Source organism: Rhizobium etli 8C-3, assembly GCF_001908375.1.
GTDB classification, from domain to species: Bacteria; Pseudomonadota; Alphaproteobacteria; order Rhizobiales; family Rhizobiaceae; genus Rhizobium; species Rhizobium etli_B.
Genome location: NZ_CP017244.1, coordinates 1 through 113976, shown reverse-complemented (window position 1 = coordinate 113976; position 113976 = coordinate 1). Strand labels below are relative to the sequence as shown.

General features: G+C 59.3%; 101 protein-coding genes, 14 pseudogenes and 1 riboswitch (1 of these 116 only partly in view). Of the genes and pseudogenes, 51 read left to right on the top strand and 64 right to left on the bottom strand.

The features are described from left to right. Both AM571_RS25385 and AM571_RS25380 read right to left on the bottom strand, forming a co-directional pair. On the bottom strand, positions 1 to 343 hold the 5' portion of the coding sequence (locus AM571_RS25385) for an SDR family oxidoreductase (protein ID WP_074063827.1). The gene continues 446 nt to the left of window position 1, outside the view; only the first 343 of its 789 coding nucleotides appear in the window; it begins with the start codon at positions 341 to 343; its stop codon lies off the left edge, out of view. Beyond that, positions 340 to 669, bottom strand: a complete 330-nt coding sequence (locus tag AM571_RS25380) for a nuclear transport factor 2 family protein (RefSeq protein WP_074063826.1) — start codon at positions 667 to 669, stop codon at positions 340 to 342. Before AM571_RS25380 ends, AM571_RS25385 begins: the two co-directional genes overlap by 4 nt. A 94-nt stretch (positions 670 to 763) precedes the next feature. Between AM571_RS25380 and AM571_RS25375 the strand changes: the two genes are divergently transcribed. Continuing rightward, complete coding sequence (locus AM571_RS25375; RefSeq protein WP_074063825.1) at positions 764 to 1681, top strand: LysR family transcriptional regulator; 918 nt, start codon at positions 764 to 766, stop codon at positions 1679 to 1681. A gap of 243 nt (positions 1682 to 1924) precedes the next feature. Here the strand turns inward: AM571_RS25375 and AM571_RS38275 are convergent. Both AM571_RS38275 and AM571_RS36620 read right to left on the bottom strand, forming a co-directional pair. After that, positions 1925 to 2392: pseudogene (locus AM571_RS38275) on the bottom strand (IS110 family transposase); the annotation flags it as partial. A 354-nt stretch (positions 2393 to 2746) separates the two neighbouring features. Beyond that, positions 2747 to 2902 (bottom strand): hypothetical protein, encoded by a 156-nt coding sequence (locus tag AM571_RS36620; protein WP_155774537.1) that lies wholly within the window; start codon positions 2900 to 2902, stop codon positions 2747 to 2749. A gap of 413 nt (positions 2903 to 3315) precedes the next feature. Here AM571_RS36620 and AM571_RS25365 point away from each other — a divergent pair, with 413 nt between their 5' ends. Continuing rightward, positions 3316 to 4419, top strand: a complete 1104-nt coding sequence (locus tag AM571_RS25365) for a TauD/TfdA family dioxygenase (protein ID WP_074063824.1) — start codon at positions 3316 to 3318, stop codon at positions 4417 to 4419. Between the two features lie 506 nt (positions 4420 to 4925). Beyond that, positions 4926 to 5033: pseudogene (locus AM571_RS37740) on the top strand (arginase); the annotation flags it as partial. Here the strand turns inward: AM571_RS37740 and AM571_RS25355 are convergent. Beyond that, positions 5026 to 5289 (bottom strand): annotated as a pseudogene (locus AM571_RS25355) (arginase family protein); the annotation flags it as partial. The pseudogenes AM571_RS37740 and AM571_RS25355 overlap by 8 nt on opposite strands. 177 nt (positions 5290 to 5466) lie before the next feature. Here AM571_RS25355 and AM571_RS38520 point away from each other — a divergent pair. Then, a complete protein-coding gene (locus AM571_RS38520) occupies positions 5467 to 6111 on the top strand; it encodes an aminotransferase class I/II-fold pyridoxal phosphate-dependent enzyme (protein ID WP_074063823.1) in 645 nt (214 codons plus the stop codon). Between the two features lie 289 nt (positions 6112 to 6400). Here the strand turns inward: AM571_RS38520 and AM571_RS25345 are convergent, their stop codons facing one another. The 7 genes and pseudogenes from AM571_RS25345 to AM571_RS25320 all read right to left on the bottom strand — a co-directional run bounded on the left by AM571_RS25345 (position 6401) and on the right by AM571_RS25320 (position 12257). After that, on the bottom strand, positions 6401 to 6778 hold the full coding sequence (locus AM571_RS25345; RefSeq protein WP_074063822.1) for a DUF4112 domain-containing protein: 378 nt from the start codon (positions 6776 to 6778) through the stop codon (positions 6401 to 6403). Between the two features lie 141 nt (positions 6779 to 6919). After that, positions 6920 to 7339: a transposase family protein gene (locus tag AM571_RS25340; RefSeq protein ID WP_237358673.1), complete on the bottom strand. Its 420-nt coding sequence runs from the start codon at positions 7337 to 7339 to the stop codon at positions 6920 to 6922. Positions 7340 to 7492: 153 nt separating this feature from the next. Further along, a pseudogene (locus AM571_RS38515) lies at positions 7493 to 7608 on the bottom strand (L-idonate 5-dehydrogenase); the annotation flags it as partial. Between the two features lie 29 nt (positions 7609 to 7637). Next, a complete protein-coding gene (locus tag AM571_RS25335) occupies positions 7638 to 8768 on the bottom strand; it encodes an NAD(P)/FAD-dependent oxidoreductase (protein ID WP_074063821.1) in 1131 nt (376 codons plus the stop codon). A gap of 22 nt (positions 8769 to 8790) precedes the next feature. After that, complete coding sequence (locus AM571_RS25330) at positions 8791 to 9819, bottom strand: Gfo/Idh/MocA family protein (RefSeq protein ID WP_074063820.1); 1029 nt, start codon at positions 9817 to 9819, stop codon at positions 8791 to 8793. Between the two features lie 20 nt (positions 9820 to 9839). Next, on the bottom strand, positions 9840 to 11360 hold the full coding sequence (locus tag AM571_RS38130; protein WP_074063819.1) for an amino acid ABC transporter permease/ATP-binding protein: 1521 nt from the start codon (positions 11358 to 11360) through the stop codon (positions 9840 to 9842). Between the two features lie 60 nt (positions 11361 to 11420). Next, positions 11421 to 12257, bottom strand: a complete 837-nt coding sequence (locus tag AM571_RS25320; protein ID WP_074063818.1) for an ABC transporter substrate-binding protein — start codon at positions 12255 to 12257, stop codon at positions 11421 to 11423. 193 nt (positions 12258 to 12450) lie between these two features. Between AM571_RS25320 and AM571_RS25315 the strand changes: the two genes are divergently transcribed. Together AM571_RS25315 and AM571_RS25310 are read left to right on the top strand one after the other, a co-directional pair. Further along, positions 12451 to 13521 (top strand): LacI family DNA-binding transcriptional regulator, encoded by a 1071-nt coding sequence (locus tag AM571_RS25315; protein ID WP_074063817.1) that lies wholly within the window; start codon positions 12451 to 12453, stop codon positions 13519 to 13521. A gap of 57 nt (positions 13522 to 13578) precedes the next feature. After that, positions 13579 to 13815: pseudogene (locus tag AM571_RS25310) on the top strand (SOS response-associated peptidase); the annotation flags it as partial. 228 nt (positions 13816 to 14043) lie between these two features. On the opposite strand, the pseudogene AM571_RS36610 reads toward AM571_RS25310, so the two are convergent. Next, positions 14044 to 14274, bottom strand: a pseudogene (locus AM571_RS36610) (Lrp/AsnC ligand binding domain-containing protein); the annotation flags it as partial. 292 nt (positions 14275 to 14566) lie between these two features. Continuing rightward, on the bottom strand, positions 14567 to 15487 hold the full coding sequence (locus AM571_RS25295; protein ID WP_074063815.1) for a LysR family transcriptional regulator: 921 nt from the start codon (positions 15485 to 15487) through the stop codon (positions 14567 to 14569). 112 nt (positions 15488 to 15599) lie between these two features. Here AM571_RS25295 and AM571_RS25290 point away from each other — a divergent pair, with 112 nt between their 5' ends. Genes AM571_RS25290 through speB form a run of 5 tightly spaced genes read left to right on the top strand, consistent with a single transcriptional unit; the run spans position 15600 to position 19518 of the window. Beyond that, positions 15600 to 16445 carry a transporter substrate-binding domain-containing protein gene (locus AM571_RS25290; protein WP_074063814.1) on the top strand — a complete coding sequence of 282 codons (846 nt, stop codon included), beginning with the start codon at positions 15600 to 15602 and terminating at the stop codon, positions 16443 to 16445. Positions 16446 to 16466: 21 nt separating this feature from the next. Further along, positions 16467 to 17120: an amino acid ABC transporter permease gene (locus AM571_RS25285; RefSeq protein WP_074063813.1), complete on the top strand. Its 654-nt coding sequence runs from the start codon at positions 16467 to 16469 to the stop codon at positions 17118 to 17120. Then, on the top strand, positions 17117 to 17764 hold the full coding sequence (locus AM571_RS25280) for an amino acid ABC transporter permease (protein WP_074063812.1): 648 nt from the start codon (positions 17117 to 17119) through the stop codon (positions 17762 to 17764). The genes AM571_RS25285 and AM571_RS25280 overlap by 4 nt, the downstream gene beginning before the upstream one ends. Before the next feature lies 1 nt (position 17765). Continuing rightward, the gene (locus AM571_RS25275; RefSeq protein WP_074063811.1) at positions 17766 to 18545 is read left to right on the top strand and encodes an amino acid ABC transporter ATP-binding protein; all 780 of its coding nucleotides are present in this window, start codon (positions 17766 to 17768) and stop codon (positions 18543 to 18545) included. A gap of 19 nt (positions 18546 to 18564) precedes the next feature. Then, positions 18565 to 19518, top strand: a complete 954-nt coding sequence (gene speB / locus AM571_RS25270) for an agmatinase (protein WP_074063810.1) — start codon at positions 18565 to 18567, stop codon at positions 19516 to 19518. A gap of 346 nt (positions 19519 to 19864) precedes the next feature. Here speB and AM571_RS25265 read toward each other — a convergent pair whose 3' ends face one another. Beyond that, on the bottom strand, positions 19865 to 20968 hold the full coding sequence (locus tag AM571_RS25265; RefSeq protein ID WP_074063809.1) for an alpha-hydroxy acid oxidase: 1104 nt from the start codon (positions 20966 to 20968) through the stop codon (positions 19865 to 19867). Between the two features lie 132 nt (positions 20969 to 21100). Continuing rightward, positions 21101 to 22084, bottom strand: coding sequence for a carbon-nitrogen hydrolase family protein (locus AM571_RS25260; protein ID WP_196776377.1), 984 nt, complete (start codon positions 22082 to 22084; stop codon positions 21101 to 21103). A 763-nt stretch (positions 22085 to 22847) separates the two neighbouring features. Here AM571_RS25260 and AM571_RS25255 point away from each other — a divergent pair. Continuing rightward, on the top strand, positions 22848 to 23060 hold the full coding sequence (locus tag AM571_RS25255; protein WP_074063808.1) for a hypothetical protein: 213 nt from the start codon (positions 22848 to 22850) through the stop codon (positions 23058 to 23060). A gap of 91 nt (positions 23061 to 23151) precedes the next feature. On the opposite strand, the gene AM571_RS25250 is transcribed toward AM571_RS25255, so the two are convergent. After that, entirely contained in the window at positions 23152 to 23469 is a 318-nt protein-coding gene (locus AM571_RS25250) for a hypothetical protein (RefSeq protein ID WP_074063807.1), read from the bottom strand. A gap of 218 nt (positions 23470 to 23687) precedes the next feature. Here AM571_RS25250 and AM571_RS25245 point away from each other — a divergent pair, with 218 nt between their 5' ends. Further along, a complete protein-coding gene (locus AM571_RS25245; protein ID WP_074063806.1) occupies positions 23688 to 24203 on the top strand; it encodes a hypothetical protein in 516 nt (171 codons plus the stop codon). A gap of 200 nt (positions 24204 to 24403) precedes the next feature. Here AM571_RS25245 and ligD read toward each other — a convergent pair. Both ligD and AM571_RS25235 read right to left on the bottom strand, forming a co-directional pair. Beyond that, positions 24404 to 25336, bottom strand: a pseudogene (ligD, locus tag AM571_RS25240) (non-homologous end-joining DNA ligase). 542 nt (positions 25337 to 25878) lie between these two features. Beyond that, a complete protein-coding gene (locus tag AM571_RS25235) occupies positions 25879 to 26145 on the bottom strand; it encodes a DUF2277 domain-containing protein (protein ID WP_074063805.1) in 267 nt (88 codons plus the stop codon). Positions 26146 to 26326: 181 nt separating this feature from the next. On the opposite strand from AM571_RS25235, the gene AM571_RS25230 reads away from it, so the two are divergent. After that, positions 26327 to 26794, top strand: a complete 468-nt coding sequence (locus tag AM571_RS25230) for a ProQ/FINO family protein (protein ID WP_074065565.1) — start codon at positions 26327 to 26329, stop codon at positions 26792 to 26794. Positions 26795 to 26947: 153 nt separating this feature from the next. Here AM571_RS25230 and AM571_RS25225 read toward each other — a convergent pair whose 3' ends face one another. Next, complete coding sequence (locus AM571_RS25225; protein ID WP_022713126.1) at positions 26948 to 27154, bottom strand: cold-shock protein; 207 nt, start codon at positions 27152 to 27154, stop codon at positions 26948 to 26950. A gap of 658 nt (positions 27155 to 27812) precedes the next feature. Here AM571_RS25225 and AM571_RS25220 point away from each other — a divergent pair. Continuing rightward, positions 27813 to 28454, top strand: a complete 642-nt coding sequence (locus AM571_RS25220) for a DUF47 domain-containing protein (protein ID WP_074065564.1) — start codon at positions 27813 to 27815, stop codon at positions 28452 to 28454. Next, positions 28454 to 29458 (top strand): inorganic phosphate transporter, encoded by a 1005-nt coding sequence (locus tag AM571_RS25215; RefSeq protein WP_074063804.1) that lies wholly within the window; start codon positions 28454 to 28456, stop codon positions 29456 to 29458. Before AM571_RS25220 ends, AM571_RS25215 begins: the two co-directional genes overlap by 1 nt. A 132-nt stretch (positions 29459 to 29590) precedes the next feature. Here the strand turns inward: AM571_RS25215 and AM571_RS25210 are convergent, their stop codons facing one another. Beyond that, positions 29591 to 30268, bottom strand: coding sequence for a response regulator transcription factor (locus AM571_RS25210; protein ID WP_074063803.1), 678 nt, complete (start codon positions 30266 to 30268; stop codon positions 29591 to 29593). Then, on the bottom strand, positions 30243 to 31853 hold the full coding sequence (locus tag AM571_RS25205; RefSeq protein ID WP_074063802.1) for a sensor histidine kinase: 1611 nt from the start codon (positions 31851 to 31853) through the stop codon (positions 30243 to 30245). Before AM571_RS25205 ends, AM571_RS25210 begins: the two co-directional genes overlap by 26 nt. A gap of 321 nt (positions 31854 to 32174) precedes the next feature. On the opposite strand from AM571_RS25205, the gene AM571_RS25200 reads away from it, so the two are divergent. Together AM571_RS25200 and AM571_RS25195 are read left to right on the top strand one after the other, a co-directional pair. Beyond that, positions 32175 to 33515: an SLC13 family permease gene (locus AM571_RS25200; RefSeq protein ID WP_074063801.1), complete on the top strand. Its 1341-nt coding sequence runs from the start codon at positions 32175 to 32177 to the stop codon at positions 33513 to 33515. Between the two features lie 18 nt (positions 33516 to 33533). Beyond that, positions 33534 to 34709 carry a glycerate kinase gene (locus tag AM571_RS25195; RefSeq protein ID WP_074063800.1) on the top strand — a complete coding sequence of 392 codons (1176 nt, stop codon included), beginning with the start codon at positions 33534 to 33536 and terminating at the stop codon, positions 34707 to 34709. A gap of 185 nt (positions 34710 to 34894) precedes the next feature. On the opposite strand, the gene AM571_RS25190 is transcribed toward AM571_RS25195, so the two are convergent. After that, positions 34895 to 35080, bottom strand: coding sequence for a hypothetical protein (locus AM571_RS25190; protein ID WP_074063799.1), 186 nt, complete (start codon positions 35078 to 35080; stop codon positions 34895 to 34897). Between the two features lie 481 nt (positions 35081 to 35561). Next, positions 35562 to 36398 carry a universal stress protein gene (locus AM571_RS25180; protein WP_074063797.1) on the bottom strand — a complete coding sequence of 279 codons (837 nt, stop codon included), beginning with the start codon at positions 36396 to 36398 and terminating at the stop codon, positions 35562 to 35564. Between the two features lie 297 nt (positions 36399 to 36695). On the opposite strand from AM571_RS25180, the gene AM571_RS25175 reads away from it, so the two are divergent. The 7 genes from AM571_RS25175 to AM571_RS25140 all read left to right on the top strand — a co-directional run bounded on the left by AM571_RS25175 (position 36696) and on the right by AM571_RS25140 (position 46027). After that, a complete protein-coding gene (locus AM571_RS25175) occupies positions 36696 to 37496 on the top strand; it encodes a universal stress protein (protein ID WP_081377205.1) in 801 nt (266 codons plus the stop codon). Positions 37497 to 37966: 470 nt separating this feature from the next. Then, a complete protein-coding gene (locus AM571_RS25170; protein WP_074063796.1) occupies positions 37967 to 38950 on the top strand; it encodes a zinc-dependent alcohol dehydrogenase family protein in 984 nt (327 codons plus the stop codon). A 170-nt stretch (positions 38951 to 39120) separates the two neighbouring features. Continuing rightward, complete coding sequence (locus AM571_RS25160) at positions 39121 to 41787, top strand: cation-translocating P-type ATPase (RefSeq protein WP_155774536.1); 2667 nt, start codon at positions 39121 to 39123, stop codon at positions 41785 to 41787. Positions 41788 to 41944: 157 nt separating this feature from the next. Beyond that, positions 41945 to 43489, top strand: coding sequence for an AAA family ATPase (locus tag AM571_RS25155; RefSeq protein WP_074063794.1), 1545 nt, complete (start codon positions 41945 to 41947; stop codon positions 43487 to 43489). A 55-nt stretch (positions 43490 to 43544) separates the two neighbouring features. Further along, positions 43545 to 43988: an acetate--CoA ligase family protein gene (locus AM571_RS25150; protein ID WP_237358671.1), complete on the top strand. Its 444-nt coding sequence runs from the start codon at positions 43545 to 43547 to the stop codon at positions 43986 to 43988. Between the two features lie 501 nt (positions 43989 to 44489). Beyond that, positions 44490 to 44861, top strand: coding sequence for a hypothetical protein (locus tag AM571_RS25145; protein WP_074063792.1), 372 nt, complete (start codon positions 44490 to 44492; stop codon positions 44859 to 44861). A 344-nt stretch (positions 44862 to 45205) separates the two neighbouring features. Then, positions 45206 to 46027, top strand: coding sequence for a universal stress protein (locus tag AM571_RS25140; protein WP_074063791.1), 822 nt, complete (start codon positions 45206 to 45208; stop codon positions 46025 to 46027). Positions 46028 to 46115: 88 nt separating this feature from the next. Here the strand turns inward: AM571_RS25140 and AM571_RS25135 are convergent, their stop codons facing one another. The 10 genes from AM571_RS25135 to AM571_RS25090 form a co-directional block, all read right to left on the bottom strand. After that, positions 46116 to 46421, bottom strand: coding sequence for a hypothetical protein (locus tag AM571_RS25135; RefSeq protein ID WP_074063790.1), 306 nt, complete (start codon positions 46419 to 46421; stop codon positions 46116 to 46118). A gap of 57 nt (positions 46422 to 46478) precedes the next feature. After that, positions 46479 to 46793 (bottom strand): hypothetical protein, encoded by a 315-nt coding sequence (locus tag AM571_RS25130; protein ID WP_074065562.1) that lies wholly within the window; start codon positions 46791 to 46793, stop codon positions 46479 to 46481. Positions 46794 to 47150: 357 nt separating this feature from the next. Continuing rightward, positions 47151 to 48401: an adenylate/guanylate cyclase domain-containing protein gene (locus AM571_RS25125; protein ID WP_074063789.1), complete on the bottom strand. Its 1251-nt coding sequence runs from the start codon at positions 48399 to 48401 to the stop codon at positions 47151 to 47153. Continuing rightward, the gene (locus AM571_RS25120) at positions 48398 to 48787 is read right to left on the bottom strand and encodes a response regulator (RefSeq protein ID WP_074063788.1); all 390 of its coding nucleotides are present in this window, start codon (positions 48785 to 48787) and stop codon (positions 48398 to 48400) included. Before AM571_RS25120 ends, AM571_RS25125 begins: the two co-directional genes overlap by 4 nt. Further along, positions 48784 to 50265, bottom strand: coding sequence for a sensor histidine kinase (locus AM571_RS25115; protein ID WP_074063787.1), 1482 nt, complete (start codon positions 50263 to 50265; stop codon positions 48784 to 48786). The genes AM571_RS25120 and AM571_RS25115 overlap by 4 nt, the downstream gene beginning before the upstream one ends. 6 nt (positions 50266 to 50271) lie before the next feature. Continuing rightward, on the bottom strand, positions 50272 to 51306 hold the full coding sequence (locus tag AM571_RS25110) for a mechanosensitive ion channel family protein (protein WP_074063786.1): 1035 nt from the start codon (positions 51304 to 51306) through the stop codon (positions 50272 to 50274). 77 nt (positions 51307 to 51383) lie between these two features. After that, positions 51384 to 51803 (bottom strand): cupin domain-containing protein, encoded by a 420-nt coding sequence (locus AM571_RS25105; RefSeq protein WP_074063785.1) that lies wholly within the window; start codon positions 51801 to 51803, stop codon positions 51384 to 51386. Positions 51804 to 51864: 61 nt separating this feature from the next. Then, positions 51865 to 52617: an SDR family oxidoreductase gene (locus AM571_RS25100; RefSeq protein WP_074065561.1), complete on the bottom strand. Its 753-nt coding sequence runs from the start codon at positions 52615 to 52617 to the stop codon at positions 51865 to 51867. A 128-nt stretch (positions 52618 to 52745) separates the two neighbouring features. Continuing rightward, positions 52746 to 53714, bottom strand: a complete 969-nt coding sequence (locus tag AM571_RS25095; protein WP_074063784.1) for an MBL fold metallo-hydrolase — start codon at positions 53712 to 53714, stop codon at positions 52746 to 52748. 240 nt (positions 53715 to 53954) lie between these two features. After that, a complete protein-coding gene (locus AM571_RS25090; protein WP_074063783.1) occupies positions 53955 to 54410 on the bottom strand; it encodes a carboxymuconolactone decarboxylase family protein in 456 nt (151 codons plus the stop codon). Between the two features lie 286 nt (positions 54411 to 54696). On the opposite strand from AM571_RS25090, the pseudogene AM571_RS25085 reads away from it, so the two are divergent. The 7 genes and pseudogenes from AM571_RS25085 (at position 54697) to AM571_RS25055 (ending at position 62868) form a co-directional block, all read left to right on the top strand. Then, positions 54697 to 55473, top strand: a pseudogene (locus AM571_RS25085) (alpha/beta fold hydrolase). 454 nt (positions 55474 to 55927) lie between these two features. After that, a pseudogene (locus tag AM571_RS25080) lies at positions 55928 to 56745 on the top strand (alpha/beta fold hydrolase). 10 nt (positions 56746 to 56755) lie between these two features. Continuing rightward, positions 56756 to 57723, top strand: a pseudogene (locus tag AM571_RS38510) (SDR family NAD(P)-dependent oxidoreductase). Positions 57724 to 57946: 223 nt separating this feature from the next. Beyond that, a complete protein-coding gene (locus tag AM571_RS25070) occupies positions 57947 to 61153 on the top strand; it encodes a PAS domain-containing protein (protein ID WP_074063782.1) in 3207 nt (1068 codons plus the stop codon). Further along, positions 61150 to 61791, top strand: a complete 642-nt coding sequence (locus AM571_RS25065) for a response regulator transcription factor (RefSeq protein WP_074063781.1) — start codon at positions 61150 to 61152, stop codon at positions 61789 to 61791. Before AM571_RS25070 ends, AM571_RS25065 begins: the two co-directional genes overlap by 4 nt. Before the next feature lie 2 nt (positions 61792 to 61793). Next, on the top strand, positions 61794 to 62171 hold the full coding sequence (locus tag AM571_RS25060; RefSeq protein WP_074063780.1) for a response regulator: 378 nt from the start codon (positions 61794 to 61796) through the stop codon (positions 62169 to 62171). 1 nt (position 62172) lies between these two features. Further along, on the top strand, positions 62173 to 62868 hold the full coding sequence (locus AM571_RS25055; protein ID WP_074063779.1) for a response regulator transcription factor: 696 nt from the start codon (positions 62173 to 62175) through the stop codon (positions 62866 to 62868). Positions 62869 to 62918: 50 nt separating this feature from the next. Here the strand turns inward: AM571_RS25055 and AM571_RS25050 are convergent, their stop codons facing one another. Continuing rightward, the gene (locus AM571_RS25050; protein ID WP_074063778.1) at positions 62919 to 63851 is read right to left on the bottom strand and encodes a LysR family transcriptional regulator; all 933 of its coding nucleotides are present in this window, start codon (positions 63849 to 63851) and stop codon (positions 62919 to 62921) included. A 58-nt stretch (positions 63852 to 63909) separates the two neighbouring features. Between AM571_RS25050 and AM571_RS25045 the strand changes: the two genes are divergently transcribed. Then, positions 63910 to 64659: an SDR family NAD(P)-dependent oxidoreductase gene (locus tag AM571_RS25045; RefSeq protein ID WP_074063777.1), complete on the top strand. Its 750-nt coding sequence runs from the start codon at positions 63910 to 63912 to the stop codon at positions 64657 to 64659. A gap of 272 nt (positions 64660 to 64931) precedes the next feature. On the opposite strand, the gene AM571_RS25040 is transcribed toward AM571_RS25045, so the two are convergent. Next, complete coding sequence (locus AM571_RS25040) at positions 64932 to 66794, bottom strand: heavy metal translocating P-type ATPase (RefSeq protein ID WP_074063776.1); 1863 nt, start codon at positions 66792 to 66794, stop codon at positions 64932 to 64934. Between the two features lie 286 nt (positions 66795 to 67080). Between AM571_RS25040 and AM571_RS25035 the strand changes: the two genes are divergently transcribed. Beyond that, positions 67081 to 67914: a universal stress protein gene (locus AM571_RS25035; protein ID WP_074063775.1), complete on the top strand. Its 834-nt coding sequence runs from the start codon at positions 67081 to 67083 to the stop codon at positions 67912 to 67914. 313 nt (positions 67915 to 68227) lie between these two features. Here the strand turns inward: AM571_RS25035 and AM571_RS25030 are convergent, their stop codons facing one another. Next, positions 68228 to 68539 (bottom strand): c-type cytochrome, encoded by a 312-nt coding sequence (locus AM571_RS25030; protein WP_074063774.1) that lies wholly within the window; start codon positions 68537 to 68539, stop codon positions 68228 to 68230. A 235-nt stretch (positions 68540 to 68774) separates the two neighbouring features. Between AM571_RS25030 and blh the strand changes: the two genes are divergently transcribed. From blh to AM571_RS25010, 4 genes are read left to right on the top strand one after another with little or no spacing between them, the layout of a single operon-like run. Continuing rightward, entirely contained in the window at positions 68775 to 70070 is a 1296-nt protein-coding gene (gene blh / locus AM571_RS25025; protein ID WP_074063773.1) for a bifunctional sulfur transferase/dioxygenase Blh, read from the top strand. Between the two features lie 5 nt (positions 70071 to 70075). Beyond that, a complete protein-coding gene (gene bigR, locus AM571_RS25020; protein ID WP_237358635.1) occupies positions 70076 to 70399 on the top strand; it encodes a sulfite-sensing transcriptional repressor BigR in 324 nt (107 codons plus the stop codon). Beyond that, the gene (locus AM571_RS25015; RefSeq protein WP_074063771.1) at positions 70399 to 70809 is read left to right on the top strand and encodes a YeeE/YedE family protein; all 411 of its coding nucleotides are present in this window, start codon (positions 70399 to 70401) and stop codon (positions 70807 to 70809) included. The genes bigR and AM571_RS25015 overlap by 1 nt, the downstream gene beginning before the upstream one ends. Continuing rightward, entirely contained in the window at positions 70806 to 71237 is a 432-nt protein-coding gene (locus tag AM571_RS25010; RefSeq protein ID WP_074063770.1) for a DUF6691 family protein, read from the top strand. Before AM571_RS25015 ends, AM571_RS25010 begins: the two co-directional genes overlap by 4 nt. Positions 71238 to 71282: 45 nt before the next feature. Here AM571_RS25010 and AM571_RS37720 read toward each other — a convergent pair whose 3' ends face one another. From AM571_RS37720 to argH, 10 genes and pseudogenes are all read right to left on the bottom strand, one after another. Next, on the bottom strand, positions 71283 to 71510 hold the full coding sequence (locus AM571_RS37720) for an ArdC-like ssDNA-binding domain-containing protein (RefSeq protein ID WP_074063769.1): 228 nt from the start codon (positions 71508 to 71510) through the stop codon (positions 71283 to 71285). A 571-nt stretch (positions 71511 to 72081) separates the two neighbouring features. Beyond that, entirely contained in the window at positions 72082 to 72477 is a 396-nt protein-coding gene (locus AM571_RS24990; protein WP_074063767.1) for a hypothetical protein, read from the bottom strand. Next, positions 72470 to 72715, bottom strand: coding sequence for a type II toxin-antitoxin system prevent-host-death family antitoxin (locus AM571_RS24985; RefSeq protein WP_074063766.1), 246 nt, complete (start codon positions 72713 to 72715; stop codon positions 72470 to 72472). The genes AM571_RS24990 and AM571_RS24985 overlap by 8 nt, the downstream gene beginning before the upstream one ends. A gap of 84 nt (positions 72716 to 72799) precedes the next feature. Next, positions 72800 to 73276: pseudogene (locus tag AM571_RS24980) on the bottom strand (zincin-like metallopeptidase domain-containing protein); the annotation flags it as partial. 75 nt (positions 73277 to 73351) lie between these two features. After that, positions 73352 to 74245 (bottom strand): polysaccharide deacetylase family protein, encoded by an 894-nt coding sequence (locus AM571_RS24975; protein WP_074063765.1) that lies wholly within the window; start codon positions 74243 to 74245, stop codon positions 73352 to 73354. A gap of 11 nt (positions 74246 to 74256) precedes the next feature. Then, positions 74257 to 75648: an MmgE/PrpD family protein gene (locus AM571_RS24970; RefSeq protein WP_074063764.1), complete on the bottom strand. Its 1392-nt coding sequence runs from the start codon at positions 75646 to 75648 to the stop codon at positions 74257 to 74259. Positions 75649 to 75751: 103 nt separating this feature from the next. Next, on the bottom strand, positions 75752 to 76579 hold the full coding sequence (locus AM571_RS24965) for an ABC transporter substrate-binding protein (protein ID WP_074063763.1): 828 nt from the start codon (positions 76577 to 76579) through the stop codon (positions 75752 to 75754). 81 nt (positions 76580 to 76660) lie between these two features. Further along, positions 76661 to 77431, bottom strand: coding sequence for an amino acid ABC transporter ATP-binding protein (locus tag AM571_RS24960; protein ID WP_074063762.1), 771 nt, complete (start codon positions 77429 to 77431; stop codon positions 76661 to 76663). 8 nt (positions 77432 to 77439) lie between these two features. Beyond that, the gene (locus AM571_RS24955) at positions 77440 to 78312 is read right to left on the bottom strand and encodes an amino acid ABC transporter permease (RefSeq protein ID WP_074063761.1); all 873 of its coding nucleotides are present in this window, start codon (positions 78310 to 78312) and stop codon (positions 77440 to 77442) included. After that, complete coding sequence (gene argH, locus AM571_RS24950; RefSeq protein ID WP_074063760.1) at positions 78309 to 79769, bottom strand: argininosuccinate lyase; 1461 nt, start codon at positions 79767 to 79769, stop codon at positions 78309 to 78311. The genes AM571_RS24955 and argH overlap by 4 nt, the downstream gene beginning before the upstream one ends. 182 nt (positions 79770 to 79951) lie before the next feature. Between argH and AM571_RS24945 the strand changes: the two genes are divergently transcribed. Next, positions 79952 to 80824: a LysR family transcriptional regulator gene (locus tag AM571_RS24945; protein WP_196776376.1), complete on the top strand. Its 873-nt coding sequence runs from the start codon at positions 79952 to 79954 to the stop codon at positions 80822 to 80824. Positions 80825 to 80842: 18 nt separating this feature from the next. Here AM571_RS24945 and AM571_RS24940 read toward each other — a convergent pair whose 3' ends face one another. Further along, positions 80843 to 81316: a GNAT family N-acetyltransferase gene (locus AM571_RS24940; RefSeq protein WP_074063758.1), complete on the bottom strand. Its 474-nt coding sequence runs from the start codon at positions 81314 to 81316 to the stop codon at positions 80843 to 80845. A 480-nt stretch (positions 81317 to 81796) separates the two neighbouring features. Beyond that, positions 81797 to 85162 carry an adenylate/guanylate cyclase domain-containing protein gene (locus AM571_RS24935; RefSeq protein ID WP_074063757.1) on the bottom strand — a complete coding sequence of 1122 codons (3366 nt, stop codon included), beginning with the start codon at positions 85160 to 85162 and terminating at the stop codon, positions 81797 to 81799. Positions 85163 to 85502: 340 nt separating this feature from the next. On the opposite strand from AM571_RS24935, the gene AM571_RS24930 reads away from it, so the two are divergent. Both AM571_RS24930 and AM571_RS24925 read left to right on the top strand, forming a co-directional pair. Then, entirely contained in the window at positions 85503 to 86207 is a 705-nt protein-coding gene (locus tag AM571_RS24930; RefSeq protein WP_074063756.1) for an LssY C-terminal domain-containing protein, read from the top strand. Between the two features lie 756 nt (positions 86208 to 86963). Continuing rightward, a complete protein-coding gene (locus AM571_RS24925) occupies positions 86964 to 87656 on the top strand; it encodes a Crp/Fnr family transcriptional regulator (protein ID WP_074063755.1) in 693 nt (230 codons plus the stop codon). 309 nt (positions 87657 to 87965) lie between these two features. On the opposite strand, the gene AM571_RS24920 is transcribed toward AM571_RS24925, so the two are convergent. The 8 genes and pseudogenes from AM571_RS24920 to AM571_RS24885 form a co-directional block, all read right to left on the bottom strand. Continuing rightward, a complete protein-coding gene (locus tag AM571_RS24920) occupies positions 87966 to 88868 on the bottom strand; it encodes an SDR family NAD(P)-dependent oxidoreductase (protein ID WP_237358634.1) in 903 nt (300 codons plus the stop codon). A gap of 109 nt (positions 88869 to 88977) precedes the next feature. Next, positions 88978 to 90804, bottom strand: a complete 1827-nt coding sequence (ftsH, locus tag AM571_RS24915) for an ATP-dependent zinc metalloprotease FtsH (protein ID WP_196776375.1) — start codon at positions 90802 to 90804, stop codon at positions 88978 to 88980. 395 nt (positions 90805 to 91199) lie between these two features. Next, positions 91200 to 91367 (bottom strand): annotated as a pseudogene (locus AM571_RS37710) (DNA-directed RNA polymerase subunit omega); the annotation flags it as partial. Positions 91368 to 91376: 9 nt separating this feature from the next. After that, positions 91377 to 92093 (bottom strand): NADH dehydrogenase ubiquinone Fe-S protein 4, encoded by a 717-nt coding sequence (locus AM571_RS24905; RefSeq protein WP_074065558.1) that lies wholly within the window; start codon positions 92091 to 92093, stop codon positions 91377 to 91379. 72 nt (positions 92094 to 92165) lie between these two features. Then, a pseudogene (locus AM571_RS24900) lies at positions 92166 to 92677 on the bottom strand (Hsp20/alpha crystallin family protein). 89 nt (positions 92678 to 92766) lie between these two features. Further along, positions 92767 to 93240, bottom strand: coding sequence for an Hsp20 family protein (locus AM571_RS24895; protein ID WP_074063754.1), 474 nt, complete (start codon positions 93238 to 93240; stop codon positions 92767 to 92769). Between the two features lie 232 nt (positions 93241 to 93472). After that, complete coding sequence (locus AM571_RS24890; protein ID WP_074063753.1) at positions 93473 to 94597, bottom strand: S1C family serine protease; 1125 nt, start codon at positions 94595 to 94597, stop codon at positions 93473 to 93475. Between the two features lie 282 nt (positions 94598 to 94879). Next, entirely contained in the window at positions 94880 to 95311 is a 432-nt protein-coding gene (locus AM571_RS24885; RefSeq protein ID WP_074065557.1) for an Lrp/AsnC family transcriptional regulator, read from the bottom strand. Between the two features lie 137 nt (positions 95312 to 95448). Between AM571_RS24885 and AM571_RS24880 the strand changes: the two genes are divergently transcribed. Next, the gene (locus AM571_RS24880) at positions 95449 to 96552 is read left to right on the top strand and encodes a saccharopine dehydrogenase family protein (protein ID WP_074063752.1); all 1104 of its coding nucleotides are present in this window, start codon (positions 95449 to 95451) and stop codon (positions 96550 to 96552) included. Positions 96553 to 96754: 202 nt separating this feature from the next. Here the strand turns inward: AM571_RS24880 and AM571_RS24875 are convergent. Continuing rightward, positions 96755 to 97213: pseudogene (locus AM571_RS24875) on the bottom strand (NUDIX domain-containing protein); the annotation flags it as partial. A 352-nt stretch (positions 97214 to 97565) separates the two neighbouring features. Here AM571_RS24875 and AM571_RS24870 point away from each other — a divergent pair. After that, a complete protein-coding gene (locus tag AM571_RS24870; RefSeq protein ID WP_237358633.1) occupies positions 97566 to 98018 on the top strand; it encodes a pyridoxamine 5'-phosphate oxidase family protein in 453 nt (150 codons plus the stop codon). A 256-nt stretch (positions 98019 to 98274) separates the two neighbouring features. Here AM571_RS24870 and AM571_RS24865 read toward each other — a convergent pair whose 3' ends face one another. Then, the gene (locus tag AM571_RS24865; RefSeq protein WP_074063750.1) at positions 98275 to 99822 is read right to left on the bottom strand and encodes a PAS domain S-box protein; all 1548 of its coding nucleotides are present in this window, start codon (positions 99820 to 99822) and stop codon (positions 98275 to 98277) included. Between the two features lie 227 nt (positions 99823 to 100049). Here AM571_RS24865 and AM571_RS24860 point away from each other — a divergent pair, with 227 nt between their 5' ends. Next, positions 100050 to 100523, top strand: a complete 474-nt coding sequence (locus tag AM571_RS24860; RefSeq protein ID WP_074063749.1) for an EF-hand domain-containing protein — start codon at positions 100050 to 100052, stop codon at positions 100521 to 100523. Positions 100524 to 100659: 136 nt separating this feature from the next. On the opposite strand, the gene katG is transcribed toward AM571_RS24860, so the two are convergent. Next, positions 100660 to 102861, bottom strand: a complete 2202-nt coding sequence (gene katG / locus AM571_RS24855) for a catalase/peroxidase HPI (protein WP_074063748.1) — start codon at positions 102859 to 102861, stop codon at positions 100660 to 100662. 232 nt (positions 102862 to 103093) lie between these two features. On the opposite strand from katG, the gene AM571_RS24850 reads away from it, so the two are divergent. Continuing rightward, on the top strand, positions 103094 to 104032 hold the full coding sequence (locus AM571_RS24850; RefSeq protein ID WP_074063747.1) for a hydrogen peroxide-inducible genes activator: 939 nt from the start codon (positions 103094 to 103096) through the stop codon (positions 104030 to 104032). A 19-nt stretch (positions 104033 to 104051) separates the two neighbouring features. Here AM571_RS24850 and AM571_RS24845 read toward each other — a convergent pair whose 3' ends face one another. The 3 genes from AM571_RS24845 to AM571_RS24835 all read right to left on the bottom strand — a co-directional run bounded on the left by AM571_RS24845 (position 104052) and on the right by AM571_RS24835 (position 105402). Continuing rightward, positions 104052 to 104282 (bottom strand): hypothetical protein, encoded by a 231-nt coding sequence (locus AM571_RS24845; protein WP_074063746.1) that lies wholly within the window; start codon positions 104280 to 104282, stop codon positions 104052 to 104054. A 290-nt stretch (positions 104283 to 104572) separates the two neighbouring features. Then, entirely contained in the window at positions 104573 to 105154 is a 582-nt protein-coding gene (locus AM571_RS24840; RefSeq protein ID WP_074065556.1) for a cysteine hydrolase family protein, read from the bottom strand. A gap of 17 nt (positions 105155 to 105171) precedes the next feature. Continuing rightward, complete coding sequence (locus AM571_RS24835) at positions 105172 to 105402, bottom strand: DUF6894 family protein (RefSeq protein ID WP_074063745.1); 231 nt, start codon at positions 105400 to 105402, stop codon at positions 105172 to 105174. Between the two features lie 225 nt (positions 105403 to 105627). Between AM571_RS24835 and AM571_RS24830 the strand changes: the two genes are divergently transcribed. Next, positions 105628 to 106125, top strand: coding sequence for a ferritin-like domain-containing protein (locus tag AM571_RS24830; protein ID WP_074063744.1), 498 nt, complete (start codon positions 105628 to 105630; stop codon positions 106123 to 106125). A gap of 233 nt (positions 106126 to 106358) precedes the next feature. On the opposite strand, the gene AM571_RS24825 is transcribed toward AM571_RS24830, so the two are convergent. Beyond that, positions 106359 to 106847, bottom strand: a complete 489-nt coding sequence (locus tag AM571_RS24825; protein ID WP_074065555.1) for a metallophosphoesterase family protein — start codon at positions 106845 to 106847, stop codon at positions 106359 to 106361. Between the two features lie 277 nt (positions 106848 to 107124). Here AM571_RS24825 and AM571_RS24820 point away from each other — a divergent pair, with 277 nt between their 5' ends. From AM571_RS24820 to AM571_RS24800, 5 genes are all read left to right on the top strand, one after another. Further along, positions 107125 to 108294: an ATP-binding protein gene (locus AM571_RS24820; protein ID WP_074063743.1), complete on the top strand. Its 1170-nt coding sequence runs from the start codon at positions 107125 to 107127 to the stop codon at positions 108292 to 108294. A 337-nt stretch (positions 108295 to 108631) separates the two neighbouring features. Then, on the top strand, positions 108632 to 109846 hold the full coding sequence (locus tag AM571_RS24815; RefSeq protein WP_155774535.1) for a metallochaperone AztD: 1215 nt from the start codon (positions 108632 to 108634) through the stop codon (positions 109844 to 109846). Positions 109847 to 109885: 39 nt separating this feature from the next. Beyond that, positions 109886 to 110120, top strand: a riboswitch (cobalamin riboswitch). Positions 110121 to 110373: 253 nt separating this feature from the next. Beyond that, a complete protein-coding gene (locus AM571_RS24810; RefSeq protein WP_074063741.1) occupies positions 110374 to 111414 on the top strand; it encodes an ABC transporter substrate-binding protein in 1041 nt (346 codons plus the stop codon). A gap of 59 nt (positions 111415 to 111473) precedes the next feature. Beyond that, a complete protein-coding gene (locus AM571_RS24805) occupies positions 111474 to 112451 on the top strand; it encodes a FecCD family ABC transporter permease (protein ID WP_081377293.1) in 978 nt (325 codons plus the stop codon). After that, positions 112448 to 113212: an ABC transporter ATP-binding protein gene (locus AM571_RS24800; RefSeq protein WP_074063739.1), complete on the top strand. Its 765-nt coding sequence runs from the start codon at positions 112448 to 112450 to the stop codon at positions 113210 to 113212. Before AM571_RS24805 ends, AM571_RS24800 begins: the two co-directional genes overlap by 4 nt. Positions 113213 to 113976: the final 764 nt, after the last annotated feature.

Sequence of the window (113976 nt, the reverse complement as noted above, 5' to 3'; positions counted from 1 at the left end):
CCAAGAGGTTCAGGTTCAGTTCTGCTAGCCAGTGGTCATCTGTCAGGGCAACGAAACCGCCGCCCGGTGTCGACGATCCGCCAATGACGTGAGCCAGAATATCGATGCCGCCCAAGCGCTCGAGCGCGGCCTTGGCAAGGGTTTCCCCGCCCTCGGCCGTCGTCAGGTCCGCCTGTATGAACTCGACTCCGTCAATGGGTTCCGGTGCTCCCCGAGCGGCGGTGATTACTCGGGCGCCGCCGGCCAGGAAACGGTCCACAGTGGCGCGACCAGCACCCTTGGTGCCGCCGCTGATAAGCACTCGCTTTCCTGCAAACTCGGTCGGATCAGCTTTGATGTTCATGCCGTGATCTCCAATGCTTTGATGGTGTCGTTCTCCAGCGTGAACCGGCAGGTGAAGCGGATCGGGCTGCCTTTGAAGTCGCCGTGGGTAGGACCCTCGACCACGACCTGACCATCCTCGTAACGAACGCTATCCGGCGTAAAGATCGCCTTGGCGGGAATCACTGCCTCTTCGAACAAGGTCCGCAGCTCGGCGTGGCCTTCGTGACGGCCACCGTTATCCAGGACGACAGTATCGTCCGCGAAAGGCTTCAGCATGCCATCCACGTTGAGTTGTGCATTAGCCTCGACATAGGCCGCTATGGGCTTGGGTAGTGCTGGCGTCATGATAGTTCTCCTTCGTTCGCAATGGCATTTAGCACTGGACAATTGTAGGAATAAGGGGGACGAGACGGCATGAAGTGATGAATGGAACGGGACAATGGATCAGGCGACCCTAAAAGAACTTGAAGCTGCCATTGCGATCGCACGGCGCGGGACATTCCGCGCAGCATCCATCGATCTAGGGTTGTCGACCACGGCACTGAGCCACACGATCGGCAGGCTTGAGGCTGCGCTGGGCGTGCGATTGTTCAATCGCACCACGCGAAGCGTCTCCCTCACGGACGCTGGACGGCTTTTTATGCAGCAGGTCGCTCCATCGCTTCAGGATCTACATGCAGCACTGGGGTCGGTGCGCGAGCAACGTGAGACGCCTTCCGGCACGATACGGATCAACGCCGCGCCGTTTGCGGCGCGCTCGATCATCAAACCGCTCGTGCTTGAGTTCCTGCGCCGCTATCCCGACATGAATGTTGATATCGTCACCGAAGGTAAGATGGTGGATATCGTCAGGGAAGGGTTCGATCTGGGCGTTAGAGTGGAAGGCCTCGTTCCTACCGACATGATTGCAGTTTCGCTCGGCAGGCCTCAACGACATGCTGTGGTCGGATCCCCCGAATACATCGAAAAGCACGGGATACCGCTGGCCCCCCCGGATCTCCTTACTCACAGTTGCATTCGCGTTCGTCTGCCAGATGGCTCCCTGTTTCGCTGGCGGTTTGAGAAGGGCGGCGAGCAAGTTCAGATAGATGTTCGGGGGCAGATCACGCTAGACGAGGCCAGCCTAACGCGAACTGCGGTGCTTGATGGCGCCGGCTTGGGCTACCTCTTTGAGCAAGACATTCTTCCAGAGATCGAGGTCGGACAGGTCATACGTGTGTTGGCGGACTGGACGCCGTCTTATCCTGGGCTTTGCCTATACTACCCCGGACGCCGAAATCTATCGGCCGGCGTGAGAGCTTTTCTAGAGCTAGCTCGTGAGCTTTCGCGTACGGGTGATCCGCGCTTAAAATCCTGAACGATCCGCTTGCCTTGAATGGATGTGAACCTTTGACCCGCACACCGTTTGACGTAAACGGGTGATAAAATTTGCCCTTTGCGGCATAAGGGGTATTTATCCTTATGTTCATTTGCAAGAGCTGCTCTCACGACCTCCCCATCCGGGCCAGTGCTGGCTCGTTGTAAGATCTGAGCGAATGCGCAAGGTAGGAGACAGGGCGCTGAGACGACGGTTAGCAAACTCTTATACGCGGGTTGGATACCAAACGGTGCGTCCCGGATAAATGCGCCCACGACGGAGCAGGAACGATTGTAGCTGTTGACGTGCCCGCTTTTGCGCCTCTTGTGCTGCGTCTCGAGCGCGGACCAGATCGCGCATTGCCTCATGCCCGCGGTCAGGCACCCAGACCGATGTCAATTCACCCGCACGATGCAGCCTCGCCAAGCTGGCCGCATCACGCCGGTTGGTCTTCAAGCAATCTCCGGGACGCTTAGGAATTAGTGCCGGCGCCACGACAACACAGTCATGCCCCATCTCGATGAGCTGACGGTAACGTAACCTGTAGGCCCTGCCTCGTAAAAAAAAGTGGAGTTTGGCTCCTCGTTTGGCCAGCTTTTACAATCGATGACACCGCGGCCCGATCCGAGGGTATGTCCCCGAAAAATTCACCTCGCCACCACGCTCACTGTCCGCGACGGCTACAGTAATCTTCAGTTTCGAAACGTCCATACCGACGAAAAGCGCCTGCTATCCTGGTTCATGGTTCATCCTCCATCTCCCTAAGCTTGGGGCTCGGCTTCGGCCATTCCGAAGCAACCCCCGCCTAGCATATGGTGAGGGTGAGCCCGCCTTCACCTGAGGACATACGGTCTATGCAAATCAAACGTACAACTTGTCGAACGTTATGCGTACGGAAGGACGCCGTCCGACAGCTGTTTCGTTCCGAAACGTGCGCCGCCGCTCGCAGCGCTTTCCTGACCGATCTCAACATCCGGCACTTTGACGGAGATCGGCAAGCGACATACCCAGGGGGAGGCCGGCGGTGGTAATGCATGAAGCGTGAGTTGAAATCGATCCTGCCGATCAGCCCTTTTCGACCGCCGACATCGGCATGCCCTGACGTAGCGCTTCAAGCTGCGGCATCAGCCGGGTCTCCCTCGACAACGCCATGTCTTCACCTCCTGCGACCACGGATAGGGCAAGAACAGCCATGCCGACCAGGAATTTCCGTTTTTGCATGCGCCGTGCCGCACCTCTAGCGGGCCAGACAATCCTTTGCTGGAGTTTATTACTGGCTCTTTCTCTTTTTGAAGCAATGCGCCGCAAGCGCGGGGACGCTCGGCATCGCTCGACCTGGCGGTCAAATTATATCTAATGCGGTCGCCCTTGTCGCCCTCGCCTGCCTTGGCCTATTGATCTGCGTCGTGGCTGGCGCCAGCGAACAAAGAGAGCGCTGAAAATCGCCTATGTGCCCTCGACCGAGTCAGGCAACGATAGCGCGATGTCTATTGTCCTTGCGCGCATGGAAGATTAACAATCATTCTATGAAGCTGCTTGTGTCCACCTACGGATATGTCAAGCGCGGGGGCTGGTGGCCGCCGCCGCCGGAATGTCGGGTTCATATGCGATCCTGAAACCGACGGAGAAATTCCGTGAATATCGAAAGTGTAGAAGCGCGAGATCGCGTTATTGCCGTTCATTGGATTGACGGCACCACGTCATTCTATCCAAACCTCTTCCTGCGTGACAACGACCCAAAGGGGTTCCACCGACAGACCGGTGAGCGACAGTTCGATCTGCTGTCCGTGCCGCTCGACCTGACAGCCGAAACGGTCACGCTCGATGGCGACGCCGTTCACATCGATTGGCGAGGAGATCATGACAGAACGACACTGGCCGCTGATTGGCTTTACAGCCATCGCCCGGGTGTACGCGCGGCCGACCCCGCCGATATAGCCGCTGAGATCTGGGAAGCGGACCTACGCATTCCCAACGTGTCTGTCGGCGATCTCTCGGACGACCACGTCTTCTTCGAATGGCTTTGCAACACGAAGAGGCACGGTCTTTCTGTGGTCACCGGGCTCGAAGATAATGAGGAAGCGGGCTTAGCGCTCGGGGAACGCATCGGATTTCTGAGGCGCACGAATTTCGGCCTGACTTTCCGTGTCGAGACCATTCCCGATCCCAACAATCTTGCTTACACCTCGCACGCCCTGCCCCTTCATACCGACCTTCCGAACCAGGAGATGCCGCCGGGGTACCAGTTCCTTCACTGTGTGCGGAACGGCGCAGAAGGCGGAGAATCCGTGTTCGCGGACGCCTACATGATTGCCGAGAAGGTCCGCCGCAAGGACGCCGAGGCGTTCCGGCTGCTGACGTCGATACCAATTCCGTACCGCTTCCACGATCGCCAATATGATATTCGCGTCCATAGACCGATGGTCAGCGTCGATGAGCGAAACCGCGTTTTCGATGTCCGCTACAGCGCCCATCTCATGGATAGCTTCGATATACCCGACACCGTGATGGCCGACTACTATGCCGCCTACAGACGGTTCAGGGCCGAGACTCGCGACCCGACGAACATCATCACGTTCAAAATGAAACCGGGAGAGATGGTCGTCTTCGACAACAGGCGGATCCTGCATGGCCGAACCGCTTTCGATCCGATGACAGGTCACCGGCTGCTCAAGGGCTTTTATGTCGATCGTGGCGAGTTCGACAGCCGGATCAGGATGTTGGCTGGACAGAAATGAACGGTTGCGCCGACCCATTCTCGAAGAAACAGACTATCGAGAACAGCCAGGCGTCCCACTGCAGGACGTCACGACCCGCCCGCGCTCGCTCAATGGGCGAATTGGCACGGGCGGGTGCATAATGTCGTTTTGCATTTAAACGTAAGATTCTGCCGCCAACCAAATCATGTAGTTACGGCAACACATAATTTGAGACTTGGCATTTAATGTGAGATTCGTTCCCAGCCTTTGCCACTTAACTTGAGATTTCGTTATGGCTTTCGCATCGACGGTTTTCCTCCATGGTATTGGATACATGGTTTGCCGGTTCCTTCGGCTTCGGTGCGGGGAACAACGTGAACCAGCCTCAAAGCCAGGGTCACATTGTCGAGCACGCTCATGTGCGGCCAGAGGTGAAAATGCTGGAAGACCATGCCGAGCGGGCGGCGGGTTTCCGCCAGCTCCCTCGCGCCGGCCAGCTCCCGGCCAAGCGGTGTTTCTCTCCAGCCGAGCATCTTGCCGAAGACCCGCACACGGGCATGTCACAGCTCGGCATCCGCAATGTCTCCTCGACAGCCAAGGAGGGTTATGATTATGCCCGCGCCAATGGATCGGACATCCCTTCAGTGCGAGAATGGCTGTCGAACCGGTATGGTCGTAGTCGGGAGCGACCTCAACGAGGTCAATACCAACAATCTCGTCACCCTTGGCCAAGCCGGCAATCAGTTCCAGCACCTCATAGTAAATAAAACCACCATGGCTTGGTGTTTCATCCGGGGCGATCGAAGGATCGAAGCCGTCGATATCGATCGAAAGATAATAGCGTTTTCCGGCTGGAATCCGCTCCGCCACTCCTTCCACGCCAAGCTTGCTGATTTGCAAGCTGCTCAACTTCTGCTCAATGCCATCGGCCGCATATTCGTCGCTAGGAAGGAATAAACAGCGATTTGGCAAAAGCCAGTTGTGACAGCAGCGCGTCAGACCACGCAATGCTGGGATAAAGGCTGCGGGGACAATACGGCGGCAAAGCTGCGCATCTCAACGATGCGACGCTGGATTCTGCTATAGATGCATTTTGAGGTGCCATCTTGGTGTCGATCCACCACAAGATTTTCAAGGATAGCCCGCCTCGTCCGGGCGACCCGGCCCCAAACACTTTTCCTGCTCGATCAGGCCCATATCGAATTCGTCGCTGACGGTTATCCCGACGGCCTGTCGCTGCTCGGTCGTCCGAATTTCAATTGCGTGCTCCTTCGTACTTTCTCAAAAGCCTATGGTTTGGCAGGACTCCGGATAGGCTATGCAATATGTTCAGAGGGTAATCGCACGGGTGGTCGCAAAGGCGAAGCCCCGTTTAACGTGAACGCAGCGGCACAAATGGCAGCGATTGCGGCGCTCTCCGACCAGGAATGGATGAAATCAGCCGTCACCCGTGTTGTCGCTGAACGCGGCAGGCTTGCCTCCCGCTTATCTGCACTGGGGCTCCGCGTTGCGGACTCGCAGACGAACTTCCTCTTCTTCCGGACCGCGATGCCAGGCACTACTCTTGCGGAGAGCCTTCTTAAGGACGGCATCGTCGTCAAGCCTTGGCGAGAGGCTGGATACACCAACTGGTCGCGAGTTTACCGTGGGGACACCGGCGGAAAACGATCGCTTCCAGGCTTCGGTCGCAAACATCATCGGCGGTTCGCACACAGAGATGAGTTCTTATGACCTTGATCGATACTGATGACCACCTTTCATCGGCCGTGGCCGATATAGCCAACGCCATCGGCGGGAATAAGCTGCGGACGGGAACAAGAACTGGACCGCTTTCGAAGACACTTGCGCCTTGAAGGGAATCGAACCGCCGGCGGCGTCGCCCGCTATACCTAAGCCTCCGATCCCTTGGTTATTACGTTGGTTAAGAGTCTTCGAAGCTTATGTTAAGGACTTACGCGAAATCCAGGACAATGCCGCGGTGTTCGATATCGCCACGCTCGGCAATCGCAGCTGACCAGCGTTACCGGTCGAGGTCGGCATGGTCGAGGCCGAAGTGATCCAGAACAAGCTGAAGATTGCGGCGATTGGATTTGAAATAGACGTCGAAGACATCGCCAAGCACCGGCACACTTCCCGCAACCGTGTCAAAACCGACATTGACCAGCATCTTGACGAGCTTGTCGTTCGGCACGCCGAGACGCCGAGCCTCGTTGACGATGATGAGACTGACGGCGGCGGCCGCAAAATCGCCGACGCCGGGGATCAGGCCAAGGACCGAGTCTGCCCCGAGCGACATGCGTGTACCGGGAATTCGGAGCGCCGTATCCATCAGCCGCGCCAGTCCGCGTATCCGGCGAAGGCGCGTGAGCTGTTCGATGGGTATGGTGGACTTCTTCATGCTTTTTGTTTGGTCTCCGCGCCCTGCGATTCAATGTCACGCAGCAGCCTTATGCTTGCCAAGCCGTGTCGCTTTCAATTTAATTTGCCAGACTCTGGGTGCAATAATAGTTAGGTACGCACATAAATTGAGAATTGCCATTTAATTGGGTCTTCCTGAATTTGTGTGGTGATGATTATTGATGAGCGGTAACATGCGTGCTCTCAGGAGCTCCGTGCCTGCTCTGCCATACATCGCACGTTTGATCGTCTTCAGGCGGTTGATCTGGCCTTCCGCCTGGCCGTTGCTCCAGGGCAATTCGATGGCGTTGCGTTCACAGTTCTGATGTGCGCACCGCCAGCGGCTCAACCGAAGCTTCACCGTGACGGTCTTGCCCTGGACCGGCAGATCTTGAAGACCTCGGTTGGACCAACCGTGCCGATTTCGGGTCAGCCGTCCGCAATCAGGGCAAATGCCGAAAGCTGGTCCGGCAGCGGAAACAACCCAACTGTCATCATCAGTGAGCGCGACAACCAGAACTTTTGCCCCTGGACCGGGCGACCATTTCGATTTGGTTTGCATGCCCGCCCATAGCGGCATCATGTCTAACGCTGAGTGACCACACAAATTGAGGAAGACCCGCTTTAAATGCCAAACCAGTCGAAACAGCCGCAGTCTCATATTTAACTGCCAAGCGACACCCTTTGTTTCGAGCTTTTGGGGCACCATGTTCTACGGGATCGAGACATCGCAGCCGAGGCCAAGCTGGAAGAGAACCCCGCAAGGTTTGAGGACTTTCAGCCCGCAACGCGAGGGGAGCTCTCGTTTCCCGAGGCTTCGTACTGCACGTCGGGGAATCATTCCCTGGTTCCCCACGGCGTTACTGCGACAGGAAGCGCTCGGGGCGGAACGTGGCGAGCATGGGATGCTCAGCGCCCGTCGCGACCTCGTAGGCGAGCAACTCACCCACGATTGGGCCGAGCGTTGCCCCGCTGTGGCTGAAGGCGACGTAGTAGCCGGGAATGGCCTTGAGGGCACCGATCACCGGTTCGCCATCGCCGGGGATCGGCTTGCCACCGACTCCGATGGACGCGACTTCAAGCTTCGGATTGTCCTCCATTACCTTGGCTGCCTCGGCCAGCAGGGCATTCACCACAGTCTCGTCGATGTCATACCCGCCATCTGGACGCACCTTCACGCCTTCGTCGGCGGCCCAATCGGCATCCAGCGAGAAGGTGCCGCCCGGCGCCGGACGCACGGCGACGCGTGGCGTGTTGAGAACGGCGCGCAGGGGATGAGCGAGCGGTTTGGTCTGCACCAGCAGCGCAACCGGGGTTCCATCATCGATCGTCTGACCGCTTTCCGCTACCATATTCGGTACGGCGGGACCCGTCGCAAGCACGACGGCATCGGCCCGGAAGCGGCCGCCCGTCGCTGTCTCGGCGCCGAGGGCGCGGCCACCCTCGACTAGCACCCGTGCCGCCCCCTGGTCTGTCACCAGCGTGCCCCCGCGCGCGGAAAACTCCTCCAGAAGCACGCCGATCAGGGTCGGCAGGTCAACCCATCCCTCGCCCGGATTGAAGATCGCCCCCTGCGGCGTGATCGCGCGTGCATCGAGGCCGGGCGTGACGCCGGCGACGTCGTCTGCAGAAAGCCGCTGCGCGTCATAGGCAAGTGATACCTCATGGCGATAGGCGGCGGCGATCTCGTTGCGTTCATCGTCGCCATCCCAGGTCAGGCCGCCGTCGAAGCGAAGCCAGCCGGCATCGGGATACCGCACTGAGAGCGTGCGGTAGCGATCGATGCCGGCCATGCGCAGGCGGTGATAGGGTTCCGAGCGCATGCGCGCCGAGTTCAACCAGGAGAGCGAGCGGCCAGAGGCGCCGTTGGCCGGCGGACCGTCATTGAGGATAGTAACGCGGATGCCGCGGCGGACGAGCTGGACGCCCGTGGAGACGCCGAAGATGCCGGCGCCGATGATGATTGCCGAAGATATGGTGTTGTCTGTCATGGAATTTCTTTCAATCGCTTGGTCATGCAGGTGAATGGAACGGGTCAGGCTCTTCCCAGCGGCCGGTGACTGCGGAGCGGAACAGTGCTTCGATCGCCTTCATGTTGGCGATCGCATCATCCAGTCCCGTTTCGAGCGGTTTGCCGGAGAGAACGGCTTCGGCGAAAGCGTCGGCTTGTTCGCGGTATGGGTCGACCGGCGCGATGGCGATCTCCTCCCGCCCGCCGCCGGCAAGGTCGCGGCCGTCGTCGAGGATCAGTACGGTCGGCTCGTCGGCCGCCGCGTTGAAGGGAATGGGGATCTCCAGACGCCCGCGCGCTCCGAGAACCGTCACCTTCTGCGTGCGGGCAAGCTGCGTCGAGCAGGTGAAGACGAGCTGCCGTCCCTCGGGAAACTCCAGCAGTCCGCTCGCGAGGCGGTCCGTACCGAAGGCCGGGTCGCGTTCCATCAACGCGATCGCCCGCAAGGGTTCGGCATCGAACAGGTAGCGCGCCGTGTTGACGGCGTAGCATCCGACGTCGAACAGTCCGCCGCCGCCGATATCGGCCTGGTTTCGCACGTTCCGCGGATCGTCGAGATAGTAGGAGAAGATCGTCTGGATGACTCGAGCCTCGCCGATCCGCCCTTCGGCGACCAGCGTCCGCGCCTTCTTCCACTGCGGATGGTGGCGTACCATGAAGGCTTCGGCGACCGGTAGGTTTGCCGCCTTCTGCGCGGCCGCCAGTTTCATGGCCTCGCCGGCGCTCAGGGCGATCGGCTTTTCGCACAGCACCGGCTTTCCCTGTTCCAGCGCCTTGATCGTCAGCGGCACATGCAGGTGATTGGGCAGCGGGTTATAAATCGCGTCGATCTCGGCGTCGGCAAGCAGGCTTTCGTAGTTGCCATAGGCCTTGGCAATGCCGAACGCCGCCGCCGTTTCCTCCGCCCTCTTCAGGTCGCGCGAGGCGATCGCCGCAACCCGTCCGGATCGGCTAGACTGAATCGCGGGGATGACCGCCTTGATCGCGATCCCGGCGCAGCCAAGCACGCCCCATCTTATCATTTGTGTCATGTGATCTCCCTTGGTCGGGGTCAGAGAACTTCCGCAAGAAAGCGTTGCAGGCGCGGGCTCTGCGGATTGTCGAAGATCGCATCAGGCGTGCCCGCTTCCATGACGCGTCCCTCGTCCATGAACACGACCTGATCGGCGACGCGCCGGGCGAAGCCCATTTCGTGCGTGACGACCACCATGGTCATGCCGCGACTGCCGAGATCGGCCATGAGGTTCAGCACCCCCTTGACCAGTTCGGGGTCGAGTGCGCTCGTCACCTCGTCGAACAGAATGACCTCCGGCTCCATGGCGAGCGCGCGGGCGATGGCGACACGCTGCTGCTGGCCGCCGGAAAGACCACCCGGCCGGTGATGCTGGCGGCCGGCGAGTCCGACATCGGCGAGCCGCGCCTTGGCGATGCGCTCGGCTTCGGCCGTCGCCAGGCCCTTGATTTTCGTCAGCGACAGCATGACGTTCTCGAGCGCTGTGTGATCCGGGAAAAGATTGAAATGCTGGAAGACCATGCCAACACGGCGGCGCAGCGTTTCCGGCTTCATGGCGAGAATGCTGTCGCCATCGAGAAGAATGTCGCCGCGCCTCGGTTCGACGAGACGGTTGAGACAGCGTAGCAGGGTCGACTTGCCGGATCCGGAGGGGCCGATGATGCAGGTGACGCTGCCCGCCTTTACCGAAAGATCGACGCCCTTGAGCACTTCCAATTCGCCATAGGCCATACCAAGGTTGCGCACGTCGAGACTGCCACCCTTGAACGAGGCTTGATCCGCCGCGAGGGCACCGCGATTGGCACCGTCGAGTTCGCTAACTTCCTCCAGCCCGCTCGTGACGATCGCCGGGCGCTGCTTGCCGAGCCGCAAGCGGTTGTCGATGGCATTGACAACATGGGTGAGCGGCACGGTGACAACGAGGTAGAAGACGCCCGCCAGAAGCAGAGGCGAAAGATTGCCGGTTACCACGGCCTGATCCTGGCCAACGCGGAAGATCTCGCGTTCGGAGGCGAGCAGGCCGAGGAAATAGACGAGGCTCGAATCCTTGACGTTGCCGATGAACTGATTGACCAGCGCCGGCAGCACGCGTCGCACCCCCTGCGGCACGACGATGAGCCGCATGCCCTGACCATAGCTCATGCTGAGCGCGCGGCAGGCTTCCATCTGGCCGCGATCGACGCTTTGGATGCCTGAGCGGAAGATTTCGCCGATGTAGGCGCCGGCGATTAGGCTGAGCGCGAGGATGCCGAGCGGATAGGGCGACGGACCGAAGAGCTCCCGGCCAAGCCGCGCAAAACCTTGACCGATCAGGAGAATGGTGACGATGGCCGGCAAGCCGCGGAAGGCGTCCGTATAGATGCGGGCCGGGATGCGCAGCCAAGGCGAACGGGAAATGCCCATGATGGCGAGCACCATGCCGATGATGACGCCAAGCACCGTCGAGGCTGCCGCAAGGATCAGCGTGTTCTTGAGGCCGACCGTAATCATGGTCGGCAGCACTTCGGCCATGGCGTTCCAGTCGAGGAAGCTGCGGCGCAGGTTTTCAAGCCAGTTCATCAGGCGGTCCCTTAAACAAGAAGCCGGTCCGACGAGCAGCAGCCGGACCGGAAAGCGAAATCAAGGCTTGGGAAGGTATGCGGCCGGCATCGGCGTGCCGGGGAACCACTTTTCATGGAGCGTTTTCCAGGTGCCGTCCTGCATGGCGGCGCCAAGGCCCTTGTTCAATGCCTCGCGCAGCGCGTCGTTGCCCTTGCGCACGACGAATCCGGCCGGCGCATCGAAGCTTGGAATATTGACCGCCACCTTCAGCTCCGGATAACGGCCTGAATAGTCCTTCGCCGCCTCGTAATCGAGAAAATGCGCGTCGATGCTGCCGTTGTTGAGCGCTGCAACGGCGGAGTTGTTGTCCGGGAATTTGACGAGATCGGCGTCGGTGAAGTTCTTCTCGGCATAGATTTCCTGGAGCGTGCCCTGCACGACACCGAGCCGCTTGCCCTTGAGGCCGGCAGCGTCGGTGATGCCGGCATCCGGCGTAAGCACAGTGAGATAGCCTGCCAGATATCCGTCGGAGAAATCGACCGTCTCCTTGCGCTTGTCCGTCGTCCCGATTGCGGCCGCAGCAATGTCGAATCGGCTGTTGGCGACGGACGGCATGAGGGCGGAGAACTCCTGGCCGGTGAAGATCACCTGCTCTTTCTTGAAGCCGATCCGCTCGGCCACATTGAGGAACAGTTCAATGTCGAAGCCCGTGAAGTTTCCGTCGGAGGTGGTGAAGGCATAAGGCTTGGCGTCGCCCATTGTGCCGACGCTGATGACGGTCGGGTCGATCAAGCCATAGGGATTGTCTTCGGCGACGGCGGGTGCCATCGCCCCTGCCGCTATGCCTAGAGCGGCCGCGACGAGAGCGGTGCGCAATATGACGAAGGGGGAACTGACAACTTCGGAAATTTTCATTTTTTTGGTCTCCTCTGGTGGTTTAGTTGCGATGCTTCAAGACGTACAGATCCGATCCCGCGGATGACGGAGATGAGCATTTTCTTGTATTTGAGACCGGTCTCTTTAATGAATGAGACCGGTCTCTTTGATTTTTGTCAATAGTTATCTTCGCATTTGCCAGTCGTCAATATCTCTTGTAAGGCTAGCGTTCATGGACCAGCCGCCGCCCCGATCCTCCTCCGTCACCGTCGCCGACGTCGCGCTTAAAGCAGGCGTCTCGAAGGCGACCGCCGCGCGTGTTCTGGGCGGATATGGCACCGTCAGCGACCGGGTGCGCGAGGCAGTGACCGCTGCCGCCCGCGCCCTCGACTACCGGCCCAACGAACTTGCCCGCAGCATGACGACGGGCCGATCCGGCACAATCGGCGTGGTGGTGGGCGACATCGAGAACCCGTTCTTCAGCCTCGCCGTGCGGGGGATCACCGACGTCGCCCGGCAGGCAGGGTTCACGGTCATCCTCATCAATTCGGGCGAGGACGTTGCCTCCGAGAAAGCCGCGGTCCGCACGCTCCTAGCCAAGCGGGTCGATGGACTGATCGTTTCGCCCTCCAAGGAGAGCGATGTCGAACACCTGCAGGAAGCCGCCCGCTCCGGCCGACCGCTCGCACTGCTCGACCGCGGCAGCGAGGCGCTCGACGTCGACACAGTGATTGCCGATGACAGATACGCCGCCGAAGGTGTCACACGGCGGCTGCTTTCGCTCGGCCACCGCCGCATCGCCTATCTGACTGCGTGCGACACGCCGGACCACCTCTTCCACACACCGGCCGACATCAATACCGGATCGGTGCGCCGGCGCATAGAAGGCTTTCTCGGCGTCTGCCGTCAGGGAGGGTTGAAGGAAATGGAACGCTGGGTGCATGTGGGTGCGGCCACGCCTGATGATACACGCCGCATCGTCACGACGATGTTGCAGGCGGACGAACACCCAACCGCGATCATCGCCTCGGACAGCGTGATCGGCCTTGAAGTGTTCAAGGCCAGCCGCACGATCGGCCTTGCAATTCCAGGCGACCTGTCGCTCGTCTCGTTCCATGATGCAGACTGGACGTCGGTTACTTCTCCGCCTGTGACGGTAGTGCGGCAACCCGTCTATCAGCTAGGCGAAACGGCTGCGAGGCTGCTTGTCGAGCGGCTGAATGGAGAGGACGTCAAGACCCGGCGTGTCGTTCTTCAAACGGAAGTCATCGAGCGCGCTTCCGTCGCTGAAGCGCCGGCATAGATGTGGTCCAGCCCGGCAGCCGCGGCTGAGATTGGAACTTGGAGGAAGCATGGAAATGGCTTTTTAACCACCGATCCCAACGACCTGGTGAAGCCGATCCATGAGAAGGCCATGCCGGTCTTGCTGTTGACGAAGGAAGAGACCGACATATGGATGCATGCGCCATGGGAAGAGGCCAAGGAACTGGCCCGCCCATTACCGAATGACGCGCTGATCATCTCGTCCCGCGAACCGTACGGATCCACGATCGTCTCGAAATCCGGAGAGCTGGTGGAACAGGGCAATCTGCTTTGACGACTGAATTCCGGGCTTGTATCGAAAACGAAAAAGCCTGCCGCGGGAGGAGGTGCGGCAGGCTTTTCCAAAAGATTGAACAACGGCTGGGAGGAGGAGTGCCGTTGTTCCGTCAGGCGCCCTTTCGGGAGGAGGAAATGGGTCGCCTGAAACACGAAGCTCTGCGGGAGGAGGTGCATTGCTTCGATGACTTCAAGATATCCGAGGCCGCCCCGACCGCCAGCGCTGCTACAGGGGCGGCAAGCGTCGTTTGACGGACACTCCCTTGATAACGGCGGTGCTGGTGACGGCGTGTTCCGAGAGCGCTTCAAGGACATCGTCCATCTGCTCGATCGTATGGACTACGAGGCGAGCAAGGAAAGAATCGTCGCCAGTGATCTTGTCGCATTCAACAAATTCCGGGCGCTCCTGAATGAGCCGTTCGACGAGGTGGAGTTTGCCGGGGAGCGGAGCCGATCTGGGGAGACGTGGCCACGGGGCAAGACATGCAAGATCGCGACGAGTATGAGGTCGTGTTCCTTGTGGGATTTCGCCAGACGACCAGCGGCCAAGAACTGCGCCCGGCGGAACGGCGACAGCCGCCGCCGTGTTGCGAGGGTGATCTCCACCAGATGGATAGGCATTGTGGCTGCCTATATAGATCGCCGCATGAAACCTCTCATTGAGGACATGATAATGGCTCGTATCGTTTTCCTTGAGGATGCGCGCGAGACCCTCGTGGATGAGCAGGGTAGAAATCTGAATCAGTCGTTCACCAAAAGGGTCTTCTGTGGAGAACCTCGGAGGCAAATCCGGCGAGTTCACGAATAAAGAAGTCGAGGATGGTGGACGGCTTTTCCCCAAGGCGGGTGGCGATGATGAAAGGTGACTTGATCCGCGTCTCCTCTGCAAGAACCGCTCGGAAAATGCCTTTCTGCACCCAGTCCGCTGCGTAATGGTCCGGCAGGTATCCGAGGTAGCGACCCGACATAACGAACATCGCCTGCGCTTCCATGTTCGAGGCAGACGCCCGCACCCGCGCTTTCGGAAAATGTTGCAACTCCCGCATATTGGCATAGGGCCTGACAACAAAATCGAATCCCTCTACCCGCTCCACCAAAATCTCATCATCCGGCGATGAGAAAAGCGGATGGCCCTTTGCGCAATATAGAGAGTGGTTTTCGTCTCGCAGGCGCGACAGCTTCAGCCCCTGGTAAGGTTCGGTTTCCGGCAGGATGGCGATATCGAGGCCGCCATTTGCGATTTCGGACAAGAGTGCACCCGGAGAATCGATGACCAGTTCCAGTCGGGCCTCCGGCGCCCTATCGCTTATCCGGGCGATGATACGGTGGATGGGAAGGTCGGTGTCTGTGATCGTATTGTCCACAAGCCCAAGCCTCAGCGTTCCAGTGATCCGGTTCTTCAGACTGCCGAGATCGCTTTCGAAGGCATTGAGCGCCAGAAACAGCGACTTCGACTGCTCATGAACGATCGCGCCCCGATCGGTCAGCTCGAAGCCTCCGCGGCCGCGACGACAAAGCTTGAAGCCCAGCCTGTCTTCCAGCGCCTTGATATGAAAGCTCACGGCCGATTGGCTAAGGCCAAGCTTGATCTGTGCACCGAGGAAGCTCTTATGCTCCACCACGGCACGAAACACCGTTAATGAGCGAAGGTCGGACTGAGCCAGCAGCATCGGCAATCCCTTACATCATACTTTCTGATGTGAACTTCATATTTTTCCTATTTTCTGCGCTGTTGTCCATGGTTTCCTGTAACCAGCATCACTGAAAAACGGGGAACGAAATATGAAGCGTCTATCGACAATAAACGCTCTTCTCATTGGCGCAGCGCTCGTGGCCGCGTTGACGACCTTCACTGCGCAGGCCGCAGACGTTCTGGGGAAAATAAAGTCAGACAAGGTATTTACTGTCGCCACCGAAGCGCGCTTTGCTCCGTTCGAGTTCGTCGAAGACGGCAAGATCGTCGGTTACTCGGCCGACATCATGGCAGAAGTCATGAAGGCATTGCCGAATGTCACGTTAAAGCGGCTCGACCTGCCCTGGCAGGGCATTCTGCCGGGTCTCGCGGCAGGCCGCTTCGACTATGTCGTCACGTCCGTCACCGTCACCCCGGAGCGCATTAAGGCCTATCACCTCTCCGCACCGATCGCAGATGCGACCATGGCCATTCTCAAGCGCAAGGACGATACGGCGATCACCAAGCCAGAAGACATCGCTGGCAAGGCGGTCGGTTCGCAGGCAGGCTCGGCCCAGCTTGCAGCACTTGAGACCTTTGCCGGAAAGCTCAAGGACGGCGGCAAGCCGTCCGTGACGGTCTCCACCTATACCGACTTCTCGGAGGCCTATGCGGATCTCGGTGCCGGCCGTATCCAGGCTGTCGTCAACTCGCTTCCGAACCTCCTGGAAGCAGCGCGCCAGCGTCCCGATGCGTTTGAAGTGGTTCTACCGACCTTTGGCCCGAAGACCTATTTCGCATGGGCCGGCCGCAATGATCCGGACAGCGCTACACTCAATGCGCTGATCGATGCGGAACTGGTCAAGCTGAACAAGTCCGGCAAGCTCGCCGAGCTTCAGAAGAAGTGGTTCGGCGCTCCTATGGAACTTCCGGAAGCTCTCCCCGCCGCCGAATAAGACGCGCAGGGACAGGCCGTCATGGAAAAGACAGTCGCACACATTTGGCCGGCACTTCTCGATGGCCTGACCACAACAATGACGATCAGTCTGGCGGCGCTTCTTCTCGGCGCGCCGCTGGCCCTCCTGCTGGCGACAGCCGGACGTGGCGGACGAGGGATCCGGGCGCTGGCCGGGATCTATCTCTCCTTCTGGCGCGGGACGCCGATCCTCGTCCAGCTGTTGATCATCTTCTATATTCTCCCGTTTCTCGGGCTTGAACTGGACCCGATCGTGGCGGCGATTGTGGCCTTGGCGCTGAATACCGCAGCCTTCCAGTCCGAAATCTACCGGGCGGGCCTCCAGGCCATTCCGAAAGGCGAGATCGAGGCAGCGAAAATGCTTGGCCTTTCTACCCGCACGATCTTCCTGCATATCGAGGCGCCTCAGGCTTTCCGAACCATGCTGCCGGCACTCGTTGGCGAAATGCAGGCTCTGGTGAAGAACTCCTCACTCGTCTCGGTGATTGCCGTCACCGATCTCACACGCCGCGCCCAGCAGGTGGCCGCCTCCACCTTTCGCCCTCTGGATGCCTATGCCTCCGCTCTCATTCTCTATGTCGCGGTCGGGATGCTTCTCGCAGGAGTGGGCCTGTTGATCGAACGACGTCTCTCACATCGGAGCGAAGGCCAATGACCGGCTTCATTGACGACGCTCCGCTCTATCTCGCCGGACTTGTAACCACCATCACCGTGTCGGTCAGCGGCATAGCCATCGCCTTCCTTCTCGGAATCGTACTTGCCGCGGCACTACGCAGCCGCGTAAGGCCGACCTCGCTTGTGGTCAGAGCCTATGTGGAATTTGCCAGAGGTGCACCACTCGCACTCGTGCTGTTCCTTCTCTACTACGGCGGCCCGCAATTTGGGCTTCTCCTCAGCCCCTATGTGGCGGGTATCGTTGGCCTCGGTGTCTATGGCGCCGGCCCCTTCGCCGAGATTTTCCGCGCAGGGCTCAACGCCGTCCCGAAGGGAGAGCGCGAGGCAGCCGATATGCTGGGCCTGACACGGGGACAATGCTTGCTTCACGTCGAACTGCCGCAGGCGCTGCGCCTCACCCTGCCGCCCTGTATGGGACAGGCGATCGCGCTCCTAAAGGAATCCGCCGTTCTTTCCGTGATCACGCTTGGCGAACTGACGAAAGTAGCCGGTACGATCAGCTCGATCACCTTCGCCGTCGTCACTCCCTACCTCACCATTGCCCTCCTCTACTGGGCACTCGTTGAAATTCTGTCGAGGCTCGGGCGCGTTCTTGAGCGTCGCTTCGCCGTGAAAGGCTCCTGACATGACGCAACCGGCGGCGATCTCCGTTCGCGGACTTGAAAAACGTTTTGGCGACAAGACCGTGTTGCGCGGCATCGATCTCGATATTCACAGCGGCGATGTGACCTGCATCATCGGGCCTTCCGGTTCCGGCAAGAGCACATTGTTGCGCTCGCTTGCCTTCCTTGACGCCTATGACGCAGGCGAGGTCCGCATCTTCAGCAAGATGCTGGGATGGCGGGATACGCCGCTTGGCCGCGAGCGGGCCGGCATCAGGGAGCTGACCGAAGCCCGCAGCCCGATCGGGATGGTCTTCCAGCATTTCCATCTCTGGCCACATATGAGCGTGCTGGACAATGTCACCCTGGCGCTTCGGCTGGTGCATGGCTCTTCGCGGGCTCGAGCCGGGGAAACCGGTCGCGAAATGCTCGGCAAGGTCGGCCTTGCGGCGTTCGCGGACCGTTGGCCGGAAAACCTTTCCGGCGGACAGAAGCAGCGCGTGGCGATCGCCAGAGCCTTGGCAATCAAACCCAAGGTCATGCTCTTCGACGAACCCACCTCGGCGCTCGACCCGGAACTCGTTGGCGAAGTTCTCTCGGTCATGAAGGCGCTGGCGGCGGAGGGGATGACCATGGTCATCGTTACCCACGAAATGGGATTTGCCGCCCATGCGGCCAATCGGGTTGTCTTCATGGATGGCGGCCAGATCGTCGAAGAGGGCGCCCCACAAGCGCTTTTCAACACCCCGAAAAGCGAACGACTCTCTCAGTTTCTGCAAACCTGGCGCGAACGCGCGCTCTAGTGCCTGAAAAGGAATCACCATGACTGCCCACGGCTATGACAACGGACGACTCAACCTGCCTTTCGTCGGCATTTCGACCTTCGCCAAGAGCCCCTATCTGGAAAATTGGGATCAGATTGCCGCAGATGTGGCGATACTCGGGGCTCCCTTCGATTTCGGTACGCAGTGGCGTTCCGGCGCGCGCTTCGGGCCGCGAGGCATTCGCGAGGCGTCGACACTTTTCGCCTTCGGCCATGCCGGCGCCTATGATCATGAGGACGATGTCACCTACCTGGAAGGCCTACGCATCGTCGATCTCGGCGACGCCGATATCGTCCATACCGACACGATAAAGAGCCATGCCAATATCGAATATGGCGTACGAAAGATCCTGGCCGCCGGCGCGCTTCCGGTCGTGCTCGGCGGCGACCATTCGATCAACATTCCCTGCATCAACGCCTTCAGCGAGCAGGAGCCGATCCATGTCGTGCAGTTTGATGCGCATCTCGATTTCGTCGACGAGCGCCACGGCGTTCGCTTCGGCCATGGCAGCCCGCTGCGCCGCGCCTCGGAAAAACCCTGGGTCACCGGCATAACCCAGCTCGGCATCCGCAATGTCTCCTCCACCGCCAAGGAAGGTTATGAATATGCCCGGGCGCAGGGCTCAGATATCCTCTCGGTCCGCCAGATCCGCAAGCTTGGTGTCGATGCCGTTCTGGAGCGTATTCCGGCTGGGAAACGCTATTACCTGACGATCGATGTCGACGGCTTCGATCCGTCGATCGCGCCGGGCACTGGGACCCCGAGCCATGGCGGCTTCATCTACTATGAGGTCCTGGAACTGATCGCCGGGCTTGCCAAACGTGGCACGATCATCGGCGTCGATCTCGTCGAAGTGGCGCCGGATTACGACCATACAGGCTCGACGGCCATCTTGGCGGCCCAGCTGCTGCTCAACACGATTGGCAGAATCTTCATAAACGCGAAGCAGTAGAGTTCTTAGACAAACCCGACACGAGCGTTGTTCGGGAGGCCTTTATGCGAATTGATATGTTAGTTACAGAGGCGGGTGAAAGGGGTCGAATAGGAAAGCTAATCGCTCTGCACTCATCAACTTTGGAAGCAACAAACGCTATCCATGATGCATCGAAGGGACGCAGAATTGATGGAACGTGCGGTTGGTTACATTGTTTGCAATAAGAAACCTGACGATAGGACGACATCTCGCCACCGAGTGTGACCTTGCCCCCAAGTTTTATCCCGTTTCGAGTTCGCTCCAGCGGCTTTCGGTTTCGGTTTTTGCGGCGGTAGCGGCGGGTTGCAGTGCGAAGGTTCGGACTTCACGACAAATCTATCAGCGGAAATGCGCTCAAGGCGCTTGGTATGCTGACGGGAATTGCTGGGTGCAGATATGACCGATCCAACGCGCCAATGACGGGGACGCCAAGCAGAGCCATGGACCGGAGCATTTCGTCCTCAATCAGCTCAAGCATGCGAATAATTGCCGCCTCGCCTCCCGCTGCCAGGGCGTAGCATTGCATGCGACCAAGGCCTACGAGGTCCGCGCCCATCGCCAGGGCCTTTATGATGTCCGATCCGCGACAGAAGCCTCCATCGACCATCACCTTTGCTCGCCCGGCTACGGCGTCGATGATTTCGGCTAAAACCTCCATTGTACCACGTCCATGATCGAGCTGACGGCCACCGTGGTTCGAAACATAAATCCAGTCAACGCCGTGATCGTCCGCGATGCGTGCATCTTCGGTCGTTGCAATGCCTTTGAGCACGAGTGGAATGTTGTAGGTCTCTTTGATCAGTTTGATGGTTCGCCAGTCAAGACCGGCCTGGTAGGACGGACCATGCTGCTTTCGTAGCCCGCCTGTCCGATAGCGGTTGGCAATGTCTCGATCGCGACGCGCGAGGACTGCACTATCGACAGTCAGGCAGATCGCGGCACAGCCACATGCAAGTGTACGCCTAAGGTATTCATGCACAAAGCCATCGTCGCCTCTGACATAGAGCTGCGCCATTCTTAGAGCGGAAGGAGCTGTTTCCGCGACCGTCTCAAGCGGGGTGCATCCGGAGCTGAGCATGTGGCCTATGTCGAAAGCTTGAGCGGCGGCTGCAACAGTTGCGCCTTCGCCAGGTCCAAATAGGTTCAAGGGGCCGGTCGGCGCGAGAAATACCGGGAGTCGCAGCTTGCGCCCGAAATGTTCGACGGAAAGGTCCACGGTACTAACGTTGCGCAATATGCGCGGTTTGAACGCGATAGAATCAATGGCCAGACGGTTGCGTTTGAGGGTCGTTTCCGTTTCCGCGCCACCTATGAGGCTATCCCATTTCTCTTTCGGCAGGACATGGTGAGCTTTTTCAACGATCTCGTGCAAGCTGTCGAATTCGTCGAGCGCGGAGGCAGTGCCGACAGTTTCATTTCCTGCATTCATTGCGCCTCCTCGCCGGGTCTCGCCCTGCCTCAGATGATACGCCGACTTTCGAAACGTCGCAAAATCAGGATTTCAGCGCCAAAATCTTGGTGTCAAGGGCTGCAAAACTGCAGCCCTTGACGATTACGATCATTAGAACAGGTTGCGACCATCGCTCCTCGGATCACCGTCTATCTGGTGAGGCCTGTAAAGATCGGCGCGAGCTTTTCGCCGCCAAGGCCTTGCGAGAGACTCAGGATCATTTCTGATGTTGGTAATAGCGATCGCAGCGTCCCCGTTTGCGGGGCATCGTACCGCCCATTGACCATCAGGTGCAGCTATTCCGGATGGGGCCATGACGCTCTGTGGCGCATGAGCCGAAAAGCTGACCCAGTAAGAATTGCTTGCTGCATGTCCTAACGCTTCCGCGACAAAGGCCAGTGAAGGTGTTTCGCCTGTGGTAGAGAACAGTACGCAATCCACATCGTGCCGCTCATATTCTGTGAATATTTCCGGATAATGCAGTTCCATACCAAGCGAGCAGCCGAAACGGAGGCCATCCACCTCAAAGGTTACCGGATTTTTCCCCGGCGAGTACATGAACGAGATTTTTGTGTTTGATAGCAGGCGCTCGTCATAGCGTGTCACCAATTCCCCGCGATCAGAGATGACGTACAGGCTGTTATGCGGCCGATGCGGCGATGTGAGTTGGTGGACGGAACCGAATACCGTCCATAGCTTGAGTTTGCCTGCAAGCTTTCTGGTCGCTTCCAACTCCTCGCGTAGAACACTCCATTCGCAACGGGTCCAATCAGAAGGCCCGATTTCCCGAGGGCCGTTTTCGGACATAATGCGCTTATTAGGGGAGCAGGTCGTCCCCTCCGGGAAGTGTATGAGGCGAGCCCCTGCCTTCTGGGCTTCCTCCATGAGGTGGCGCATTTCCGTTCCGCTGGCATGCAGAGCCGAAGCATCGCGGGGATCGTCGAACAGGGAGGTTTGCGCCACAGCCATGCAAAGTGAACGGATCGCGGGGTCGTCCTGCGACCGCCGGATGTGTTGAAGAGCTGCAGTGTAGGACTCTCCGGTCTTGGCTGCGCGAGCCCGTACCCGGCGTTTCAGATTTCCGTTTTGCGTCATTATCAGGCCTTTCACGTCCCGGACGCAGTTCCCCAGCAACCCACCCGAAACGATCGGACCAAGATGGTGACCTGAGACGAAAGTCCCTTTGCCTCTGTTCAAGACCATGCTGGGGAAGGTCTGGGAGGTTAGGCGCAGGCCACGCCACATTCAAGATGGCGGTCAAATGCCGATTCGTCAATGTATCGGAATGGCCGGTGTTGGCGGCGCGAAGCGGAAGCGGCTCCTTGGCAGCTTCCGGCCATTGCGGGCAATCCCTCTTTACGAAAGCCATAATTGGTTGAACTCTCATGCCGAAGAGACTGCCCCCGCCAGAACGTTTCGGTACGCCATCCTCATCAACCAACAAGAGCCAATTTACGGCGAGATGGAATGCGCGAAATATCCATGCCAATTGGTCGATCACAAAGCACCCGACATCAATCTTTCGCTCAGCAGCTATGACGGTGCTTTTGTCCGGCCGATTGTCTCTTGTGGGGAAGGGAATCGTATAGATCTGAGAATATTGACGTGCGACAGACCGGGAAGCTCTTGAAGTTCAACCTGGCCGAAGGCAAAGAGCCAGACAATCACGCGATCCTTCTTGAAAGCCGACCGATGGGTGAAATCATTCTTTCCTTCTGACTTCCAATGGCCGTGTGTTGGCGCAAAACGGCCGCTCAGTTGAGGGCAAATGATATTGATTGGAGTCTTCAATAGTGGTTGACCCGGTCACCTGATGCTGTCAGGCAATCCGTGGGATGTGAAAGGAACTGAGCAGACGATGGATCAAACTCTCTTCATCAGCCTGTGCAAGGCCGGTAAATTTAGGGAAGCGCTCGGCCTCGCAGTCCATGGCCGTGAGCACGAAAAATATGCACCCAGCCGCTTCTCGATGGACAAGAAGACCAGACTGCCAATCTTCTATCGCGGCAACAAGCGCGTCGAGACGGATGCGACAGGTGAGTGGCAATTGGGGAAAAACACGAAACCATAGGAAGCGCGTTGATGTCGGCCTCGATACTATGGCTGAGAGCCTCACCAAAATTCATATCGACTTGAGGAATTCGATGGCGAGATGCGCCACTTCATCGTGCAACATCCGTCGATCGTGCCCGTCTGCCATTTCTGACGGCGGCACGAAGAGTTTCACGTGAGGCGTCTTTGACAAGAGTGGCCTTCTCGGCTGCTATCTTGGCATTCTTTTCAGCCTCTTCGTTCTCGCGAGCAAATCGTAGTCGCGGCTCCTCCTTCTTCCGTGCTTCTTCTCGCTCCATGCGCTTTTCCTGCGCCGTCGAGGCTAGCTTGTAGCCACCAAGGCCAAGCCCGATGAAAACGAGGAGAATGGTTGCCAAGGCGATACCGCCCAAGCCCCTCTTGTCATGAGACTTCACGTTGTCACTCATAGATTTCGCTCCGGCTGGCATGAATCATCGGTCTGTATTGGCGCACGTCGCCAAGTAGTCGGGCAGCCAGCGTTCCGACGATGGTCTCTCGCTGAAGTGCTAATGATCCGGCTCGGTTAAGCGTTGAGTGATAGCCCGAAGATTCTAGTTTACCGGGAAACCGCCTTATGGAATTCTAGGGTTCCAGTTCCCGGTCATCGAACCAAAAGGCGAACCCGATGAAAGTGCATTGCCCTCCGCCACAAAGCGAAAAGACCATTACAGCAATCGAAATCCTCTACGTTCGCAACGTCCTCAAACCGACAGAAGTCGAGAATACTTCTCCGGCGAACAGCATGGTCCTTACACTGGCCGACAAAACATATTGCCTGCAAACCCCGGCCGAGGTGAAAGACCTTGCAGATGCTGAGAGGCCTAAGCCTTTAAGCCTGCTGTCGTCCAAAAACCACTGGCCAATCTTCTTTGATGGAGAAAGAGCAAGTGGACCGCTTCAGATCACCGAAAATGAAGTCAACATCAGCGGCTACAATTCAGCCTTCTTGATCGGCAAAAAGAAAATTCCGGTGATCAACACGGCGCAGGAAGTCTTCGACGTAATCCAGGCAGCTGGCGGTCAAACTCGTCCAGTTCTACCCCCGGCCAAATCCATATCGTGGGCAGGCCGTGTCGATGACGGCGAATGGGACGAGACTATCGAACTTTTCCCATCGGCTGACGCTACCCCTAAAATATGAGGAACTATGTGATACCCACGTGGCTGTCCCCGTTCTGATGTCCGATAATGAATGTCTTATTGGACATCAGACTCGACGCGAGAGAATTGCCCTACGGGTCGTAAATGACTGGGTAAGATCGGCGAAAGATCCGACGCAAACCATCTCTGGTTTGCGACGCTCAGTTAAGGGGTGCCGCTTAATAAATCAGTCTGGTGGGATTATTCGACTTCATAAATGGCAGCATTCTCCTCGGCTTCTCTCAACCCCTTGTATGACGACTGCCGCAGCTTGCCGTCGCGCGTCCAGGCGCGGTACTCGACCTCGGCAACCAGCGTCGGCTTCACCCAGACGATGTATTTTCGCCGGCCGGAATATTCGACAGGCGGTTTCTTCACCTTCAGTTTGTCGAGAGCGTCGCGCAGCTCGTGCGCCGTTCGTTCGTTGAAGCCAGTTCCCACCGAGCCGACATAAACCAGCTTCTTGCCCTGGCGCGCCGCGAGCAGCAGCGCTCCGATCCCCGCGCGCGCAACGAAGGAATGCTCATAGCCGACGATGGCGAAGCCGTCGCTCTGAACGCACTTGATCTTCAGCCAGTCGCCAAGCCGGCCGGAGCGATATTTACTCTCCCGGTCTTTGGCGATGATGCCCTCGAGGCCGTGGTCGCAAGCAGCAAGAAACAACCGGTCGCCGTCGGCCTCGATCTCTTCAGAGAGCCGGATGACATCGTCCCTGCTCTCGATTAATCCTTCCAGGAGATGCCGCCGCGCGGTGAATTCCAACTTCCTCAGATCGCGACCGTCGAAATAGAGAAGGTCGAAGGCCATGAAGATCGCTTCGTTCGATGTCCTCTTGCCGCCGCGGCCGCCGAGCGATTGCTGCAGCAGTCCGAAATCGGAGCGGCCCTTTTCATCGAGAACGACCGCCTAGCCGTCAAGGATCGCGGTTGCGACGCCGAGTTTCTTGGCGGCTTTTGCAATCGCCGGGAACCGATCCGTCCAGTCATGGCCGCCCCTGGTGATGATGCGAACGCCCTTCGGCTCGATGTGCACAGCCAAGCGATAGCCGTCCCATTTGATTTCGAAGGCCCACTCCGGCCCTTTGGGCGGCCTTGGCTTCTGCAGCGCCAGGCACGGCTCTCCGACAGGCCCGATAGCCGGGCATAGGTTTTCCCAATAATCTCGCTTTTCGAGGCGCCTGCGATGATCAGCTGCCGCACGCGTTCACCTTTACGTCACCCCGCGACAGCCAAGGGCTGGCTGCAGAGCTCATAAATTTTCTGGCTGATTTCGGCAGGTTGTCCTGTGCCGTCCACAAAAGTGAGAAGCGGCTTCGTCGCACGACAGCCCGGCAATCGGGTTCAGCACGGAGGATTGTTTCAGGAAGGCCCGACGTTTGACATGGAGTTGTCCTTCCGTGATGCGATGACGCTCTGAGAGCGCCGGGGCATCGTTAAGGCTAGCGATCCTCTATGCCTTGGCGAACGGTGCGGTGACGCGGCCCGTTAAACCAGGCCGTTGGAGCTGGAATTTTGCACCGACTGCATCCTGCAAGCCGCCCGTGGGAGGCACCGAGGGTGCTCCTTACCTTTTAGCCGGAAGTCGACGTGTCATGCGGGCCGGACCGCTCTTGCGAGGGCCTCTTCTTCGCCCGGAAGGCGGACCGCGTTGGCGGCGGCAGCCGACCGTCGGAACGATCACGCAAATCGGCTCAGCGTTCTGGCGCGGGCTTTTGCGGCTTCTTCCTCGCGATTGTGCGGCGGATGTGATGTCTCAAGCGAATCGAGCAGCTCGCGTGCGCAGGCCGCGATCGAGTCGACCGCGCGCTCGAAGGCCGGCTCGTTGCGTTTCGAGGGCTTGGTCGTCCCGCTAAGCTTTCGCACGAATTGCAGCGCAGCGTCACGGATTTCCTCGTCCGTCGCCGGCGGATCGAAATTGAACAGCGTCCTTATGTTTCGGCACATGACTTGCTCCCGGTCATCGTGATCTTTGTCCACCCGCCCGCTCAGCGGCGCAAGAGGCTGTTGCGAAGTGCTCGTCTACGTTTAGATAAAGCGCCGCCAGCGGAAAACTAGAAGATAGACTTGCTGTCAACGTGTGTTCACAATCGATCCCTAGTGAGAAGAAATGCAAGGTAAGGAACTCATGGACAAATCCCGGACCGTCAGCCAGACACCGATTGCAGCGACGGAGTTCGATGTTCAAAAGGCAGCGGCGATCAGCATGCTTTTGGTCCGTCCGATCGGAATTCTCCCCGACAAGCCGGGCGATCAGATCCGTCCGTTCGCGCTCGGCCTGTTCAACGATATCCGCGCGCTGGCAAAGCCTGATGTCAAGGCCACGGCATTGCGCCGAGCCGTTGGCTCCTTTGTCCACTCAAAACGATACTATTTCGCGAGCGCCCAATCTGACTCGATGCGCCATGACATCGATGGCAAGCCCGTGGAGCCACTTTCGACTGAAGACCGACTTGTCGCGCAGCGACGCCTTCTCAGCCTGAAACGAAACAACGACGAGCACAGTGTGCCTCGCGTCGAGCCACCCACCGCTGCTGCCCCGAGCAAAACTGAGCAAATCCGCGCCGCTCTCCTCAAACGGAACAGGCAGACCTGAGGCGAGCCGTCCAAATCAGCTTGATGGGCGATTTCCCAGAAATGACGGTTTTGCGATGAAGAGCCGGTATCCACCGAAACGCGAAAAGGACTGCCGGCTCCTGCGTCAAAGGCCGGGCGAGCCCGGCCTTTTTACTATCGGATCAGATCGGCGTCAGGCCTGCAGGTTGTCCGCCGACATCTTGCCGGACTTGCGATCCTTGACCAGTTCATAGGTAATCTTCTGGCCGTCGTTGAGGCCGCGCAGGCCGGCCCGCTCCACCGCGGAAATGTGAACGAAGACATCGCCGCTGCCGTCATCTGGCTGGATAAAGCCGAACCCCTTTGTTGCATTGAACCACTTCACGGTACCAGTCGCCATAGCGTCTTCCTTTGATCATTTCATCCTGCCGCACCTCGGTGCGGCAAATCGAGCTTGCGGCGACATAAATAGACGCTTCTGAATGCAAGGCAAAGGCAAAATCCGTCTTGCGGCATCGCACTGCCCCTTCAAAGCGTCAAAGTCTTACGGCTTCACCAGGCAAGCGGCCCTCCCCGGTAAAAAGTGATATCGGATTGTCCAGCATCGGCCCGGATGAGAAACGAACCGTCAATCCCTCAGCGCGACTATTTTGACAAACCCAAACCGCGTTCTGATCGGCGACAACAAATGAGGAAGTGACCGCCTGAAGTGCCCCTCGTTGCCGAAACTGATCGCGCTGCTCGCAGCATCGGTCATGGACGGGTATCGCGAACGGACTTCGGATCTTCAGAGGGAAGAATGTCGTGAAGTGGGCAAACTATCCAAAATTAGCTCATTAAGGCGGCGACAAACCCGCTGAGGGGTGGAAGGATCGTCCCTACACGGTATTGTTGTCGATTTCGATGGCACATCGTCGACGCTTGCGCAGGCTTGCGCCAACGCCCTGAAACAAGATGTGTAACCCGTTTGCGACTATCCGCGAAACAAAGGATACCGGTGCTTTTCACCGCGGCATCGCTCCAGTATGACAGATTTGTGACAGTTAAATGGGATGCCGATGATCAGCTGGTTTCGTAGACTCATGCCTCGCGAAGATCGATTCTTCGATCTATTCGCTCAACATTCGCGCACCGTTGTCGCAGCTGCCGAAGCCTTGAACCAGTTGTTGGCTGGCAGTGAGATCGAGCATCATTGCGAGACGATCGTCCGTCTGGAGAACGAAGCAGACGAGATAACGCGCGAGGTGTTGCTTGCCATCAGAAAGAGCTTCATCACTCCCTTCGATCGCGGCGATATCAAGGATCTCATCCAATCGATGGATGACGCGATCGACATGATGCAAAAAACGGTCAAGACCATCCGTCTGTTTCAGCAGAATTCGTTCGATCCGCGCATGCAGGAGATGGGTGCGGCGATCGTCCGGGCGGCGCATCTGATAGCCGAGGCGATCCCTCTACTGGAGAGGATCGGATCCAATGCGCCCAGGCTTACTGCCATCGCCGAGGAGGTCACCCGGGTCGAAGGTCACTCCGACGACCTGCACGACCAGGGTCTCAAGGATCTCTTCAGCCGCTACGGCACCTCGAATACAATGGCCTATATCATCGGCAGCGAGATTTACGGGGAGCTGGAGAAGGTCGTCGATCGCTTCGAGGACGTCGCCAACGAAATCAGCGGTATCGTGATCGAGAACGTCTGATGGAGGTTACACTTGCCTTCCCCCTGCTTGTGGGACTCATTGGTATTGCGCTGTTCTTTGACTTTCTGAACGGCCTGCACGACGCGGCCAATTCGATCGCAACCATCGTTTCGACCCGCGTGCTGCGACCGCACTATGCTGTCTTTTGGGCAGCTTTCTTCAATTTCATAGCTTTCCTTTTTTTCGGGCTGCATGTCGCAGAAACCCTTGGAACCGGCATCATCAATCCGGGCATTGTCACGCCGCAGGTCATCTTTGCGGCGCTGATGGGCGCGATCATCTGGAACATAGTCACGTGGATGTTCGGCATTCCCTCCAGCTCCTCCCACGCCCTTGTGGGCGGGCTGGTTGGCGCGGGACTTGCCAAGGCCGGCTTGAACTCGATCGTCTGGAGCGGTCTGCTCAAGACCGCGGGCGCCATCGTCATGTCTCCTATGATCGGTTTTTTCCTCGCACTTGTTCTGGTCCTCGTCGTCTCGTGGATTTTCGTACGACAGACCCCCTTTGCCGTCGATCGCACCTTTCGGGTCATGCAATTTGTCTCGGCCTCGCTCTACTCGCTCGGCCACGGTGGCAATGATGCGCAGAAGACGATGGGCATCATTGCAGTTCTGCTCTATTCGCAGGGTCATCTCGGCCAAAGTTTTCATGTACCGTTTTGGGTGGTTCTCTCCTGCCAAGCGGCAATGGCGCTCGGAACGCTTTTCGGCGGCTGGCGGATCGTCCATACGATGGGCTCCAAGATCACCCGGCTCAATCCGATGCAGGGCTTTTGCGCCGAAACAGGCGGCGCTTTGACGCTCTTCGGCGCCACATGGCTCGGCATCCCCGTCTCGACCACGCATACGATCACCGGTTCGATCATCGGCGTTGGAGCGGCAAGACGGATTTCCGCGGTGCGCTGGGGGCTTGCCGGAAACATCGTCATTGCCTGGGTTATCACGCTTCCCGCCGCAGCGCTCATCTCGGCTCTCTTCTACTGGAGTTCCGGTCTGTTTGGATAGCAACAGTTTGAGGCAACGCCGAAGGATACTCGCTCTTTCACGCTCGCAATGGGCCGACAGTCCACCGCATCGCGGATGCCGCGACACCAGCGACCGGTTTTGCCGCAGCCGAGTTCCTGCATTTGCACAAGACTATGACGGGCTTGCGACCAGACAATAACCCACCCCACGCACCGTGCGGATAGCCAACTGATCGCTCCCGCCGAGCTTACGCCGCAGATAACGGATATAGACTTCGACAATCTTTGTTCCTGGATCGAAGTCGTAGTTCCAGACGTTATTCAGCAGCCGCTGACGGCTGACCACCTTGTTGGCATTGAGCATGAGGTAGCGGAGCAATTCGAACTCCCGCACGGTGAAGTCGATCTCCCGGTCAGACTTCGTGACGCGGCGCGTTGCCGGATCGAGGATCAGTGAGCCGACCTGGAGAAGGTCAGTGCACTCGAGCGTTGGGCGGCGCCTGCGCAGAGCCTCGATCCGCGCAATCAGTTCGTCGAACGCAAAGGGCTTTATGAGATAATCGTCAGCACCACTTTGAAACCCATCCACGCGGTCGCGGACACTCTCCTTGGCGGTGAGCATAAGGACGAGCACGGGGCGTCTTTCCTGCCGGATCATCCGACATACTTCAAGGCCATCCACATAGGGGATCATGCGGTCGAGTATGACCAGATCGACGCTCTCATGACGGATCCGTTCGAGGCCGTCACGCCCATCCTCGGCAAGCTGTACATGATAGCCTTCCGCCTCGAGGCCGCGCCGTAGAAAGCCCGAAATGCGCCGGTCATCTTCGACAATCAATATCCGCATCTGTTTCCCCTTCTGCGATAGGCAGCCGGATGGTGAGAACTGCGCCGCGCTGCGGCGCAGGCGCAAGGGTAATCGTACCGCCATGCCTCTCGACGATGGTCTTGGCAATCGGCAGGCCGATACCGAGACCCGTGGCTGCACGACTGGCATTGTTCGTTCCGCGATAATATCGGTCGAAGACGAAAGGCAGTTCCGCCGGATCGATCCCGCAGCCATGATCACGGATGGTCAGCGCCAGGACGTTACCGCTGCGACAAATGTCTATGTCGATCCTGCCACCTCGGTCGGCATACTTGATGGCGTTATCGATGCCGATCATCAAGGCCTGCTTCAAGCGTTGGGAATCTGCCCGGATCATTTGCTTTGGCGCTTTTGAAAGGAGTTGCACCTCCATCTGCCTTTGTTGGGCAAGTATTTCACTTTCGTGAACGGCCGCAACGACCACGCCTTCGGCCTCGATCGTTTCGAAGTCATAGGTGACGTCATCGATCTCCGTACGCGTGAAGTCGATCAGATCCTCAAGCAACCGTGCCATGTCGGCTGCATACACCTGAATCCGGTTCAATGCATCGCGGAAGGCTGCAAGCCCTGGTCGCCCGCGAAGCGCCACCTCGGCTTCACCGCGCAAGATGGTCAGCGGCGTTCGCAGCTCGTGGCTTGCATCCGCCAGAAACTGGCTGCGCTTGCTGTCGAGCGACCGAAGCTGGTCATTTGCCTGCCGCAGCTCGCGGGTCCGTTGATCGACTTCGCGCTCCAGTCTTGCCTGGGCGGATGTCAGGCTTGCTCTTTGCCTCTCGATCGCTTCGGCCATCTTGTTGAAACTTTGCGAAAGAACCAGGAATTCGTCACGGCGGCTCGTCTGAATGCGATGATTAAGTGCACCATTGGCAATCGCTTCAGCGCCGGCCGCCAGAAGGCGGACTGGGCGAGCGATCGAATGCTGGAGCGTCAGGCCCAGACCAAGGCCCACGGCGATGACCAGGACCGAAACCAGTCCCGCAGCGATCAGGACCGTATGTTGGGTGTTTCTCACCCGGGCCAGCTCTTCGGCAACTTCTCCACGCTCCTCGCGCCGGGCATCCTCGAGCATTGTCTCAAAGTCGTTGGAGAGGCGATACTCGATGCTTCGCCTGAAGATATCGACGGCAAGATCCTGCTGGCCGGCCGTCTGAGCCTTAAATACCCGATCGGCCGCCCGATCGATGGCGCGATAGAACTCATGAAGCCGTGCGGCGAATTCTGCTTCCGGCAATTCCTGCTGAACGTCGCCGAGGCTTCCAAGCGTGGCGAATTCCTTGCGCGTCACTTCGGCAAGTACACGGAATCCTTCTTCGATCCGCTGCCGTGCGAGTTGGAAGTCCGGCATCTGTTCGGCGCCAAGCAGAAGGACTTCGGCCAACTGTTCGGCATAATTATTGCCGAGCCCGTCGAGTTCGCTGATCGCCTCGAAGCGAGAGTGAACGCCATCAATGCGATTTACGAAATCGTCTGTCAACTTGAGCGTGATCAGCATCAGGCAGACAACCACCGCGACAAAGACGGCGGTGACAAGCTGAAAGAGAAGAATGCGCCGCCGGACGGTCATGATGCCTCGTGTCTGATTGGGAGCTCGTCGCCAAGGATTGCCGATCAGAGGAGCCGGGACAAGGCTAACCGCGGCAATCTCTGCAGCTCTCACCAAATTCTAACCTTCCGGACCACGTCCTCTAACCTGCGATGCTTAAGATCGCACAGCAGAAGGCCGGCCGGTGCGTGCACCTGTCGCCCCAGTCGCTAAACGGAGCTGCTAATGGAGAAGGCAGAAACTTGGCCCCCGGCCCTATCTGGGCAGACATTGCCTGGCACGCAAACGTCTACGGCGTCGACGCGGTGGCGTCCGGCGGTCACTTTATTTGTTGCAGTGTCGATGACTATTGCAATCGAGCTTGTTGCCTCCGGGTTGGCACTGGAAGCTCGGCGTTCGCTGCAGATCCTCATGCTTGCTTTGGTCGGGTGGACTTTGACGTCACTCGACGACACCTTTGTTGCTGTCACTGCAGCCGTTGCAATGACGCTGTTCGTCACCGGCAACACCGAAGCGCTGTTCGATGCGCTTGGCGACGAGCTGATCTGGCTTCTTCTGGCATCGTTCCTGCTGGCTGCAGCCTTCAAGGCGAGCGGCATTACCGACCAGCTCATTGCCCTGGCAGCCGGTCGGTTGCGCTCGGTCCAGTCCATTGCCTACGTTTTGACTGCGATCCTTCTCGCGACCGCTTTCGTCGTTCCCTCCACATCCGGCAGGGCAGCCATGATGGTGCCGGCCTACGCGGCAATTGCCGAGCACTGTACCAGTGCTCGAGTGCGAAGAGCCTTCGCGCTGCTGTTTCCGACGGTCGTGCTTCTGTCGGCCTTCGCATCGCCGATTGGTGCTGGCGCACATCTCGTCGCCATCGACATGGTGCGACGGCTGTCAGGTGAGGAAATCGGCTATCTTCACTGGGTTGTTCTGGGCCTGCCTTTTGCTGCTTCAAGCGCATTTCTTTCGACCGGCATTATCCTGCGGCTCTTTCTGACGGAGCAAGAACGGCGCGCCAAGCTCGCCCTTCCTCCCGGCAACCTGGAGCGCGGACCGCTGTGGCGTCGGCCTATTTTCTGGATCGCCGCGGCTGTGGTGATCGGCTGGCTGACGGAACCGATGCATGGGATCGATCCGACGATCCTGGCGCTTGTCGGCGCGCTTGCTGCCTTCATTCCCGCTGTCGGACCAATATCATTTCGCGACGCCCTCCGTGACGCTGACCTGTCGCTCTTGGTCTTTCTTGCCGCGATGATCTGCCTTGCCAATGGTTTCGTAACTTCCGGACTGAACGAGTCTCTGGTCACGATGGTGTTCCGTCCACTGCGAGCAGGTGAATTGTCCTCCATCATGTTCACGGCGCTGGTTGCCATGATCGGATTGCTCTCTCATTTGCTCATTCACAGCCGTACCGCGCGGGTGTCCATCCTGCTGCCGCCGACCCTGGTCCTTGCTCAGGCATCAGGTGCAGATGTTGTTATGGTGATGCTGACCCTGGTCTCGGCGACAGGCCTTTGCCAGACGCTGATGGTCAGCGCAAAACCGGTCGCGCTCTTTGGGAGGTTGGGCGAGAACGCCTATAGTGCGGGCAACCTCGTTCGGCTCAGTGCGGTGCTTATGCCCGTCCATTTTATTCTGATCATGGTCTTCGTGCTGATCATCTGGCCCACCATCGAATCGATGTTGGCGTAGGGAGCGTTAGGAGTTTCTATGTCGAAAAAGCGCAGGCGCTTGCGTGTTCTGGTGGCACCTTCAGGGTTCAAGGAAGGGCTCGGCGTGCGTGAAGTCGCAGACGCGATCGCGCGGGGCGTCCGCAACGCGCTTCCAAAGGCCAAGATCACACGCATGCCGATGATCGATGGCGGCGAAGGCTTTGTTCAAACCATGGTGGATCTGCTGGGAGGCGAACTGCGTCCGCTCACCGTGACAGGTCCGGTAGGGCAACCCGTCGATGCTCATATCGGCCTTCTTTCAGGGCGACGGAAACGCACCGCGGTGATTGAGATGGCTGCAGCAGCGGGATTGCGGCTCGTGCCACGGGATATGCGCGATCCTACACAAACAACCAGTTACGGTGTCGGTGAAATGATCCGCGCGGCACTTGACCTTGGAGCCGAACGCATCCTCCTCGGCTGCGGTGATTCCGGCATCAACGATGCCGGCGCCGGCATGGCTCAGGCCCTTGGCGTGCGCCTCCTGGATCGATACGGCCAACCGATTGCCGGCAATGGCGCGGCACTGCGTTGGCTTGACCGTATCGATGCTACTGATCGCGACGCTCGCCTCAAGAAGGTGAACATCGACGTCGCCGTCAATCCCTACAACATGTTGCTCGGGAAGAACGGCGTTGCACGGGTATTCGGACCGCAGAAGGGAGCGACGCCGGATCAGGTGGCAATTCTGGAACAAGGTCTTCAGAGGTTTGTCCGGGTGGTTCGGCGCGATCTTGATGTCGACGTCGAGCCGTTGAAAGGAGGCGGAGCGTCGGGAGGACTTGGTGCGGGCCTTCACGCGTTCGCCTTCGCCAGGCTACATCCCCGTTTCGACCTCATCCTTCGACACATTAAACTCGATCGGAGGCTCGCCAAAACCGACCTGGTGATGACTGCCGAAGGCGGGATTGATGGACAAACGCGGCACGGCAAGGTTCCGGCGGAGATCGCACGTCGGGCCAAACGCCACAAGCTACCGGTTCTTGCCTTGGCCGGGACCGTCGGTGCGGGCGTTGAGACGACACGGGAGATGGGAATTGATGCGGTGTTCAGCATCCTCAACCGTCCCTGTACGCTGGAAGACGCGATCCGCGAAACAGAAACGCTCCTTGCCGAAGCGGCTGAACAGACAGTGCGCCTAATGCTTGCAACACGTTTTATACTGCGATCTTGAGTCGCAACGATAATGCGCCATCAGCAAGAAGTGATATCAGCTTCTCTTCCGCGACGGCTTTCTGTCCTAGCGGCGCTCTGCCTTCCGACAACTCGATCGATCGACGTCGATCGTTTCAGGTGATGGCGTAATGGGGAGAGCCTATTGCGATTTAGGCAACGTCTTAAGGCTGTTGCAGTCGCCGATCAGTCCTCATGGAAGTCCGCAGACAGCGAGCGCTGCAGTTCATAGTCCGGCAGTCTTTCCTGATTGACTGACCGGAAGTAGAGGGTGCTGAGCAGCGCGGCGATCATCAGGATCACGACGATCAGCAGGAGATGGTCGAGGAAAAGCCAACGCAGCCAGCGGCCGCTATCGTTAAACTGCGTCATCACAGACCCCCCGATCGGCGTAGGTGGAAGACCTGGGGGTGATCGCATTAAACATCCCCGGCCCTTGCGAGATTTGAAATCCAGTGTGCAACCGAAGGCGGCCACGGTCATTGATACGCATCAAGCGTCCAACTCGGTTTCCTTTTCGACGGCGAATGCCGGCCGGGTTTGGACGGAGTTTGATCCAGCCGGGGGCATGAGGGGCGCTACGGCGCGTTCCGGCGCAGCTTTCAGCTGCCGCAAGCTTTGCGGCGAAGATCGAAGCGTCGTTCAACAATGGCATACTGACGGTCAGCCTTGCGTTCAGCAAATGGCCGGATGTCGATCTTTGATCAGCTGCCTGATGCGCAATCATCGGATTTGATATGGGCGGCCCGAGCCGAGCGCTTGGCTGCCAGCGGTCGGCTTGTTCATCGCTCTATCCAGGGTCGAACAACAAAACGTGCTCCCCCGTTCAATAGCGGGCCTGTCCCTGATCACTTCAGTGGCTGCAGAAAATGGGGAGTCTGGCAGTCTCAAGCATCGACCGCGTGACCCCGCCAAAGATCCGCTCCCGAAGGCGGGAATGGCTATAGGCTCCCATCACCAGAAGCACGGCGTCAACATCGACCGCATGCTGTTTCAAGATCTCGTCAACGGGCTTGCCGGCGCTTGAAAGGACATCAACGGCGACGGGAACGCCATGTCGTGCAAGATATGTGGCAACGTCTGCGCCGGGTTCTTCGCCGCTTGCATACGACGTTGCGACCGGATCAATCAAAGTGACGTGGACCTCGCTTGCGGCCTGCAGGGCCGGCAATGCCTGCTGGACAGCGCGGGCGACTTCCATTCGAGAGTTCCAGGCGATCAAGACCGACCGTGGCGTAAGGCTGGCTGCCTGATCTGTGGGGTTGAAAAGCAATGGCGCAGGAGACTGGAACAAGGCGCCGTCGAGAATGCGCTTGAAAAGATCTTCGTCTTGCCCCGCCTGACGCCCGACGAGCGTCAAATCCGCATAGAGTGCGCGATCGGCTACATCTTCGTCGGCCCAGGCAAATTCGGTATAGATGTCCTGGACGTCAAAAGACAGGCCGGAGGCCTTGAGCATTTCCTTGACTGTTGCGGCCTGCTTGGCAAGCTTGTCGATATCGCCCTGACGCTCTTCGAGCCATGCCGTTGAGATCACCTCGGCGTAAGAGCCGCCCGGGGGCGGCGCGGCCATCGCGATGATCACCGTCGACAGGTGCGCTTCGATTGACTGGCTGGCGGCGATCGCGTTCTTGAGATCTTCTTGGAAGTGATCGACGCCGAGTACGGCGAGAATGGTCTTGTAGCGCATATTCGTGCCTCCACGCTCTTAGCGAGCATGGCTTGACGATAGCCATTGGACAGAAAGATGCTTTGATCCGTGTCAATCTGGCGACAGCCGCCTGCCCCGGCTTGTCAGTGATGCCAGGATCCGGATGCCGTCGATCGTGAATGCCTGGACAGGCAGGTTGCATGCGGTAACCCATCCTCGCACGCAATCCTTTCCGCTGTGAAATTACACGCTGCTGTTTGATCCTTTGACCAGCATCAATGTCGCAGCCGCTCTGCTAGGCCAGAGTGCTGGCAGGGAAAGCGGAGACATGCCTCAATGGACGCGAGATCTATCCTGCTCGTGATCGCCAAAACGGCAGCCAAGATCGATGTGCAGAACGCTTTGAACTTGGCCGCGGAGGCAAATGATCACCTCGCAGTGCTGGTTGCGGCGATTGCCGATCCGCCGACCATCAGCGATTATCCGGTCGGCGAAACCTGGCTCGACAACCGCGACCAGGACTTGGCACGTATTGAATCGCAAGTGCTGCGCTGCAAGGAGCAATGCGCCTTGCTCGGGCTATCGTATGAGGTCGATAGCATCTATCCCGAGCGCGCCTGGGCGGACGCCGCCATTGCGGCGCGCGCATTGTGTTTTGATCTCGTGCTGATCGGTTCGAGCGCCTTGCTCGATCCTGAGCTGAAGCGCAGACTTATCAGCGGCGTTCTGTTTGATGCCGGACAACCGGTAATGCTTCTGCCTCATCGTCCCGCGACGTTACGCCCGAAAAAGGTTCTGCTCGCCTGGGATGGCGGTCTGCGCGCAGGGCGTGCTGTACGCGCGGCCTATGACGCCCTTGTTGCCGCAAATGAAGTCCATGTCGTGCTTGTAGACGGGCCGCATTCAAGGTTCGAGAGCGGAGACGAACCGGGCACCGGTATGGCCAACTATCTTGCCCACCACGGGATCAATGTCGTGGTCGACCGGATTGCCAGTTGCCGCCAACCGATCGCAGACGTCCTGGTTCGACACGCGACAGAGATTGGCGCGGATCTGATCGTCATGGGCGCCTACGGCCATTCGCGGTTGCGCGAGCGCATCTTCGGCGGCGTGACGAAGTCAATATCGATCAACTGACACTGCCCGTACTGATGGCGCACTGAAAGAGCCTTGAACCCTGGAGGGCGATCAAATTTGGATTGAAGAGCTGGTGCTTGTCTGTGATGCGGCCAAGGCAGTGTCGCTGCTGCAATGACGGCGGCCGAGAGCACTTGGCTGGTGAAGATCGAGACTGAGGCCTGACCCGAAACAGGACGGCCTGGACCGCTCGCTATCATCATTGGCCGGGCCATAACCGCAAGCGTCGCTTATTGATAGGTCGGAGCTGCGGCTTGCTTACGAAGTGATGTCTTCGACAACCGTGAACACCAACGGCCATCGCGCAACTTTGATTCAGGTGAGAAGGCGATCGGATTTATTGTGAATGCGTGCCGAAGCATCCACCCACTCGCGACCCGTCAAGAGGCCAAACCCCGGGTGACGCTTTGTGGAAGGGTTCGGAGAATGCCTCTGCAGGGTCGGGGATACATATCCAGGAGGGCAGTTTCATGAAAGCGATGATGCTTCAGGCTATTGGGGAGCCTCTCGTTCTCGTCGAGCGGCCAGATCCGGTGCCGGGGCGGGGCGAACTCAGGCTGAAGGTGGAGGCCTGCGCCGTTTGTCGCACGGACCTGCATGTCATCGATGGCGACCTCGCCGACCCGAAGCTGCCGCTCGTGCCGGGCCACGAGATCGTCGGGATCGTCGATGCCGTCGGTGACGGGGTGGCGGCCACGAGAGTAGGAAGCCGTGTCGGTGTGCCATGGCTCGGCCACAGCTGCGGAGTGTGCCCCTATTGCCGGTCGGCGGCTGAAAACCTTTGCGACCGGCCGCAGTTTACCGGCTATACGCGCGATGGCGGCTTTGCCACCGATGTCGTGGCCGATGCGTCCTATGCCTTTGAGCTTGATCCGAAAGGGGATCCGGTTTCGCTTGCGCCTTTGCTCTGCGCCGGACTTATCGGCTGGCGCTGCCTGAAGAAGGCCGGTGACGGCAGAAGGATCGGGCTTTACGGCTTCGGGGCGGCAGCCCATATCATTGCCCAAATATGCGTATGGCAAGGTCGTGAGGTCTTCGCCTTTACGCGTCATGGCGACGATGAGGCGCAGCGTTTTGCAATCAGTCTGGGCGCCGTGTGGGCGGGAGGTTCAGACGACAGGCCTCCGGTGCTGCTGGACGCGGCAATTATCTTTGCGCCGGTCGGCAGCCTCGTGCCGGCCGCCCTCAAGGCGGTCCGAAAGGGCGGCCGTGTCGTTTGCGGCGGCATTCACATGAGCGACATCCCGGCCATGCCCTATGCCGTTGTTTGGGGAGAGCGGGAGCTTGTTTCGGTTGCAAATCTGACCCGTGACGACGCCGCGGAATTCTTTCCGATCGCCCGGCAGGCGGCTGTGCGCACACATACGGTCTCGTATCCCCTCGAGCGGGCAAACCTCGCTCTTTCAGATCTTCGCGCCGGCCGGTTCAGCGGCGCGGCGGTCATCGTTTTCTGAAGCAAACTCAGGAGGGCTCGAAGAACCTTGATCTTCATCAAAGCGTGAAATGCGCGAGGGATGAATATTTGCGTCAAGCGCCGCGAGGATCATCCGGACGACCAGCACCGTCGTCCTTGCCGCACCGGACATGACGAGAGCGACCAAGAGACACTCCAGGGAGAACTGATTTGGAACCGGCCGCATCGACCATCCGCAACGCTCATTCAATGACTGTCCCGGATGTCGCTGCTGCGCTCGGCGTTGATCCGGCCCGCGGACTTGACGATCAGGAGGCCGAGCTTCGACTGCGGCAATTCGGTGCGAATGCCCTCACGACGAAAAAGCGCCTGTCGGATGTTCGCCTGCTGCTGCGCCAATTCGCCAGCCCGGTCATGCTGTTGCTCGCCGGTGCGACTGCACTTTCGCTTGCATTCGGCGAGTATCAGCAAGCTGTGGCCATAGCTGCAGTGCTGTTTATCAATTCGGCGATCGGCTATTTCACAGAGCGCAGGGCGGTGCGCTCGCTGGAGGCTCTAAGGCGACTTGGAAAACGCAGCGCGCGGGTGCGTCGATCAGGACATGTGCAGCAGATCGCGGCGGAGAAACTGGTTCCGGGAGACATGGTCCTTCTTGATGCAGGCGACGTCGTCGCAGCCGACATGCGGTGCGCGAGTTCCGCCACCTTGAGAATCGACGAGTCGGCTTTGACCGGTGAATCCGTGCCTGTCGGCAAGGGGATCGAACCGAACTTAACCCTTGCAGGTTTGCACGAGCGCAGCGCCGTTCTCTTTAAAGGCACACATATCGTCAGCGGAGGTGGCGAGGGTATCGTGACGGGTACCGGTCTCGCCACGGAACTTGGCCGCATCACACAGCTGGTCGACGAGGCCAGCGGCGGAGGCTCTCCTCTTGAGCGCCAGCTTTCGTTTCTGTCGCGGCAACTCATATGGATTACGCTGGTACTTGCCGCGGCTATTTCCGCAGCCGGGCTCTCTGCGGGAAGACCGGTCTTCTTGATGGTTGAAACGGCGATTGCGCTTGCCGTAGCCGCCATCCCCGAGGGTCTGCCCATCGTGGCGACGCTGACATTGGCACGCGGCATGCTGCGCATGGCACGGCACAACGCACTGGTCGAAAACCTGGCAGCCGTAGAGACGCTCGGTTCGACGACCGTCATCATGACCGACAAGACCGGCACACTGACTGAAAATCGCATGGAGGTTGAGCAAATTCTGACACCTTCGGGTGATTTTTCCATTGCCCATGGTCTGGCCTCCATCGTGAAGGGAGGCGCCATCGTCGATCCCTCTGCCGATCCGGAGCTCATGCAGGCACTGCTGATCGGCGTTTTGTGTTCAAACGCCGAATACGACCGCCGTGCCTATTCCGGGACCGGTGATCCGATGGAGATCGCCCTCCTTCGCGCGGGAAGTTTCGCAGGGCTCGATCGCAAGCAAGAGATTGCGACGTTTCCCGAAGTGGCCGAGCATCCCTTCGATACCGCTACCAGGCGCATGGCAACCATACACAGGACCGGCGATCATCATTTTGCTGCCGTAAAAGGTGCTCCCGAAGAAGTGCTGGCGGCGGCAGACCGGATCGGCATCAAGATGGAGCCATTTGACGAGGCCGAACGGACGACATGGCTGCGTCGCGGTGAAGAACTTGCTGCAAGGGGGCTCAGGGTCCTGGCGGTTGCTGTTCATCCGCGTGCGATAAAGGATCAGCCGGTTCCGGATGGATTGGTCTTCTACGGCCTCGTTGCTTTTCGCGACCCGCCGCGAGGCGACATACCGGAAACGATCGCCGCTTTGCGAAGGGCAGGCATCCGCGTCGTCATGGCAACCGGCGATCACCCGAGTACCGCGCTTGGGATTTCGCAAGCGATTGGCCTGACCGAGCCGGGAGCACTGGTGATGACCGGAGCAGAACTGTCCCGGCTGCTTAACGCCTCGGCGGCCGAGCGTCAGGAGATCGTTCTGATAAATGCCTTTCAGCGCGAAGGCGAAGTGGTCGCCATGACGGGAGACGGGGTCAATGATGCGCCGGCTCTCAGCAAGGCGGATATCGGCGTCGCCATGGGCCAACGTGGAACAGATGTGGCCCGAGAGGCTGCGGACATGGTCTTGCTCGACGACGCCTTTTCAACCATCGTGCATGCCGTTCGCGAGGGACGGGTCATCTTCGCCAATATCCGCAGGTTCTCCGCATACCTGCTCTCGTGCAATCTGGCAGAAGTGCTCGTTGTCGGTATTGCCGTCTTCACGGGACTTCCACTGGCGCTGCTGCCGCTACAAATTCTATTCCTGAACTTTGTCACGGATGTCTTTCCGGCCTTTGCGCTTGCAGCCGGCGAAGGCGAAGGCGACGTACTCGACCGACCCCCGCGCCAACCGAACGAAGCGATCCTCACGAAGGCGCAATGGCTCTCTGTCGCAGTCTATGGAGCGGCAATTTCAGGCGCCACGCTTTTGGCATTGATTTCTTCGATACACATTCTTGGCCTGGCAGCCGAACAGGCAACGACGGTTTCCTTCGTCACCATCGCGCTTGCCCAGCTGTGGCACACGTTCAACATGCGTGAGAGCGGAACTGGTCTTTGGTATAATTCGGTAATCCAAAACCGCTTTGTCTGGTATGCCACCGCACTTTGCCTTGTGCTGTTGCTTGCGGGGATCAACGTGCCGTTACTGTCGGAAATGCTGGAAATTGCGTCGATAGGAATGAATGGTTGGGCGCTTGCCCTCGGCTGCAGCCTGCTGCCGCTTATTGCAGGGCAGCTCTGGCTTGCGTCGGGCACTCGACGACCGGCCATCGGTTCCCATCTCAAGGTGAAGCTGAACGAGCAGCCCTGACGGGACAACGGGCGATGGCAGCGTTGATCTTCATCAATGCGGGTAGATCCGGGCCTGCTTTGATATTCTTTTGCGCACTTCATCAAGTGCCCGGAACTCTTCGCGACTGTCAACCGGCTGCGCAACCTGGATGAACGGCCAAGAAACGGAGATAGCAATGGGTCTCGACGATCAGCGGGAGGCAATCGCCTTCCTAAGCGACCCGAAATCGTACGGCCTCGACGTGCCCGTTGAGGTCATCGAGACGCATATCTCGCGGATTTTTCTGGCAGGTCCGCGCGCCTACAAAATGAAGAAGGCGGTGAAACTTCCTTATGTCGATTTCTCGACCGCAGCCCTGCGTTTGAATGCCTGTCATAAGGAGGTGGAGCTGAACAGATTGACGGCGCCCGGCCTCTATCTCGGCGTCAAGAACCTCTCAAGGGACAAAAACGGGGCCGTCTGTTTCGCAAAAGACGGCACGTGCATTGACGCCGTCGTCGAAATGATCCGCTTTGACCAGGATCTCCTATTTGACAGGCTTGCGGCTGCCGACAAGCTGACCGGCGATCTGATGACGTCGACAGCGCGAATGATCGTTCGTTACCATCAAGATGCGATTGTCAGGCAAAGCATGGATGGTGTGGTCGAGATGGAGGCGGTCCTCGCCGTCAACAGGGCGGGGTTTGCGACCAGCACGCTGTTTACCGAACACGAGGTGGTCGAGCTTGACCGGCTTTTTCGAAGCGCACTTGAGCGGCATGCGGATCGATTGCGAACGCGAGGTGCGACCGGACGGATAAGGCGATGCCATGGCGATCTGCATCTGCGCAATATTTGCCTTCTCGACGGCGAGCCGCGCCTGTTCGATTGCATCGAATTCAATGATGCAATCGCCACCGTCGACGTCCTTTACGACCTTGCCTTTCTGCTCATGGACCTTTGGCACCGGGGCCATCGTCATCATGCCAATCTGGTTGCCAACCGCTATTTCGACGAGTCCGACAATGAGGATGGCTTTACGCTTTTGCCTTTCTTCCTTGCGGTCCGCGCTGCCGTCAGAGCTCACGTGACGGCAACGCAGGCGGAAACTGCAAAGGCAAATATCGACGTGCTGCGCGCCGAAGCGCAATCCTATTTCGAGTTGGCGAAGGAGCTGCTTGAAGCACAGCCTCCACGGCTGATCGCAATCGGCGGATTGAGTGGCTCTGGCAAGACAACGGTGGCGGAACGCCTTGCTCCCCACATCGGCGCGGCGCCTGGCGCGCGCATTATCGAAAGCGATCGCCTGCGCAAAGCCATGCACGGCGTTCCTGCAGAAACGCGCCTTCCGAAGGCGGCCTACCGCCGGGAGGTGTCCAAGCGCGTATATACGGAAATGGTCCTGAGGGCGGACGCCATTCTTTCCGACGGCGGATCCGTCGTGGCCGATGCCGTCTTCGACGATGCCGACCATCGCCAGGCAATAGAGACGCCCGCGCGTCGGCGAAGCATAAGGTTCAGCGGGTTCTGGCTCGATGCTGAACCCAGCCTATTGTGGAAACGCGTGGAGGACCGGAGAGGCGGTCCCTCGGATGCGAGGCTCGAGGTCCTTATGATGCAGCTCTCACGCCGCCTTGATGACCTTGCATGGCGCAAGATCGATGCCTCCAGGAGCGCTGATCTCATCTGCGACGAGATCCTTGCGGGATCGATGTCCGGTGAGCCGGCCACAGTAGTCTGAAATCTCCGAACCGATGTTGCGGGTTCGACCACCAGAGAGCTCAGCTTTGATCGAAATGCAGCTTTCCGCGTATCCGACAAAGGAGCGAGGAAAGGGCGATGCTAACAGAGATCGAAGCAAAGGCGGGGCCAGCCGGATTCCAGTTCCCCAACATCTCGTTGCTCAATCGATCGCGGCCGCCGACCACATTGCAACGACAGTGTTGCGGCACCATGCGGCCATCGTCTTGGAGATCCCGTCGAGGAAAATTTCCCATAAATCGGGCCTTGGTGGCGTCGCCTTGAATCTCACGGGCGCGGCCGAGGTGCGTCGGGCCGCACGTCAAATGAAAGCAGCGGCAACGACTCCAGGTTTTGCCGACCAGATCGACGGATATGTCCTCCAGCCGATGGTCAAGGTCGCTAATGGTCTCGAACTTCTTGCAGGACTTTCGACTGATGCCGCATTCGGGGCGGCCGTCGTATCGGGGCTGACGAGATTGCGGCTGTGCAGAGAGTGAGATCGCCATGGCCCTGCTGCCCCTTGATGACGGCCGGGCAGACGATCTGATCAAAGCCACCTGCATCGACCGGCTGTTGCAAGGCTTTCCGTCACATCCCGGCCGCAGATCGTGACGCCTTCAAGAAAGTGCTTCTTGCGCTGTCGCAGATGGCGGTCGATACTCCGTTCGTTCGTGCTGTTGATATCAATCTGCTGGGCCGGATCTCGAACAATCATCGTCCTCGGGCCGCAATCGAGAGCGATCCGTCTTGATTGCGGGAACCTGCGCCAAGCCGAAACCTGGTGATCAGGCAGCTGGCGACCTCATCTTGCCATGCGGGACTGAAACAGGTGCGCATCGGGATTGACGATCCACATGCGGCAGGAGGTGAACCATACGGGATGCAAGCACAGGAGGCCTCAAACGGCTTCCATTTGCCAATCCGCCTTGAGCGAGATCAAGGACGAACAGAAAGAGATATCGTTAGCTCAACCAATAGAAAAACCGAGGAGGCAGCACATGACCAGTCTGCAGATGCCACTTCCATTTTTGCAATTCAGCCCCTTCGGCGCTGCCGTTCTGGCAGGCACGAAGTTTCAAGCGGAGTTTGCTGGCGCGGCGCTTCGATATCAGATCGAGGGCCTCTCATTCTTGCTCGATCGCATTGGCAAGGACGTCACATTCGTCGGTGCCCTCACAAACCCGCAGGCCGCACGTGAAGCATCGGACCTTATCAATGATTTCTCAGCACAAATGATCACGGACTACGCGCGCGAAACCAGCCGCATCTTTGCCGTTGCGGCAAAGATTGCAGATGAGACAGCGACGATCGCCCACGGCGAGGCCTTGCGAACGATCGAGGACATCGCCGCCAGTTCGGTCGCTCCCTGAAGCCCCGCAAAGGATCGTCCGTGCCGCAAGGGCGCTGGTTGAGGAGCCGTTCTTTCGGCTGATCGGGATTGGAGCCTTTCGGCGTCTTGCTGTTCAGTTGACGGTCCCCATCACCGGAGCAAACGCACGGGACTCTCACCGCCAGGTCATCGGCAGGATGCCGGCCAAACGGCGCTCTCACCCCACCCTCCATAACCGGTGTACAAACGAGAAAAGCCAGGGCGGGGCCCGGGTTGGTGGACGGAGCGATCTTGATCTTGGCCAACGTCATTTGCGCAAGATCAACGCGAGGAGAGCCCGCCGGGTAGACATTGCAGCCTGCAGCTGAGATGAGGAGATTCGTCATGAGAGTACAATTCCACCTGCCTTTGCTCACCTATCCAGACCCGAGCTCCTTTGCCTTGATCCAGAATGGAATCGACTTTGCACGGCACCAGGACGCGCAGCTTCATGTCAGCGTGTTCGAGGTCAAGATACCGAGGGTGTCTCCGCCATTTCCGCCGGTGATCGATGTCGGAAAAATGAGCGCTGACGCAGAACGCTCCAGCCGCAAATGTGCTGCGGCATTGATCGAAACCGTCCGAGATTATGCTGATAAGGCCGACCAGGCAGTGGCGATTTCATCATTTGAGGCCCCGGAGCCGCTCATCGGCGACAGAATTGCCGAGATCTCGCGTATCTACAACCTTTCGATCATGGAAACCTCGCCACTAGCCAGTTCTGTCATCGAACGCGTTTTATTCGAGAGCGGGAGACCCCTCCTGTTGCTGCCGACGGACAATTGTTGCGGACGAATAGATACGGTCGCAGTCGCCTGGGACGGCAGCGCCACATTGGCGCGGGCGTTGACCGGGGCCCGCGTGTTCTTGGACAAGGCGTCCAGAGCTGTGCTCATCTCGATTACGGACGACAAGGCGATTGACGCCGATCTTCGCGATCGCTTTGCAGCAGTCATCCGCGGTGCCGGACTTGCTATCGAGATCGTCGATGCGCAATCACAAGGGGACCCCGTAGCCACCAAAATTCAATCCGTTGCCGCTCAATCGCGGGCAGACTTGCTGATCACCGGAGGCTTTGGCCATTCGAGACTCCGCGAACTCATACTGGGGGGCGTGACACGATCGCTGCTTAACGGCCTCGAAGTACCGGTTCTCCTATGCCATTAGACCTTGGGCCTGCGCCATGAAAACTGGCCGTCAAAACAGAAGGGGATAGCGTCGGTTGCTCTATCCGCTGACATCGCTGAGCCTTGGCTTACAGGAGATCTTTGCCGCCAAGCCCCACGAACTCGATGCGAAAGCCTTGAGCGCGCGCGTTTTTGATGAATCGATCCGCGCTCAAGACGTCGACGATGATGCTGCCACCGAGACAATGACCGAGAGGTTCGCTGAGTTCCTTACGAACCCAGGCATCGGCGCGGAGCGAGCGGAGTGAAATTTCCCATCGATCGACGGCTATCCTGTCGAGCGTAAGGTCGCAGTCGCAGTGATGCGGCACGGGACATCCTGCCGCGGCCAGCAATGCCTCGCCAGTCCGTGAGCAACTTGGATCGATGGTCATTGGTGCGCTCCCTTGCTGTCATGATGTCCGGAGCCTGGCCGCAAGTCGGCCTCCATTTTATCTCGACGCATCGCGAATTGCATCGAGTTCGTCGGCCTGCTCCTGCGCGCTCTTCAGCAATTCCTCAGCATATTTTTCGGCCGAGGAGATATCGGATCCACTCAGCTTGGCATCGCGGCACTTACGGTCGACGGCATGCCGCAGTGCTTCCACCAAGGCAGATCGCTCTTGCGGATCGTGAAAGCGAAGAAGACGCGTGAGCGCCGTCACTGCGACGAGCTCGAGGATCATCATCCGCCCCTCGATTTCGCCGAGCGAGGGAATTGCCTTACCGGGTTCACCTCCAAGGCTGTCGCGTTTTGCCCTGAGCATGGTCTGATCCTTTGTAAGAGACAGTCGTGCATTCTGCGAAACCCCGCTCGAGCCGCATTGATCCGTATCAACGGGAGAAGAAATCATGCCACGTGGCCGTAAAACCGGTTTTCAGCGAACGCACCAAGGATAAGCGGGATCGAACCGCTAGAGGGTGCGGGGCCAAGGCCAAACCGAGGCGCCTTTGCCGATGACCTTAATCGCGGAAGAACCACGGGATTCCAAAGGAGACCACCTTGCGCCCAGGCATGCAAAAGACGTCCAGACACGCAGATCATCTTCATGCAATTGCGAAGCGGCAACGATCGGCCGACGGATTACCGCTTGCGGCAGACTCGTGAACCTCACGCTCAATCATCATCCCACCTGTATACGAATGCCTTTGGCGCCGTTGAGCAGCCGCCTCAGATGATAACTGGCGAGCGGATCATCGGAGTGCGTGCCAACCAGCGCGGCGAAAGCCGACATGGCGGCGGCGCAATCATGCTCGAGCTTGGTAAAGGCTGTCATATACTGCTCCGTGACCGGCGCATGGAACTGCGTAGCCGACAAGGGCTCGTGGGCGCGCAAGGGCTCGCTGCGTCCGCGCAGGACAAGATCGCCGATCGGTCGCCCACTGAATTTCCTTGCCCCGCTCGCGACACTGTCGCTGACGCAAATCCGCGTACCCAGCGTCTTGTTCGCCGCTTCTAGCCTCGCGGCGATGTTGATTGTGTCGCCGTAGGCGGTGAAATCGAAGAAGCGATCACCGCCGAAGTTGCCGACCAGTGCGGGGCCTGCGTGAACGCCGATACGAGTGGTCCCGAAGTCAACGCCTTTCTGTTTCCAGCGCTCGCGAAACGCTTCTGCCCGTTGGTCGAGCGCTTGTGCGCAGGCGATTGCGCGGGTCGCATAGTCGGCCTGGTCGCCAGGTGCATTGAACAGCACCTGAATGGCATCTCCGATCACTTTGGCCACCGTTCCTTCGTGCGCGAAGACGACATCCGTCAGACCGCCGACATACTCGTTAAGCAACTCCGCCAGCACCCCGGGGACGGCTGTCTCGACGAACGAGGTAAAGCCCGTGATGTCCGTGAAGATAACGGCGATGTCGCGCCAGCGTACCTGCATGTCATCGTCATCACCGCCGACGGCAAGGCGCTTGGCAAGTTCGGGCGAAAAATATCGCAACAACGACGCATGCGCGCGCTCCGCTTCCGCCTGGCGGCGGCGTGCCTCGCGCAAGACCTCGACGTGACGGATGGTCTTCAGGATCGTCGCTTCCAGATCGGCGAAATCGATCGGTTTGGTTAGGAAGTCGAATGCACCGCGATTCATCGCGGTGCGTATATTACTCATATCACTGTAGGCCGAGACGATGATGGCCGACTTCTTGTCCTCTCGCTCCTGCAATTTTTCCAACAGTGAGAGGCCATCCATGCGCGGCATGTTGATGTCCATGACCACAAGATCGACATGGGGATGCTGCTCGATCGCCTGAAGCGCATCAACACCGTCATGCGCAAACAGGAAACTGATGCCTCCGTCGCGAACCTGCTTTCGGAATTTACGCAGAATAAGCGTCTCCAGGTCTGGCTCGTCATCGACCACGAGAACGGTTGTAGTCATGTGGCCGGTCCCAGTCTCGTCTCGACGACCTGGCGTAACTGGTCGAAGTCGATCGGCTTGGTCAGCAGGCCCTCCGCGCCTCTATCCAGCGCAGTCCTTCGTGTCTCGGCATCTCCATAGGCAGTGATCATGATGACAGGAACATCCGGCTTTCGTGCGCGCATTTCCGGCAGCATGTCGAGACCATTCATCCCGGGCATGTTAATGTCGGAGAAAATCAAAATCAGCGTTTGCTCGCCAGTGTCGGCAACGCGCCTCAGAGCCTGCGCTGCCGAGGCGGCAAAATCCATCTCGAAGCGCCGGGCGCGAAGATCGCGGCGGAACTGCTGGCGGAACAAGACTTCGACGTCCGCTTCGTCATCCACCACGAGAACCAATAGAGTCATGGCTCCTTCTCCGATTGTGCGAAACATTGCTTTCGCGGCAGCAAGATGGTGAACTCGGTAAACGCACCGGGCTCGGTGTCGACATCGATCCTGCCGCCGTGCTGCTTCACGATGATGTCGTGGCTCATGGAGAGCCCGAGGCCGGTGCCTTCGCCAGGCGGCTTGGTCGTGAAGAATGGATTGAATATCTTTTCCTTGACCTCTGGCGGAATGCCTACTCCGTTGTCGCGGATTCGGATTTCGACGTGTTCGCCACGGTTGCGTGTGCTGACGCTGAGTTCGGGTTCAACGCCGAGCCTGTTATCGCCGCTTCGCTTGGCTGTGGCATAGAAGCCATTGGATATCAGGTTCAGCAGCACGCGTGTGATCTCCTGCGGGAACATGTCAGCGACGCCGGCGTCGGGATCGAGCTCGCGTCTGAGGGTCATGTTGAACTGCGGCTTCTCAGCGCGCACGCCGTGATAAGCGAGGTTGAGGCTCTCTTCGACCAGTGCATTCACGTCCGTCCGCCGGTGTTCGCCGCCGCCTCCGCGCGAATGCAAGAGCATGTTCTTGACGATGGAATCGGCTCTCTTGCCGTGCTGCACAATCTTTTGCAGATTGTCCTTCAACAGGCCGCGTACTTCGTTGAGTTCGTCGCGAATATCGTGCGGGAGCGCGATCAGCGCCAGCGCTTCATTCAACTCATCCGTCAATTCGACTGACAGGGCCGCGAAATTGTTGACGAAGTTGAGTGGATTCTTGATCTCGTGCGCGATACCGGCAGTAAGCTGACCGAGCGAGGCCAGTTTTTCGGTCTGCACCAGTCGGTCCTGTGCAGCGCGCAGATCGTCGAGAGACTTGGCGAGCAGCGTGGTTCGCGCTTGGACATCTTTGAACAGCCGGGCGTTCTCGATCGCGATTACGGCCTGATCGGCGAACGTGTTGAGAAGGCTGATCTGGCTATCGCTGAAGGTCCCCGGCTCGGCGCGCGAAACACCAATCGTGCCGATAGCGATGCCCTCGCGAAGCATGGGCACCACGATAATGCTTCGGTATCCCCTGACGCGCGCCATCTCCTTGACGGCTTGAGGGACGCCGGGTTCGGTTTCGATATCGGAGCGGAACGCCATGGCCGAGTTCATTGCGGCCCGGCTGTGAATCCCCGACGATGTCAGCGGAGCAGGAAATGAAGCCTGGATCTCCTCGTGGCTTGCCCGGCTTCCCGCCGTGCATGCCGCCAGATGAAGCATGCCATCTACGACGCGCGTCACCAGCGCCGTTTGACCGCCGAGCAGCCGCCGCGAACTCTCGGAAATGACGTCGAAAACCAGTTGCACGTCGGTTCGCGACATGGATATGACGTTGAGAATTTGCGCAGTGACGGTCTGGCGTTCCAGCGCAATCGCCAGCTCCGATTGCAGATTGACATTCTCAGCCACCGCGGAGCGCAGTTGCCGCTCAAGCTCGTCCGTTCTGCGCCTCCTTTCGATGCTCATGGCTGATCATTCACAGTCGCGCGCAGTGCTTGATAGCGGCCTTGGGATAGCTGCAGGCTCACCGCCTTTAACGGCTGGCCCCCAGAGCACGCTCTCGGGCGGCATTGCCAGAGAAAGGCCGTTCGTCCTGCAACCGCGGTAGACAAGATCAATGACCTCGTTTTTGGCCGGCAGCCGGCTCGCCGGGCTCGCCACCCAGAACTGCAGCTCGACCTCGATCGCCATCGCATCGATCGCTTTGAGCGCGATGGCCGGCGGCGGAAACTTAACGATTCGCTCGCAGTTCTGCAGAATACCCAGCATGACCTCTTCAACGACGCATGGCGCGTGGGTGGCGGCAATGTGGACGGCAAACGCAATCCAGTGCGTTTCGTCAGGACGGCTGAGATTAGTCACCCCTTGCTTCGCCAGGACGCTGTTGGGTACCACCACCACATTGTGCGCGCTGGTCAGCAGATTCGTCGAGCGCCAGTTGGTTTCGGCGACGCGCCCTTCCGTGCCATCGCTGAGCCGGATCCAGTCGCCAATGACATAGGCCCGCCCGAGCGTGAGCGCGATCCCCGAAAAGAGGTCGGCAAGCGTATTCTGCAGCGCCAGGCCGATGATGACGGCGACCACGCCCGAGGTAGCAACCAAAGGGGCTATTGGTGCTCCGAAGACGAAGCCGATGATCGACAGCGCCACGCCGAGATAAACGACGGCGACGACCAGATCCTGCAGGAGATGTGCCTCCCGCGGCTTGCGGTTGAGGCCGATATAGATGTGTACGAAGCCGATGACCGTCCAGGCAAGATGGGTCCACCAGAGGATCCTCGCGGATTTGGCAATCAAGACGCCGGCGCCCTGGAGCTCGGCCTGGTCGAGCCTGTAAGGCGAAATTCTGCCCAGCCCGAGCACCAGGCTCATCGTGGCGAAGAACAGAATTTGCACGATCAGGCGCCCGGTCGGACGGCTACGCCCCTGAATGTGCCATACGAGAATGCCGGCAATCCCCAGAATATTGATCAGGACGAGCGGCAGGAAATGGTCTTCGCCGAACATGGCCGAGCTCACCAGCGGTAATTTTTTAACGATTGGGAAAGGGGCCAAATGCCGCAGACGGCCGTTGGCCCTTTCGCCTATTTGTTGATCGGGAACGTCAGTTCCTTTTCGCCGCTGTCGACGACGAAAACAGCCAGCAGCCTGGCAGGCTTGGTCTTGCTGTCATTTTCGCTGACACCATGGCGATCGCCCGGCATTTCGGAGAAGCTTTCGCCCGCCTTGTAGACCTTGACGGGACCGTCGTTGACCTGGCTGCGGATCGCCCCTTCCAGCACCGTCGCATAAATGAAGGCCGAGTTGGGATGCGTGTGGGCCGAGGAGAAGCCTCCGGGACCGTATTCGACAAGAACGCCTTTCATGCTCTTGCCCGTAACATTCGGCAATTCGTGTTCGTAAACCAGCGTGACCTTAGCATCCTTGCTACCGGCATCGCCGGCAGCGGCGGCAGCGGACAAGAGAGCCGTCATGGTAAAGGCAGTGAGGATTAACTTGATCATAGCGAAACTCCATTCGTGAGGTCGGAAGGTGCGCCGCCTCATGCGGCGCATCGGTTTTCGGTCATTTCCGCGCCGAGGTTTCAAACCACTGCTCGAAGGTAATGCGACCGATACGGGGATTGTTGTCGGAGACGAGCGAGCCGTCCTCCAGCTTGGTGCCGAAATAGTGGGATTGCGGATCGGCGACGACCTTGCGGGGGTCGCCCATCGCCTTCAGGTAACGGGCGACGAAATCGCAAAGCCGGGCACGCTCCGGGCCTGAAATCTCGATGATGCCGTTCACCGGCGCCGCAAGGGCCGCATCCGCCACGAAATCTGCGACGTCATCGGCGGCAATCGGCTGCATAAAGCCCGTCGACAGGCGGGTCGTATCGCCGACGGTGCCCGACTGGGCGATGCCGCCGAGGAATTCCATGAACTGCGTCGAGTGGACGATCGTATAGGGAATGCCGGCATCCCTGATGATCTTTTCCTGAGCGACCTTGGCGCGCATGTAGCCGCTGTCGGGCAGGCGATCAACGCCGATGATAGAAAGCGCGATGTGGTGCTTTACGCCGGCGGCCTTTTCCGCCGCCGCCAGATTGCGCCCCGATGTCTCAAAGAATTCGAGCACAGCCTTGTCCTCGAAGGACGGCGAGTTTGCGAGGTCGATAACGACCGAGGCCCCGGCGAGCGCCTCGGCGAGCCCTTCGCCGGTGATCGTGTTGACGCCGGTGTTCGGAGCGGCGGCAATAACTTCATGGCCTTGCTTGCGAATGCGGTCGGCTGTCTTTGAACCGATCAGGCCGGTTCCGCCAATGATGACGATTTTCATGAGCTTCTCCATACGCGGCCGCTCGGCGCGCCGCTGTTGTTCGTTTTCGAAGGTGGTCACCTTGGTCCAGGCTGGCCTTTCGAAGCCGTGGATCTGTCGGCAGAGCCGCACGCTGAACCAATAAGCGGTCAGTAGTCCCAGAAGATCGGAACCCAGCGAAACGCATCGCCGTCGATTGCCACCCGGCCAACGGACGGGAACGGCAGGTGAGTGGCGACAAGCTGTTCGCCAGTCCGCGCCAGCTCCGTCAGAAGTCGGACGCGAACGCGTGCCGCCTCCTCGGGATCGTGCTCGAAACCGTTGAACCAGTCGGGGTGATCGAAGCCGACCGCAAAAACGGCATCGCCAGCAAATGTCAGCCGGTCGCCGCCGGATGCCAGACGAACGACGCTGTGTCCGGGCGTATGGCCACCTGTGCGCTGGACGACCACGCCTGGTGCCACCTCATGTTGCTCATCGAACTGCCGCAGATGGCTGCGGTATTCTGCCATGAACCGCTTGGCGGTTGCCTTAAGAGCGTCCGGGAATCCCTGCGGCATGTGGACGTGGGTAAAGTCGGGCGCTTCCCAAAACGTGACTTCGGTGGCTGCCACGTGAATCTGCAGATCCGGCCGCAGCCGGTCCTTCACACCTTCGACGAGGAGACCGCCGATATGGTCCATGTGCAAATGGGTAAGCACAATATCGGTCACAGACCCAAGATCAATGCCGGCCGAGTCCAATCGCCTGACCAACTGGCCAGCCCGGGGGAGGTTCAAATTCGGATCCAGTCCAAGCCCTGCGTCGATCAGGATGGTCCGATCGCCGCTACGCACCAAGGCGACGTTGAGCGACCAGTCGAAGGCATCCGCTGGCAAGAACATCTCGCCCAGCCAGGCCGCCCGGACGGCTGGATCAGCGTTATGCCCCAGCATTTCAGTAGGCAGCGGTAGCACCCCATCGCTGACCACCAGAACGTCAATCTCGCCGACCTGCACCGCGTAGCGCGACGGGACCAACTCGTCGGGTCCTCTTCTACCGAGTTGTGAGTTGTTGTCCAAGCTCATGTTGGTCTCCTGGTTAGCAATCGAACGGGGTTTTGTTTCTGTCTGCGGCATGATGCGCTCCTGTTTTCGCGTGATTGAAACGTGTCGGTTACAAAGCCACGGCGCGAATTTATGTTGAGGCACGTTTGGCGGTCGATCCTGCCAAGGAAGAGGAATGGCCATACGTGAGGATAGGGTTGCCTATGCCGCAGCGGAGATTTAGTGAAGTGGCTGGCATGAAGGAGCAGACGCGTTGCATTGGACCTTTTGGGGCGGATTCATCCGCCCGACGCGTTCGCGTCTGCTCGGCGATCAAGCGGCGCGCTTGTGGTCTGCCGGATGCTGCAGTCGAAAGCCGATCGCAAGCCGGTTCCAGGCATTGATCATGGCGATGCCGATAGAGAGGACCAGGAGTTCGTCTTCCGAAAAGACGCTGTGGGCAACTTCATAATCTGCATCGCGCGCACGGCTCTCGGCGATATTGGTCAGCGACTCGGCCCAGGCGAGTGCTGCGCGCTCACGGTCGCTGTAGAGCTGCGATTCACGCCAGGCGCTCAGAAGAAGCATACGCTCTTCCGTCTCGCCCTGCTTCAGCGCGTCCTGACGATGCATGTGCAGGCAATGGACACAGCCGTTGATCTGCGACACGCGCACCTTGACGAGCTCCATTAGTTTGGGATCGAAGCTCTTGGCAATCCAGGCCTCGACGGCGACGAGGCCATCGATGCCGTCATTCTTCCTAGCCAATATGTTCAAACGTCTGGTCATCCTGCTCTCCGTGGATTGGTTGCGATCGGGTCGAAGCCACGCGGGTCGCCCGGATCACCAACTATCCACGGCAGCGCGGATCATCCATCTGGCCGGAAGGCGCTCCGGTTAACATCTGATGGAGCTGAGCCTTGCCGATCGATCATGTTTCTCACCCGTTTGGGCCACCTCCTCCTATACTTCGGCAGTGGACGGGCCCGTCCCACGTAGGATGGTTTGCGACCGCAAACCCGAGCATTCTCCCGGCACAAGCAACCGCGGCGTTAGGAGAAAGCAGATGCTCAGTATTATCAAGACCTTGGCGCTTGGCGCCGCGATCGCAACGCTGACTGTCGCAAGCGCGCAGTCCCAAGATGACGATCTCAAGCCGACAATCGTTCTCGTTCATGGCGCCTTTGCCGAATCGTCGAGCTGGGATGCTGTGATCGCCCGCCTGACCAAGGATGGCTACGTGGCGATCGCGGCAGCCAACCCGCTTCGCAGCGTCGCGTCCGATGCGGCATCTGTCGCGGCGGTCGTTCGCGCCATCCACGGACCGGTGGTTCTGGTCGGCCACTCCTATGGCGGACCGGTCATCACCGAAGCCGCAAACGGCAATCCGAACGTGAAGGCCCTGGTCTATGTCGCGGGTTTCATGCCGGATACCGGCGAATCCAGCCTCACCCTGTCCGGCAAATTCCCGGGCAGTACGCTTGCCAGTGCGCTCGCACCCGTGATGCTGCCCGATGGCACGCAGGACCTCTACATCCAGCCATCCTAATTTCATCTCCAGTTCGCTGCCGACGTTTCAGATGACAAGGCGGCGCTGATGGCTTCGGCGCAGCGTCCGGTCGCCCAGGCCGCGCTCGTCGAGCCCTCCGGCGCCGCCTCTTGGAAGCTGCTGCCCTCCTACATGATCTACGGGTCTGCCGACCGCAACATTCCGCCAGCAGTCATGCAATTCATGGCCGAGCGGGCACACGCCGCAAAGACCGTCGTGGTCGATGGGGCCTCGCACGCGCTCATGGTCTCCCGTTCCGGCGAAGTCGCCGCTCTTATCGAAGAAGCGGCATCCGCCCGGTGAACGGCCGCATTGTCCGTCCGCAGAAGTTCCCCCCAAAACGAAACTGCGGGCCCGGTTCCTGAAGTCGCTCGGCCGGCGTCGGCTTTCAGGACTGATTCAACCAACGACCAGCCGAAAATGGGATCGCCCGCAAAAGGTCACGTGCTGGCGTCTGGTCGCCCGCCGGCACAAACGCCCTGGTCGTTCGATGCGATCAGCTGAACTTCCCCACAGTCCACAGATGCTTTCGGCCCATATTTTCCGGGCCGGCAGTCTCCATCCTCGTTCGCATTTCAATCATCGTGAAGGATAAAACATGCAGGACATTTCAGAACCACCAGCTGTCGGCGTCTCACGCCGCGACGCCCTGCTCGGCAGCCTCACCGCCGGTATTGCAGCGGGCTTGCCCGCAGTTGCCGCCGCAAAGACTCCAATGCAGCCTCTCCCCGCCACCATCAATCACGGAAAGCAAGCCATGAGCACGATCACCACCAAGGACGGCACAGAAATCTATTACAAGGACTGGGGCACCGGACCGGTCGTCACCTTCTCGCACGGCTGGCCGCTGAACTCCGATGCGTGGGACGGTCAGATGCTCTTCCTCGCCCAGCACGGCTTCCGCGTCGTGGCGCACGATCGCCGCGGCCATGGACGCTCCAGCCAGCCGACGTCGGAAAACGACATGAACGGATACGCCGACGATCTGGCGGCCGTTATCGAGGCGCTGGACCTCAGGGACGCAACACTGGTCGGTCACTCCACCGGCGGCGGCGAGGTCGCCCGCTATATCGGCCGGCACGGTACGAAGCGCGTTGCCAAGGCCGTCCTCATCGCCGCCGTGCCGCCGGTCATGGTGAAATCGGCGACGAATCCGGAAGGCCTGCCGATCGAGGCGTTCGACGCGATTCGCGCTGGCCTCGTCAAGGATCGCTCGCAATTTTACCGTGACCTTGCCCTTCAATTCTACGGCGCCAATCGACCCGGCTCGAATGTTTCCCAGGGCACGCTCGACCAATTCTGGCTCTGGAGCATGCAGGCGGGTCTCCTGAACGCCTATGAATGCGTCAAGGCATTCTCAGAAACCGACTTCACCGAAGATCTGAAGAAGTTCGATGTGCCGACACTCGTCCTGCACGGGGAGGACGACCAGATCGTGCCGGTCAAGGATTCCGCCGTCAAGTCTGCCCGGCTGATCAAGGGTGCCAAGGACATCTACTATCCCCGCCGCACGGCATTACCGCCACGCATCAGGACCAGGTCAACGCCGACCTGCTCGCCTTCCTCAAGGCCTGATCCAGGCGGGATGCGGAGCAGACCGCCGTGCTTCGCATCCTGTCCGTGCTTGGCGCGGCAAGTCGCGCCATTTCCATTCCCGCCCTTTCCATCGTCGCCGTTTTGTAGGAGATCCAACATGCCGAAGACCTGGCTCATAACCGGCAGCGCCAGCGGGATCGGCCGTAGTACGGCCGAACTCGTGCTCGCGCGCGGCGACAACCTTGTCGCGACCGCCCGTAACGTCAACCGCCTCCTCGACCTTGCGCGCCGCTACGGCAAGCAGGTAGCCCTCATTGAACTCGATGTGACGGACATGTCGGCATCGCGCGGCGCAGTCGCAACCGCGATGGAACGTTCGGATACCTCGACGTGCTGCTGAACAACGCCGGCTATGCGCATCTCAGCCCTTTCGAACAGGTCTCTGAAGATGATTTCAAGGCGGAGATCGACACCAATTTCTACGGCGTGGTCAACCTGACGCGCGCAGCACTGCCCGTAATGCGCCAGCAGAAATCAGGACATATCATCAACATTTCGTCCAGCTCGGCGCGCTTCGGCAGTCCCGGTTCCACCGCCTATGGTGCCGCCAAATGGGCGGTGAGCGGTTTCACCGCTTCGCTCGCCAAGGAGGTCAAGCCGTTCGGCGTCAAGGCCATCGCCGTCGAGCCAGGCAGCATCCGCACGAATTGGACACGGGTCGCCCGCGCTCATGTCCCGCCGCTGCTGCCGGAATACGAATCGACCATCGGCGCGATCATGAAGATGACGGAGGGCTATGCCGGCACCGAGCCCGGCGACCCCGACAAGGTGGCCGCCGTCATCTTCGATCTTTCCCGCCGGGACGATCTGCCGGAAGAGCTCGTCCTCGGAAGCGACGCGCTGGCGCGAATTGCCCAGAACGACGTGGTCCGATCGAGGGCCGCGCTCCAGTGGAACGAGGTCAGCCGGTCGACGGACTTCAACGAGGATTCCACGTCCTTGCGGCTTTTGGACTGAGACCGGAACCATCCAAGCGGATGTCGGATACTGTCGAGGATTGACAGTTTTCCACCAGGGGCGGCCAAGCGACGGCATCGCCGCCAGTACATGGATTTCCATAAGTTGCGGCCGTGCAGCGGCGCGAATAGTGTACGAAACGGGATCGCTGACGCTGCTATCGAGACTAGCCATTCGATATGCTGGCGCCGCCCAGGTTTCGTTTTCCCTGCAGGAGCCGCCGATGACGCGCGTCTGGTCTTACCGCCCTCAACTCCTGCACCTGGGTTTATTTTTTGCGGCCTATGTCCTGGGTTGCGGCTTCGCACAGGCACTTGCGATCGTACCCGGAACAGGCATTTCCATATGGCCTCCGAGCGGGCTTTTCATTGCAACCCTTATCCTCGCACCCAAACAGAGCTGGCCATGGTGGGTGCTGGTCGGCTGCCTCGGCGAGCTGTTCGGCAACGTCTTGTGGTTCCAAAGCCCGCTGCCTGCCGCCATCCTGATTTATGCCGGCAACGCGCTCGGAGCCACGGTCGGGGCGTGGCTCGTAAACCGGACTTTGGGTGGGCCGGCGCGGCTGGAAACCTTGCGGGAAGTTCTTGTATTCGTCGTATTGGGCGCTGGAGTTGCCCCAGTGGTCAGCGCGACGATCGGAAGTGCGACGCTTGCGTGGTTCGGCATATTTTCGCAAACTTTCTTGGGAGCCTGGCCTCTCTGGTGGATCGGGGATGCCACTGGGGTCCTGATCGTCGCGCCACTCGCGCTGGTCGTGATCCAGAACTGGAACGGCAAGGCCGAGCTAACGGCTGCGCGATGGATAGAAGCGTGTGCCGTGGGACTTATCCTTCTCGGCGTCGCGGCCCTTTCGCTCGGCGGCTACCTGCCTTTCGCATATATCATCATGCCGCCGCTGCTTTGGGCCGCGGTGCGCTTTGAGTTCAAGGGGGCTGCCGTTACCCTCGCCCTCCTCGCGCTCATAACCGCGATCTTCACGATATCCGGCGCCAGCCAGTTCGCCGGAAATGCCGAGGATCAGCGCCACAACCAGATCATGCTGCAACTCTTCCTGGCGATCTCGGCATTTTCGGCCCTGGTTGTGGCCGCCATATCCCGGCAGCACCAACTCGCGTTGCTGACATTACGCCAGAGTGTGGAAGCCCTGCGCGACCGAGAGCGAGAGCTTTCGCAGATCGTGAACATGGTCCCAGTCCACATCAGACGGCTGACGCCCGAAGGCGAGCCGACCTTCTTCAACAAGCGCCTGGTGGATTTTTTCGGGTTTGATCTGCAACAGTTGAGCAGGCCAGGCACAAGCCAGCTCGTGACAAACATTGAGACTCTTGTCCATCCAGATGATGCGAATGGCCTGTTACAAGCGGTGCGCAACGCCGTCGCCACAGGCGAACCATACTCGATGAAATACCGCATGCGTCGCGCCGACGGCGTGTATCGCTGGGTTGACGGCCGGGCGGAACCACTGCGAGACGAAGGCGGGAAGATCTTGCAATGGTACGCTATCTCCATCGACATCGATGATGAGGTGCGCGCGCTGGAGGCCTTGCGCGACCGGGAGCGGGAGCTCTCGCAGCTTGTGGACGCCTTGCCAGTCCACATCTGGAGCTGGACGCCTGCTGGCGAGCTGGCCTACGTCAACAAGCGATCTTTGGAGGATCTCGGCCTTTCCAAGGCGAACTTCGAAGATACCGTCCGGGTGGCGCAAAAGCTGGTTCATCCCGAAGACGCCCCCGAGGTGCTGCGAGCGTCGGCCAACTGCCTTAAAACTGGCGACGCCTTCATGATGCGGTATCGGCGGCGTTGGAAAGATGGCAACTATCGCTGGATAGAGGCGCGCGCGCAGCCTCTGCGCGATCAAGATGGAGCGATCGTTCACTGGTATCAGGTGTCTGTCGACATCGACGATCAGGTGCAGGCCGAAGAGGCGCTGAAGAGCAGCAAGCGGCAGTTGGAGCAAATGATCGATGCCATGCCCTTCAATATCCTGAGTTTCGCCGCTTCAGGCGAGATGACCTACACCAGCAAGCGATATCTCGACGACGTTGGTTTTCCGACGGCAGACATTAAAGACTTCGATGCGCTGGCCCGAGACGTGGCTCACCCCGACGACTATCCAACAATGTTTCAAAGGGCATCGGATGGCTTTGCGACCGGGCAGCCTTTCGTGAACCGGTTTCGCCGGCGCAACAAGCAGGGCGTCTATCGCTGGATAGAGGCGCGCGCCCAGCCTCTGCGCGATGCAGATGGCACAATCGTGCAATGGTACATTGCTTCGATCGACATTGAGGACGAGATGCGCGCGCAGGCGGCATTGCGCGAGAGAGAACGCTTCCTTTGGCAACTGGTGGAAACACTGCCGGCGATGATCGATTGTGCTGCGCCGAACGGCGAACCAGTCTATCGCAGCCAGCAACTGCGCGAGTTCCTTGGCTATGAGCTGGAGGAACTGGATGGGAAGGCCAAATCGCGGCTGAACGGCACGCTCGATGCCGGGGTCCATCCCGACGATGTCGCGGGCGTCAAGGAGCAATATGCCCATTGCCTGGCGACCGGCGAACCCTATCTCAGGAAGCACCGCCTGCGGCGCTTCGACGGCGAATATATCTGGGTGGAAACGCGCGCCGCGCCGATGCGCAAGGACGACGGCACAATCGTGCAATGGAACGTCATCTGCCTGGATATCGATGGCGAGGTGCGGATGCAGGAAGAGCTGCGCCTGGCGCAGGAGCGGCTTTCGCGCGCCAGCCAAGCCGCGAGCCTCGCGGAGCTTTCGGCCTCCATCGCCCACGAGGTGAATCAGCCCTTGGCGGCGATCGTCGCCAATTCGCATGCGTGCTACCGCTGGCTATCGGCTGAGCCAGTCAATGTCGCGCGCGCCAAGATCACGACCGAACGGGTCATCCGCGACGCCAACTCGGCGGCGGAAGTCGTCGGCCGTGTCCGGGCGCTGTTCAAGCAATCTGTGGAGAATAGGATCAGCCTCTCGCTCTCCGGCGTCATCACCGAGGCGTGTAACCTTGTGGCAGGGGAGGCTTTGCGCCGTCGCACGCGGATCGACATCGACGTGGAAGGCAAGCTTCCGCCTATTACGGTCGACCGCATCCAGATTCAGCAGGTCCTGGTCAATCTCATGCGCAATGGCATGGAGGCAATGGAGGCTGTCGCAGGGGAAAAAGCTCTCGATGTGCGCGCCCATCGCGTGGGCAGCGAGGTGCAGACCGAAATAGGCGACCGGGGAAATGGCATCGAGTTCCCGGATCAGATCTTCGAACCGTTCTTCACGACGAAAGAGAACGGAATGGGCATGGGTCTCGCCATCTGCCGTTCGATCGTCGAGGCGCATGGCGGGCGTTTATGGGCCGAGAAAAATGAACCGCATGGCTCGCGGTTCATTTTTACCTTACCGATCGTAGAGAAAGCGGCACCATGACCCCGGATGACCATGTTGTTTTCATCGTCGACGATGACGAACGCATCCGGGAGGCGCTCGGCGAGCTCCTGGAGACCCACGGCATGCGCGCCATCGCATTCGGTTCGGCCGGTGATTATGTGGACGCCGAGAAACCGGATCTACCTGCCTGCCTGATACTCGACGTTGAATTGCCCGATATCAACGGCCTCGAACTGCAGGGGCAGATCGCCGAGGGCGATCATCCGCCGATCGTCTTCATTACCGGCCATGGCGACATCCCCTCTTCGGTGCGGGCGATCAAGCACGGTGCAGTGGATTTTCTCACCAAACCGTTTAGCGACGCAGACCTTATGGCTGCGGTGCATATGGCAATTTCCGAGGATCGGCGAAAGCGATCTGAGCGGGCTGAACTCGACATGCTGAGACAACGCTATCTCGAACTGACGCCACGCGAACGCGACGTGCTGCCGCTCGTGGTCAGCGGCCTGCTCAACAAGCAGGCGGCATCCCAACTTGGAATAAGCGAAGTGACACTGCAAATCCATCGGAGGAATGTAATGCAGAAAATGGCGGCAGCATCGCTTGCCGATCTGGTGCGCATGGCAGAGCGATTGGGAATACCGATCACCCATTCGCGCCGTGCAGGAGGAAATTGAGCATGGAGAAGACAAGACCGATCGTCGCCGTAGTCGATGACGATGCAAGGCTGCTCGAATCGCTGGAGGAGCTGCTGGAATCGGCCGGCTATGCAGCTTGCTGTTTCCGGTCGGCTGAGCATCTGCTGACCCGCGGCCTGTCGAACCTGGATTTGTTGATCACTGATATTGGCATGCCGGGCACGAACGGCTTTGAGCTTCGTGACATCGTCAACAAGGCGCGTCCGGAACTACCGGTATTCCTGGTCACCGGCCGTCACGAGATCGCCGACCAGCGCCGCGCCAAGGGCGTCGACGGCTTTTTTCGAAAGCCATTCGATGCGCCTGCCCTACTCATCGCGATAGGGGAAGCTTTGCAGAAATCGAAAAATGGAGGGTGACATGAGAATTGACCAGCCGCTCCGGAGATCGGCACCGCTGTCGCAGCATCACAAGAATGACACATGTGAACCCATCGTCGTCATTGTCGATGACGATGCGGCCGTGCGCGAGGCCTTGTCGGAGCTGATCCTCTCGGCGGGCTTTCAGCCTGTAAGCTTCGCCTCGACCCGTGAAGTGCTCGACGCCGACATACTGGACAGCCCCGGCTGCCTGATCCTTGACGTACGCATGCCTGGGGCGAACGGCCTTCACCTGCAGCACCATCTGGCGGAGAGCGGCAATGCGAAGCCGATCATCTTCCTGACTGGACATGGCGATATTCCGATGACCGTGCAGGCGATGAAGGCAGGCGCCGTTGATTTTCTCACCAAGCCGGTGCGCGACCAGACGCTGCTCGATGCGGTGATCGCCGGCATTGCGCTCGACGCGTCGCGACGGGCCAACGCCCTGGTTGTCAGGCGCAACATCGAACGCCTGGAGACGCTGACGCACCGCGAGCGCGAGATCCTGCGTGAAGTGGCGCGGGGGCGGCTCAACAAGCAGATCGCCTTCGACCTCGGGATACGCGAGGTCACGGTCAAGTTGCACCGCGCCAATGTCATGCGCAAGATGGAGGTCGGGTCGATCGGCGAGTTGATCAGGGCTTGGGAGACGCTGCCCATAGCGATGCGCGAGGCCGCTGGCGGCTGGTTTTGAGGGGATCGATCCTGCTCGGGGATATCGATGTCGCAGATGGTACGTTGTACTTACATCGCTTCCACGGCTCTCGCCTCACGGGCTAGGAAGTCGCCGAACAGTTTGACGCGCGAAGGCACGGTGCGGCCGAAGGCGTGCAGCGCATTGAATGGCAGGCTCGGAAGCGCGATCTCCGATGCAACCGTGACAAGCGCACCTGCTTGCAATTCCTTCGCCACCAGACACCGCAGCAGATAGACAGCACCCAACCCAGCGAGCGCCGCCTGGATGAGCGCGGCGCCTGAATCGCAATCTACGCGACCGGCGGGAACAAAGCTGCTGCCGTCTGTCAGACGTACAGGCTGGATCAAGCCCCCGAGCACGTAACGGGCAAAGGGCACGACTGCCAGATGTTCGACAGACAGCGGATTGCCCCAGGTTTCAAGAAAAGCCGGAGATGCGACGATCGCCATCGGCAGGTCGGCCAGATGGCGGACGATCAAATCGTCTTGCGTCGGATTGCCAGCGCGCAACACGACGTCATAATCCTCCCGGATCAGATCGACGAAGCGGTCAGTAAGGCCGATATCGAGATGTAAGTTGGGATTGTCGGCCGCAAAGCCTGTAAACAGCCGCGGCAGCAGCAGGGGCGCCAGCTCGCTTGGCATGCTAACGCGCAGGCGGCCGGAGAGTGCGGCATCGGCCCCGATCCCCTCGTCGCTCGAATCCAGATCCCGCAAGAGCGGTGCGACGCGCTCAAAGAAAATCTGGCCATCCTGTGTCAAAGTCAAGGCCCGGGTGGAGCGCAAGAAGAGACGCGTGCCGATCTTCTTTTCAAGCCTCGCCACGCTCTTCGACACCGCCGATGGCGTCGTATCGAGGTTGCGTGCCGCGGCACTGAAGGAACCGGCCTCCACCGTTCGCACAAAGGCCATCAATCCAGAAGTCTCGTTCAGCAGGTTCGGCATTTGCAACTCCGCGGCACAGATCATGTGCCTGCCCATGATCTAATGGATGACAGTGCCGGCGTTTATCTCAATCTCAGTTGAAAGGAGATAAACAATGCAACAACTAAAAGACAAGGTCGCCGTTATCACCGGTGGAAATAGCGGCATCGGCAGGGCGACCGCCAAGCTTTTTGCCGAGGAAGGCGCGAGGGTCGTCATCACCGGCCGGCGCCAGGATGTTGTCGACCAAGCGGTGCGCGACATCGGTCATCATGCCATTGGCATCGTGGGCGACGTCGCCGACCTCGAACATCACCACGAGGTTGTGGACATGGTGGAGAACCATTTTGGTGGCCTCGATATCTATATTGCCAACGCCGGCGTCATCAATCTCACTGCGTCCCACAATGTGACTCCGGAAGACTACGACCGGCATTTCGCCATCAACACGCGCGGCGTGTTCTTCGGTGTGCAGACGATCGCACCACTGATCCGCGATGGCGGCAGCATCATCGTCACGAGTTCGCTAGCGGCGACAAAGGTATTGCCGGACCACGCGGTTTACGCCGGATCGAAGGCCGCCGTCGCAGCCTTCGCCAAAAACTGGGCGATCGAATTCAAGGCACGGCGCATCCGCGTCAACATACTTAGCCCGGGGCCGGTCGAAACGGAAATCCTCGGCAAGCTCGGCGTATCGGAGGCCGAACGTCCTGCATTCGAGCATCACATGGCATCGATCATTCCGGCAGGGCGGATGGGACGGCCGGAGGAACTGGCGCGCGCCGCACTCTTCCTCGCCTCCGACGCGAGCAGCTTCGTCAATGGGATCGAACTTCATGCCGACGGCGGCATGACCCTGGCTTGAAAGGCTCGGAGAACGCCGAATACAGGGGCTCCCGGCAGATCGATCGGGAGTCGAGGCAGACCGGAAGGGAACCGGACGGCTTGACGCAGCATTGGATCGCACAAGCTCGACGTGCTGCCGAGGAGTTCCGGTGGCAGAAGATGCCATTATCCGCCGTCTTTGATGACCACAACCATACCGGCGCTTTTTTAAGGACCTTGCCGAATCCTTCGTCGCCCTTCGGATCGTTGCATTGGATAATCCTATTGATGATTGTCGAACATGATGATCGCTTAATGTTGCCGCAATGCTCGCAAGGCGTTGAGGATCACTGCGACATCGATTGCTTCTTGCAGCAACGCACCTTGCAGGGGCGGAAGAAATCCAAAGGCAGCTGCAATCATCCCGGCGATTGAAAGCCCGAGCCCCGCGACAACGCTCTGGCGTGCAATGACGACTGTCCTTTGGGCGGCGGTCAGCGCGTCAGCCAGAGGTTCGAGACGATCCACGAGCAAAACAACGCCAGCGGCCTCCGAGGATGCGGCCGCTCCGCGCGCCCCCAGCGCGACACCGACGTCGGCGGCAGCAAGGGCGGGGGCATCATTAATACCGTCGCCAACCATCATCACGGGACCGAAACGCCGCGCGGATTGAACGCATTCGACCTTTGAAGCGGGGCTTTGCTCACAAAGAATCTCCTCGATGCCAAGTGCTTCGCCGACATCTCTGGTGACCTCTGACCTGTCTCCCGAAGCCAGAATTATTCTTCCGATCCCCGCATCGCGCAGTTTGCGAAGTACGGTCACGGCTTCCGGGCGCACAGGATCTGCCATAACGATCAGTCCTGCCGCGACGCCATCGACTGCAACCGCAACCACGACTTCGCCCGTACGGCGACCGGATAGAAACGCCCGCGGACTGCCCTGCAGCACCCGGCGCTCCACGAAACCGCTGCCGCCGACGATCACGCGATGCCGGCCGACAGTTCCTTCGATCCCTACTCCAGGGAATTCCGTGACACTGTCTGGCGGAACAAGGTTCAGGCCGCGTTCACGGGCGGCCGCAATGAGTGCTGTAGCCATGACGTGGCCAGAAGCCTGATCGAGCGATGCGGCGAGACGCAGCAATTCGTTCGCGTCGATCCACTTAGCATTTTTTATTGCGACAATGGCCGCCGCACCGCGTGTAAGTGTACCCGTCTTGTCCAGAATGGCGACGCGCACGCGGCTCAAAGCTTCCAGAATTCCGCCATCTTTCACGAGGCATCCGATGGCAGCGCAGCGGGAAATGCCCGACATGATGGCGACGGGGACGGCGAGGATGAGTGGACAGGGTGTGGCGATGACAAGAACCGCAAGGGCCCGGCGTGGGTCATTGGACAATAACCAGGCCGCCAGAGCCAGAGAGACGCTCACGGCGAGAAATACCAATCCGTAGCGATCTGCGAGGCGAGCCATCGGCGCCCTGCTCTTCTGAGCGGTTTCGACAAGACGGATGATCGCGGCGTATGTGCTTTCGGATGCCGAACGAATTGCCTTGATATCAAAGACGCCACCGACCGAGGTGCTGCCGCTTAGAACTTCGTCACCGATACCATGCATTCTGGGGAGGGCTTCGCCCGTCAAGGCAGACTGATCGAGGAGAGCATGATCTCTGACGACGATTCCATCGACCGGCAAAACCTCGCCCTGACGCACCATAAGGCGGTCGCCGGCCCTGATGTCTGCAATCGGAACCTCCTGCAGACAGCCGTCTTCGTATCGAAAGGCGGTTTGGGCGACGCGGCCAAGCAATGCCGTCATCTCGCGGGCAGCACGCTGGGACGCGTATGCTTCCAGCATCTGGCCACCGGCATACATCAAAGCAACGACATTGGCGGCAAGGGGTTCGCCGAATGAAAGGGCGAATGCCATCGACAGTGCTGCCAGGATGTCCAGCCCGAAATCACCGCGATGGAGAGAGCCGAACGTCTGCCACAACAGCGCTCCGAGGACCGGCAGGGTGAAAATCGTCCATACGAGCCGGGCACTGGCGGGATCCTTCAATAGCGCAAAGATCAACCCTGCAGAAAGTCCGAGCGCCGCAATCAGCGGCAGCCATATGTCGCGCGCTTTAGAGAGAAAGACTATCGGTCCGGTCGCTGTATTCGGGGTCATGATCGCTTCCACCGCCGTGGCTTACGCGCCAGACGCGGCGTCGCCTGATCTGTTTTGACGACCTGATCAAAGCCGCTTCATCAGGCGCCGCATTGATCTGTCTCAAGAGTGCATGGCTAGATCGGTCGCTTAGCCGCCCTGTTGATCGTTTGTCAGATGGAGAAGCACTTTCATTTCGAACGAGTAGGCGCTTGTGGCGGCATTTGCGCTACATCAATGCCGGAGCTGCCGAAAAAGGAGAAAACAGACTCTGAACGGCAGCAATCCGTAAGAGGAGGAGTAAGACATGACTGCACGATATTTTCTTCCGCTGGCAACCTATCCCGATTCAAGCTCCGGACTGATCGTTTCGAACGCTGTAACCTTTGCTCAGGCCTGCGGCGCAAATCTTGACGTGTGTGCGATAAGGATCGAGATTCCGCACATCCCCAATGCATGGTCTTCCTTGCTGTTGGATACGCCAAGGATGATCGAGCAGGCAGAAATATTGAGCCGCGATCGCGCGGCAACGCTGATGGCAGCCGCTACGAACCTCGCAGCGAACGCCAATGTTGCTCTCTTTACGCGGGAAATAAAAGCGAACTTGCCCTTGCTGCATGAGACGGCAGCAACGGAAGCGCGTTTTTTCGATCTGACCGTTCTCGAATGTAACGGGGAGGTTCCAGAGACGCGCAGCATTGCCGAAGCGGTGATCTTCGGTTCTGGCCGGCCAGCCGTCATATTTCCAAACAAGACCTTCGCAGGACCGATTGATCATCTGGTCATAGCTTGGGACGGAAGCCGGGCCGCCGCCCGGGCAGTCAACGATGCGGGCTCCTTCATTCGCAAGGCGCGACGGGTTTCGGTGCTGTCTTTGAGCGGCGAAAAGCCTGTCTCGGAAGCGAGCGGAGCGCGCCTGGCCAAGTACTTGGTCTCAAGCGGGGCCAATGCAGGCGCAACCGTTGCCAGGTTTACCTCGTCATCGATCGGCGCAAGCCTCCAACGGGCCGCGCTCGAGCTGGACGCTGACATGCTGGTAATGGGAGGATACGGACATTCCAGACTTCGAGAGTTTGTCCTCGGCGGAGCGACCGAAAGCGTCCTGGAAGAGCCTCTCTTGCCTGTTCTCATGTCACATTGATAGGTGCTGTTGCGATGGTGGAAACGGCTGTGTTGCCGCGGTGTGATGAGGCCGTCTCTGAAGATCTGCCGGTCGGCTCCGGCGGTAAATTATCGGGCGCCAGCGCGGCGGCCCCAGGTGGTCCTATCGAGCTCGGTTCCCCGCGGTGGCAGCTTTGCAGGACTGGACCTCGATGATCAGACCAATTGCTATCCGGAGGCAGGCCAACGGTCGCGCTAACTGGTTTTCGCTTCAGTGCCTTTGATAAAGCAGTCCCGCGTCGATGGTCTCGTTCCGCTTCGCGTTCATGTTGCGTTTCCGTCAAACCAAATCTCTATTCCAAGCTTAGAATATAGGCCGACACGTCCTCAACATCGGTCGGCGAGAGTATTATGTTCGGCATGGTTGGATGACTTTGGGCCGTGAGCCAGACGTTGAGTGCCATGGCGGTCATTCCAGGTGTCGCAGCCACCGCTTCGAAGCTGGGCGCTTCGGCAACGGGGGATCGATTTTGACCTGCAAGGACGGCGTGGCATGTTGCACATACCTCAAGTGCGAGCCGGCGCCCGTGCAGAATATCCTGCGCTCGCGCTGCCGAACCCGTTGCAAAGATGCCGACAATGACTGCGACGGTCGCTGTTCGCATCGCGATATTCCTTTGGATGCTCCCTGGATTGTGGGTTGAGACGACGATTGAGTTGCTCGCCGGTCGCACATGGTGATTAGCGGCGGTGGCTCTTTCACCTGTCGGTGCAGTTGCAACAATGCCGACCGTCTTGGCGAGGAACTTCGCTCCGTCGCAAATGTTCCGCCGCAGGCTTGATCACCCTCTTAATATATATTATATTTAATTATATAATGATCAGCTACAAGGTAACTCCATGACGATCTCCAAGATCTCTGACAGGCTTTCCGTGATGCCGCAGCCCGATATCGGCGACTTTCAGTCCTTGCGCGAGCAGGGGTTTACAGCGCTGATCAATGCGCGTCCGGACAACGAGGAGGCCGGCCAGCCTGGAACCGCCGCTGAAGAGCGGGCCGCCATCCAGTCGAACATGTCTTATTCCTATATCCCCATCACCATGGCGACTGTCACCGAGGCAGACATCATTGCGTTCCAGAAGGCTCTGAAGGATTCAGCCGGACCTGTCGTTGCCCACTGTAAGTCGGGAGCGCGCGCGCTTCTTCTCTACGCGCTCGGCGAAGTTCTAGACGGGCGGATGAAGCCGCACGACGTGCTCCCATTCGGTCAGAGGAACGGAATCGACCTGTCGGTCGCCGCCAGGTGGGTCGAAAAGCGTGCTGCATCGCGCCCGCAGGTCAAGGGTTTCTTCGACAAGCGGACATGGAGCATTCAATATGTTGTGTCGGATCCCGAAACCGGCAAGTGCGCGATCATCGACCCCGTGCTCGATTTCGACGAGAAGGCAGGGGCGACGGCGACGCGCAGTGCCGACGCCATCCTTGAATACGTGCGCGGGAACGGTTTTTCGGTGGAATGGATCCTCGACACCCATCCGCATGCGGACCATTTTTCCGCCGCCCAGTACCTGAAGGAAAGGACGGGTGCGCCGACGGCAATCGGAGAACGCGTCGTCGACGTCCAGAAGCTCTGGAAGGGCATCTACAACTGGCCCGAGCTCAAGACGGATGGCTCGCAATGGGACCGGCTGTTTGCCAACGGCGAAACCTTCAACGTCGGCTCGATCGAGGCGAAGGTGATGTTTTCACCGGGGCACACGCTTGCTTCCGTTACCTATGTGATCGGCGATGCCGCGTTCGTCCATGACACCATTTTCATGCCGGACAGCGGAACGGCTCGAGCCGACTTCCCCGGCGGCGACGCCCGAATGTTGTGGAGGTCCATTCAGGACATCGTCGCCCTACCCGACGAAACCCGCGTCTTCACCGGGCACGACTATCAGCCCAATGGCCGCGCGCCGCGATGGGAGAGTACGGTCGGCGAACAGAAAAAGGCAAACTCGCATCTTGCCGGAGTTTCCGAGGAGGCCTTTGTGAAACTTCGTACCGAACGCGACAAAGCACTACCCATGCCGAAGCTTATCCTGCACGCGCTGCAGGTCAATTTGCGCGGCGGCCGATTGCCCGAGCCGGAAGCAAACGGCAAGCGGTATCTGAAATTTCCTCTGGACGCTCTCAAAGAGGCGGCATGGTGACTGTCATGAATGTGAAACCGAAAAACATGACGCTCGAAGACATGGGTGCACGAGCGACGGACGTGTCGGGACTCCTGAAGACGCTGTCGCATCCGAGCCGGCTGATGGTCGTCTGTACCCTGGTTGAGCGAGAGCATTCGGTCGGAGAACTGGAGCAGAAGCTGGACATCCACCAGCCGCATCTCTCCCAACACCTGACGGGGCTGCGCGAGGCCGGGATCGTCGAGACGCGCAGGGAGGGAAAGCAGATCTTCTATCGTTTGACGGCAGACAAGGCTGCCCGCCTCGTCGGCGCGCTCTATGAGATCTTCTGTGAGGAGGTGTCCTGATGACGACCTACCTTCCGTCTCTTTTCGGCGGGATGCTGATCGGGCTTTCGGCCGCGATGCTCCTTCTGTTGAACGGCCACATCGCCGGGATCAGCGGCATTGTCGGCAGACTGGCGCTTGGCGTTGGCGTTTCTGTCAACCTCGCCTTCTTAACTGGCCTCGTTCTCGGTCCGCTTGTCTTTCTCGCTGCCTTCGGTCACTGGCCGACGGTCACGATTACCGCCATTTGGCCGACGATCATCGTCGCCGGCCTGCTCGTGGGAACGGGCTCGCGCATGGGCTGCGGCTGCACCAGCGGTCACGGCGTTGTCGGTCTTGCCAGACTGTCGCCACGTTCGGTAGCCGCCGTCATCACTTTTTTGACCTCCGGTGTCGTTGCCGTGACCCTGTCGAAAGGATTGGGTCTATGAGCCGCGTCGCCCTTCAAATTGTGGCAGCCCTGATCTCTGGAACCCTATTCGGCTTTGGCCTTTCGCTGTCGGGCATGCTTGACCCTGCGCGGGTGCAGGGATTTCTCGACGTCTTCGGGACTTGGGATCCGAGCCTCGGCTTCGTGCTCGCAGGTGCCGTCACCGTAGCGTTCGCCGGTGTCAGCCTGTCCCGTCTAATGCGTCGGCCTGTCCTCAACTATTCCTTCGACATGCCAAGAAACCGCAAGATCGACGCGCCGCTGATCATTGGTTCGGCCATCTTCGGGCTTGGCTGGGGCTTAGGCGGTTTCTGCCCCGGCCCGGCCATCGCAGCTTTGCCGTTAGGGTTTTCGCGGTCCTTCGGCTTCGTCTTTGCAATGTTGGTTGGCATGGCCGCTCACGACCGGCTGCTGAGGAGATCGACGTGACGTATTCGGTTGCCTCCGCAGTGAGCTCCGGCGCGCTGGTGGGCTTCATGCTCGGATTGCTGGGCGGGGTGCTTCGCCGTTGCCGTCGGTTTCGGTCTTTTTGATCCGATTGGCGCAGACGACCATCGAGCCGGTCTCGCCCTTGCGGACATTGGCCCCGAGCTCCAATGCCTGGCGAAACGTCATCCAGGCCGACGCGGCAAAGCCACGGGTCGCCGCCGGTGGTAAGGTCGCGTGCCTGCGTGACCGAGCGGCTGTAGAATTGACCGGCACCGTGGGCCGAGCCGATGAAGGAGCCGACCATGCGCTGCGTGTGGATCTGCATGGCTTTCTCGCCTAGGCCATCCTTGAGCGCCTCGGCGCTGTCGATCAGCTGGCTGCGATGCAGGTCACGAACTCCGTCGCTGTCGATGACGGGAAGGCCGAAGCTGTCCGAGATGCGCAGCGCCTGGGCACTGTCGGGGCAGGCGCAGGCCGGCGAGCGCGAAGATATCGCCTTTGCGGTCGGACAACGGGTCGAGCCAGCCGGCGCCATTATGGGTGACAATGACGATCTCGCCGCCGCGTCGGAATTTCAAGGCCCGACTACTGCTCTCACGCTTGTCAGCTGGAAACCGGCGGCGATCGACATGCCTCATCGAGACCGCGGGGAGCCACAGCAGATAAGGGGTGCGACATCTGGCATGTGCAGGCAGGCATGCGCTCGTCGGCGAGGACCGCACATTGGCTCGCGTCGGATCAGGAGCGAATTCAGCGATCGACCGCTGCTGGCAGGGTGCTGCCAATTCAGGCTTGGTAGTGGTCCATGCGGATCAGCGGAGAGACACCAGCCGCGCTTGTGCGCTTAAGCCCGGGAAACAGCTGAGAGCCTGCGGCTTGCGGCCGCATCCTTGACGGTCCGAGCAATTGTCTTGAGGAAGGTCGGGCTAAAACTGCCGAGCGGCGTCGTGGACTCGAAGTCGAAGGCCTTGTCGAGTTCGACGCGGTTATACTCGTCGAGAATGATGAAGCAGGGGAAATCGAGACCAGCGCGGCGGCATTCGATCTGGCTGATCGGCAAGAAAAGACGTTCCTCTGTCGGCAGCTGTGAGGTGATGGCGAACAGGAAGACGACGCCCGGAACGGCGTTGGTCCGCACGACGACACAGACCGGACGTGCCTTGCGGCCCGTTTCCTCGCCGGCATCCGCCTGACGCTTCCAGAGATAGTTGAAACGCACGACGTCTCCAGCCTCAAACATGGCCGTCCTCGAGCAGTTCATCGATGCCGGTCATCAACTCGTCGTGTACTGTTTCAGGCGCATCCTCGAGGCCGTAGGCGGCGGTATGGGAGCGCCCCAGGAGTTTGCGGTATTGATCCGCCGTCAGGATGACGAGCTTTTCCTTGCCGCGCTTCGTGAGCGTCACCGGCTCAATCAGGGCTGCCTCGAGAATCTCGCCCGAGGCTCTGTTCATGTCAGAAAAGGAAAACTGCTTCATAGCCACCTCCGGTCACTTACGTAAAATACGTATTTCATGCGGTTCATGCAAGTCGGCCGGATGTCGGCCGACTTGCATTTGGAGTTATGCCGCCGCTTGGCGTTGGCTGTGCAGGTCATGCAGGTAGGCGACAGCGCGTTGCGCATACGCGGCAGCCTGTACGATGAACCGCTTGTCGTTCTGAAGGAAGGTCAGCCAGGAAACAAGATAGCTGGCATGCTCGGCTCTTGGTTCAAGCACCGGAACGATACCCAGATCGGCAGCTAGGAAAACGGCGCCGAGCTCGGCGATTAGTTCTTCGCGGGCGCGTTCCGAGCGATCCTTAGCGTAACGGGAAAAATCGCGATTGAGCCGGTGGGTCGCTCCCGCCCAATGAACTTCCTCATGGGCAAGGGTCGCGTAGTAGCTCTCGACATCACGGAACGCCTCGATCGGCGGCATCTGGATAATATCGGGCCCCGGCGCGTAAAAGGCCTTGTCGCCGCCGTGACGGATGACGGCGCCGGTCGCCCGGAAAAAGGCGTCCGCATGTTCAAGACGCTCTCGAGGAGCAGCCTCGGGACGTAGCGCCAACGCCAGGATTTCTTCAATCGGGCACGACCAGATCGTCAACTCCATCACGTCATAGACTGCAAATCAACCTTTCCCGTCATTGTTTTGCGTGGAGATCGCTTCCTGGGCCTCGAAATGATCGGTGATCTGCGCGCCAGTCGCGATCCAGACATCGCCCTTATCCAAGACGTGCTTAAGGAAATCGCGCAGGATGTACCAGCGCATCGGCCTGCCGGAGACCTGCGGATGCAGAACCATGGTCGTCACGCCGCCCCAGGCATGGGTCGCCTCAAATTCATCGATCCAGAGAGGAAGCACGGCGTTGCGGCCGAACAGCGTTCCCTGGCTCAAACGGCTCTTCATGCCGAAGTTCCAGTCGTCGAAGGCGAAGTTGACGGGAATTTCCACCGGGCCTGCCAGTCCCTCGGCGCCGGCATGGCGATAGGGTAGAATGTCGTCACGGAAGGAACTGGAATAGCGAATGCCGGACGCTTTCAGATACGCAAGCAATTCAGGAAAATTCTCGCCTGAAGGAGCGCGGTAGCCGATGGGGCGTATGCCGAGCGCGGACTGGAGCGCTTCGAATCCGCGGTCGATTTCCTCGAAGGCCTGGTCGCAATTTACCCGATCCGGCAACTTGTGAATGAACCCGTGATGACCGATCTCATGGCCTGCCGCGACCACGGCTTCGCACTGGGCGGGGTGAGCCAGCGCCGTCCAACCAGGTATGAAGAAGGTAGCCTTTAGGCCAAGTTCGTCCATCAGTTCGAGAATTTTGGCGATGCCGACGCGGGCGTCGTAGCCGCCGTGAGAAGTCGTGACCATCCGGTCGACGTTGGACGGATTGTTGCCGATCCAGGCCGTTTCGGCGTCGACATCGAAGCCGATGAACAGCGCGCTTTTCGCGCCGTTCGGCCAGATCATCTTAGGTGTCTTGGGCGCGGGGTTAAGCGGACGGGGGGAGAGGTCGAACTTCATGTCTCAGGCTTTCATTGGAAAGTTGGGACGCTGTCGGCGTGGCCGGCCATCAGCGCTTCGATCTGCATGCAATCTTCGATCTGCTCGAGATCGCCAAGTAATTGCCACAGGGCGGCCACGCCATCGGCAGCGAGACTCAACCCGGCAAGTTCACGGAACTTGGCTTCGACGGCTGCAGGCTGCATCGGGCGCTCCGCCGAACCTGTCGCGCGAGGCACGATCCGTTCGGTGCAAAGGCCGTCGCGGAAGGTCAGCGTCACGACCGGCTCGGCCATGGCGTCCATGGCATCATCGACAGTGATGCCGATATTCTCCATCAACGCATGCACCTCGGGGTGGTTTCGGCACTCCTCAGTATAGGCTTCCAGGCCCGCGGTCCCAAACACGCAACGTGCGGCAAGAGCGTAAGGCAGACTCATTTGCGTGGCCGCCATGGCGCCGCCCACTTTCGCGCCGCACATGTCCTTCAGCATGGCGCTCATGCGAAGGTCGATGCGAGCGATGTCGCCGGCTTCCCGGCCGGTCTCGGCCAGCATGTCCTGGAGCGCGTCGACAGACGAATGCGCGCCCCGGCAGGATGCGTAGGGCTTCAACACCGCGCGGTTGATCTTCCAGACCTCGCCGAGCCCTTCGGCGAGAAGCTCGGGATAGCAGTCAGACCTGTTGTAGGCATTGAAAAAGCCGCCCCATACGTCATCAAAGACGCGTGAAGGGCCGGCAAACCCATTCGCCGCCAGCAGGGCGGCCAGGAGACCGCCTTCCGCTGCACGACCGGCATGGAGTTTCTTCGCCAGCGAACCGTCATGAATGAAGGCCCACAGGCCGGAGGAAAAGCTGGTGGCGAGCGTAATGGCGTCGCGCGTCGCCGATGCATTGAAGCTGAGCAGATTGGCCGCCGCCGCAGCAGAGGCCAGCGTGCCGCAGGTGCCGGTCGAATGCCAACCCAGCCGGTTATGGGCGTCGTAGCCGCCGGTGGCTTCCAGAATACGGCGCCCGACATCGTAACCCGCGACGACCGCGGTAATAATGCGCTTGCCGTCTATCGGCCGCCCGGCTTCGTGCAGGGCCGAAAACAGGGCAGGCAGAATAACGGCGCCAGAATGATCGCAACCGCCGGCGTCATCCAGTTCGAAGGCATGGGCTGCGAAACCGTTGACGAGCGCTGCGTCGCGAGCGGACCCGGTGAGGTGCGTTCCCCACAACCGCACCGGGCCTGCGGGGCGCATCGCCCGAACGGAGATGGAGAATTCCGCGGAACGCGCGCCGGCGAGCGCTGCGCCGAGCGTATCGGAAATGTGGATTTTCGCCTTAGCGACGACACTTGCTGGTAGGGTGTCGTAGTCGAGCGCAGAGACGAAACGGGCCAGCCTATCGACCGGCGTGTCGGCGAGAGAACGGTTCATGGAGATCTCGGGCGAGAGAATTGCACAGCCAGAGGGCGATGCGAGGGCAGCCCCCGACCGCAAAACGTCGCGGTCGGGCTTCTCGAAGTTGAATGCTGCAGGCTTACTTCACGGTTTCGCTATTGATATAGATGCCATCGAGCATGGTGCCTTCAAGACCGTGCTTGGCAAAGATCGCCCGGTACTCACCGGAGGCCATGATAGCCTTAAGTGCGCCGGCGTAGGCGTCGCGCAATGCGGGATCCTTCTTGGAGAAGGCTATACCCTGATAGACGGCCGTGATGGGCTCTCCGACGATGGCATAGGTATCCTTTTCGAGGGTCATCAGGTAAGGCAAGGTTTCTGAGCCCTGGACAGCGCCGTCGAGGCGACCCTGCTTCAGTTGTGCGCGTGCGTCGGCTGAACCTTCCGTGCCAACCACCTTGATGGCAGCAAGCCCTTTAGCCTCGCAGTTTGCGGCGCTCCACTTGGTGGTTTCATCCGGGAACGACGTACGGCGGCTCATGCCGACCGTCTTGCCACAGAAGTCCGCAGGGGTCTTGAACTCCTCCTTGCGCGTCGTGGAGGTGTAGAACTGTGCACCGGACTTCATGTAGTCGACGAAATCCAGGGTATCTCGGCGCTTCGGGAGATCGCTCATGCCGCTATGGATGAGATCGACGCGGCCCGTCTCCAGAGACGATATCATCTGCTCGAAGCCGATATCCGCCCATTCGACACTGGTGCCCAACTGCTTGGCGAGTGCCACACCGAGGTCGATGTCGACCCCCATCAGCGTATTGGTGGCGGGGTCCTTGTATTCCATCGGCGGGTAATTCGGCTGGTTGGCGACGATGACCTTGCCAGCGGATTTGATGCGATCCGGCAGGCCTTCGGCGTGCACGGCCGTGGACGCAAGAACGGCGGCGAGAGGGACAAGAGCTGCTTTCATGTAAGTTCCCCTTTTTAGAACTGGTTGGATTGATTTTTGTCTTGGGTTTAGGGCCGGCCGGTTCGACCGGCCCGACTGTTTTCAGCTGTGTACTGCCTTGATGAATTCGGCGGTCCGGGGACTTTTCGGCGAACCGAGAACCTCCGATGCCGGGCCGATCTCGACCATCTTGCCCGCCTCCATGAAAGCGACAGTATTCGCGACGTTGCGGGCAAAGCCCAGTTCATGGGTGACCACGATCATGGTCATGCCGCTCGCGGCGAGATCCTTCATCACGTCCAGCACCTCAGAGACGAGTTCTGGGTCGAGCGCCGAAGTGGGTTCGTCGAAAAGGATCAGTTCGGGGCGCATGCACATCGCACGAGCAATCGCCACGCGCTGTTGCTGGCCGCCGGAAAGCTGCGAGGGATAATGGCCGGCCTTGTCACCCAGCCCCACACGCAGCAGCAGATCGTCGGCGCGCTTGCGCACCTCGGCCACCGGCTCGCGAAGAACCTGAACGGGACCTTCCATGATGTTTTCCAGCGCCGTCTTGTGCGGAAACAGATTGAACCTCTGGAAGACCATGCCGATCCGGCGGCGCTGTCGCGACATTTCAGCGTCGCTGACCTCGTGAAGATTGTTTCCTTCGCGGCGATAGCCGACCAACTCGTCGTTCACCCAGATCGCGCCCGAGTTCATCTTCTCAAGCTGGTTGATACAGCGAAGAAAGGTGCTCTTGCCCGACCCCGAGGGTCCGATGACGCAGCAGACCTCGCCTTTGGCGATTTCCAGGCTGACCTTGTCGAGCGCCGTGAATGTCCCGTAAAGCTTGGTAACGTCAACGGCCTTTACAACGATATCTTTGCTCATCTCTTACCTCACATCGAAGCGCTGATGGCTTTGCTGCCACGGCCGAAATACTGCTCGATATAATGCTGGACTATCGAGAGGACGGAGACGACGGCGAGATACCAGAAGCTGGCGACGAGCAAAAGTTCGAGGACGCGGGTGTTTGCGAAATAGATGATCTGCGCGTTGTGCAGGATTTCCGAATACTGGATGACGCTGGCAAGGGAGGTGAGTTTGACCATGCCGATCACCTCGTTGCCGACCGGCGGGACCATGACGCGCATGGCCTGCGGCAGGACGATTCGGCGCAGCATCATCATCTGCGTCATTCCGATCGAACGGGCAGCCTCGTACTGGCCGCTATCCACGGACAAGAGCCCGCTGCGCACCACTTCCGACGTGTAGGCGCCCTGGGAGATTCCGAGCCCCAGCATGGCCGCGACGAACGGCGTCATGACGTCCACGGTGCGAAACTCGAAGAGCCCCGGAATGCCCATGGTTGGGAAGATCAGCGCCAAATTGAACCAGATCATGAGTTGGAGAAGCGCCGGCGCACCTCGGAAGATCCAGACATAGCCCACCGCGATAGAGGACAGGACCGGATTGCCGGAAACGCGCATGATAGCGATCAGCACGCCAAGCACGATGCCCAACGTCATCGCGGCGACCGTCATGACCAGCGTACTTTTCAGACCGTCGAGGATAGCGGGTGCGAAGAGAAAGTCGCGGACATAGCTCCATTCGATCTGGCCGATGCTGAAGGCGCGGACGATGGCGGCTAGGATCAACAGGACGACCGCGGCGGCAACCATGCGTCCGAAATGGCGCTTGGGAACAAGCGTCAGGTGCGCAATCTCGTATTTCTGTTCGAGCGTGGTGTGATGCGTGTCAGCGGCGCTCATCGTGCACCTCGCCCCCGCGGCGACGCGGCTTTACTGCCCGGCAGGCTCAACTCGCTGGTCGCGAAGGCTTTCTTGGCCTCCAGCGCGTCATTGAAGCGTGCGATCTGTTCGCGGACCCTGATCGGCGATGTGGCGCCGTAGCCGATGCGACTGGCAAGCGCGCCCTCAAGCGTCATGGCTTCAAGCACTCCGGGCTTCAGGCGGGCGTCAATGCGAGGCAGGTCTTCCTCGGTCAAGCCGGCAAGGTCATGGCCGCGCTCCTCGCAATAACGGACCACAGCGCCGGTGATCTCGTGCGCCTGCGCGAAGGATACGTTCTGTGAAACGAGCCAGTCCGCGACCTCCGTTGCGAGCGTGAAACCTTTGGGTGCTTCTTCGCGCAGCCGGGCGACATCGAATTCGAACGTTTCGACCATGCCGGCGAAAGCGGGCAGGATGATTTCGAGAATGTCGATGCTCTCGAACAGGGCGCGTTTGTCTTCGGCAAGGTCGCGGTTGTAGGCGAGCGGCATTGCCTTCATCGTGGCCAGGAAGCCGGCGATATTGCCGATCAGCGTGCCGCTCATGCCACGTGTCAGTTCGGCGATGTCGGGATTCTTCTTCTGCGGCATGATCGACGATCCCGTGGAATAGGAATCGTGCAGCGTGACCCAGCTGAATTGCTTGGAACTCCAGATGCAGATTTCCTCGGCAAGCCGCGACAGACTCACGGCTACGAGAGAGCAGATGAACAGGAATTCGGCAACGTGATCGCGGCCCGACACGGCATCGATGGAGTTCTCGCAAGCACCCGCATAGCCGAGTTCCATTGCCGAGAGATCTGGGCGGCAGGCGATGCCGGAACCCGCAAGCGCGGCAGCCCCGAGGGGCGAGCGGTCGAAGCGCCGGTCGAAATCCTCAAACCGCTCCAGATCGCGCAGCAGGCTTTGCGCGTGCGCCATCAGGTGATGGCCGAGCACGATGGGCTGGGCCGGCTGCAGGTGAGTGAAGCCCGGCATTACCGTTTCTGTGTGCCTGGAGGCCTGGGTGACGAGCGCCGTCTCGACGGCAATGATGCCGCGCGACAATTCCCGCGCCATGCGGCGCAGGTAAAGACGGGTGTTGTTGGAAGTCTGGTCGTTGCGCGAGCGGCCGGCCCGCAATTTTCCACCCAGGACGCCAAGCCGCTGCATCAGCAAGCGTTCGAGGAACGTGTGGATGTCTTCGTCAGCGGCGATGGGTTTTTCATCTCCGTTTGCAACATCGGCCTCGACGCGGTCGAGTGTTTCACGGATCGTCGCAAACTCCGCCTCGTCCAGCACGCCGGCTCGCTTGAGTTCGGAGGCATGAGCGCGCGAACCGGCCAGGTCCTCGCGGTAAAGCCGGAAATAAGAGGGGTGAGAGCGTGAAAGCTTGGCGAGTGCTTCCGAGGGGGCAGACTTGAAGCGGCCACCCCAGAGCTGGGTCGGCTCTGACATAATTGTTCCCTCTTTTGTTTAATATTGAGGCAACGCTCCCATGTGATCCCAATTCGAGCAAGCGAAGTTAATTCCTTGGCCTATGAGAAAAACGACTAGCCAGTAACGGCTTTGGCATTTAGTCTGAAAGCGACTAATCGGCGCGAGAGGTAAGGGTGTCGGGTCGTAAGCAGTTTCCATCGATGACAGCGCTGCAGGTATTGCTGGCGGTCGCCGAGCGAGGATCAACGAGCGCGGCGGCCGAGCCTGTGGCGCTATCGCAAAGCGCCGTCAGCAAGCAGTTGATCGGACTTGAGGAGTTGATCGGCGGCCCGGCATTCTCGCGCACGCCAAACGGCATGGTGCCCACGGAACTCGGCGTCATTTACATCGAACAGGCGCGCACAGCCATCAAGGCCATGGAAGACGCAGCGCTGAAGGTTGCGCGGCTCAAGCCCGGCCCTCGCGTTCTCCGGCTTCAGGTGCCCCCGATTTTCGGTGACCGCTGGCTGTTGCCGCGGTTTGCGCAGTTCACGGAAGCTCATCCCGAGATCGAGGTGCAGTTTACGACCTTCGTGTCGAAGACACAGACCGAAGTTCCCGACGGCATGGTTCGTTTTGTCGTCACTCCGGTAGAGAATGAGGAAGGTGAATATCTGTTCGGTCACGACGTTCGTCTCGTGAGCGCGCCCTCCTACTGGGAGAAGCTTGGCGAGCCGTCCTCCATCGAAGCTGCATCAAGGGGGGTGATGCTTGAGCATCCCCAGACCCCGTTTCACTGGCCGTCCTTTGCAGAATTCAATCGAAAACGTGGGCTTGAGGTTCGTCATACGATGCGCTTCGGTTACTACACGATGGTCATCCGCGCCGCGCTCGCGGGCCAGGGCATGGCATTGATCCCGCATGGATTGATTGTCGACGAACTTGCCGCGGGGCGCCTCGTCAACCCTGATGGGCTCGGTTACCGGAGCGACCACGGATATTGGTTCACCAGACCCCGGAATATCCCGACGAGCCAATCGATGCGTCTGTTCGAGCAATGGCTCCACGCGGAAGCCAGGACAATGCACGACTAGGCCAACGTTTTGGCGCCATCATGTAGCCAATCGCTTCAAGGCATCTTTGTCGAGCCGGTAGAAAACCTTGTCGGGCTTTTGCTGGCCGCCAATGCTGTCGTAGAATTGCAGCAGACGTTCGTCCTTCGCATCGGCGGTCCAGTCGATCCGTGACAGTCCACGGTCCTGAGCCAGTCTCGCCAGATGAGTAAGCAACTCGTGGCCGATACCCCTGCCGCGATATTGGCGGCGCACATAAAGCTCTTTCAGGAAGAGGCCAGGTTGAAGGTGGGGGCCGGGATAAAGGGCGGCATAAGCTGCGAAACCGATGACGAAAGTCTCCTCCGCCATGACGATGATTTCAGTGCCTTCCGGTCTTTCCATCAAGCCTTGAAGGATGTCGTCGGACGGCGGGCAAGGCACAGCGTAGTGCTCCTGCATTTCCTGCAGCATTTCGGCAAGGCTGGCGAGCAGAGCCGGATCCTGGCCCAGCGTCTTGATAAGAAAAGCCATTCGCGCTCCCCGAAGACTGTCCGCCGTTATCGCCGATATGCACCGCTTTGCGCCTCGGTAGCAAGTGGGTCAACCGCAGGCGCTGATTTCACAGACAAAAATCGCAGCCGCAGTCATCTTCTGACTTTGATCAAAAAGTCTAGGCTTAAAGTATCAGCAGGACGGCGAAGCTGACTGGCTGCAGCGAAGCGCAGGTGAAGCGCGTCTGGGCTCGACATCGGAAGGTAAGCGGGAATCAGCAAATGTTGTCGCAAAAGTTGAGTTCAGTCGGTTGCAAAACCGATCGCTTTGATTGGGGGGTTTGCGACAAGGGAAGGTCGCGAGAGGTGGTGTTCTTCCGTAGCTTCCCTCGATCGGAACGAGAAAGACGCGCCAGTTGCAGTCGTTGCGCGACTCGCTACACTGCGACATCGCAAGTGTCGAATTCAGAATCATTACTCGAATCGGGAGTTGCGACGAAGCCGTTACAGCGGAGCATGTTCAGGTGCTCAATTTACTACCTCCGCAGCTCTCAAACACCGCTTCAGCCTCCTGAAGATCGAGCGCCCCGTGGCTCTTCGGGAAACAGCCAAGGAGCGGCGCGAGCAGCTCGCAGACCTCGGCTCTAAGACCCTGTGCTCGCCAAAGCCGCGCCAAACTCATCGCCGAGCGCAGTTCCCACATCTTGGCATCCTGCATGCGGGCCACCTCCAGCGCACGGCGGAAGCACGCCTCGATTTCGGCAGGATTGCACTCCGTGGTCGATGATATGAGTTCGCCCTTGAGCCGATGCAGCTCCGCCTCGCACCAGCGATTGCCAGTGCGAGCGACAATGGTGAGCGCCTCGTCAATCAAGGTGCTAGCCTCGGCAAAACGATCAGCCTTTCCATGCGCCTCCGCGAGTAAACCCATCGCCCAAGGCGCTGTCATTCCTGACCCGATCGCCTGCATCCCAGCCAACCCGTCTCGCAAACGCTCGATGCCTTCCGCGATCAAGCCCCGCTCCGCCAGCAGCCACCCCTGCAGGAAGACTCCCTGGGTGTGCCAGAATGGAAATTCGTGTTCGGCCGCGAACGCCAACGCCAACTCCGCCGCCTCTTGCGCCTTCGCGACGTCCCGTCGATGTACGTGTAGAATCGCCGCCCATGTCAATACGTAGGCGCGGCTGAATGAATGTCCGAGCTTCGCAGTCATGGCGAGCGCCTCGTCCATCAGCTCCAGCGCCCGGTCATCGTGACCGAGATACCACAGCGCCATGCCGCCACGGCACAGGCAGATCGGTCCTCCATCCTGTCCATAAAGCGCCAGATGCGCCTGGTGCTGGGCGATGTCGTATTGGTTGATCCCGCGTTCGAGGTGCTGCCATGCCGAGGCGAATTCGCCAAGCCAGGAGCAGGTGATGCCCAGCGCGTAGGACGCTTCCACCATGAGCACGGGATCCGAGGCTTGCTGCGCCAACGCCAAGAGCCGTTCGCCAAGGCCCCGCGCCGCGGAAAGCTCAGACCGCACTGCATGGTTGATGGTGAGGCCGAGAATTACCGGGAACAGCCTGGGCGTATCTTGGACCCGCTCCGTCAGGTTGCGAGCACGGTTGTAGACACGCTCGACCTCCGGGTGGCCATAGCCCTTCGCAGCGGTAAGCACTTGCCCCAGGGTGGTCAACAATGTCAGCTCATGCTCGAGGCGCTCCGGGTTCTCGGGCATCTGAGTGAGCAGATCGAGGCCCTTGGCCAAATGGCCGGCGGCCTCGGCATTCGCCGCCCGGTCATTGGCGTGTTCGCCGGCACGGTGCCAGAACACGACTGCTTGCGGTAGCTGTCCGGCCTCCGTGAGATGATACGCTAAGATCTCCGGCTCGGCGGCCACGACGTGTGGAGCTCGCTCTTCGATGACTTGGGCAATACGACGATGGAGCTCCCGACGACGGCTCTTGAGGAGGGACTGATATGCGGTATCGCGAACAAGCGCGTGCTTGAAGCTGTAGATCGCTTTAGGGAGACTTCCGCGCCGAAAAACCAGCTCAGTACCAACCAGTTGATCGAGTCCCTGCTGCAGCTCAGGCTCATCGAGCACGCCCAACGCTGCAATCAACTCATAGGAGAACTCGCGCCCAATGCAAGCGCCGATTTGGGCGACCACCTTGGCCCCGCCGAGGCGGTCGAGGCGGGCCATAAGCGAGTCGTGGAGCGTTACCGGGATCGCCAGCGGCGGTACAGGTACAGGCAGTCCAAATTGATCGCCGGCCACTCCCAATAGGCTAGATTCGAGCATGGTTTTGGCCAACTCCTCAAGGTACAGCGGCACGCCATCGGTGTTGGCTACGATGTAATCGAGCACTCCGAGAGGCAAGAGCTTTCCACCGGTCAGCCGTTCGACCAGCAATTGAGCTTGCACCCGGTCGAGACGATTCAAGACCACCTTTGTGACGTGCGGGTAACCACGCCAAGGCGGCACGAACTCAGGCCTGTAGGTAATGACCAGCAGCACCGAGAGCTGCTGGATGCGGTCCACGAACAAGCCGAACAGCTCAAGGCTGCTCGCGTCCAGCCAGTGCGCATCCTCAAGTATCATGAGCACCGGCTGCTCCGCAGCCAGTCTGGCAAGCTGGGCGATGAGCACTTCGAAGGTGAGATTCTTGCACTGCTGGGGCGCAAGACTCAGTCTTGGATAGCGGCTGCTGCTTGGGATTCCGAGAAGCTCTGCCAGCAATGGGATAGCTTCGCTCACCTCACCCACCTGTTCCGCGAGCAGTGCCTGGAGCTTGGCGAACTTGACGGCCGATGAATCATCGCGTTCAAAGCCCGCTGCCTGTTCGAGCTGGGCAATTACCGGACGAAGCGCGCTGTTGATGTGGTAGGGTGAGGCGAAGTAACGGCGCAACAGATGTGGCTCCCTGAAGATGCGCTCGCGAAGTGCCAGCGCAAGACGCGACTTGCCGATTCCGGCCTCGCCCTCGAGCAGGACGACCTGACCTTCGGTGGCTTTGGCCAGAGTCCAGCGATCAACCAGCAGTGCGAGTTCCTGATCTCGGCCGACCAACGGTAGCACAGTCACGTGACCGGCCTCGAAGCGGTCGTCGCTACGCACTTCGCCGAGCACCCGAAAAGCTTCAGCCGCCCCGGAAAAACCTTTGATCGGCCGCAGTCCGATGCTTTCGAGCTTGAACTGGCCCCGCAGCAGTGCACGCGTTGCTTCGGCAATGACCACTGTGCCGGGCCCGGCCAACGCCTGTAGGCGGGCCGCCAGGTTCGGCGTTTCACCTACGACGCTGCATTCCTCGGCCTCACCGGTGCCGATGATGTCGCCCACCACGACCAAACCAGAGGCAATTCCGATCCGAACAGCCAGGTGCTCGCCTGCCGCATCCAGCCGGTCGACGGCCTCAACGACGGCGAGGCCGGCCCTCACGGCCCGCTCGGCATCTTCCTCGTGAGCCTGCGGATAGCCGAAGTAAACGAGAACGCCGTCGCCCATATACTTCGCAACAAAGCCGTCGTACCGGCCGACGATCTCGGTGGCGCAAGCGCGGTACGCAACGATCGACTGCCGTAGGTCTTCTGGATCGAGACGGGCAGAGAGTGCTGTCGATCCAACGAGATCGCAGAACATCACCGTCAGGTGTCGCCGTTCCGCCTCGCTGTGGATTGGGGAAAGCGGGGGGGGTGTCGCCGCCGGAGACGGCGACTGCTGAGCTAGGGCCGCGGCCGCTCTGAGCAACCGCTTGCGGTCACCAAGGGACAGTCCGAGCTCCTTCAGATCGGCATCGGTGAGATCGTCGATAACATCGAGATCGATGCCGTTCTTCAAGAAGGTTTCGCGATACCGCTCAAGCCTAATGCTGGCGAGCCAGTCTCCGATGTCGGGCATGACCTAACATCCATTTAACATGGTCGAATACGGCTTGTTCTGATGCGCTCTCCACATGTCCGGGGATATCCAGCATACACCTTTTACCCGCTCAGTTCTCGTCAATTCAGTCGGACAAGCAGCACGCGCCCGACCACCACCGCGATTCATCAGGGCTCGTCCGGCTTCACGATTTGCTCCGTGAAACTAACTAAATTCCCGGAGCCTGATTTCGGACTTTTTCAACAATATCCGCCAGAAGCGGTCGGTGACAGTTGCTGCCGAAGCAAATTCTGGATGTCTCGGCCGCGTGTTCGGCGTATGATCCCCCTTGGCAATCTTTTGGGGTGGGCGAATTCCGATGCGTCATCTCACGAAAACCCGCATGGCGATGAGTGCCTTGATTGCCGTGCTGTTCACATACTTGCTGCTTGCCTATTTCGTCATCCCCGAGATTTGGATTTTTCACGATGCTGACCGGGTGGTTAAAGTTGGTAACATGGTCACGACCACGGAGCAGGGGATTCCCGGCGACCCCATCAATGTCGGTCTTCTTGGTTCGAAGGAAGACGTCATCCGGGCGTTCGCGGCTGCTCATTGGGATCCTGCCGATAAAATTACCTTGCGCTCATCGATCGATATTGGATTGAGCGTGGTGCTTGATCGGCCTGATCTCGATGCGCCAGTTAGCCCACTGTTTTTCGAGGGCAGAAAACAGGATCTAGCCTTTGAAAAGCCCGTCGGCAAAAGCGCCGACGAACGCAACCACGTTCGTTTCTGGCTGACCGAACAAACCGGCCCAAATCATCGCCCGCACTGGCTCGGCTCGGCAAGTTTTGATCGAGGTGTCGGCTTCAGCCACGATACCGGTCAAATCACGCATCATATCGGCCCGGATGTCGACGCAGAGCGAAACCTGATGATCAGCGATCTTCTCAAGGCCGGACAACTTTTGTCGAGCTATGAGATCGATGGCATCGGAGCGACAAAAGACGGCCGCAACGGAGGCGGTGATCCCTATTTCACCGACGGAAAGGCCCTCATCGGTGTGCTTCGAAACCGGTAGCAGGCCGGACATTCAATGTCCGCGTCGGGCCGAAAGCAGCCTTCGGGCGGCGTCCGCTTCGCGGCGCATAGCGGCCGAGGCGTTGTCGAATGTCCAAAGCTTGGCAGCGCAATCCATTCCGCCGAACATCCGAGGCGGTTGAATGTTTCCCGTCGCCTAATGCGGTGCATTTTCAAAAATCTACGACAATTTGCGAATATTATCGGCGGCCGGCGCAGCCTATCATCACCTTGCGCCGAATGACGGCTGATTACCGCGGCGCAGGGGTCAGGCTCCTTGGCCGGGGTAACGTGGAAAATAGCGATCCTAGGGCGCTAGTCAAAGCCGCTCGCATTTGCCTCGGCTGCCGTTTCCCCGATCGAGAAGGCCCTTGAAGGCCCTGCTGCTAAGTAACGGGCAGGGCCAGGTCGCCAGCATTGCTGGCTGGACGTGCGTCTAGCAGGGCGTGCCAGATCACGCAATCCACTTAACCTGAATTGTATCGATGATGTTCCAGTGCGCCAGCGATTTGGTCAAAAAGAAGTCCCGCCGCAGCGAGGCAATCTGATCCAGAGGACCGCGCGGCCTTCCGAAGGGCGGAAGGGCTTAGTAGGAGCCACGCCAGGCGATCCCAAACACTTAAACGAACGAGTTTCGCTGATGTTGCGGTAGATGAAAACCTCGTTCTCTAGTCAACCGAGACGAAACGTGACAGGTTTCATCCCGGTAGTTTAGGGGAAAGGATTACCTTGTGAGAGGGTTCGCACGGGGGAAGAAATGTTTAATAGGATTCTCAACCTTCTCGAAGACAGCGACCGCGAGCGCCTGCTAAAATATCTGGAGCCCGTCGCTCTTCCGCGACTGGCAGTGCTTTCCGAGCCTGATCAGCCTCAGGAGTTCAGCTACTTTCCGGAATCTGGCATTGGCTCGATCATGGCTGTCTCGCCATCAGGAGAAACAGTCGAAGTGGGCATCTTCGGGCGGGAGGGAATGTCGCCTCCAAACAGTCTGTTTGAAGACGATCGAGCACCCTTCAAAGTATTCATGCAAGTGGAAGGGAATGGTCACAAAATCAGGAATGAGCACCTGTTCGCGGCCCTTGTCTCAAGCCGCACCATGCGAAAGCTCTTGAGCCGCTACGCACAAACGCTGTTCGTCCAAACGGCCTATACCGCCCTTACGAACGCTACTCACCATGTCGACGAACGACTGGCGCGATCGCTATTGATGGTTCACGACCGTACAGCCGGTGATAGGCTCTCCGTTACGCACGATTTCTTGGCAGGATTGCTCAATGTGAGACGCCCAAGTGTAACGACGGCGCTCCACGTTCTTGAGGGACACCGCTTTATTGTGGCCGAGAGAGGTCAGGTGACCATACGCAACCGCGAGGCGTTACAGGCGTTCGCCGGTGACGCCTATGGGATTGCCGAACGGGAATTCACGCGCCTCATTGGATCAATGCGCTAGGAATTCGTACGAACGGAACACCGTCCCCAGCAAATGAATATTCTGACCGCTCGGCAGGCACTTGACCGTGTCAGCGTCGACCGCGACCATAGTAGCGCAGACAACCAACTCAGCGATCATCGTGTCATCCCTCCATGCGGGGCAGTCCGCGATAGTTCAGCGGCTGATGCTCCCGGCAATACCATAGCGTGATTGCCTTGCTCTCCTCGAAGCCATTCCGTGCAGCGGATGCCGTTGGCGTCCTCATGGTCGCACAGATGATTCTCGTGGATATTGGCGCCTAGCCCCCCGTATGGCCTTCGATGCTCATCAACCCCTCACATAACTACCGAACAGCAGCTTTCCGCTCTTGGCACCGCATGACGTGCATTTCAGTCGCTTCTCGATGTCGGCGATGAGTGCATGCCGCATTGCTACGGGTAGATTGTCGCGCTGAAACTCCCGCGTCTCTCCGCATGCTGTGCACTTCACCATTATGTCGATGTGGTGGGGCAGGTGTTTATATATCCGGGTGTCCAATCCCGTATCGGCTGAAAACGGCGCATGCCTAATCCTCGCAAGGATCGACCGCCGCATGACATGGCCGATGAACCTCGGGGACTCGGAATTGGACAAGTCGAAATATTCGGCGTTCTGCATGACGGCTTCGGTGCGTACCAGCCCGGGATCGAGTGCGACGGCGGCGACCTTATGTGGACGCAGTTCATGTGCGAAGTCCGCGGCCATCTTGTCGGCGGCGGCTTTGGCCATGCCGTAGATCGCGTTGCCGTCGTAGAATTGAGCTGCCCAGAATGAAATATTGACGATCAGACCGCGCTGCGTCGAGATTATCGTCGGCGCCACTGCGCGCGACATTATGAAAGCCGCCCTTAGCGCGGCGCCGATCATTGCGTCCCACCGCCAGACGGGCTGCTCCCAGAAAGGGCGCGGCCAGGTAAAATCGCCATCCTCGATCATGTTTTCATAGCCGGGCCATGCATTGTTCACCAGAATGTCCAGCCTGTTGGCGGCCCTGATCTCTTCAGCCACGCGCTCGGTTTCGGCGTCGTTGCTGTGGTCGCAATGATGAACGACTAGTCGTCCGGGTAGTGCCGCAGCCTCAAGCGCAAGCCCCTCCAGCGATCCCGCGCGTTTACCTCCCAGGCTTGCTTCCGCCTCGGAACGGGTCCTGCCGGTAACGTGGACCGTGGCTGCCTCGGCGATGATCCGCAAATCAGTCTGCCCGCTGTGGCCCGCTGATATCCCTCCGGCTCTATGTCGGAAAGCACAGCCTTCAGCCGCGACCTACACCACCTCCCGAGGCACGATCTCGACCCGCGAGCTATTCTGCTGCTACGGCTTGGCCAAGAAGTGATCTCAGATCACCTTCATCGAGCGTTTCCTTTTCAAGCAAGAGCCGGGCGGAATGCTCCAATATGGCCCTGCGTTCTGTCAGGATGGCGAGTGTTCGTTGGAAAGTCTCATCAATGATCCGGCGCACCTGCTCATCGACCAAAGCCGCTGTCTTATCGGAGTATTCGGGCTCGTTCGGGCCGTAGTAGGGCTGATCTGTAGCCAGGAATGAACGCCGGTCCTTCTCCAGCGCGACGTGGCCCAGCGCGTCTGTCATGCCATAGCGGGTGACCATGGCACGGGCAATATCGGTGACTTTGGCCAGATCATCGGCAGCGCCCGTCGAGAGATGCCCGTAGATGATCGATTCCGCGGCACGGCCGCCGAGCAGGACTGCCATCTTGTTCTCGAGCTCCTCACGGGTCATCAAAAAGCGATCCTCGGTCGGGCGCTGGATCGTATAACCGAGGGCGCCGATGCCGCGGGGTATGATCGAAACCTTGTGGACGGGATCGACGCCCGGCAATGCCATCGCCACCAAGGCGTGACCCATCTCGTGGTGAGCCACGATCTCCCGCTCCCGAGGATTGAGCAATCGATTACGCTTCTCCAGGCCGGCCACAATGCGTTCGATGGCAGCATTGAAATCTGCCATGGTGACTGCCTCGGCCTTCCGGCGGGTAGCCAGCAGCGTTGCCTCGTTTACAAGGTTGGCGAGATCGGCGCCGGTAAAGCCCGGCGTGAGGGCCGCAATCTGTTCGACATTGACTTCCGGCGCCAATTTCGCCCGCTTCAGATGCACAGTGAGGATCTGAATGCGGCCATGCTTGTCAGGACGGTCCACAAGCACCTGACGATCGAAACGCCCAGCCCGAAGGAGGGCCGGATCAAGGATTTCAGGGCGATTGGTTGCTGCGAGCAGCACAAGGCCGGTCGAAGAATCGAAGCCGTCAAGCTCGACCAGAAGCTGATTGAGGGTTTGTTCCTTCTCGTCATGACCGCCAGCCATCGGACCGATGCCACGGGCGCGTCCCAGCGCATCCAGCTCGTCGATGAAGATGATCGCCGGCGCCTTCGCACGCGCCTGTTCGAAGAGGTCGCGGACCCGCGCTGCGCCGACGCCGACGAACATCTCGACGAATTCCGAACCCGAGATCGAAAAGAACGGCGCACCGGCCTCTCCCGCCACAGCTTTGGCAAGCAAGGTCTTGCCGGTGCCCGGTGGACCGACAAGGAGCACACCTTTCGGCATGCGGCCGCCCAATCTGCCATAGCCGGCCGGGTCCTTGAGGAAGTCCACGATCTCCTTGAGCTCTTCCTTTGCCTCGTCGACGCCCGCCACGTCCTTGAACGTCACTCCCGTATCGGACTGCACATAGATCTTGGCCTTGCTTTTGCCGACCTGCATGAGGCCGCCGCCGACACCGCTGCCCATGCGCTTCAAGATGTAGACCCACACGCCGGCAAAGAGCGCCACTGGAAGCAGCCAGGACAGAAGATCGCGCAGGAAAGTACTCTCGACCTGACCTGTGACAACGACGCCGTGTCGCTGCAGCCGCTCGGCGAGATCGGGTTCGACGCGCGTCGTCACGAAGAACGGGCGCTTATCCTGCGCCTGCTTATAGCGGCCCTGTATGAAATTGTCGGAGACTGCGACTTCTGCAATCTTGCCGTTCTTCAGGTCCGTTTCGAACTGGCTGTAAGGTATCCGCGCGACTTGCGTTGCCGTTGTGAAAAAATACTGGAATGCGAGCAAAACAAGGAATGCGACCACCCAATACCAGATGTTGAAGCGTGTATTTCTGTTCATTTCCATAGTCACTCCGCCGGTGGCCGGACGACAAGATGAGCCATCCTTGTCAACTATCGGCTGTGGGACTGGCTTAGGCAGCTTGGCGACAATTGCCGTTGCAGGTCAGCCGCAGTCGAGACCCAAGTGGTTACTCAGCAAATAGTTCCCGACGCCAGCAGTTATGGAAGCGGCGGTCATGCAGAATTCTGATCGGGATCGGCATCGCGGTACGGCTTTTGCCCATTGCGCGGCATCGGTCGCGTCGCCAGTGAACCCTCTCCCGCAGATGGGAGATGGGTGTGACGGCAGCGTCCGGACGCACTGCCATCACGAAGCTCGATTGCAGGTCCGGAGGCGGCAAGCCGGCTTGCCTCTCCGGATCCGGTTATGAACGGTGCGAGTTCGCTGCTTTTAAATGCACCCGCTGCGATCTCGCGAAGTGCAAGCTCGATCGCATCGAGATCTGCAACGTCGATCCTGGACCCGCTTCCGCGTGCAAGCGCGCGGACGCGTGCGGCAGCTGCCAGTGCCAGCCCGAACCTGTTCGGAAGACCTATCTCACAGTCGAAGACGATATACAGGTCAATGGTAGCACCTCACGCGACAGAGCGGCTAATCTGCTCGAGCACAAGGAGCGCGTGCTCGACCTCGTCGAGGCGTGATGGCCTGTTCTCCGGCATCCCTTCGTTGGTCGCCTGGTCGATGAGATATTCGCTCCAGGCCCAATTCATCAGGATGGAACGCTTGGCGGCGAGCGTCAGCTTAGGATCCAGAACGACATCCATCGGCGAAGACCAGCTTTCGGGACCCGATGGGTCGTCGCGGCCGACTGCACCGTCGAGCGCGAGCCCATAACACTCCTGCAGTCGGGCGAGTCCGAGCCGCTCCAAGGTAGCATCCGCGAAGGCGTGTGACGCTCTGCCCGGCTGTTGGGAGCCCGCTTCGGACCGCCCGTAACGGTCGGCCGTCCGCCGCACGACATAGGCCAGGCCGTGGCGGTTCGCGTAGCGAATGGCGGATGCGAGGTCGCGAAACTCCAGTTCGACTTGCGTCAGCGTATCGCGACTACCTGTATAGCCCATCAGCGGCTCGATGAACGGTGCGGCGCGGCGTTCGAAAGCAAGGCGCCAGCACTTCTTTCGCGCTTTGCCCGATGTTGTGACTGAGCGGGATGGACTGTAGATGCGGGCAACGGCCTCGTCCGGGAAGATCGACCTCCCCATCGATAACGGGCGGGTGTTGTTGTCATTCAACGGCCTAGGCTGAGAAGTCGGATCTTTCCTGTAACCCTGTATCTGCCTGACGGTCTCCACTTTCATATTCCTCCCTTGCTGGAGAAGGATCAAGGCGGGCGGCGGGACTGGGCCGCCGCCGCTCGGCTGTGATCAGCTCTTGATGGCAATACGCTTGATTTGCGACTTCGACTTCTCGCTCTTGGGCAAGCTGACGGTCAGTACTTCGTTTTTGAAGCGTGCATCGACGGTGTCTTCCTCCACCTCGACATCGAGCGGGATGCGGCGCTCGAAGCGGCCGTAATAGCGCTCGGAGAACCTGCGGTTCTTGTCCTCCGTCTCCGAATGCTTCTCGCCACGAAGGGTGAGCACACCATCATTGAGCAGCAGTTCAATGTCCTTCTCTTCCAGGCCAGGGATTTCGGCCGTCACCTTGATTTGCCTTTCATCGTCGGAAATCTCGACGCTCGGCCATCCACCGCCGAACTCGGACGCCCTGCTGAAGGAAGGCAAACCGGATCCGAAACCGCGGAGAAGACGTCGTCGAACAGCCGGTTGACCTCGCGGTGCAGCGACAGGAAGGGATCTCGGTCGCCGTCGCGGAAATGGGCGGGAGCCTGCTCACTGCTATTGCGGGCCCAGAGGATCAGATCACGGACACTCATCGTTCTCTCCTTTCGTTCTCTGGCAAAGTTCCATCGTCGCGCCGGGCACACTGGCCCGGCGCCTCTTGCGGCATTGCTGCGGGTGCGTATCAGGCGGCAGCCTTCTCGGCTTCGATCTGCTTCGTTTCGGTCTTGGGAAGAGCCATGTCTCCCGCAATCTCGATGCGCCGCGGCTTCATCTCTTCGGGAACCTCCCGTTTCAAATCCACCGTCAACAGACCATCAGTCAGACTTGCTCCGGTGACCTTGACATGGTCGGCAAGCTCAAAGCGACGCTGGAAGCTTCCGGCTATTCCGCGATGCAGGTATTGCTCATCTTCGCCGTCCGACTTCTGACCGGCGATGAAGAGCATGTTCTGCTCCTGCGTGATCGTCAGTTCGTCCTGCGAGAGGCCGGCCACCGCCATGACAATGCGGTAATCGTCCTCACCGGTCTTGACGATGTCGTAGGGCGGCCAGTTGTCCATGGTCTCGATGCGGCGTGCTGCCTCGAGCGCATTCAACATTCGGTCGAAGCCGATGCTCGACCGGAACAGGGGTGAGAAATCGAGGTTTGTCCTCATAGCCATATCCTCCTTGAAGCAACATGGATACAAGGAGACGCCAAGAGCGACAGGCGTCTCCTGGACTTATGTCGGCCCCCGACCGGGCGACCGACATTCCTGATTTAATTCAGTTATTTGCGGTTTCAAGAGGTGGCAAATCCGCAGCCACGAATTTTGTCGCCGCCAACAAGACCACAATTCGATAAGGGGTCAATCCGGTTTGGACTGGCTGCTTGCCAGCCGGGCTCTCCTAGTTGTCGGAGGCGGAAATCGTCACCTGCGTCTCGGATGAGCCTCGCCGCAACCCGAGCGTGACGGCTCCTCCGGGTGCGACTTCATCGAGAAGCGCGACATACTCGGCCGGCGTGCGGACGCGCACCGTGTTAAGCGATATAATGATATCGCCGGCGATGAAGCCTTGGCTCCGGCTCAACCGGGCAGGACGAATTCCCGCCTGTTCGGCAGGCGAGTCGCGTTCCACGTCCAGAACAAACACGCCTTCGATACCGAAGGTTTGTGATAGAGCCTTGTTGACCTCCTCGTCGACGATGACGCCGATCGTCGGCGGGGTGTATCGGCCTTTCGAGATGAGCTGCGGCACGACGCGATTGACGGTGTCCACCGGCACGGCGAAACCAATGCCGGCCGAGGCGCCGGACGGTGAGAAGATAGCTGTGTTGACTCCGATCAGCCGGCCCGCCGAGTCCAACAGCGGTCCGCCCGAATTTCCCGGGTTGATCGCTGCATCCGTCTGGATGAGACCGGTGATCGTAGCCCCGTCCTCGGTTGGCAGCTGTCGGTTCAGGGCGGAGACAATGCCTGTGGTCAGCGTCCAGTCCAGACCGAACGGATTGCCGATGGCAAAGACTTTCTGCCCTACCTTCAGGTCGTGGCTGGTGCCCAGGGCAAGCGCAGGCGGACGGCCAATCAATGTCTCGATGCGAAGCACCGCCAAGTCGTGCTCTGGATCAGTGCCAACCAGTCTGGCCTGAAACGATCGCCCATCGGCAACATTGACGAGCGCGCCGCCCGCGCCGGCAACGACGTGATTGTTCGTCACGATATGGCCTTTCTCGTCCCAGACGAAGCCAGATCCGGTGCCGCTTCGGACCTGCATCGGGTCGCCGGTCCAGGGATTCGTTTGCTCCTGCAGGGTTGTGATGAAGACCACTGAACTCTTGCGCGACTCAAAGAGGGAGATGGTCGCCTGTTCTTCTTCGCCCAGCGAGCCGCGCGCGAGAACCGGCCGCGGCTCGATGTCGACGCCGAAAACCTTTTCGGTCAATCGTCCGCCGTACTGGACGGCCATGGCGGTCAGAAAACCGACCACGAGCGCGATCAAAAGGGCGGGAGTCGATCTTAAGTAGTCACGCATAGAGGTCACCCTTGATCTTAAACATCGAAGTTCCCTCTCCAAGCAGCAGGAGCATGAAGGGTTCCGTGGGCACGGCGAAAGTTTATCGACCGGCCAGCCCTTGCAAAATTCGGCGGCGGTTCGTCCATGGACGCTGCCGATTGCTCACCTGGGGCTAACGACTCATTGATCAAAGCCTGAAGATGACTGCGGCTGCGATGCACTTGGCCGAGAAGAGGTGTGAATGACCTGGAGCCGGTTCGACATTTGCGAAGAGGTCGAGTGAAGGGACGCTTCGGCATTTTATCGTTGAATGCGGGTCGAGAGTATTATGGAGGAGAGGGTGCGTTCAACGCCGTCAATTGTCCCGATCTGGTCGATCAACTGATCGAGTTCGGCGATCGATGGCGCTGTAATGATAGCGATCAGGTCGAAAGAACCACTTACTGAATGAAGCGTCGTCACCTCCTGGATCTTATCGAGAGACGAGGCGACCTGCGAAAGCGCTTTAGGAGCGATGGTGATCAGGACATGCGCCCGGACCAGGCCGGCCGTATAGCGCTCCGACAAGCGCAAGCCATAGCCGGCAATCACACCTTGCCGCTCGAGTCGCTCAAGCCGTGCTTGGACCGTCGTCCGAGATAGCGACAGCCGCTTGGCAAGCGTCGCCACCGGCAGGCGGGCATTTTCCGCCAGCAAAGCCAGCAGGTCGCGATCCTTACCGGTAATCTGCATCGTCCCCACCTGTATATTGCTTATCCGCGTCGTCATTTTGCATAACATTATACAGCGAAACGCGCATTTCATAGCTATGATTCGACCTTGCTTTGACATCCACTGCGTTCATCGAGGCAAACGACCTGGGGGCATCTATGAAGGAAATCGTGATCATCGGAGCAGGCAAGATAGGTGGCGCGGTCGCCGCAATGCTTGCGGCAACAGGTGACTATTCTGTTTTGGTCGCTGACCGTAGCGAAACGCAGTTTTCAAAGATCGATCGTCACCTCGGGATCTCCACGGTCGTCCTCGACGTTTTGGACCGCGAAAGTCTTGTCACTGTTCTGACGGGAAAATTTGCCGTTCTTTCCGCTGCACCCTTTGATCTTACGGGATTGGTGGCTGAGGCTGCCCTCGAAGCCGGCGTGCATTATCTCGACCTGACGGAGGACGTGGCAACCACCAAAAAGGTGGAGGCGTTGGCCAAAGGCGCGCGGACGGCTTTCATCCCACAATGCGGATTGGCGCCCGGCTTCATCTCGATCGTCGCCAACGATCTGGCAAAGCGCTTCGACAGTCTGGACAGTGTCCGCATGCGGGTTGGCGCGCTTCCGCAATATCCGTCCAACGCGCTGAACTACAATCTGACTTGGAGTACGGATGGGCTGATCAATGAATATATCGAGCCTTGCGAGGCGATCGTCGAAGGAAAATTGGTGAGCGTGCCGGCTCTTGAGGAGCGGGAAGAGTTTTCGCTCGACGGCGTAACCTATGAAGCCTTCAACACCTCGGGAGGTTTGGGAACCCTTGCCAAGACGCTGGAAGGCAAGGTGCGCACGATGAACTACCGCACGATTCGATATCCCGGCCATCAGGCGATCATCAAGGCATTGCTCAATGACCTCAATCTGAAGAACCGGCGTGATGTACTGAAGGATCTGTTTGAGAACGCGCTTCCGGCCACGATGCAAGACGTCGTGGTTATTTTCGTCACTGTCTGCGGCTGGCGCGAAGGCCGCTACATGCAGGAGACTTATGCCAACAAGGTCTATGCTGGGACTGTTGGGGACAAGAAGATGAGTGCCATCCAGATCACCACCGCAGCCGGCATTGCCACCGTTCTCGACCTACTGTCGCATGACAAGTTGCCCGGCAACGGCTTCGTCCGCCAGGAGGAAATCGATCTTGCGGCTTTCCTGAACAACCGTTTCGGGCGGGTCTACAATCGCGACGCAATCAAGGTGAAGGAAGCTGTCTGAGCGTGGCACAGGATGCAGTGATGAGCTGTGCCAATTAAAGGCTGCGTCCGGCGGCGAAGACGAGAAGGAAAATCGACGCCGGCCGTTCGCTTCGCCCCACGGATGGCGAAAGGCGTGCGAATTGGGATGGCTTGCGATTTCGCCAGATGGTCGGGCGCAAGGACACCATGTTTCTGCTGGCTCGTGAGAGACCACAGGGCTGGGGTTTCAGGCGCTTTACAAAATCGAAAAGCACCTGTTGCTGACCTTTCAGGATCTTTTGTTGGGCTTCGTCGAGGCGGAACCATCCAGCCCGATCGACCTCCGGAAAGGCTCTCATTTTCCCTGACCTCGGAGGCCATTCGATCTGGAATGTGTTGCTGACAACTGCGTCGGCGTCGACATCGGCTTCTATTGACCATACCAGCACGGTTTTGCCTCCGGGCTGCCGGTATTCGCCGAGCCAGGTGAAGTTGCCCTCGATTTTGGACCCCACCTCCTCGAACACTTCCCGTTTCGCCGCCTCCAGCGGATCCTCACCTTGCTCCATGAGGCCCTTCGGGATCGACCAGGCGCCATCGTCCTTCCGCGCCCAGAACGGCCCACCCGGATGGACCAGAAACACTTCCAGATATCCGGCAGTCTGCCGGAATATCAAAAGGCCTGCGCTACGTTTCGGCATGACAAGAGCTTCCTTGGGAGGCAGGAGCGAGTATCCCCTGCTCTACAGGATCCGACTGCGCGGAGGTTGAAACACCACCGTTGCAGTTTGACGAATATCATAGTTTCACTCCGCCATCGTCCTATGCTCCTGTCACCAGGCAACCATTGCAGCTGCCTGCAGAGGAGTAAGAAAATATCGCTCGGAACACCGCATGCCGACAATGGCGTCCTGACGATCAAATTTCCGAAGGATGCAGAGGGTTGCAAAGGCGAGCACATAACCGACATCGAGCCGGATGACCCTCCTTGCAGCTATGCTTGCTACCAATCCGGGCGCGGAACGCTATTTTAGAGCACAGGGAGGTGTTTGCGTGTTTGAAATTCATGAAATGAGCAACAAGCAATGCGTTGAGCTGCTGCAGCGGGCACATTTCGGTCGGCTCGGATGCTGCAGGGAGGCCAGTCCCTACATTGTCCCGATCTATTTCGCCTACGAAGCGAATACCATTTACAGCTTCTCGTTGGCGGGCAGAAAGATCGAATGGATGCGGGACAATCCAAACGTCTGCGTTGAAGCTGAGGAACAGGGCGCGGACAAGGGTTGGACCTGCGTCATCGCCACGGGGAAGTTCCAGGAGCTGCCCGACATCGAGCCCTGGCGCGCTAAGCGAATGCATGCATGGTCACTTCTGCAAAAGCATAACGACTGGTGGGAAATCGGCGCCCTGAAGCCGGAGGAGATGCGCTCGGAAGCTGAAATCAGCCCGATCTACTATGCGATCGACATTCATACGCTCACCGGCCGGTCCGCCCGGCCGCTGTAGCAGCAGTGACATCTCGACTTTCCCAGGCCTTCGGATGGGACTGGCTCAATTCCACCGCGCGCATGGCACCATGATCGTATTTCGCCGTCACCGCCTGCAAGCCCAGTCGCCCATTCGGCACGATCTCAGAGAATGGCGATCGCGCGGCAAATCAAGCACGCAGCAGAACGCCCGACAAGACGTATGCCAAAAGCGCAGGGGTGCTCACGAGCGGTTAGCAGCATGACAGGTTGAGGCACTTAAGTTAAGTTTCGCATCATTGGCCTTTCAATGCGTCGCCAATTGCCTTGGCAAGCTCTGTCTGGCGGTAGGGCTTGCGCAGTACCTTCAAGTTCTCTCCGCCCAGCCGATCGGACTGGACCAGTTCTTCTGCGTAGCCTGAAGTGAGCAATGCCTTCAGTCCGGGATAGAGTTTTTTTGCTTCCTGACAAAGTTGGTAGCCGCCTATCGAGCCGGGCATCACCAGATCCGTAAACAACAGGTCGATGTCGGGATCGGATGCCAGTATTGCAAGCGCTTCCGCCCCGTTCTGCGCTTCGAGCACGCGGTAGCCGAGCTGCTTCAGACGGGCAACCGTGAGGCGGCGAACGCGGTCATCGTCCTCAACGGCAAGAATGCATTCGCCATTGCCAGACACGGCAGCCGCATCGGGAGGATTTGCTTCAACTGCCGCGTCCGCCGTCACGTGCCTCCGCAGATAGATATTGACCGTCGTTCCCTTGCCTTCCTCACTATAGATGCTGGCGTGGCCACCCGATTGCTTGGCAAAACCGTAGATCATCGAGAGACCAAGACCGGTGCCGCGGCCGGTTTCCTTGGTCGTAAAAAACGGCTCGAAGGCTCGTTCCTGCACGGTTCGAGGCATGCCGATGCCTGTATCGGAGACAGACAGCCGGACATAATCACCAGGTTCGAGACCCTCAAGGTGAAGCGCGAAGTGCTCGTCGATACGAGTATTTTGAGTCTCGACCACCAGCCGTCCGCCATTGGGCATGGCATCTCTTGCATTGACTGCGAGATTGACGATGGCGCTTTCCACTTGCGATGGGTCCACTCTTGCGGGCCATAGGTCGGCGGCAAGACTCGTGCTGAGCGAGATTGTCTCGCCAAGCGTGCGATGCAGCATTTCCGAGAGGCCCAGAACAAAGTTGTTGAGATTGACGACCTCCGGTTCGAGATGACTGCGTCGGGCAAATGCCAGAAGTCGAGATGTCAGGCGCGCCCCCAGTTCGGCGGCGTCCAGAGCCTCCTGTGCCAGTTCGCGCTGGCCTGTCGTCGTCAGTCGCGCCTCGAGCATCTCCAGATTGCCGACGATCACCGTCAAGAGATTGTTGAAGTCGTGGGCGATGCCGCCGGTCAGCTGCCCCATGGCCTCCATCTTCTGGGCTTGGCGCAAGGCTCGCTCGGTGGCCTTGTGTGCCGACAGGTCGTGAATGATACCGGTAAAATGGCGTTCACCGTCGATTTGGAATTCACTGACAGCCAGATGCATTGGAAACGTGCTGCCGTCGCGGCGACGTCCGGTCACTTCGCGGCCTATCCCGATGATTTTACGGCGTCCGGTCGCGAGATAGTTGTTGATATACCCATCGTGCTCCCGATGATAAGGCTCCGGCATCAGAAAGTTGACATTCCGGCCGAGGAAGGCGGACTGCTCATAGCCGAACAGCTTTTCGGCTGCAGGGTTGACGGTGGTTATGACGCCACGGCTGTCAATCGTGATAATTGCGTCAAGCGCTGACTGCAAAATTGCCCGAAGCTTCGATGCCTGCCCAGCCAGTGACGGTTCAAGATCGTCTGCCATTCGGGTCCTATCTGAATTTCCAAAAATGCAGCCGAGCTTAACTTCCCCAGTTGATCGACACAATAATTAACAGCTTCACGACAAAGCCGGGATGTGGAGGATTTTCCGATGATGAGGAGGACCAGCAGCTTTGGCCATTGCTCACCCCTGAGCGTAGCCGGGCAGGTTGCAATGTCTTGGCGGGGGGCAGGAGACGACGCAGCCGGATATTTGACGCAACGCAATGCGTGACCCCGGTCTCTGCCGTATTTCTCGAACCAGCCTCCACTGGTTGGGGGCAACTTCAACGGAGGAGACATCCGATGTCACTGTTCAAATTGTCGACCATGGTCGCCCTGCTGACCGCTTTTGCTGCCATCGAAGGTGGCATCGCTTCCGCACAGACGCAAGATCCGCACCAACCCGAAGCGGCCAACGGGACGTCTCAGGACGAGACGATCCAGCCGACAGGACCAGGGACGATGCCTGGCGGGATGATGGGCCGGGACATGATGCCGTCCGGCATGATGGGTGGAATGCCGATGGGTCCAATGCGTGGCCATATGATGAAGATCATGTTCGCCATCGCTGACGCCGATGGAGATGGCGCACTTTCCTTCGAGGAGGTAAGCGCGATCCACAAGCGGATCTTCGACAAGGTCGATGCAAACAAGGACGGCAAGGTCACGCCTGAGGAGATGCAGGCGTTCATGCGGGCATAACGGTCGGCTGCGACCGTAAAGTGCGCGTCAGGTCCCGGTCCGTGTCGGTGCGAGGGCGCGCAGATTTGCATGGAGGCAATTGCATGTTGAGTGCCGGGCGCGGGCTGACTTCAGCCGCGCCCGGCAGCGTATCACGTCAGGCGACGAGATCGAAGCGATCGGCGTTCATCACCTTGGTCCAGGCCGCCACGAAGTCGCGCACGAACTTTTCCTGCGCGTCGCTCTGACCGTAAACTTCGGCAAGCGCCCTAAGCTGGGAGTTCGAGCCGAAGACGAGATCGATGCGGGTAGCGGTCCATTTCAGCTCATCCGTGTTGCGGTCGCGTCCCTCGAACGCATACTTCGATCCTGGCGCCGCCTTCCAAACCGTGCCCATGTCGAGCAGGTTGATGAAGAAGTCGTTGGTGAGCGCTTCAGGGCGCTTCGTGAAGACGCCATTCTGGGACTGTCCCGCATTGGCGTTCAACACCCGCAGTCCGCCAACGAGGACCGTCATTTCCGGCGCCGTCAGCGTCAACAGTTGCGCCTTGTCGATCAGCAACTCCTCGGGCGAAATGGAATACTCGCCCTTCTGGTAGTTGCGGAACCCATCGGCGATCGGTTCGAGAACGGCAAAAGAGGCCACATCGGTCTGCTCCTGCGTCGCGTCGGTGCGGCCGGGCGCAAAGGGAACCTCAATGTGATGCCCGCCGTTGGCCGCCGCCTTCTCGACTGCCGCTGCGCCCCCGAGCACGATGAGATCTGCAAGCGATACCTTCTTGCCGCCAGGCTGGGCGTCGTTGAACGCCTTCTGGATACCTTCAAGTGTCTCGAGCACCGTTGCCAGCTGGACCGGCTGATTGACCTCCCAGTCCTTTTGAGGCGCAAGACGGATGCGCGCGCCATTCGCGCCGCCGCGCTTGTCGGAGCCGCGGAAGGTCGATGCCGAAGCCCAGGCGGTCGAGACCAGCTGGGAGATGGGCAGTCCGGATGCGAGGATCTTGTCCTTGAGATCGGCGACATCCTGCGCATCGATCAGGACGTGATCAACGGCGGGAACCGGATCCTGCCAGATCAGCTCTTCTGCCGGAACCTCCGGGCCGAGATAGCGTGCCCGTGGGCCCATGTCGCGGTGGGTCAGCTTGAACCACGCACGGGCAAATGCATCGGCGAACTGATCCGGATTTTCGAAGAAGCGCCTCGAAATCTTTTCGTAGGCAGGGTCGAAGCGCAAGGCAAGGTCCGTCGTCAGCATGGACGGCGCGTGACGCTTGGACTTGTCGTGCGCGTCCGGTACGGTGGCGGCACCGGCACCGTGCTTCGGGGTCCACTGATGGGCACCGGCCGGGCTTTTCGTCAGTTCCCATTCGTAGCCGAACAGGTTCCAGAAGAAGTTGTTGCTCCACTTCGTCGGTGTCGTGGTCCAGATGACTTCCAGGCCGCTGCCGATGGTGTCACCGCCCTTGCCGGTTCCAAAGCTGCTTGTCCAGCCGAGGCCCTGCTCCTCAATACCCGCCGCCTCGGGCTCTGCGCCGACATGTGAGGCATCGCCTGCGCCATGTGTCTTGCCGAAGGTATGTCCGCCTGCAATGAGTGCAACGGTTTCCTCGTCATTCATGGCCATGCGCGCGAAGGTCTCGCGAATGTCCCTGGCAGCGGCAAGTGGATCGGGATTGCCGTTTGGTCCTTCCGGATTGACGTAGATGAGTCCCATTTGCACGGCGGCGAGAGGGTTCTCGAGGTCTCGTTCGCCAGAGTAGCGCTTGTCGGCAAGCCAGGTGTCCTCGGCGCCCCAGTAGACGTCCTCCTCGGGCTCCCATACATCCGGGCGGCCGCCGGCAAAGCCAAACGTCTTGAAGCCCATCGATTCCAGCGCAACGTTGCCCGTGAGGATCATCAGGTCGGCCCAGGAGATCTTGTTGCCGTATTTCTGCTTGATCGGCCAGAGCAGCCGGCGCGCCTTGTCGAGATTGACATTGTCCGGCCAGCTGTTGAGCGGTGCAAAACGCTGCTGACCGGCGCCTGCGCCACCGCGCCCGTCACCGGTACGGTAAGTGCCCGCGCTGTGCCATGCCATGCGTATGAAAAGCGGTCCGTAGTGACCGAAGTCCGCCGGCCACCAGTCCTGCGAATCGGTCATCAGCGCGAAGAGATCCTTTTTCAGGGCTTCCAGATCGAGCTTCTTGAACTCCTCGGCATAGTTGAAGCCTTTGCCCATAGGGTCGGACAGCGAAGAATTCTGGTGAAGAATCTTGAGATTCAACTGGTTCGGCCACCAGTCCCGGTTCGACCGTCCGCCATGGGCCGTATGTGTGTGGGCAACCGGACACTTGCCCGCGGTCTCGACTTTTGAATCCATGTTTTTATCCCTTGCGATTACTTGTACTGGGTGACCCAGCGGAAGACGGCATGCAGGAAAAGAGCTTACGGCATCAGGCGTTGCGGATATTGGACATCAACACGCTGCAGACCGCCGTCGATTACAAACCGGGTTGGACAGCGGCTGCATCTCCTCTCTGCTTGGGGCACTATATCCAAGCTGCTTCATTAATTTAAGTTGGATTTTCTGATCGCAGCGATAAGGTAAGATTATGACCAATTTGACACTCAAGCAGCTGCGCTATTTCGAGGCGCTGGCCCGCCAGGGCCATTTCGGACGCGCGGCAGATGTCTGTTCGATTTCCCAGCCCGCCTTGTCCATGCAGATCAAGGAACTGGAAGAAACGCTGGGCACGGAGCTCTTCGAAAGAGGCGCGCGTCAAGTCCGGCTGACCAACTTCGGGGAGGCCTTTGGCCTTCGCGTGCGCGACATCCTGCGTTCTGTCGATGAACTGGCAGACCTTGCACGCGCGTCGCAGGACCAGCTGGTGGGGCGGCTGCGCATAGGTGTGATCCCGACGGTCGCGCCCTACCTGCTGCCTGCAATCATCGGCAACCTCACCCGCATAAATGACGGGCTTGAGATCCATGTGCGCGAGACGTTGACCTCCAAACTGGTTCATGAATTGGCGGAAGGCAGGCTCGACACTGCAATTGTCGCGTTGCCGGTATCTGAACCTTCATTGACCGAGGTTGCGTTGTTTTCGGAGAATTTCGTTCTGGTCCGTCCAAGCGAGGATGAAGGCAAGCCTGTCCCAAACCGCGAGGCCCTGCGTGAAATGAGGCTGCTTTTACTGGAAGAGGGACACTGTTTTCGTGACCAGGCTTTGTCATTCTGCAACTTGCATTCTGCGCTTCCGCGAGAGCTTCTGGACGGCAGCTCCTTGTCGACGCTGGTCCAAATGGTCAGCGCCGGCATTGGCGTCACTTTGATCCCCGAAATGGCAGTGGGAGTAGAGACGCGCTCGGCGTCAGTCTCTGTCGCTCACTTTGAGAGCGTTCAACCCTCGCGAACGATTGGCATGATCTGGCGCAAGACCAGTCCTCTGGCCCAACAGTTCCTGAAGGTTTCTGAAATCGTTCGACAGTCAGCCGATGCGATGCGCAAGCAATACAATTCGAGCATCGTGGACGTGGGTGGCGCCCAATAACTGGCTGGTCCCGGCGCCATTACTTGGGTACGCCATGCGCCTGACCTTCATCCTTGACTTCCCGCGGCGTGGGCGTGGGGATAACGCCATGACCCGGGGCCCTCACATCCTGCCCGATCGACCCATCCGAACCTTCTTCACGCTCACCTTGACGGCTGGCACGTCTGGTGTCTCGCAGGGTTGTTGCCTCATCGATGAGGGAGGTGAGTTCCTCATCGGACAAGTTGGACAGCTCAAAGGTCTTGGTCATGATTCTCTCCTGGCAGGCTCAGTTTCTAGGATGGTTAACGCACAACTTCGCGAAACGACCCAAGGGCGGGAAGAAAACTGACGGCGCCGGAACGACCGACCAGGCGAAAGAGCCGGGTCTACCCTAAGCTTTCACCGTCGAGGAAGGTGCGCCAGCATAACAATGCATTGTCCCGAAACTGATTTGCGAAAGAACGACGAAACCCTCTGGCGAGAAGCCATGGCATCGACGTCAGCCTTTGCGTGTTCCATGGACGGCCCAGGGGACGGCCCGGGCGCGAGGAGCCTCGACTAGATGCACTGCAGAAATCGATCGGTTTCCGTCAGCTCAAGCTGCACTGAAAATCGCTCCCCCAGCAGTTCCAATGATGCCTCATGCGATTCATCTGCACCGCTGCAGACAGCGTCCGTCAATAAAATGACCCGGTAGCCGAGATCGATTGCACCCAGAACCGCAGCCAATACGCAGACGTCCGTCTCGCCACCGCTGATGACGAGGGTCGACACACCCTCTTCGGCAAGCGTCGCATGGAGCCGGCCACAGATCCAGGGTGAGTAAGTGGCCTTGTCGAAGACCCGAGCAGGCGGCACAAGGCGGGCAAGCGAAGGGACAAGTTCTATCAGACCCGCCGGCAGCTGCTTGCGCGTCATCATCCACCATTTCTCATAATAGCGTTGCCAGGTGCCTGGCATGTCGGCTGCGTTTTCGGGTGGAATAAATCGGGTAAAGACCGTCCGCTCGGCATGAGTGCCTGCGACCTCCTCGACCAGCGGCAAGGTGCGTTTCATCCATTCGACGTGCCATGGCGTCGCTTCGAAGAACAGGCTCTGCATGTCCACGCACAAGTGACGCCATTCGCCAAGACTGTGCATATGCTCGCTCAGCGGCGTCACTCCTTGCTGATTTCCTCAAGGATCAATCGAAGCTCAGTGATTGGCAGGCGGTTTTCGTCGAACAGCTCGACCGACAACATGTGGACGGGGGTTTCGGGCAATCCGCCGGCGGCAGTCTCGGTAAGTGCGTGGCGGGCTTCGGCCTTTGCAGCCTGCACTCCGTCGAACTCGCAGCTCGTCTCTGCCAATTCCCCTTTCGCGCCGACGACCCTGTAAAAATATTTCATCTGAGCTCTCCTCGTTGTCAGGGAAACACTCTCCGGGAGCACTGGTTCCGTGTGAAACGTGATGCACTTGGACATTTATTGCGAAGAAAACCGGCTTTTCGTCATCTGGCGGAGGTTTTGGAGTTGGGCATGCCGGTGGCAACGGGCTTGTCGCCATTGATCGGAACAACCCGCGCTGCGTCGCGTTCAGGTTCGTCACTTAGCTACCAACCATAGGAGAGCAGAATGGCTGCAAAGACGCTAAACGACCTGTTCGTCGAAACGCTGAAGGACATCTACTACGCCGAAAAGCAAATCCTCAAAGCCTTGCCGAAGATGGCGCGCGCGGCGCAATCGGAGGAAGGCAAGGCGGGTTTCCTGAAACACCGTGACGAAACCGAAGGCCAGATCGAGCGGCTCGTGCAAGTGTTCGAGATCGCCGGCAAGCCCGCTCGCGGCAAGACCTGCGAGGCGATCCAGGGCATCATAGCCGAAGGCGAAGAGATCATGGAAGAATTCAAGGGCTCACCCGCACTGGACGCAGGATTGATCTCTGCGGCGCAGGCCGTCGAACACTACGAGATCGCCCGCTACGGCACGCTGATCGTCTGGGCCAAGCAGCTGGGTCTGAAGGACGCGGTCCCTCTACTTCAGGCAAGTCTCGCCGAAGAGGAAGCAACCGACAAGAAGCTCACCCAGCTTGCGCAAACCTCGGCAAATGTGAAGGCAACGAAGGCTGCATGAGTCATTATTTCTGATTGCTTGGAGGGCCGCCATGTTCGCGGCCTTCCAGCATGGCCCGCGTCGGCGCTGAAGGTTGCTCTTTCATTCGACCGGGTCCGGGCGGGACATTTGTTCGCCAAGACCATTTGTTCTGTCCAGACGCAATCCCTGTCACGCGGTCGCAACAGCGATGGGGAACGCAGCGCCTCGGGATTGTCAGTCGCCATCGAAGCCATGATCGAGACCGCACGTTGTCACGGCAAAGACAGCAGCTGCGCAAGTGTGACCGGTCGAAGAGCCCGCGCATCAACGCCGACATCATATTGCCGGGGTATCGGCTTCAGCCGACCATGCGAATGCCCATGAAGGTTGATCGAGTTCTTGCCCATCTTGTGCCAGGTCCGGAACGGAAAATGACATAGCACGAGAAGATGCTCGTCTGTAACGAGCTCGGCATAATGCTGAACGCTCGTCCAGTTCTCGGCCTTCGTCGTCGTCTCGGGATCACAGTTGCCAATAATCAAGTGCTTGCGGCCATTCAGCATCGAAAGAAGCTGATCGCAGTCGCCGCCTTTCGCCGACATGAAGTCGCCGAGATGCCAGATGTCGTCGTCCTTTCCGACGATGGCATTCCAGTTCCTGATCAGCGCGACGTCGTGCTCTGCCATATCGGGGAACGGCCTGCGGTCGATCCGCAGCACACGTGGATCGGCGAAATGGGTGTCACTCGTAAAGTAGATCATGAACGGAACAATGGAGCGGCGGCGGCCAGAGTCAAAGTGCTCAGCAAAAAAGCCGCGCACACGCTTGCCTTACGGGCAAAGCGTAAAGGGGACCAGGTTCGTCTTGATCCAATTTTCGTCAATCAAGCCCAGTCGTGCCAATCGAGGCGTGAGCGCCATCCAGCGACGGGCAATATCGGCACGCAAGGGGCGCAGTTATCAAGATCTTCTGGATTTGCAAGGCTCCAGCCTAATTAACCTTGCAATTGTGGATCGTAGCTCCATAATTGCGAGGATGATGATACCAAGACGGAAGACAGCAGAGCTCGTCGAGCTCCTCGATAACAATCCAGCGGTTGCCTTGCTCGGGCCCCGACAGGTAGGAAAAACCACCCTCGCATTGGAGGTCGGCGAGCAACGGCCGTCCATCTATCTCGATCTCGAATCCGAATCGGATCGTGCCAAACTCGCCGAGCCGGAACTCTATCTTGCCGAACACGAGGACAAACTCGTTATCCTCGACGAGGTCCATCGCGTCCCGGAGCTGTTCCAGAACCTTCGCGGCCTGATCGACCGGGGGCGACGGATGGGACTGCGCAGCGGCCGCTTCCTGTTGCTTGGCTCGGCCTCCATGGCTCTCCTGAAACAGTCTGGCGAGAGCCTGGCCGGTCGGATCGCCTATCTGGAACTCGCACCCATAGACGGCCTCGAGGTCGGAGCCGGCGAACTTAACAAGCTTTGGGTTAGAGGAGGCTTCCCCGACAGCCTTCTGGCGGCGAACGACACCGTCAGCCAACGCTGGCGCATCGATTTCATCCGGACCTATCTCGAGCGTGACATCCCTCTTCTGGGTCCGAGGATCCCAGCCGAAACGCTACGCCGCTTCTGGACGATGCTCGCTCATCACCAATCAGGCCTCCTCAATGCGGCGGACTTCGCCCGCGCAATCGGGGTCGACGGCAAGACAGTCGCTTCTTATCTCGACCTCATGGTCGATCTGCTTTTGGTGCGTCGGCTCGAGCCCTGGCACAGCAATGCCGGCAAGCGCCTGGTGAAATCGCCGCGCGTTTATGTTCGCGATTCCGGCCTGCTCCACAGTCTGCTTGGTTTGACCACGCTTGATGATGTCCTCGGCCACCCCGTGGCCGGAGCGAGTTGGGAAGGCTTCGTGATCGAAACCCTTCATGCAGTTATGCCAGAGGGTGCCCACGCCAATTTCTATCGCACCTCGGCCGGCGCCGAGATCGACCTTGTTGTCACCTTGCCCGGTGAACGCCGCTGGGCGATCGAGATCAAGAGAAGCCTCACGCCAAAGCTAGAGCGGGGTTTCCACCACGCCTGCCTCGATCTGGAGCCGGATCGCCGCATCGTGGTGTACCCAGGCAGCGAAGCGTATCCTCTTGGCAATGATATCGAGGCGCTCCCTTTGCGCCAGCTTGGCGAACAACTCGCAGGCGGTCGCAAATGATATTGGCGTGGATCCTGTCGCTATTTCAGGATTTCATCGACACGTCTGGCGAACCTGTCGATCGTTTCAATACGTTGTTTTGTCTTGCTCGTTCAGCGGCGCAGGTATGATCGGCAATTGAACGCCTCTCTCTGAAGCCCAAGCGACGCGGCGAAAATGAGATCGTGAAGGAGAACCGGCGGTTCCTGGGGTGATTAGCGCCTCCGACCTCCCAGGTCGTTCAGGTCGATCAGGTCGATCATACAAAGGCGGATATCTTTGTCGTCGACGAGTGGACATGTTTCTCGAACTTCGCTAGAGATTGTAATGTTATTACATATCAGAGAAGGGATTTCCTGTGTTACCCAGATTGACGATCGCCGGCGCCTTTGCTGCAAGCCTCTTGGTGAACCCGGCCTCCGCTGAAGAGGAACAGCAGACATGGCGCCTGTTCATCGCCGACCACACGGCACCCATGGCTCGTGCATTCGACGCCAAGACCGGTGAACAGATCGGCGAGTTTGGGTTAAAGGGTTATGCGGCGCTGGCCGCCAGTCATTCCGGCCAGACCGTTTTCGCCGTCCAATCAGAGGCCAATGCCGTCCAGGTGATCAAAACCGGCTTGACGATTTCCGACCACGGCGAGCATCGCGATCTGGAAACATCCGCACCTTTGCTGCTGCAGACCGCACTCGACGGGAAGCGGCCGGTCCACGCCGTCATGCATGGCGACGACGTGGTATTGTTCTACGATCGGGAAGGCAAAGCCAAGCTCGTTTCTGAAGAAGATCTGCTGGAAGGCGCAGCATCCGAAACGCTCATCGACGCGACGGCACCTCACCATGGTGTCGCCGTGCCCATGGGGCGCAACATGCTGGTCTCGGTTCCCGATACCGACGCGCAAACCAAACCGGATGAACTGCCGCCGCGCCTGGGCCTACGTGTTCTCGGCGCGAACGGAAGACAGGTCGGAGGCATCACACCCTGCACGGCGCTGCACGGAGAAGCCTTCTCGGCAAAGCTCGTTGCCTTCGGTTGCGAGGAAGGCGTCCTGATAGCGCGGCCTGGCAAGGATGAGACCGTGCAACTTGAAATGCTGGAATATGGCGACAAGCTGCCGAAGGGAAAAGTGACGGCCTTGCTCGGCGGTAAGGCGATGCAATTTTTCCTGGGCAACTACGGCGAGGACAAGATTGCCCTGATCGACCCAGACAACACCGAGCCGTATCGCTTGGTCGACCTGCCGACCCGGCGTATCGATTTCGCGCTCGATCCTGCGCGGGTCAAGAATGCCTATGTACTGACCGAGGACGGGCACCTGCATCTTGTCGACGTTCTAAGCGGTCAAATCACGATGTCGACCCGCGTCACCGAGCCTTACAGCAAGGATGGTCACTGGCGCGATCCGCGCCCGCGGCTCGCAGTTGCGGGCGATCAGATTGCAATCACCGATCCTCGCCATAGCGTTGTGCGGGTGATCGATATTGAGACCATGAAAGAGATTCGGACCATCCCGGTCGAGGGATTGCCTTTCAGCATCGTCGCCGTCGGGGGATCAGGCGCCGTGCATTGATCCTGCTTGGATCTACGGCTTGACGTGGCGGTTGCGCTCGGCATAACTGAGCGCGACGGTTCCCCGAAGTAGACGCCGAGGGGATTAATAGGGAACACGGTGCGGACGACCCAAAAGGGACCAAGACCGTGGCTGCCCCCGCAACTGTAAGCGGATTGCCGATCATCCTCGTGGCGCCAAGCGCCATGCCACTGTGAGCTGGTTCTCACGGGAAGGCAGATGGTTCGGCGCATATCTGCGAGCCAGGAGACCTGCCGTCAAAGAGAGATCCAATTGAACGGGCGGGGTTGCCCGGAACAGGAGACGAGATGATTCCTTTTGACGCCCCTGATCGGCGCGGGCCCCTTCCGCGTGAGACGGAACGGATCGCTCTTTTCAATAAACCATAGCCGCTGCCGGTCAAGAGCCTGTCGTGCCGGTCGGCTCGCACGCCCGTATGGCCGGTGACCATCTCAAGCATTTCCCATCAACATCGGAGCGTTCAGGCCGCCGTGCCGACGTATCCTCAATTCCCTACGAGTGTTTCCATGTCATCCGATCCAAAACTTCGGCGGTTCATTCTGCGCCTTGCCTTCGCGGCGTGGGCAACCTCTTCGATTTCTGCAGCCGCTTTTGCCGCTCCGACCAGCTACCCCCTGACAATTGCCAATTGCGGCCGATCCGTCACCTTCGATAGGGCGCCGGACAAGGTCGTATCGATCGGCCAGGCGATGACCGAAATCCTGCTGTCGCTCGGCCTTTCGGATCGTGTCACGGGCACGGCTGTCTGGTTCAGCCCAGTGCTCAAACAATTCGATGCGGAAAACAGCAAAATCAAGCGGCTCGCCGACAATGATCCGAGCTTCGAGGCGGTGGTGGCAACTGGCCCCGACCTGGTTGCCGCCGAATTCGAGTGGCATGTCGGCTCGAACGGCTCGGTTGGAACCTACGATCAGTTTTCGAAGCTTGGCATCAACACCTATGTCGCGCCGGCCGATTGCGCCGCCAAGGACAATACGACGGGTGGTGATGGTGTCCGCAAGGAAATGCTGAAGACCGAAGTCATCTATCAGATGATTTCCGAACTTGCCGCGATCTTTGACGTTCAAGACCGCGGCGAGGCATTGGTCGCAAGGCTGAAGGAACGTGAGGATAAGGCGATTGCATCGGTTGCCGGGGCAAGGGTGACGGATATTCCGGTCGTATTCTGGTTCTCCAGCAAGGAAATCGACGGGGAGGCCTTCATGGCCGGCCGCAACGGCGCGCCCGCCTATATCATGCAGGCCCTTGGGGCAAAGAACGTGATTGCCACGAACGAGGAATGGCCGTTGGTCGGCTGGGAAACGGTCGCCGGTCTTAATCCTGCAATCATCGTCATCGCCGGGATGGACCGTCGCCGCTACGCTGCCGACGATCCGGCCATCAAGCTTAGGTTTCTGAACACCGATCCTGTGGCAAGCAGGATCAGCGCTGTGGAAGACAAACACGTGGTCGTCATGGACTCGCAGGCAATGAGCCCATCGATCCGCCTTGTCGACGGCATCGAAACGCTTGCAGCAGCCATAAGGCAGTTTGGACTGGCGAAGTGAGCAAGGACGCCGGGCCGCGCAACGGATGGGGCGGCTTTGCCGTCTTGTCCCTGCTTTCAATGACTGCACTGACATTGGCGATAGGCCTTGCCCTGTCGATCGGCGAAATCGCCATACCGCTGCGGACGATTGCAGAAGCTGTTGCCAACCGAATGTTCGGCACCTCCTTCGCGATCAAGCCGATCCATGAGGGTATCATCTGGGACTATCGGCTGAGCCGCGCCCTGGTCTCAGCAGGTTCCGGCGCGGCTCTTGCAATGACGGGCGCCATACTGCAGGCCCTGCTTCGCAATCCGCTTGCCGAACCTTATGTACTTGGGATTTCGGCGGGCGCTTCGACCGGCGCGGTCGCCATCATGATCTTCGGCATCGGGTCCGGCGTTCTGACCCTTTCCACCGGAGCTTTTTTCGGTGCGGTGGCAGCCTTCGGTCTCGTCTCGCTTCTGGCCGCCGGCGCAGGCGGCGGCGCCGATCGCATCATCCTGGCAGGCGTTGCCGGTTCGCAGCTCTTCAACGCACTGACGTCCTACATCGTCACGACCTCGGCCAATGCCGAGCAGGCAAGGGGGATCATGTTCTGGTTGCTCGGGAGCCTCAGCGGCGTGCGCTGGACGGATGTCTTGCTCGTCACCCCCATTGCCGCCGGCGGCTTTGTTATCTGCATGCTTCACGCACGTGTGCTGGATGCCTTTGCCTTCGGTACGGACTCTGCCGCAGCGCTCGGCGTACCGGTAAAGCGGGTGCGTCTTACCCTTCTTGGACTGACGGCCGTGATGACCGCTGCCGTCGTCAGCATCGTCGGTTCGATCGGCTTCGTTGGTCTTGTCATTCCGCACGCGGCGCGCTTTCTGGTCGGTCCGGCTCACGAGCGGTTACTGCCGGCAACTGCGTTGATCGGGGCGATCTTCATGGTACTTGCCGATATCGTCTCGCGCACGATCATCCCGCAGCAGGTGCTTCCAGTTGGCGTGGTAACGGCACTTTTCGGCGCTCCCGTCTTCGCTGTCATCCTCTACAAGGCAAGGAGGCCTCTATGAGCATATCGATGCGCAATGTCGCCTGGTGCGCTGGCGGTACAGTAATCGTCGATGGCGTCAGCCTTGATGTTGCGCCGGGCAAGACACTGGGTCTGCTCGGACCCAATGGCTCTGGCAAATCGAGCCTTCTGCGTCTCATCTGCCGGCTGCGGCAAGTCAAGAGCGGGGTCATCAGACTGGGCGAGAGCGATATCAGCACCATGGCGCGTCGCGAGATTGCCCAGCGTATCGCACTGGTCGAGCAGCAAGCGACAACCGATGCGGACCTTTCGGTCAAGGATGTCGTGCGCCTCGGGCGAACGCCGCATCGAGGCGCTCTCTCCCCGTGGGACAAGACAGACGAAGACGCGGTCGATGCGGCACTGGAACAGGTCGGCATGACGGCCAAGGCCTTGCAGCTATGGCGCACGCTGTCAGGCGGAGAGCGCCAGCGCACGCACATTGCTCGCGCGCTTGCGCAGACGCCGACCGAATTGCTGCTTGATGAACCAACCAATCATCTCGACATCCAGCATCAGCTGGAGCTGCTGGTTCTCGTCACGACGCTTCCGGTCACCTGCGTCATCGCATTGCATGATCTCAATCTGGCGGCAATGTTCTGTGACAGCCTGGCCGTGCTTTGTAACGGCCGCGTGGTTGCTGCGGGGACCCCCGAAGCGGTTTTGACCGAAGAGCTTGTTCGGGATGTATTTGGGGTCCGGGCTCATATCGAAAAGTCGACGGTTCACGGCAGGCATTACATCCAGTATCTCACCCGTTGACGACGGACGCGTCGACGCAAGGGATGGGGTGATGGCGCGGGGCAGGCAGCATTCTCTCCTGCCTGTCTGGAGCAATGTCCGCTTCAATGGCTGCCGTCGACCTGTGTGCGCCACCGGTTTTGCCGAAAGGTTGGTTCGATGTCGCATCTGCCGACCTGAGGCGCCTGACGTGATGCGTTCCTTGACCATAGGGCCTCGTTTAGGTACCATAGCAGCATGATTTCCGGGAGATCGGATCAAGTTTAGCCGATCTCTAACAGTCTGTTATCACAGACTATTCAACATCTAACGGAAACAATCACGACATTTCGTTCGGTCACTGCGGCTCCCGTTTCAGCCCTTGCAATCCCTTGATTTCTCGTGCCCGAATGAATGACGCGCCTCCCCAGTTTTTCCATCGGTGCCGGACCCTCGAATTTCGATGTTATCGCAATTCCATCGCTTCGCCCGAGGGTGTTTGAAGTCGCGCCGCCGGCTCGGTTAAGCGCTCATGCTGCGTCGAGGAGCGGATACACTCCGCCTATTGCAGACCCGAGGAAGCAGCTTGGTTGGGCCTGAAATATGATTGCAGCGCCTCGCCCATCAGTGCGGGCAGGCAGGATGGCCTACGAGGCTTTGATCGCTTCGGACGGACCGCAACCCTTAACGTTGGGCGTGCCGGCAAATGAGGAAGAGGCGAAGTCTGGTGGATGCGGCATCGCGCCAATGAATGTTGCGGGACTGTCGTTTGGGGGTCGGTCAAGTGCGAGTTTACTGCGGTAAAC

Bases quoted from the DNA above. Each gene is read 5' to 3' on its own strand.
- AM571_RS24885 (WP_074065557.1), bottom strand. From the start codon at position 95,311: ATGCAGATTACCGGTAAGGATCGCGACCTGCTGGCTTTGCTGGCGGAA.
- AM571_RS24925 (WP_074063755.1), top strand. From the start codon at position 86,964: ATGTTTAATAGGATTCTCAACCTTCTCGAAGACAGCGACCGCGAGCGC.
- AM571_RS25195 (WP_074063800.1), top strand. From the start codon at position 33,534: ATGTCGAAAAAGCGCAGGCGCTTGCGTGTTCTGGTGGCACCTTCAGGG.
- AM571_RS25205 (WP_074063802.1), bottom strand. From the start codon at position 31,853: ATGACCGTCCGGCGGCGCATTCTTCTCTTTCAGCTTGTCACCGCCGTC.
- AM571_RS25210 (WP_074063803.1), bottom strand. From the start codon at position 30,268: ATGCGGATATTGATTGTCGAAGATGACCGGCGCATTTCGGGCTTTCTA.
- AM571_RS25015 (WP_074063771.1), top strand. From the start codon at position 70,399: ATGACGACCTACCTTCCGTCTCTTTTCGGCGGGATGCTGATCGGGCTT.
- AM571_RS25275 (WP_074063811.1), top strand. From the start codon at position 17,766: ATGACGCAACCGGCGGCGATCTCCGTTCGCGGACTTGAAAAACGTTTT.
- AM571_RS25035 (WP_074063775.1), top strand. From the start codon at position 67,081: ATGACTGCACGATATTTTCTTCCGCTGGCAACCTATCCCGATTCAAGC.
- AM571_RS25340 (WP_237358673.1), bottom strand. From the start codon at position 7,339: ATGCAAACCAAATCGAAATGGTCGCCCGGTCCAGGGGCAAAAGTTCTG.
- AM571_RS24895 (WP_074063754.1), bottom strand. From the start codon at position 93,240: ATGAGGACAAACCTCGATTTCTCACCCCTGTTCCGGTCGAGCATCGGC.
- AM571_RS38130 (WP_074063819.1), bottom strand. From the start codon at position 11,360: ATGAACTGGCTTGAAAACCTGCGCCGCAGCTTCCTCGACTGGAACGCC.
- AM571_RS24965 (WP_074063763.1), bottom strand. From the start codon at position 76,579: ATGAAAGCAGCTCTTGTCCCTCTCGCCGCCGTTCTTGCGTCCACGGCC.
- AM571_RS25155 (WP_074063794.1), top strand. From the start codon at position 41,945: ATGGGTCTCGACGATCAGCGGGAGGCAATCGCCTTCCTAAGCGACCCG.
- AM571_RS25040 (WP_074063776.1), bottom strand. From the start codon at position 66,794: ATGACCCCGAATACAGCGACCGGACCGATAGTCTTTCTCTCTAAAGCG.
- AM571_RS25295 (WP_074063815.1), bottom strand. From the start codon at position 15,487: ATGCTGCTGGCTCAGTCCGACCTTCGCTCATTAACGGTGTTTCGTGCC.
- AM571_RS25060 (WP_074063780.1), top strand. From the start codon at position 61,794: ATGGAGAAGACAAGACCGATCGTCGCCGTAGTCGATGACGATGCAAGG.
- AM571_RS25320 (WP_074063818.1), bottom strand. From the start codon at position 12,257: ATGAAAATTTCCGAAGTTGTCAGTTCCCCCTTCGTCATATTGCGCACC.
- AM571_RS25010 (WP_074063770.1), top strand. From the start codon at position 70,806: ATGAGCCGCGTCGCCCTTCAAATTGTGGCAGCCCTGATCTCTGGAACC.
- AM571_RS25045 (WP_074063777.1), top strand. From the start codon at position 63,910: ATGCAACAACTAAAAGACAAGGTCGCCGTTATCACCGGTGGAAATAGC.
- argH (WP_074063760.1), bottom strand. From the start codon at position 79,769: ATGTCAGAGCCGACCCAGCTCTGGGGTGGCCGCTTCAAGTCTGCCCCC.
- AM571_RS25345 (WP_074063822.1), bottom strand. From the start codon at position 6,778: ATGAAGAAGTCCACCATACCCATCGAACAGCTCACGCGCCTTCGCCGG.
- speB (WP_074063810.1), top strand. From the start codon at position 18,565: ATGACTGCCCACGGCTATGACAACGGACGACTCAACCTGCCTTTCGTC.
- AM571_RS24810 (WP_074063741.1), top strand. From the start codon at position 110,374: ATGTCATCCGATCCAAAACTTCGGCGGTTCATTCTGCGCCTTGCCTTC.
- AM571_RS25055 (WP_074063779.1), top strand. From the start codon at position 62,173: ATGAGAATTGACCAGCCGCTCCGGAGATCGGCACCGCTGTCGCAGCAT.
- AM571_RS25315 (WP_074063817.1), top strand. From the start codon at position 12,451: ATGGACCAGCCGCCGCCCCGATCCTCCTCCGTCACCGTCGCCGACGTC.
- AM571_RS25140 (WP_074063791.1), top strand. From the start codon at position 45,206: ATGAGAGTACAATTCCACCTGCCTTTGCTCACCTATCCAGACCCGAGC.
- AM571_RS25030 (WP_074063774.1), bottom strand. From the start codon at position 68,539: ATGCGAACAGCGACCGTCGCAGTCATTGTCGGCATCTTTGCAACGGGT.
- AM571_RS25330 (WP_074063820.1), bottom strand. From the start codon at position 9,819: ATGACACAAATGATAAGATGGGGCGTGCTTGGCTGCGCCGGGATCGCG.
- bigR (WP_237358635.1), top strand. From the start codon at position 70,076: ATGAATGTGAAACCGAAAAACATGACGCTCGAAGACATGGGTGCACGA.
- AM571_RS25190 (WP_074063799.1), bottom strand. From the start codon at position 35,080: ATGACGCAGTTTAACGATAGCGGCCGCTGGCTGCGTTGGCTTTTCCTC.
- AM571_RS25100 (WP_074065561.1), bottom strand. From the start codon at position 52,617: ATGAAAATCGTCATCATTGGCGGAACCGGCCTGATCGGTTCAAAGACA.
- AM571_RS24990 (WP_074063767.1), bottom strand. From the start codon at position 72,477: ATGTTTGAGGCTGGAGACGTCGTGCGTTTCAACTATCTCTGGAAGCGT.
- AM571_RS24935 (WP_074063757.1), bottom strand. From the start codon at position 85,162: ATGCCCGACATCGGAGACTGGCTCGCCAGCATTAGGCTTGAGCGGTAT.
- AM571_RS25175 (WP_081377205.1), top strand. From the start codon at position 36,696: ATGGACGCGAGATCTATCCTGCTCGTGATCGCCAAAACGGCAGCCAAG.
- AM571_RS24845 (WP_074063746.1), bottom strand. From the start codon at position 104,282: ATGACCAAGACCTTTGAGCTGTCCAACTTGTCCGATGAGGAACTCACC.
- AM571_RS24945 (WP_196776376.1), top strand. From the start codon at position 79,952: ATGACAGCGCTGCAGGTATTGCTGGCGGTCGCCGAGCGAGGATCAACG.
- AM571_RS25135 (WP_074063790.1), bottom strand. From the start codon at position 46,421: ATGACCATCGATCCAAGTTGCTCACGGACTGGCGAGGCATTGCTGGCC.
- AM571_RS25380 (WP_074063826.1), bottom strand. From the start codon at position 669: ATGACGCCAGCACTACCCAAGCCCATAGCGGCCTATGTCGAGGCTAAT.
- AM571_RS25170 (WP_074063796.1), top strand. From the start codon at position 37,967: ATGAAAGCGATGATGCTTCAGGCTATTGGGGAGCCTCTCGTTCTCGTC.
- AM571_RS25130 (WP_074065562.1), bottom strand. From the start codon at position 46,793: ATGCTCAGGGCAAAACGCGACAGCCTTGGAGGTGAACCCGGTAAGGCA.
- AM571_RS24930 (WP_074063756.1), top strand. From the start codon at position 85,503: ATGCGTCATCTCACGAAAACCCGCATGGCGATGAGTGCCTTGATTGCC.
- AM571_RS25225 (WP_022713126.1), bottom strand. From the start codon at position 27,154: ATGGCGACTGGTACCGTGAAGTGGTTCAATGCAACAAAGGGGTTCGGC.
- AM571_RS36620 (WP_155774537.1), bottom strand. From the start codon at position 2,902: ATGCAAAAACGGAAATTCCTGGTCGGCATGGCTGTTCTTGCCCTATCC.
- AM571_RS24830 (WP_074063744.1), top strand. From the start codon at position 105,628: ATGGCTGCAAAGACGCTAAACGACCTGTTCGTCGAAACGCTGAAGGAC.
- AM571_RS25105 (WP_074063785.1), bottom strand. From the start codon at position 51,803: ATGATCAAGTTAATCCTCACTGCCTTTACCATGACGGCTCTCTTGTCC.
- AM571_RS25230 (WP_074065565.1), top strand. From the start codon at position 26,327: ATGGACAAATCCCGGACCGTCAGCCAGACACCGATTGCAGCGACGGAG.
- AM571_RS25145 (WP_074063792.1), top strand. From the start codon at position 44,490: ATGACCAGTCTGCAGATGCCACTTCCATTTTTGCAATTCAGCCCCTTC.
- AM571_RS25150 (WP_237358671.1), top strand. From the start codon at position 43,545: ATGCAGCTTTCCGCGTATCCGACAAAGGAGCGAGGAAAGGGCGATGCT.
- AM571_RS24800 (WP_074063739.1), top strand. From the start codon at position 112,448: ATGAGCATATCGATGCGCAATGTCGCCTGGTGCGCTGGCGGTACAGTA.
- AM571_RS25125 (WP_074063789.1), bottom strand. From the start codon at position 48,401: ATGACTACAACCGTTCTCGTGGTCGATGACGAGCCAGACCTGGAGACG.
- AM571_RS24960 (WP_074063762.1), bottom strand. From the start codon at position 77,431: ATGAGCAAAGATATCGTTGTAAAGGCCGTTGACGTTACCAAGCTTTAC.
- AM571_RS24840 (WP_074065556.1), bottom strand. From the start codon at position 105,154: ATGCACAGTCTTGGCGAATGGCGTCACTTGTGCGTGGACATGCAGAGC.
- AM571_RS25115 (WP_074063787.1), bottom strand. From the start codon at position 50,265: ATGAGCATCGAAAGGAGGCGCAGAACGGACGAGCTTGAGCGGCAACTG.
- AM571_RS24985 (WP_074063766.1), bottom strand. From the start codon at position 72,715: ATGAAGCAGTTTTCCTTTTCTGACATGAACAGAGCCTCGGGCGAGATT.
- AM571_RS24970 (WP_074063764.1), bottom strand. From the start codon at position 75,648: ATGAACCGTTCTCTCGCCGACACGCCGGTCGATAGGCTGGCCCGTTTC.
- AM571_RS25290 (WP_074063814.1), top strand. From the start codon at position 15,600: ATGAAGCGTCTATCGACAATAAACGCTCTTCTCATTGGCGCAGCGCTC.
- blh (WP_074063773.1), top strand. From the start codon at position 68,775: ATGACGATCTCCAAGATCTCTGACAGGCTTTCCGTGATGCCGCAGCCC.
- AM571_RS25180 (WP_074063797.1), bottom strand. From the start codon at position 36,398: ATGCGCTACAAGACCATTCTCGCCGTACTCGGCGTCGATCACTTCCAA.
- AM571_RS25285 (WP_074063813.1), top strand. From the start codon at position 16,467: ATGGAAAAGACAGTCGCACACATTTGGCCGGCACTTCTCGATGGCCTG.
- AM571_RS25255 (WP_074063808.1), top strand. From the start codon at position 22,848: ATGGATCAAACTCTCTTCATCAGCCTGTGCAAGGCCGGTAAATTTAGG.
- AM571_RS25215 (WP_074063804.1), top strand. From the start codon at position 28,454: ATGGAGGTTACACTTGCCTTCCCCCTGCTTGTGGGACTCATTGGTATT.
- AM571_RS25090 (WP_074063783.1), bottom strand. From the start codon at position 54,410: ATGACCAGACGTTTGAACATATTGGCTAGGAAGAATGACGGCATCGAT.
- AM571_RS38520 (WP_074063823.1), top strand. From the start codon at position 5,467: ATGCATTTTGAGGTGCCATCTTGGTGTCGATCCACCACAAGATTTTCA.
- AM571_RS24890 (WP_074063753.1), bottom strand. From the start codon at position 94,597: ATGCGTGACTACTTAAGATCGACTCCCGCCCTTTTGATCGCGCTCGTG.
- AM571_RS24805 (WP_081377293.1), top strand. From the start codon at position 111,474: ATGACTGCACTGACATTGGCGATAGGCCTTGCCCTGTCGATCGGCGAA.
- katG (WP_074063748.1), bottom strand. From the start codon at position 102,861: ATGGATTCAAAAGTCGAGACCGCGGGCAAGTGTCCGGTTGCCCACACA.
- AM571_RS25065 (WP_074063781.1), top strand. From the start codon at position 61,150: ATGACCCCGGATGACCATGTTGTTTTCATCGTCGACGATGACGAACGC.
- AM571_RS25120 (WP_074063788.1), bottom strand. From the start codon at position 48,787: ATGACTCTATTGGTTCTCGTGGTGGATGACGAAGCGGACGTCGAAGTC.
- AM571_RS24955 (WP_074063761.1), bottom strand. From the start codon at position 78,312: ATGAGCGCCGCTGACACGCATCACACCACGCTCGAACAGAAATACGAG.
- AM571_RS24850 (WP_074063747.1), top strand. From the start codon at position 103,094: ATGACCAATTTGACACTCAAGCAGCTGCGCTATTTCGAGGCGCTGGCC.
- AM571_RS24820 (WP_074063743.1), top strand. From the start codon at position 107,125: ATGATACCAAGACGGAAGACAGCAGAGCTCGTCGAGCTCCTCGATAAC.
- AM571_RS24835 (WP_074063745.1), bottom strand. From the start codon at position 105,402: ATGAAATATTTTTACAGGGTCGTCGGCGCGAAAGGGGAATTGGCAGAG.
- AM571_RS25050 (WP_074063778.1), bottom strand. From the start codon at position 63,851: ATGGGCAGGCACATGATCTGTGCCGCGGAGTTGCAAATGCCGAACCTG.
- AM571_RS24865 (WP_074063750.1), bottom strand. From the start codon at position 99,822: ATGGCAGACGATCTTGAACCGTCACTGGCTGGGCAGGCATCGAAGCTT.
- AM571_RS24940 (WP_074063758.1), bottom strand. From the start codon at position 81,316: ATGGCTTTTCTTATCAAGACGCTGGGCCAGGATCCGGCTCTGCTCGCC.
- AM571_RS25250 (WP_074063807.1), bottom strand. From the start codon at position 23,469: ATGAGTGACAACGTGAAGTCTCATGACAAGAGGGGCTTGGGCGGTATC.
- AM571_RS25220 (WP_074065564.1), top strand. From the start codon at position 27,813: ATGATCAGCTGGTTTCGTAGACTCATGCCTCGCGAAGATCGATTCTTC.
- AM571_RS24825 (WP_074065555.1), bottom strand. From the start codon at position 106,847: ATGATCTACTTTACGAGTGACACCCATTTCGCCGATCCACGTGTGCTG.
- AM571_RS25245 (WP_074063806.1), top strand. From the start codon at position 23,688: ATGAAAGTGCATTGCCCTCCGCCACAAAGCGAAAAGACCATTACAGCA.
- ftsH (WP_196776375.1), bottom strand. From the start codon at position 90,804: ATGGAAATGAACAGAAATACACGCTTCAACATCTGGTATTGGGTGGTC.
- AM571_RS25260 (WP_196776377.1), bottom strand. From the start codon at position 22,084: ATGACGCAAAACGGAAATCTGAAACGCCGGGTACGGGCTCGCGCAGCC.
- AM571_RS24880 (WP_074063752.1), top strand. From the start codon at position 95,449: ATGAAGGAAATCGTGATCATCGGAGCAGGCAAGATAGGTGGCGCGGTC.
- AM571_RS25110 (WP_074063786.1), bottom strand. From the start codon at position 51,306: ATGTTCGGCGAAGACCATTTCCTGCCGCTCGTCCTGATCAATATTCTG.
- AM571_RS25095 (WP_074063784.1), bottom strand. From the start codon at position 53,714: ATGCCGCAGACAGAAACAAAACCCCGTTCGATTGCTAACCAGGAGACC.
- AM571_RS25200 (WP_074063801.1), top strand. From the start codon at position 32,175: ATGACTATTGCAATCGAGCTTGTTGCCTCCGGGTTGGCACTGGAAGCT.
- AM571_RS25235 (WP_074063805.1), bottom strand. From the start codon at position 26,145: ATGTGCCGAAACATAAGGACGCTGTTCAATTTCGATCCGCCGGCGACG.
- AM571_RS24975 (WP_074063765.1), bottom strand. From the start codon at position 74,245: ATGAAGTTCGACCTCTCCCCCCGTCCGCTTAACCCCGCGCCCAAGACA.
- AM571_RS25265 (WP_074063809.1), bottom strand. From the start codon at position 20,968: ATGAATGCAGGAAATGAAACTGTCGGCACTGCCTCCGCGCTCGACGAA.
- AM571_RS25335 (WP_074063821.1), bottom strand. From the start codon at position 8,768: ATGACAGACAACACCATATCTTCGGCAATCATCATCGGCGCCGGCATC.
- AM571_RS25280 (WP_074063812.1), top strand. From the start codon at position 17,117: ATGACCGGCTTCATTGACGACGCTCCGCTCTATCTCGCCGGACTTGTA.
- AM571_RS25070 (WP_074063782.1), top strand. From the start codon at position 57,947: ATGACGCGCGTCTGGTCTTACCGCCCTCAACTCCTGCACCTGGGTTTA.
- AM571_RS25375 (WP_074063825.1), top strand. From the start codon at position 764: ATGGATCAGGCGACCCTAAAAGAACTTGAAGCTGCCATTGCGATCGCA.